General features: G+C 67.8%; 133 protein-coding genes and 1 tRNA gene (2 of these 134 running past the window's edge). 51 read left to right on the forward strand and 83 right to left on the reverse strand.

Annotated elements, in window-relative coordinates:
* Both HZS55_RS15645 and HZS55_RS15650 read right to left on the reverse strand, forming a co-directional pair.
* On the reverse strand, positions 1 to 304 hold the beginning of the coding sequence (locus tag HZS55_RS15645; RefSeq protein ID WP_179908512.1) for an HD domain-containing protein. Its footprint begins 509 nt before the window's first position; 304 of the gene's 813 nt are visible here — the first part of the coding sequence; its start codon is at positions 302 to 304; its stop codon lies beyond the left edge, outside the window.
* Positions 305 to 359: 55 nt separating this feature from the next.
* Positions 360 to 836, reverse strand: coding sequence for a redoxin domain-containing protein (locus HZS55_RS15650; protein ID WP_179908513.1), 477 nt, complete (start codon positions 834 to 836; stop codon positions 360 to 362).
* Between the two features lie 167 nt (positions 837 to 1,003).
* Between HZS55_RS15650 and HZS55_RS15655 the strand changes: the two genes are divergently transcribed.
* Complete coding sequence (locus tag HZS55_RS15655) at positions 1,004 to 2,284, forward strand: tyrosine-type recombinase/integrase (RefSeq protein WP_179908514.1); 1,281 nt, start codon at positions 1,004 to 1,006, stop codon at positions 2,282 to 2,284.
* On the opposite strand, the gene HZS55_RS15660 is transcribed toward HZS55_RS15655, so the two are convergent.
* The 12 genes from HZS55_RS15660 to HZS55_RS15715 form a co-directional block, all read right to left on the reverse strand.
* On the reverse strand, positions 2,251 to 2,436 hold the full coding sequence (locus HZS55_RS15660; RefSeq protein WP_179908515.1) for a hypothetical protein: 186 nt from the start codon (positions 2,434 to 2,436) through the stop codon (positions 2,251 to 2,253). The two genes, HZS55_RS15655 and HZS55_RS15660, sit on opposite strands and share 34 nt — an antisense overlap.
* Positions 2,433 to 2,723: a hypothetical protein gene (locus HZS55_RS15665; RefSeq protein WP_179908516.1), complete on the reverse strand. Its 291-nt coding sequence runs from the start codon at positions 2,721 to 2,723 to the stop codon at positions 2,433 to 2,435. The genes HZS55_RS15660 and HZS55_RS15665 overlap by 4 nt, the downstream gene beginning before the upstream one ends.
* Complete coding sequence (locus HZS55_RS15670) at positions 2,723 to 3,109, reverse strand: hypothetical protein (RefSeq protein WP_179908517.1); 387 nt, start codon at positions 3,107 to 3,109, stop codon at positions 2,723 to 2,725. Before HZS55_RS15670 ends, HZS55_RS15665 begins: the two co-directional genes overlap by 1 nt.
* Positions 3,109 to 3,639: a hypothetical protein gene (locus HZS55_RS15675; protein ID WP_179908518.1), complete on the reverse strand. Its 531-nt coding sequence runs from the start codon at positions 3,637 to 3,639 to the stop codon at positions 3,109 to 3,111. Before HZS55_RS15675 ends, HZS55_RS15670 begins: the two co-directional genes overlap by 1 nt.
* The gene (locus tag HZS55_RS15680) at positions 3,636 to 3,923 is read right to left on the reverse strand and encodes a hypothetical protein (protein WP_179908519.1); all 288 of its coding nucleotides are present in this window, start codon (positions 3,921 to 3,923) and stop codon (positions 3,636 to 3,638) included. Before HZS55_RS15680 ends, HZS55_RS15675 begins: the two co-directional genes overlap by 4 nt.
* Positions 3,913 to 4,146, reverse strand: coding sequence for a hypothetical protein (locus tag HZS55_RS15685; RefSeq protein WP_179908520.1), 234 nt, complete (start codon positions 4,144 to 4,146; stop codon positions 3,913 to 3,915). The genes HZS55_RS15680 and HZS55_RS15685 overlap by 11 nt, the downstream gene beginning before the upstream one ends.
* Positions 4,136 to 5,008 (reverse strand): hypothetical protein, encoded by an 873-nt coding sequence (locus HZS55_RS15690; RefSeq protein ID WP_179908521.1) that lies wholly within the window; start codon positions 5,006 to 5,008, stop codon positions 4,136 to 4,138. The genes HZS55_RS15685 and HZS55_RS15690 overlap by 11 nt, the downstream gene beginning before the upstream one ends.
* Positions 5,005 to 5,247, reverse strand: a complete 243-nt coding sequence (locus HZS55_RS15695) for a hypothetical protein (protein WP_179908522.1) — start codon at positions 5,245 to 5,247, stop codon at positions 5,005 to 5,007. The genes HZS55_RS15690 and HZS55_RS15695 overlap by 4 nt, the downstream gene beginning before the upstream one ends.
* Positions 5,244 to 5,480: a hypothetical protein gene (locus tag HZS55_RS15700; protein ID WP_179908523.1), complete on the reverse strand. Its 237-nt coding sequence runs from the start codon at positions 5,478 to 5,480 to the stop codon at positions 5,244 to 5,246. Before HZS55_RS15700 ends, HZS55_RS15695 begins: the two co-directional genes overlap by 4 nt.
* 103 nt (positions 5,481 to 5,583) lie before the next feature.
* On the reverse strand, positions 5,584 to 5,760 hold the full coding sequence (locus HZS55_RS15705) for a hypothetical protein (RefSeq protein ID WP_179908524.1): 177 nt from the start codon (positions 5,758 to 5,760) through the stop codon (positions 5,584 to 5,586).
* Entirely contained in the window at positions 5,760 to 6,881 is a 1,122-nt protein-coding gene (locus HZS55_RS22440; RefSeq protein WP_218927235.1) for a hypothetical protein, read from the reverse strand. The genes HZS55_RS15705 and HZS55_RS22440 overlap by 1 nt, the downstream gene beginning before the upstream one ends.
* Positions 6,878 to 7,597: a hypothetical protein gene (locus HZS55_RS15715; RefSeq protein ID WP_179908525.1), complete on the reverse strand. Its 720-nt coding sequence runs from the start codon at positions 7,595 to 7,597 to the stop codon at positions 6,878 to 6,880. The genes HZS55_RS22440 and HZS55_RS15715 overlap by 4 nt, the downstream gene beginning before the upstream one ends.
* Positions 7,598 to 7,989: 392 nt before the next feature.
* On the opposite strand from HZS55_RS15715, the gene HZS55_RS15720 reads away from it, so the two are divergent.
* Positions 7,990 to 8,334, forward strand: a complete 345-nt coding sequence (locus HZS55_RS15720) for an ArsR family transcriptional regulator (RefSeq protein ID WP_218927236.1) — start codon at positions 7,990 to 7,992, stop codon at positions 8,332 to 8,334.
* A 5-nt stretch (positions 8,335 to 8,339) separates the two neighbouring features.
* Here HZS55_RS15720 and HZS55_RS15725 read toward each other — a convergent pair whose 3' ends face one another.
* From HZS55_RS15725 to HZS55_RS15750, 6 genes are all read right to left on the reverse strand, one after another.
* Positions 8,340 to 8,585, reverse strand: a complete 246-nt coding sequence (locus HZS55_RS15725; protein WP_179908526.1) for a hypothetical protein — start codon at positions 8,583 to 8,585, stop codon at positions 8,340 to 8,342.
* Positions 8,586 to 8,662: 77 nt separating this feature from the next.
* Entirely contained in the window at positions 8,663 to 9,091 is a 429-nt protein-coding gene (locus HZS55_RS15730; RefSeq protein WP_179908527.1) for a Cdc6/Cdc18 family protein, read from the reverse strand.
* 31 nt (positions 9,092 to 9,122) lie between these two features.
* A complete protein-coding gene (locus tag HZS55_RS22670) occupies positions 9,123 to 10,985 on the reverse strand; it encodes a transposase (protein WP_179908528.1) in 1,863 nt (620 codons plus the stop codon).
* 6 nt (positions 10,986 to 10,991) lie between these two features.
* Positions 10,992 to 11,297, reverse strand: coding sequence for a type II toxin-antitoxin system RelE family toxin (locus HZS55_RS15740; RefSeq protein WP_179908529.1), 306 nt, complete (start codon positions 11,295 to 11,297; stop codon positions 10,992 to 10,994).
* Positions 11,298 to 11,307: 10 nt separating this feature from the next.
* Positions 11,308 to 11,583 carry a ribbon-helix-helix domain-containing protein gene (locus tag HZS55_RS15745; protein WP_179908530.1) on the reverse strand — a complete coding sequence of 92 codons (276 nt, stop codon included), beginning with the start codon at positions 11,581 to 11,583 and terminating at the stop codon, positions 11,308 to 11,310.
* A gap of 128 nt (positions 11,584 to 11,711) precedes the next feature.
* Positions 11,712 to 11,921 (reverse strand): hypothetical protein, encoded by a 210-nt coding sequence (locus tag HZS55_RS15750; protein WP_179908531.1) that lies wholly within the window; start codon positions 11,919 to 11,921, stop codon positions 11,712 to 11,714.
* Between the two features lie 214 nt (positions 11,922 to 12,135).
* On the opposite strand from HZS55_RS15750, the gene HZS55_RS15755 reads away from it, so the two are divergent.
* Genes HZS55_RS15755 through HZS55_RS15780 form a run of 6 tightly spaced genes read left to right on the forward strand, consistent with a single transcriptional unit; the run spans position 12,136 to position 15,445 of the window.
* Positions 12,136 to 12,282: a hypothetical protein gene (locus HZS55_RS15755; protein WP_179908532.1), complete on the forward strand. Its 147-nt coding sequence runs from the start codon at positions 12,136 to 12,138 to the stop codon at positions 12,280 to 12,282.
* A gap of 2 nt (positions 12,283 to 12,284) precedes the next feature.
* The gene (locus HZS55_RS15760; protein WP_179908533.1) at positions 12,285 to 12,638 is read left to right on the forward strand and encodes a hypothetical protein; all 354 of its coding nucleotides are present in this window, start codon (positions 12,285 to 12,287) and stop codon (positions 12,636 to 12,638) included.
* Positions 12,639 to 12,926, forward strand: coding sequence for a hypothetical protein (locus HZS55_RS15765; protein WP_179908534.1), 288 nt, complete (start codon positions 12,639 to 12,641; stop codon positions 12,924 to 12,926).
* 19 nt (positions 12,927 to 12,945) lie between these two features.
* Positions 12,946 to 13,806, forward strand: a complete 861-nt coding sequence (locus HZS55_RS15770; protein WP_179908535.1) for a hypothetical protein — start codon at positions 12,946 to 12,948, stop codon at positions 13,804 to 13,806.
* On the forward strand, positions 13,803 to 14,543 hold the full coding sequence (locus HZS55_RS15775) for a hypothetical protein (RefSeq protein ID WP_179908536.1): 741 nt from the start codon (positions 13,803 to 13,805) through the stop codon (positions 14,541 to 14,543). Before HZS55_RS15770 ends, HZS55_RS15775 begins: the two co-directional genes overlap by 4 nt.
* Complete coding sequence (locus HZS55_RS15780) at positions 14,540 to 15,445, forward strand: hypothetical protein (protein WP_179908537.1); 906 nt, start codon at positions 14,540 to 14,542, stop codon at positions 15,443 to 15,445. The genes HZS55_RS15775 and HZS55_RS15780 overlap by 4 nt, the downstream gene beginning before the upstream one ends.
* Positions 15,446 to 15,531: 86 nt before the next feature.
* Here HZS55_RS15780 and HZS55_RS15785 read toward each other — a convergent pair whose 3' ends face one another.
* From HZS55_RS15785 to HZS55_RS15820, 8 genes are all read right to left on the reverse strand, one after another.
* On the reverse strand, positions 15,532 to 16,191 hold the full coding sequence (locus HZS55_RS15785) for a Cdc6/Cdc18 family protein (RefSeq protein ID WP_179908538.1): 660 nt from the start codon (positions 16,189 to 16,191) through the stop codon (positions 15,532 to 15,534).
* A 426-nt stretch (positions 16,192 to 16,617) separates the two neighbouring features.
* Positions 16,618 to 17,184, reverse strand: a complete 567-nt coding sequence (locus tag HZS55_RS15790; protein ID WP_179908539.1) for a hypothetical protein — start codon at positions 17,182 to 17,184, stop codon at positions 16,618 to 16,620.
* Between the two features lie 52 nt (positions 17,185 to 17,236).
* On the reverse strand, positions 17,237 to 17,458 hold the full coding sequence (locus HZS55_RS15795) for a hypothetical protein (RefSeq protein WP_179907688.1): 222 nt from the start codon (positions 17,456 to 17,458) through the stop codon (positions 17,237 to 17,239).
* Between the two features lie 105 nt (positions 17,459 to 17,563).
* Positions 17,564 to 17,821, reverse strand: a complete 258-nt coding sequence (locus tag HZS55_RS15800) for a hypothetical protein (protein WP_179908540.1) — start codon at positions 17,819 to 17,821, stop codon at positions 17,564 to 17,566.
* Positions 17,814 to 18,236 (reverse strand): hypothetical protein, encoded by a 423-nt coding sequence (locus tag HZS55_RS15805; RefSeq protein WP_179908541.1) that lies wholly within the window; start codon positions 18,234 to 18,236, stop codon positions 17,814 to 17,816. The genes HZS55_RS15800 and HZS55_RS15805 overlap by 8 nt, the downstream gene beginning before the upstream one ends.
* On the reverse strand, positions 18,233 to 18,370 hold the full coding sequence (locus tag HZS55_RS15810) for a hypothetical protein (RefSeq protein WP_179908542.1): 138 nt from the start codon (positions 18,368 to 18,370) through the stop codon (positions 18,233 to 18,235). Before HZS55_RS15810 ends, HZS55_RS15805 begins: the two co-directional genes overlap by 4 nt.
* A complete protein-coding gene (locus tag HZS55_RS15815; protein WP_179908543.1) occupies positions 18,370 to 18,741 on the reverse strand; it encodes a hypothetical protein in 372 nt (123 codons plus the stop codon). Before HZS55_RS15815 ends, HZS55_RS15810 begins: the two co-directional genes overlap by 1 nt.
* Complete coding sequence (locus tag HZS55_RS15820) at positions 18,741 to 19,073, reverse strand: hypothetical protein (RefSeq protein WP_179908544.1); 333 nt, start codon at positions 19,071 to 19,073, stop codon at positions 18,741 to 18,743. The genes HZS55_RS15815 and HZS55_RS15820 overlap by 1 nt, the downstream gene beginning before the upstream one ends.
* A 181-nt stretch (positions 19,074 to 19,254) precedes the next feature.
* Between HZS55_RS15820 and HZS55_RS22450 the strand changes: the two genes are divergently transcribed.
* From HZS55_RS22450 to HZS55_RS15830, 3 genes are read left to right on the forward strand one after another with little or no spacing between them, the layout of a single operon-like run.
* Positions 19,255 to 19,767, forward strand: a complete 513-nt coding sequence (locus tag HZS55_RS22450) for a helix-turn-helix transcriptional regulator (RefSeq protein ID WP_218927237.1) — start codon at positions 19,255 to 19,257, stop codon at positions 19,765 to 19,767.
* Complete coding sequence (locus tag HZS55_RS22845; RefSeq protein WP_281372728.1) at positions 19,760 to 19,882, forward strand: hypothetical protein; 123 nt, start codon at positions 19,760 to 19,762, stop codon at positions 19,880 to 19,882. Before HZS55_RS22450 ends, HZS55_RS22845 begins: the two co-directional genes overlap by 8 nt.
* Positions 19,872 to 20,087 carry a hypothetical protein gene (locus tag HZS55_RS15830; protein WP_179908545.1) on the forward strand — a complete coding sequence of 72 codons (216 nt, stop codon included), beginning with the start codon at positions 19,872 to 19,874 and terminating at the stop codon, positions 20,085 to 20,087. The genes HZS55_RS22845 and HZS55_RS15830 overlap by 11 nt, the downstream gene beginning before the upstream one ends.
* A 232-nt stretch (positions 20,088 to 20,319) precedes the next feature.
* Here HZS55_RS15830 and HZS55_RS15835 read toward each other — a convergent pair whose 3' ends face one another.
* From HZS55_RS15835 to HZS55_RS15985, 32 genes are all read right to left on the reverse strand, one after another.
* The gene (locus HZS55_RS15835) at positions 20,320 to 22,314 is read right to left on the reverse strand and encodes a metallophosphoesterase family protein (RefSeq protein ID WP_179908546.1); all 1,995 of its coding nucleotides are present in this window, start codon (positions 22,312 to 22,314) and stop codon (positions 20,320 to 20,322) included.
* Positions 22,315 to 22,614: 300 nt separating this feature from the next.
* Positions 22,615 to 25,200, reverse strand: a complete 2,586-nt coding sequence (locus tag HZS55_RS15840; RefSeq protein ID WP_179908547.1) for a plastocyanin/azurin family copper-binding protein — start codon at positions 25,198 to 25,200, stop codon at positions 22,615 to 22,617.
* Positions 25,201 to 26,415, reverse strand: coding sequence for a hypothetical protein (locus HZS55_RS15845; RefSeq protein WP_179908548.1), 1,215 nt, complete (start codon positions 26,413 to 26,415; stop codon positions 25,201 to 25,203).
* A complete protein-coding gene (locus HZS55_RS15850) occupies positions 26,412 to 27,041 on the reverse strand; it encodes a hypothetical protein (RefSeq protein WP_179908549.1) in 630 nt (209 codons plus the stop codon). Before HZS55_RS15850 ends, HZS55_RS15845 begins: the two co-directional genes overlap by 4 nt.
* Positions 27,042 to 28,433, reverse strand: coding sequence for a hypothetical protein (locus tag HZS55_RS15855; RefSeq protein WP_179908550.1), 1,392 nt, complete (start codon positions 28,431 to 28,433; stop codon positions 27,042 to 27,044).
* 132 nt (positions 28,434 to 28,565) lie between these two features.
* Positions 28,566 to 29,099 (reverse strand): hypothetical protein, encoded by a 534-nt coding sequence (locus tag HZS55_RS15860; RefSeq protein ID WP_179908551.1) that lies wholly within the window; start codon positions 29,097 to 29,099, stop codon positions 28,566 to 28,568.
* A 4-nt stretch (positions 29,100 to 29,103) separates the two neighbouring features.
* On the reverse strand, positions 29,104 to 30,048 hold the full coding sequence (locus HZS55_RS15865; protein ID WP_179908552.1) for a hypothetical protein: 945 nt from the start codon (positions 30,046 to 30,048) through the stop codon (positions 29,104 to 29,106).
* Positions 30,049 to 30,208: 160 nt separating this feature from the next.
* A complete protein-coding gene (locus HZS55_RS15870; protein ID WP_179908553.1) occupies positions 30,209 to 32,206 on the reverse strand; it encodes a polysaccharide deacetylase family protein in 1,998 nt (665 codons plus the stop codon).
* A gap of 39 nt (positions 32,207 to 32,245) precedes the next feature.
* Positions 32,246 to 32,767 (reverse strand): hypothetical protein, encoded by a 522-nt coding sequence (locus tag HZS55_RS15875; protein WP_179908554.1) that lies wholly within the window; start codon positions 32,765 to 32,767, stop codon positions 32,246 to 32,248.
* A 171-nt stretch (positions 32,768 to 32,938) separates the two neighbouring features.
* Positions 32,939 to 33,457 (reverse strand): hypothetical protein, encoded by a 519-nt coding sequence (locus tag HZS55_RS15880; RefSeq protein ID WP_179908555.1) that lies wholly within the window; start codon positions 33,455 to 33,457, stop codon positions 32,939 to 32,941.
* A gap of 6 nt (positions 33,458 to 33,463) precedes the next feature.
* A complete protein-coding gene (locus HZS55_RS15885; RefSeq protein WP_179908556.1) occupies positions 33,464 to 34,309 on the reverse strand; it encodes a hypothetical protein in 846 nt (281 codons plus the stop codon).
* 6 nt (positions 34,310 to 34,315) lie between these two features.
* Complete coding sequence (locus HZS55_RS15890; protein WP_179908557.1) at positions 34,316 to 34,675, reverse strand: hypothetical protein; 360 nt, start codon at positions 34,673 to 34,675, stop codon at positions 34,316 to 34,318.
* A 2-nt stretch (positions 34,676 to 34,677) separates the two neighbouring features.
* The gene (locus HZS55_RS15895) at positions 34,678 to 34,857 is read right to left on the reverse strand and encodes a hypothetical protein (RefSeq protein WP_179908558.1); all 180 of its coding nucleotides are present in this window, start codon (positions 34,855 to 34,857) and stop codon (positions 34,678 to 34,680) included.
* Between the two features lie 8 nt (positions 34,858 to 34,865).
* Positions 34,866 to 35,948 carry a hypothetical protein gene (locus HZS55_RS15900; RefSeq protein WP_179908559.1) on the reverse strand — a complete coding sequence of 361 codons (1,083 nt, stop codon included), beginning with the start codon at positions 35,946 to 35,948 and terminating at the stop codon, positions 34,866 to 34,868.
* Between the two features lie 10 nt (positions 35,949 to 35,958).
* Positions 35,959 to 37,482, reverse strand: coding sequence for an XkdF-like putative serine protease domain-containing protein (locus HZS55_RS15905; RefSeq protein ID WP_179908560.1), 1,524 nt, complete (start codon positions 37,480 to 37,482; stop codon positions 35,959 to 35,961).
* Positions 37,483 to 37,676: 194 nt separating this feature from the next.
* Positions 37,677 to 39,671, reverse strand: coding sequence for a phage portal protein (locus HZS55_RS15910; RefSeq protein ID WP_179908561.1), 1,995 nt, complete (start codon positions 39,669 to 39,671; stop codon positions 37,677 to 37,679).
* Complete coding sequence (locus tag HZS55_RS15915; RefSeq protein WP_179908562.1) at positions 39,668 to 41,008, reverse strand: hypothetical protein; 1,341 nt, start codon at positions 41,006 to 41,008, stop codon at positions 39,668 to 39,670. The genes HZS55_RS15910 and HZS55_RS15915 overlap by 4 nt, the downstream gene beginning before the upstream one ends.
* Positions 41,009 to 41,011: 3 nt before the next feature.
* A complete protein-coding gene (locus tag HZS55_RS15920; protein ID WP_179908563.1) occupies positions 41,012 to 41,524 on the reverse strand; it encodes a helix-turn-helix domain-containing protein in 513 nt (170 codons plus the stop codon).
* Complete coding sequence (locus tag HZS55_RS15925; RefSeq protein ID WP_179908564.1) at positions 41,521 to 41,691, reverse strand: hypothetical protein; 171 nt, start codon at positions 41,689 to 41,691, stop codon at positions 41,521 to 41,523. The genes HZS55_RS15920 and HZS55_RS15925 overlap by 4 nt, the downstream gene beginning before the upstream one ends.
* Positions 41,688 to 41,960 carry a hypothetical protein gene (locus HZS55_RS15930; RefSeq protein WP_179908565.1) on the reverse strand — a complete coding sequence of 91 codons (273 nt, stop codon included), beginning with the start codon at positions 41,958 to 41,960 and terminating at the stop codon, positions 41,688 to 41,690. The genes HZS55_RS15925 and HZS55_RS15930 overlap by 4 nt, the downstream gene beginning before the upstream one ends.
* A gap of 2 nt (positions 41,961 to 41,962) precedes the next feature.
* A complete protein-coding gene (locus tag HZS55_RS15935) occupies positions 41,963 to 42,223 on the reverse strand; it encodes a hypothetical protein (RefSeq protein WP_179908566.1) in 261 nt (86 codons plus the stop codon).
* Between the two features lie 340 nt (positions 42,224 to 42,563).
* Positions 42,564 to 42,674: a DUF7563 family protein gene (locus tag HZS55_RS23125; RefSeq protein ID WP_449405176.1), complete on the reverse strand. Its 111-nt coding sequence runs from the start codon at positions 42,672 to 42,674 to the stop codon at positions 42,564 to 42,566.
* The gene (locus HZS55_RS15940) at positions 42,661 to 42,831 is read right to left on the reverse strand and encodes a hypothetical protein (protein WP_179908567.1); all 171 of its coding nucleotides are present in this window, start codon (positions 42,829 to 42,831) and stop codon (positions 42,661 to 42,663) included. The genes HZS55_RS23125 and HZS55_RS15940 overlap by 14 nt, the downstream gene beginning before the upstream one ends.
* Positions 42,832 to 42,852: 21 nt before the next feature.
* On the reverse strand, positions 42,853 to 43,491 hold the full coding sequence (locus tag HZS55_RS15945) for an HNH endonuclease (protein WP_179908568.1): 639 nt from the start codon (positions 43,489 to 43,491) through the stop codon (positions 42,853 to 42,855).
* A 66-nt stretch (positions 43,492 to 43,557) separates the two neighbouring features.
* Positions 43,558 to 44,178: a hypothetical protein gene (locus tag HZS55_RS15950; protein WP_179908569.1), complete on the reverse strand. Its 621-nt coding sequence runs from the start codon at positions 44,176 to 44,178 to the stop codon at positions 43,558 to 43,560.
* 126 nt (positions 44,179 to 44,304) lie between these two features.
* Positions 44,305 to 44,553: a MarR family transcriptional regulator gene (locus HZS55_RS15955; protein ID WP_179908570.1), complete on the reverse strand. Its 249-nt coding sequence runs from the start codon at positions 44,551 to 44,553 to the stop codon at positions 44,305 to 44,307.
* Positions 44,550 to 44,918 carry a hypothetical protein gene (locus HZS55_RS15960; RefSeq protein WP_179908571.1) on the reverse strand — a complete coding sequence of 123 codons (369 nt, stop codon included), beginning with the start codon at positions 44,916 to 44,918 and terminating at the stop codon, positions 44,550 to 44,552. Before HZS55_RS15960 ends, HZS55_RS15955 begins: the two co-directional genes overlap by 4 nt.
* Positions 44,915 to 46,072, reverse strand: a complete 1,158-nt coding sequence (locus tag HZS55_RS15965) for a DNA-methyltransferase (protein ID WP_179908572.1) — start codon at positions 46,070 to 46,072, stop codon at positions 44,915 to 44,917. The genes HZS55_RS15960 and HZS55_RS15965 overlap by 4 nt, the downstream gene beginning before the upstream one ends.
* A 108-nt stretch (positions 46,073 to 46,180) precedes the next feature.
* Positions 46,181 to 46,399, reverse strand: a complete 219-nt coding sequence (locus HZS55_RS15970) for a hypothetical protein (RefSeq protein ID WP_179908573.1) — start codon at positions 46,397 to 46,399, stop codon at positions 46,181 to 46,183.
* A 20-nt stretch (positions 46,400 to 46,419) separates the two neighbouring features.
* Positions 46,420 to 48,519 carry a minichromosome maintenance protein MCM gene (locus HZS55_RS15975; protein WP_179908574.1) on the reverse strand — a complete coding sequence of 700 codons (2,100 nt, stop codon included), beginning with the start codon at positions 48,517 to 48,519 and terminating at the stop codon, positions 46,420 to 46,422.
* A gap of 189 nt (positions 48,520 to 48,708) precedes the next feature.
* Positions 48,709 to 49,227 carry a hypothetical protein gene (locus HZS55_RS15980; RefSeq protein WP_179908575.1) on the reverse strand — a complete coding sequence of 173 codons (519 nt, stop codon included), beginning with the start codon at positions 49,225 to 49,227 and terminating at the stop codon, positions 48,709 to 48,711.
* A complete protein-coding gene (locus HZS55_RS15985; RefSeq protein ID WP_179907690.1) occupies positions 49,220 to 49,378 on the reverse strand; it encodes a hypothetical protein in 159 nt (52 codons plus the stop codon). Before HZS55_RS15985 ends, HZS55_RS15980 begins: the two co-directional genes overlap by 8 nt.
* A gap of 208 nt (positions 49,379 to 49,586) precedes the next feature.
* Between HZS55_RS15985 and HZS55_RS15990 the strand changes: the two genes are divergently transcribed.
* Positions 49,587 to 49,913, forward strand: a complete 327-nt coding sequence (locus HZS55_RS15990; protein WP_179908576.1) for a Sec-independent protein translocase subunit TatA/TatB — start codon at positions 49,587 to 49,589, stop codon at positions 49,911 to 49,913.
* A 77-nt stretch (positions 49,914 to 49,990) separates the two neighbouring features.
* Positions 49,991 to 50,063, forward strand: a tRNA-Arg gene (locus HZS55_RS15995).
* A gap of 1,076 nt (positions 50,064 to 51,139) precedes the next feature.
* Here HZS55_RS15995 and HZS55_RS16000 read toward each other — a convergent pair.
* Positions 51,140 to 51,619 carry a hypothetical protein gene (locus tag HZS55_RS16000; protein ID WP_179908577.1) on the reverse strand — a complete coding sequence of 160 codons (480 nt, stop codon included), beginning with the start codon at positions 51,617 to 51,619 and terminating at the stop codon, positions 51,140 to 51,142.
* Between the two features lie 112 nt (positions 51,620 to 51,731).
* On the opposite strand from HZS55_RS16000, the gene HZS55_RS16005 reads away from it, so the two are divergent.
* The 3 genes from HZS55_RS16005 (at position 51,732) to HZS55_RS16015 (ending at position 53,008) form a co-directional block, all read left to right on the forward strand.
* Positions 51,732 to 52,007, forward strand: a complete 276-nt coding sequence (locus tag HZS55_RS16005; protein ID WP_179908578.1) for a ribbon-helix-helix domain-containing protein — start codon at positions 51,732 to 51,734, stop codon at positions 52,005 to 52,007.
* Positions 52,000 to 52,263: a type II toxin-antitoxin system RelE family toxin gene (locus tag HZS55_RS16010; protein ID WP_179908579.1), complete on the forward strand. Its 264-nt coding sequence runs from the start codon at positions 52,000 to 52,002 to the stop codon at positions 52,261 to 52,263. The genes HZS55_RS16005 and HZS55_RS16010 overlap by 8 nt, the downstream gene beginning before the upstream one ends.
* Before the next feature lie 298 nt (positions 52,264 to 52,561).
* Complete coding sequence (locus HZS55_RS16015) at positions 52,562 to 53,008, forward strand: hypothetical protein (RefSeq protein ID WP_179908580.1); 447 nt, start codon at positions 52,562 to 52,564, stop codon at positions 53,006 to 53,008.
* A 6-nt stretch (positions 53,009 to 53,014) separates the two neighbouring features.
* On the opposite strand, the gene HZS55_RS16020 is transcribed toward HZS55_RS16015, so the two are convergent.
* The 3 genes from HZS55_RS16020 to HZS55_RS16030 form a co-directional block, all read right to left on the reverse strand.
* A complete protein-coding gene (locus HZS55_RS16020) occupies positions 53,015 to 54,373 on the reverse strand; it encodes a cytochrome P450 (protein WP_179908581.1) in 1,359 nt (452 codons plus the stop codon).
* Positions 54,374 to 54,604: 231 nt separating this feature from the next.
* Positions 54,605 to 54,883, reverse strand: coding sequence for a UPF0058 family protein (locus HZS55_RS16025; RefSeq protein WP_179908582.1), 279 nt, complete (start codon positions 54,881 to 54,883; stop codon positions 54,605 to 54,607).
* A 66-nt stretch (positions 54,884 to 54,949) separates the two neighbouring features.
* Positions 54,950 to 55,168, reverse strand: a complete 219-nt coding sequence (locus HZS55_RS16030) for a ribbon-helix-helix domain-containing protein (protein WP_006884454.1) — start codon at positions 55,166 to 55,168, stop codon at positions 54,950 to 54,952.
* 229 nt (positions 55,169 to 55,397) lie between these two features.
* On the opposite strand from HZS55_RS16030, the gene HZS55_RS16035 reads away from it, so the two are divergent.
* Both HZS55_RS16035 and menD read left to right on the forward strand, forming a co-directional pair.
* Positions 55,398 to 56,744 carry an isochorismate synthase gene (locus tag HZS55_RS16035; RefSeq protein WP_179908583.1) on the forward strand — a complete coding sequence of 449 codons (1,347 nt, stop codon included), beginning with the start codon at positions 55,398 to 55,400 and terminating at the stop codon, positions 56,742 to 56,744.
* Positions 56,745 to 56,790: 46 nt separating this feature from the next.
* Positions 56,791 to 58,581, forward strand: a complete 1,791-nt coding sequence (gene menD, locus HZS55_RS16040; protein ID WP_179908584.1) for a 2-succinyl-5-enolpyruvyl-6-hydroxy-3-cyclohexene-1-carboxylic-acid synthase — start codon at positions 56,791 to 56,793, stop codon at positions 58,579 to 58,581.
* Positions 58,582 to 58,599: 18 nt separating this feature from the next.
* Here the strand turns inward: menD and HZS55_RS16045 are convergent, their stop codons facing one another.
* Positions 58,600 to 59,682 carry a J domain-containing protein gene (locus tag HZS55_RS16045; RefSeq protein ID WP_179908585.1) on the reverse strand — a complete coding sequence of 361 codons (1,083 nt, stop codon included), beginning with the start codon at positions 59,680 to 59,682 and terminating at the stop codon, positions 58,600 to 58,602.
* Between the two features lie 144 nt (positions 59,683 to 59,826).
* Here HZS55_RS16045 and HZS55_RS16050 point away from each other — a divergent pair, with 144 nt between their 5' ends.
* The 9 genes from HZS55_RS16050 to HZS55_RS16090 all read left to right on the forward strand — a co-directional run bounded on the left by HZS55_RS16050 (position 59,827) and on the right by HZS55_RS16090 (position 67,388).
* Complete coding sequence (locus tag HZS55_RS16050; protein ID WP_179908586.1) at positions 59,827 to 60,213, forward strand: RidA family protein; 387 nt, start codon at positions 59,827 to 59,829, stop codon at positions 60,211 to 60,213.
* 80 nt (positions 60,214 to 60,293) lie between these two features.
* The gene (locus HZS55_RS16055) at positions 60,294 to 61,247 is read left to right on the forward strand and encodes a 1,4-dihydroxy-2-naphthoyl-CoA synthase (protein WP_179908587.1); all 954 of its coding nucleotides are present in this window, start codon (positions 60,294 to 60,296) and stop codon (positions 61,245 to 61,247) included.
* 209 nt (positions 61,248 to 61,456) lie between these two features.
* Positions 61,457 to 61,984 carry a hypothetical protein gene (locus tag HZS55_RS16060; protein ID WP_179908588.1) on the forward strand — a complete coding sequence of 176 codons (528 nt, stop codon included), beginning with the start codon at positions 61,457 to 61,459 and terminating at the stop codon, positions 61,982 to 61,984.
* Positions 61,985 to 62,074: 90 nt separating this feature from the next.
* The gene (locus tag HZS55_RS16065; RefSeq protein WP_179908589.1) at positions 62,075 to 63,031 is read left to right on the forward strand and encodes a 1,4-dihydroxy-2-naphthoate polyprenyltransferase; all 957 of its coding nucleotides are present in this window, start codon (positions 62,075 to 62,077) and stop codon (positions 63,029 to 63,031) included.
* Positions 63,028 to 64,092, forward strand: a complete 1,065-nt coding sequence (locus HZS55_RS16070; protein WP_179908590.1) for a mandelate racemase/muconate lactonizing enzyme family protein — start codon at positions 63,028 to 63,030, stop codon at positions 64,090 to 64,092. Before HZS55_RS16065 ends, HZS55_RS16070 begins: the two co-directional genes overlap by 4 nt.
* Positions 64,089 to 65,672: a class I adenylate-forming enzyme family protein gene (locus HZS55_RS16075; RefSeq protein ID WP_179908591.1), complete on the forward strand. Its 1,584-nt coding sequence runs from the start codon at positions 64,089 to 64,091 to the stop codon at positions 65,670 to 65,672. The genes HZS55_RS16070 and HZS55_RS16075 overlap by 4 nt, the downstream gene beginning before the upstream one ends.
* Before the next feature lie 59 nt (positions 65,673 to 65,731).
* A complete protein-coding gene (locus tag HZS55_RS16080) occupies positions 65,732 to 66,475 on the forward strand; it encodes an NRDE family protein (protein WP_179908592.1) in 744 nt (247 codons plus the stop codon).
* Positions 66,476 to 66,501: 26 nt separating this feature from the next.
* On the forward strand, positions 66,502 to 66,846 hold the full coding sequence (locus HZS55_RS16085; RefSeq protein WP_179908593.1) for a helix-turn-helix transcriptional regulator: 345 nt from the start codon (positions 66,502 to 66,504) through the stop codon (positions 66,844 to 66,846).
* A 44-nt stretch (positions 66,847 to 66,890) separates the two neighbouring features.
* Positions 66,891 to 67,388 (forward strand): dual specificity protein phosphatase family protein, encoded by a 498-nt coding sequence (locus HZS55_RS16090; RefSeq protein WP_179908594.1) that lies wholly within the window; start codon positions 66,891 to 66,893, stop codon positions 67,386 to 67,388.
* Between the two features lie 65 nt (positions 67,389 to 67,453).
* Here HZS55_RS16090 and HZS55_RS16095 read toward each other — a convergent pair whose 3' ends face one another.
* From HZS55_RS16095 to HZS55_RS16110, 4 genes are all read right to left on the reverse strand, one after another.
* Positions 67,454 to 67,930, reverse strand: a complete 477-nt coding sequence (locus HZS55_RS16095; protein ID WP_179908595.1) for a hypothetical protein — start codon at positions 67,928 to 67,930, stop codon at positions 67,454 to 67,456.
* Positions 67,931 to 68,017: 87 nt separating this feature from the next.
* The gene (locus tag HZS55_RS16100; RefSeq protein WP_179908596.1) at positions 68,018 to 68,362 is read right to left on the reverse strand and encodes a hypothetical protein; all 345 of its coding nucleotides are present in this window, start codon (positions 68,360 to 68,362) and stop codon (positions 68,018 to 68,020) included.
* On the reverse strand, positions 68,355 to 69,371 hold the full coding sequence (locus HZS55_RS16105; RefSeq protein WP_246308281.1) for a DUF7490 domain-containing protein: 1,017 nt from the start codon (positions 69,369 to 69,371) through the stop codon (positions 68,355 to 68,357). Before HZS55_RS16105 ends, HZS55_RS16100 begins: the two co-directional genes overlap by 8 nt.
* Before the next feature lie 116 nt (positions 69,372 to 69,487).
* Positions 69,488 to 70,243 carry a DUF2797 domain-containing protein gene (locus tag HZS55_RS16110; protein ID WP_179908597.1) on the reverse strand — a complete coding sequence of 252 codons (756 nt, stop codon included), beginning with the start codon at positions 70,241 to 70,243 and terminating at the stop codon, positions 69,488 to 69,490.
* A 138-nt stretch (positions 70,244 to 70,381) separates the two neighbouring features.
* Between HZS55_RS16110 and HZS55_RS16115 the strand changes: the two genes are divergently transcribed.
* Positions 70,382 to 70,843, forward strand: coding sequence for a YbhB/YbcL family Raf kinase inhibitor-like protein (locus HZS55_RS16115; protein WP_179908598.1), 462 nt, complete (start codon positions 70,382 to 70,384; stop codon positions 70,841 to 70,843).
* Between the two features lie 33 nt (positions 70,844 to 70,876).
* Here HZS55_RS16115 and HZS55_RS16120 read toward each other — a convergent pair whose 3' ends face one another.
* The gene (locus HZS55_RS16120; RefSeq protein ID WP_179908599.1) at positions 70,877 to 71,800 is read right to left on the reverse strand and encodes an NAD-dependent epimerase/dehydratase family protein; all 924 of its coding nucleotides are present in this window, start codon (positions 71,798 to 71,800) and stop codon (positions 70,877 to 70,879) included.
* A 123-nt stretch (positions 71,801 to 71,923) separates the two neighbouring features.
* Between HZS55_RS16120 and HZS55_RS16125 the strand changes: the two genes are divergently transcribed.
* From HZS55_RS16125 to HZS55_RS16150, 6 genes are all read left to right on the forward strand, one after another.
* Positions 71,924 to 72,586, forward strand: coding sequence for a DsbA family protein (locus tag HZS55_RS16125; protein ID WP_179908600.1), 663 nt, complete (start codon positions 71,924 to 71,926; stop codon positions 72,584 to 72,586).
* A 74-nt stretch (positions 72,587 to 72,660) separates the two neighbouring features.
* Positions 72,661 to 73,245 carry a tRNA (cytidine(56)-2'-O)-methyltransferase gene (locus HZS55_RS16130; RefSeq protein WP_179908601.1) on the forward strand — a complete coding sequence of 195 codons (585 nt, stop codon included), beginning with the start codon at positions 72,661 to 72,663 and terminating at the stop codon, positions 73,243 to 73,245.
* 96 nt (positions 73,246 to 73,341) lie between these two features.
* Positions 73,342 to 73,869: a transcription factor E gene (gene tfe / locus HZS55_RS16135; protein WP_179908602.1), complete on the forward strand. Its 528-nt coding sequence runs from the start codon at positions 73,342 to 73,344 to the stop codon at positions 73,867 to 73,869.
* Complete coding sequence (locus HZS55_RS16140; RefSeq protein ID WP_179908603.1) at positions 73,869 to 74,555, forward strand: DUF2110 family protein; 687 nt, start codon at positions 73,869 to 73,871, stop codon at positions 74,553 to 74,555. The genes tfe and HZS55_RS16140 overlap by 1 nt, the downstream gene beginning before the upstream one ends.
* On the forward strand, positions 74,552 to 75,346 hold the full coding sequence (locus HZS55_RS16145; protein WP_179908604.1) for a DUF5803 family protein: 795 nt from the start codon (positions 74,552 to 74,554) through the stop codon (positions 75,344 to 75,346). The genes HZS55_RS16140 and HZS55_RS16145 overlap by 4 nt, the downstream gene beginning before the upstream one ends.
* 93 nt (positions 75,347 to 75,439) lie before the next feature.
* Positions 75,440 to 76,147 (forward strand): competence/damage-inducible protein A, encoded by a 708-nt coding sequence (locus tag HZS55_RS16150; RefSeq protein WP_179908605.1) that lies wholly within the window; start codon positions 75,440 to 75,442, stop codon positions 76,145 to 76,147.
* A 7-nt stretch (positions 76,148 to 76,154) separates the two neighbouring features.
* Here HZS55_RS16150 and HZS55_RS22850 read toward each other — a convergent pair whose 3' ends face one another.
* On the reverse strand, positions 76,155 to 76,280 hold the full coding sequence (locus HZS55_RS22850; protein WP_268869916.1) for a hypothetical protein: 126 nt from the start codon (positions 76,278 to 76,280) through the stop codon (positions 76,155 to 76,157).
* A 108-nt stretch (positions 76,281 to 76,388) separates the two neighbouring features.
* Here HZS55_RS22850 and HZS55_RS16155 point away from each other — a divergent pair, with 108 nt between their 5' ends.
* The 8 genes from HZS55_RS16155 to HZS55_RS16190 all read left to right on the forward strand — a co-directional run bounded on the left by HZS55_RS16155 (position 76,389) and on the right by HZS55_RS16190 (position 82,925).
* Positions 76,389 to 77,504, forward strand: coding sequence for an ATP-NAD kinase family protein (locus HZS55_RS16155; RefSeq protein WP_179908606.1), 1,116 nt, complete (start codon positions 76,389 to 76,391; stop codon positions 77,502 to 77,504).
* A 220-nt stretch (positions 77,505 to 77,724) separates the two neighbouring features.
* A complete protein-coding gene (locus HZS55_RS16160; protein ID WP_179908607.1) occupies positions 77,725 to 78,777 on the forward strand; it encodes a phosphate signaling complex PhoU family protein in 1,053 nt (350 codons plus the stop codon).
* A 126-nt stretch (positions 78,778 to 78,903) separates the two neighbouring features.
* Entirely contained in the window at positions 78,904 to 79,101 is a 198-nt protein-coding gene (locus HZS55_RS16165; protein ID WP_179908608.1) for a DUF7525 family protein, read from the forward strand.
* 36 nt (positions 79,102 to 79,137) lie between these two features.
* Positions 79,138 to 79,362, forward strand: coding sequence for a DUF7123 family protein (locus HZS55_RS16170; RefSeq protein WP_179908609.1), 225 nt, complete (start codon positions 79,138 to 79,140; stop codon positions 79,360 to 79,362).
* 36 nt (positions 79,363 to 79,398) lie between these two features.
* Positions 79,399 to 79,827 (forward strand): CoxG family protein, encoded by a 429-nt coding sequence (locus HZS55_RS16175; protein WP_179908610.1) that lies wholly within the window; start codon positions 79,399 to 79,401, stop codon positions 79,825 to 79,827.
* Complete coding sequence (locus HZS55_RS16180; RefSeq protein WP_179908611.1) at positions 79,824 to 80,633, forward strand: nitrilase-related carbon-nitrogen hydrolase; 810 nt, start codon at positions 79,824 to 79,826, stop codon at positions 80,631 to 80,633. Before HZS55_RS16175 ends, HZS55_RS16180 begins: the two co-directional genes overlap by 4 nt.
* Positions 80,634 to 80,692: 59 nt before the next feature.
* Entirely contained in the window at positions 80,693 to 81,820 is a 1,128-nt protein-coding gene (locus tag HZS55_RS16185; RefSeq protein WP_179908612.1) for a DUF4349 domain-containing protein, read from the forward strand.
* 379 nt (positions 81,821 to 82,199) lie between these two features.
* The gene (locus tag HZS55_RS16190) at positions 82,200 to 82,925 is read left to right on the forward strand and encodes a TIGR00266 family protein (RefSeq protein WP_179908613.1); all 726 of its coding nucleotides are present in this window, start codon (positions 82,200 to 82,202) and stop codon (positions 82,923 to 82,925) included.
* A 45-nt stretch (positions 82,926 to 82,970) separates the two neighbouring features.
* On the opposite strand, the gene HZS55_RS16195 is transcribed toward HZS55_RS16190, so the two are convergent.
* Positions 82,971 to 84,503: an aldehyde dehydrogenase family protein gene (locus HZS55_RS16195; RefSeq protein ID WP_179908614.1), complete on the reverse strand. Its 1,533-nt coding sequence runs from the start codon at positions 84,501 to 84,503 to the stop codon at positions 82,971 to 82,973.
* A 205-nt stretch (positions 84,504 to 84,708) separates the two neighbouring features.
* Between HZS55_RS16195 and HZS55_RS16200 the strand changes: the two genes are divergently transcribed.
* Positions 84,709 to 85,554: a HalX domain-containing protein gene (locus HZS55_RS16200; RefSeq protein ID WP_179908615.1), complete on the forward strand. Its 846-nt coding sequence runs from the start codon at positions 84,709 to 84,711 to the stop codon at positions 85,552 to 85,554.
* A 51-nt stretch (positions 85,555 to 85,605) separates the two neighbouring features.
* Here HZS55_RS16200 and HZS55_RS16205 read toward each other — a convergent pair whose 3' ends face one another.
* Entirely contained in the window at positions 85,606 to 87,804 is a 2,199-nt protein-coding gene (locus HZS55_RS16205; RefSeq protein WP_179908616.1) for an AAA family ATPase, read from the reverse strand.
* Positions 87,805 to 88,397: 593 nt separating this feature from the next.
* Between HZS55_RS16205 and HZS55_RS22855 the strand changes: the two genes are divergently transcribed.
* A complete protein-coding gene (locus HZS55_RS22855; RefSeq protein ID WP_281372731.1) occupies positions 88,398 to 88,532 on the forward strand; it encodes a DUF7128 family protein in 135 nt (44 codons plus the stop codon).
* A gap of 69 nt (positions 88,533 to 88,601) precedes the next feature.
* Here HZS55_RS22855 and HZS55_RS16210 read toward each other — a convergent pair whose 3' ends face one another.
* Positions 88,602 to 89,030 carry a DUF5796 family protein gene (locus HZS55_RS16210; RefSeq protein WP_179908617.1) on the reverse strand — a complete coding sequence of 143 codons (429 nt, stop codon included), beginning with the start codon at positions 89,028 to 89,030 and terminating at the stop codon, positions 88,602 to 88,604.
* Between the two features lie 212 nt (positions 89,031 to 89,242).
* On the opposite strand from HZS55_RS16210, the gene HZS55_RS16215 reads away from it, so the two are divergent.
* The 6 genes from HZS55_RS16215 (at position 89,243) to HZS55_RS16240 (ending at position 96,005) form a co-directional block, all read left to right on the forward strand.
* Positions 89,243 to 90,097 (forward strand): shikimate kinase, encoded by an 855-nt coding sequence (locus tag HZS55_RS16215; protein WP_179908618.1) that lies wholly within the window; start codon positions 89,243 to 89,245, stop codon positions 90,095 to 90,097.
* On the forward strand, positions 90,094 to 90,393 hold the full coding sequence (locus HZS55_RS16220) for a chorismate mutase (protein ID WP_179908619.1): 300 nt from the start codon (positions 90,094 to 90,096) through the stop codon (positions 90,391 to 90,393). The genes HZS55_RS16215 and HZS55_RS16220 overlap by 4 nt, the downstream gene beginning before the upstream one ends.
* Before the next feature lie 64 nt (positions 90,394 to 90,457).
* Positions 90,458 to 91,126, forward strand: coding sequence for an SdpI family protein (locus tag HZS55_RS16225; RefSeq protein ID WP_179908620.1), 669 nt, complete (start codon positions 90,458 to 90,460; stop codon positions 91,124 to 91,126).
* Between the two features lie 53 nt (positions 91,127 to 91,179).
* A complete protein-coding gene (locus tag HZS55_RS16230; protein ID WP_179908621.1) occupies positions 91,180 to 91,644 on the forward strand; it encodes an Lrp/AsnC family transcriptional regulator in 465 nt (154 codons plus the stop codon).
* A 481-nt stretch (positions 91,645 to 92,125) separates the two neighbouring features.
* Positions 92,126 to 93,613 (forward strand): proton-conducting transporter transmembrane domain-containing protein, encoded by a 1,488-nt coding sequence (locus HZS55_RS16235; RefSeq protein WP_179908622.1) that lies wholly within the window; start codon positions 92,126 to 92,128, stop codon positions 93,611 to 93,613.
* Positions 93,603 to 96,005, forward strand: coding sequence for a DUF2309 domain-containing protein (locus tag HZS55_RS16240; protein WP_179908623.1), 2,403 nt, complete (start codon positions 93,603 to 93,605; stop codon positions 96,003 to 96,005). The genes HZS55_RS16235 and HZS55_RS16240 overlap by 11 nt, the downstream gene beginning before the upstream one ends.
* A gap of 42 nt (positions 96,006 to 96,047) precedes the next feature.
* Here the strand turns inward: HZS55_RS16240 and HZS55_RS16245 are convergent, their stop codons facing one another.
* The 7 genes from HZS55_RS16245 to HZS55_RS16275 all read right to left on the reverse strand — a co-directional run bounded on the left by HZS55_RS16245 (position 96,048) and on the right by HZS55_RS16275 (position 103,001).
* Positions 96,048 to 96,728 carry a carbonic anhydrase gene (locus tag HZS55_RS16245; protein ID WP_179908624.1) on the reverse strand — a complete coding sequence of 227 codons (681 nt, stop codon included), beginning with the start codon at positions 96,726 to 96,728 and terminating at the stop codon, positions 96,048 to 96,050.
* A gap of 406 nt (positions 96,729 to 97,134) precedes the next feature.
* Positions 97,135 to 98,184, reverse strand: coding sequence for an RNA-guided endonuclease TnpB family protein (locus tag HZS55_RS16250; RefSeq protein ID WP_179908625.1), 1,050 nt, complete (start codon positions 98,182 to 98,184; stop codon positions 97,135 to 97,137).
* 89 nt (positions 98,185 to 98,273) lie between these two features.
* Positions 98,274 to 98,723: an NAD(P)H-hydrate dehydratase gene (locus HZS55_RS16255; protein WP_179908626.1), complete on the reverse strand. Its 450-nt coding sequence runs from the start codon at positions 98,721 to 98,723 to the stop codon at positions 98,274 to 98,276.
* Between the two features lie 99 nt (positions 98,724 to 98,822).
* On the reverse strand, positions 98,823 to 99,638 hold the full coding sequence (locus tag HZS55_RS16260) for an aminoglycoside N(3)-acetyltransferase (protein WP_179908627.1): 816 nt from the start codon (positions 99,636 to 99,638) through the stop codon (positions 98,823 to 98,825).
* Between the two features lie 93 nt (positions 99,639 to 99,731).
* Positions 99,732 to 100,526 (reverse strand): 5'/3'-nucleotidase SurE, encoded by a 795-nt coding sequence (gene surE / locus HZS55_RS16265; protein ID WP_179908628.1) that lies wholly within the window; start codon positions 100,524 to 100,526, stop codon positions 99,732 to 99,734.
* Between the two features lie 172 nt (positions 100,527 to 100,698).
* On the reverse strand, positions 100,699 to 102,183 hold the full coding sequence (locus tag HZS55_RS16270; RefSeq protein WP_179908629.1) for a small ribosomal subunit Rsm22 family protein: 1,485 nt from the start codon (positions 102,181 to 102,183) through the stop codon (positions 100,699 to 100,701).
* Positions 102,180 to 103,001, reverse strand: coding sequence for an NAD(P)-binding domain-containing protein (locus tag HZS55_RS16275; RefSeq protein WP_179908630.1), 822 nt, complete (start codon positions 102,999 to 103,001; stop codon positions 102,180 to 102,182). Before HZS55_RS16275 ends, HZS55_RS16270 begins: the two co-directional genes overlap by 4 nt.
* Before the next feature lie 117 nt (positions 103,002 to 103,118).
* On the opposite strand from HZS55_RS16275, the gene HZS55_RS16280 reads away from it, so the two are divergent.
* The gene (locus HZS55_RS16280; protein WP_179908631.1) at positions 103,119 to 103,898 is read left to right on the forward strand and encodes a fumarylacetoacetate hydrolase family protein; all 780 of its coding nucleotides are present in this window, start codon (positions 103,119 to 103,121) and stop codon (positions 103,896 to 103,898) included.
* 21 nt (positions 103,899 to 103,919) lie between these two features.
* Here HZS55_RS16280 and HZS55_RS16285 read toward each other — a convergent pair whose 3' ends face one another.
* Together HZS55_RS16285 and HZS55_RS16290 are read right to left on the reverse strand one after the other, a co-directional pair.
* Positions 103,920 to 104,315, reverse strand: a complete 396-nt coding sequence (locus HZS55_RS16285) for a type II toxin-antitoxin system VapC family toxin (RefSeq protein ID WP_179908632.1) — start codon at positions 104,313 to 104,315, stop codon at positions 103,920 to 103,922.
* A 37-nt stretch (positions 104,316 to 104,352) separates the two neighbouring features.
* A protein-coding gene (locus tag HZS55_RS16290) for an NAD(P)/FAD-dependent oxidoreductase (protein ID WP_179908633.1) crosses the window boundary here: on the reverse strand, positions 104,353 to 105,265 show its 3' portion. The gene runs 449 nt beyond the window's last position; 913 of the gene's 1,362 nt are visible here — the last part of the coding sequence; its start codon lies beyond the right edge, outside the window; its stop codon occupies positions 104,353 to 104,355.

Below are 105,265 nucleotides of genomic sequence, written 5' to 3' on the forward strand. Positions count from 1 at the left end.
CGATCACCGGCTCGTCGTCGGCGTCGAGGTCCTGTTCGGCGGCGCCGTTGAACTCGACGCCGCCCTCGTAACAGAGTTCGTACAGCGTCAGCGCCCGGTTGCGGACGATGCTGACGTGTTTGGCGCCGTGGTCGTTGTAGCGCATCCGCGCGACGGGGTTGACGTTCTGGGCGTCGAGATACGTCCGGATCTCCTCGTCGCGCTCGACGAACGCCAGCACCTCGTTGAGCCGCTCGTCGGGGAAGGCGTGCTCCGCGTCCGGGTCGTACGACTGACCGTCGACCGCGTCTTGGTCGTCACTCATGTCCCCACTGTCCGTCCGGGCGCGCAAAAACCCCTCGTGCTCGGGAGCTTCGCCGTCAGTCCAGCGCGGCGACGGCGTCGCGCACCTCGTCGTAGTCGGGTTCGATACTCGGGTCGCCCGCGACCCACTCGTACCGGACGACGCCCTCGCCGTCGATCACGACCACCGCTCGCTTGGCCACGTCGTCGACACCGATCGACGCGAAGTCCATGGCGAGGTCGTAGGCGTCGACGATCCGTCGGTTCGTGTCGCTGATCATCCCGAACGTGAGGTCGCTGTCCGCGCGGAACTCGTCGAGCGCGAACGGCGTGTCGACGCTGACCCCGTACACCGTCGCCCCGAGGTCGTCGAACTCCGCGAGCCGGTCTTCGAAGGTCTCCATCTCGTGCGTGCAGGTCCCCGTGAACGCGCCGGGGAAGAACGCCAGAACCAGCGGCGCCTCGTCGAGTCGCTCCGAGAGCGTGAACTGCGACACGTCGCCGTTGGCCAGCGGTGCGGTGAAATCGGGGGCGGCGTCTCCCTCGTCGACCATGGCGGACGGTTACCCTCGCGCGGGAAGGGTGTTGGGACACCGGCGGGCGCGGCCGGATCCGGTCCCGGCGAAAGATTGATACAACGGGGACCCAGGGGGGTGATAGACAGCAAAAAGGTTATTTTTCCGTACCTGGGTTTCATAATACTCGCCTCAGACGCACGGGTATGGCAGGGTTGGACGACTTCCAGGGCTTCGGCGAACGCGCCGAGCGCGAGCTCAGCAAGGTCGACCGGCACGATCCCGTCGACCGGCCGCACGTCAAGCGCTTCGCGAAGTCCCTCGACGGGAACGTCGCCGAAGGCACGCTCGCCGAGTACCTCAAGAACCTCCGGAAGACCGCAGAGCGCCTCGACCAGCCGATCGTTGACCTCGACGAGGCCGGCATGGACGCCCACGTGTTCGAACTCCGCCGGAACCCCGAGTACGGCATGGGCGACGAGCCCGGCCTCTCCGACGGGACGATCCGGAACGTCGAGTTCGTCGTCCGGAAGTTCCTGAAGGCCCTCGACATCGAGGGCACTGAGTGGGCCGACGACTACGAGCTGACGCCGCCGCCCGACAACAAGGTCTCCCCCGAGGACATGCTCCGTCCCGAGGACATCTCGGCGATGGTCGACGGCGCGAACAACATGCGCGATATCGCCCTGATCGAGTTCCTCGCCGACTCGGGCGCCCGGCTCTCGCTGCTCGGGTCGCTCCGCGTCGGTGACGTGGATCTCGACGGCGAGCAGGCGACCTATCGCCCCAACGCCGACGCCGTCGGGCTGAAGGGCGCCGACATCGCGAACTACCCCATCATCGACGCGAAGACGACGCTGCGGACCTACCTCCGACAGGTCCATCCGCGCCCGGACGAGGACGACGCCGCCTTTTTCCACAAGATCCCCGGCCACGGCAACAAGCCGCCGTGGGAGGAGGACGGCGCCATCTCGCCGTCGACGATCCGTAAGCAGTTGCGGAAGGGCGCCGACAACGGCGGCGTCGACCGGCCGGTCAACCCCCACAACTTCCGCCACTCGGCGGTCTCGCGGATGGTCCGCGAGGACTTCACCCGCGCCCAGATCGAGCACCGCGTCCACTGGGACGTGGACACCGACATGTGGGAGACCTACCAGCACATCGCCGCCGAGGAGCACAACGCCGACATCTTCGCCCACGCGGGCGTCGGCGACGCCGACGACGGCGTCGACCACGAGCGCCGACCCTGCGGGAACTGCCGGGAGCCGCTGGCGCCCCATCACGAGTACTGCCCCCGCTGCGGGGAGCCGGCGACCCAGCAGGCTCGGGAGCGCCGCGACAACGCCGTCGCGAAGCTCGGCGAGGGCCAGGTCGATGTCGAGGAGATGTCCCGCCGGGAGTTCCGCGCGAGTCTGCTGTCGGCCGTCCAGGCCAACGGCGAGATCGCGGACGCTCACGACGAGGACACCTCCCCGGACTCGACGTAGGCGAGGGCGCGCTCGAACACCCACGCGTCGGGGGCGTCGCTCGCGGCCTCGTACTCCAGGGCGTCGCGGTGGGCTTCGAGCCACTCGTCGACATCGTCCTCGTCGGGGTCGAACGGTTCCACGTCGTAGGGCTGTCTCTGTAGCTGGTTCATGCGTTCGGGGCCTCCGCTTGGTCGCGGACGAACTCCTGCTGGTCTGCGGGTCGGTCGGTCAGTTCGATGACGGTCACAAGCTCGCCGTTGCGGGCGAGCAGGACCGTGTCGGTCGGTGCGTGGTACCGGGCGTAGGTCTCGCCCTTCGCCGGCGGGTACTCGACGGGAGTGGCCTCGTACCAGGCGGTCTTGAGGTCGTCCAGTCGTGCGTGGGTCCGGTTGCGCCAGCGGTCACGGGCGTGGCCCGAGACCCAGCAGATGCCCGACTGCTGGTTGACGGTCGCCATCACGCGGTCACCTCCTGCAGGGAACCGTGGGTCAGCTCGACGCCCGTCGCGGGATGGGTCTCCCACGCGAGTCGCTCGGTCCAGTCGCTGCCCTCCTGGTAGTAGACGTACGCCCGCGGGGCGTGAGCGTGCCACTCGCAGACGAGCCGCGCGTCAGGGAACTCGCTGTAGCCGGGCTGGATGTGGACGCGGTCGCGCGTGTCCCGCGGGTCGATAGATGCCGACGCCTCCGTGTGCCACTCCAGGCCGTCGCCGGCCCGCCGCTGCAGCTCGTGGGCTGCGTGGATGGCGTGGTTGTCCGTCCGGACGACCAGGCGAGCCCGGCGAGACTGCTGGGCGAGGCCGAAGCCGTAGACGGTCGCCTCGGCGAGGGTATGGGCCGCCATCAGACACGCACCTCCGCGGGGTCGACGAACGCCTCGGGCTCGATCTCGCCACAGTCGTCACAGATTCCCTCGTCGTGGACGTACGCGAAGGAGACGTGAACCCACATCTCCACGTCGCAGTACATGCACCCGACGCGGGTGTACTTCGGATGCAGTTCTCGGATGTCGGTGTAGCCGCCGAGGCTCTCGCCGGACTCCAGGTCGCCGTCGACCACACCGCCGTCGGTCGCGTACTCGTGCAGCGACTCGTTCTCCTCGCTCGCCACCTCGGCGTGATACTCGAGGTAGCAGTCGACGTGCATCAGGTACGAGCCCGGCTCGGACGCGCCGACGCTCTCGTACTGCTGGCCGCTCCGATCGCGGACGGGTCCGTACGTGTGGTTGAGGCCGCCTCCGATCCCCGGCGGGTGCTCCTTGCCGCGGATGTCGTCGTCCCGGTCCTCGGCGCCGAAGACGATCCCGCACCACACGCAGCGCTCGAACCCGTTGGCGATCGTCCGCGACCACTCGAACGGTTCGTCGCTCGTCATCGCTTCTCCTCCACGTCCACGAGCGCGCGTTCGTCGACGAGCAGCCACTCGCCGTCGGCTCGGTCGGGCCGGGGCCGCTCGCCCAGCTGGGCTTTCTCCAGCGGGCAGATGAGCCACATGCCCAGCAGCGCCGGGACGTGCGCGATCTCGTCGTCGTGGTCGGGCTCCTGACCGAGCCAGCTCTCGAACGACTCCACGTCGCCGCCGGTCGGCGGGCGGCCTGCACGGTAGTCGGCGAGCGCCTCGATGAACGCGTCGGACACGTCGGCGTGCTCACTCGACATCGTCGACCACCTCGAACTCGCCCTCGAACGGACTGATCGTGACGGAGTTCATCGTCCCGAACGGCAGGTCGAACCGGGCGATAGCCGAGCGCGGACCGGGCCGCTCCGTGATGGCCTTGCACTCGGCCGTGAACTTCGCGACGATGGTGCCGTGGGTGCCGTGCTCGCGGGCCCGGACGAGGACATCGTCGCCCTGCTCGAACGGGAACTCCTCACTCGCCATCGGCCGCACCCCCGTCGGCCTCAGTCACCGTGTCGAGGTTGGCGTACCCGTCCTCACTTCCGCCCTCCTCGTCGACCTTGTCGCGACAGACCATGCAGTAGCCCGAGTCGTCGACGGTGTCCGTCTCGCGTCCGCACCGGTCGCACTCGGGATCGCTGGACTCGCCGAGCGTGGCCTGGTCGGCCGTGCCGTCGGCCACGTCGGTGAACGCCAGCAGCTCCTCCTCGACGAACCGGACGAACGCCGAGGGCATGTCCTCGTTGTAGACGGCGACGTACCCGCTCTCGTAGACGACGCCCTCCATGACCGTGTTGTTCCACGGTCGCGTGAACCCGAAGCCGATGGTCGCCGGCTCGTCGGCGCTGGCCTGCTGGTGATAGTCGATCGTGGCGCCGTCGCCGCCGTCGGCGCCGCGCATCCACACGTCGCCAAGCGTCCCGGCGTCGGTCCACGACATGTGAAGCTTCTCGACATCGATCTCCAGGCGCTCGGGCGTGCGCCCGGTGCGCGCCGCGAACAGGTCCAGCGGGAAGTCGTACTTCCCGGGCCCCTGGACGGACTCGATGGCGATGAGTCCCGTCCCGGTCACGTCGGCGACCCAGTCGGTCGCGACCGGCGTCGTGGCCTCGCTGGGCTCGGTCACGATGCGATGGTCGTCGTCGTCCGGCCCGTGGCTGACGAACACGTCCTCCGTGTTGGTCATGACCGTGCCGGCGACGGTGCCCGCCTGGACGGGGCGCCCGTCGAAGCTGTCCTGCGTGGTCGACACCTCCAGCGCCGGGAGCGAGCCGTCGTCGGCGAACGTCGAGTCGAGACGCACGTCGATGGGCTCTTCGAGCTGGACGAGCGTGCCGGCGATCATGCCTCGGCCTCCACGTCGGCGCCGCGGGGCCCGCCCAGCGCCATCACGATGGCCGCGAGCTGGTCCTTGGTGAACCGACCGGCGCCGTTGTCGGGGTACTCGTCAGCGGGAAGGCCCGCCATCGCGTCGATCTCATCGCGGAGGTCCGCGGCGGTGTTGGCCTCTGCGAGGACGTACCGTTTGGCCTCGAAGGGCCAGTCGCCACCCTCGAACTTCTCGGGAACGTCGAGGTCGCTCATGCCGAGTCACCCCCGAGGATGACCCGGGCCTCGCCGTCGCCCATGTCGACCTGCATGTTGCGGATGTCGATCCCGTGGTCGTCGGCGAGGTCGAGGACGTCCTCCAGGTCGACCGTGTCGTCGGTCAGGTCCCGCGTCGCGATGACACGCCCGTCCTCGCGGGCGACCGAGATACCGTCGAGGTCCAGCGCGTCGAGCTGGAACTGCTCGAAGTGCGACTGGGTCGCGCTCATGCGGCCACCTCCACGACGATGGCGACGCCGGCCAGCGCCAGCGCCAGCAGGACCGTCACGAGCACGGGCCACGCGACCGCGTAGGCGCCGTCGTCGTGGTTGCTCATCGGTCACCACCTCGGCAGTGGCGGCAGGTGGCGCCCTCGGCGCTCGTCGGGCCCCCACAGTCGGGACACGTCGCGTCGCTCCCGAAGTCGTCGTCATCGTCGCGCTCGGACAGCTGGTGGGTCTGGCACAGGCGGCCCGCGCAGCGCGTCCCGCACTTGATGCAGGATCCCATCAGTCGTCACCTCCGTCGTCGACGGCGAGTTCGAACGGGACCCTCGCCAGCCGGCCGGCGGGGTAGTCGTACGTCCTGCTGAACGAGTGCAGGTCGTCGACGCCGCCGACGAACGCACACTCGAAGACGGCGTCGTCGACGCTGACCGGCAGGTACGGGTGTTGCTTGTACGTCGCCAGGTCGAAGTCCTCGCGCTCGTAGTGCTCGGCGAGCGTGTCCGCGCTCTTACCGAGGATCATCAGCGGCTGGCGCGTGACGAGGTCGATCGCCACGTCGCCGACGTCCAGCCCGGCGTGAGTGGCCGCGCCGACATCGTCGAGTTCGGCTTCGAGGCGCTCGCGCGGCGTGCGCTCGGCGTCGCCGAAGTCGTTGTCGATGGCGCCCTGCGTGCCGCCGTCGGCCATCGGGACGGGGTCCTCATCCTCTGTGTCGGTGTGCCGGTCGAGCAGGTTCTGGAGTTCGACCGCGGCGCTTCGCGCGCCCTCGGCCACGCCCTCGCTGTAATCGCTATCGCCGTTCTCGGTGAACTTCTGGTACTGGGCCTCCCAGCCGTCGACGAGATCGCGGAGTTCGTCGACCGGGACGCACCCGCCGTCCGTATCGACGCCACCGTCGGTCACGATCTCGTCCTCGCCGCCACCGAGTCGGTCGGCACCGTCGTCCAGGTACTCGTCGTCCAGCTGCCCAGCGTGGGCGTGGAACGGGTCGCGGGCGATGATGCCGTGCCGGGAGGTCATCACGGCGAGCGCGATCTTCCCGGTGGCGCCTTCCTCCGCGCCGTACTCGGTGTAGGAGTCGTTCGAGTACCCACTCGCCGGGTCGGGGTAGTAGCGGGCCGTCCCGGTGTCGGTCGTGTCGTTCGCCCGGAGCACGACCGCGTCGGCGACGGCCGGGCTACAGCGTTTGAGGAGTCGCTCCGCGCCGCCGAAGTCGGGGTAGCTGCCGTCGAGGCGCGCGTAGACGTGCGAGTCTGCCGTCGTCCACCGGCGGACGCGGTCGTCGGCATCCAGCGCCGCCGTCAGGTCCGCCGTCGCGTCCCACGGGTCCCGGTCGTCCCGTCGGCTGTACTCGTAGTCCGCTGCGGCCGTCCCGCGGAGCGTGAGGACCGTCCACGAGCTCATCGGCCGTCACCTCCCGCGACCACGTAATCGCCCTCGCCCACGTCACTGACTCGCCGGTCCAGCTCGGAGAGCACGACCCCGACGAACTCGTCGGGGATGACCCACCAGTTGGGGTCGGTGTCGTAGTCGACGATGACGTGCTCGACGGGCGCCCCGTTCCAGCTGTCCTCGCGGAACGCGCGGTAGTCGCCGATCTCCGCCTCGTCGTCGCCGGTGTGGACCGCGTTGATGGTCTGGTAGAGCGCTTCGAGGTCGTGGCCGGCGATTTCCCGGCCGCCGTCGGCTCGAACCGTCGGTTCGTCGGGCTCGCCGTTCTCGCTGCCGTCGTCAAATGCTGTGGCGCGCCCCGTTAGAAACGCACCGAAACATTGGCGACAGAGGTAGTTCGGATCGGTGTCTAGTTCGCGGTCGGCGTCGCGACCGCAGCCGTCGATACCGCACTGTGGGCGGTCGTCGGCTCGCCCGCCGTCGGTGCGGATCGCTGGCTCGCCCTCGTCGACGAGGAGTTGCCAGGTCGTCCCGTTGATCGAGTCGCCGTTCGACCAGCGCTCGACCATGCCCTCGTCGGCCAGCGCGGAGAGGCGGTGGCCGATCGAGCGGTGGGCGTCGGCGTCGACGCCCAGCTCGCGGGCGACGTGGCGGGGCTTGATGTACGAGCGTCGGGCGGCCAGCGAGCGCACGGCGCGCTCGACATCGGCTTCGGCGACGCTCGTCATCGCTGCCCCCCGCGGCCAGAACCTATTCCAGTGGCCGCGTCGTACTGTTCGCCCGTGCGGGGCTCCGTCCCTGCCCAACCCTTACTTGTGGACTCGGACGGCGAGTCGCTGGTGTCACGACCGCGTGAGCGGTCGACTCTGCTGCTGTCAGTGGCCCCATAGTTAAGAGGCCGGTGTTCGTTCTGTCGCATGGCTTCGTTGAGATTCCCTGTCAGGGGAACGGAAGCCATCCGCCCGGCGTGTCATCACCACGCTGGGTTTTCTGACGCAACCCGTGGGCGGAGAGGCTCCGATCCGTTCTATTATTCGGCCGCTACTTATAGATACCGACGGTAGCTGCTAAGGTAAGCTACCGATACTACCAAGTTGCCGGATACCGTTGGTACTTTTAGATGAGCACCACCGAGAATGGGGCAGTGAAGCTGAAACGCCCCGTCGATTTCGAGATACTCGGCGCCTACTCCGACGGCGAGCAGGACGTGGGCGTAAACATCGCGGAGCGCATCGACTACAACCGGAGTTACGTCAACACGCGACTTCCTCAGCTGGAAGACTACGGTCTGCTCACGAAGGTCGGTCCGTCGGAGCGGTCCGGACTCTACCGGATCACGCCGAAAGGGGTTGCGGCGCTCCGGCTCCGAAACGAGTACGGCGAAGAGGGTTACGAGGAACTCGTCGACGAGCGAGCGGCGCCTATCGAGGTCCACCGGCCCCGAATCACTGGCGACGAGTTCTGACATCTTCAGGCGGGCCTCGCGAGTCGCGACATCCTGTCTTCCAGCCACTCGGGAACCTCCAGGTCAGCCGGCGCACCGTCGCGACGCGTGACCTCGGCCTCGACCTCCCCGTCGTTGTCGACGACCACGACCCACTCGCGATCGTCGGGGTGCTCGATCTCCATTCGGGCGGCGTCGCCGCCCGTGTCCAGCACGCGGACGTCGACCTCGTTGCCGTCGTAATCGAGTATCGTGGTTTCTTTCTCCGGCATACACGACCACCGACACCCGCCTGCCACATATACCGTCGAACGATTGCCGGCAGATCGCTGATATGTCTGTAGAAGGGTTACTCGTCGGGGACGGTCCGGGCGGGGAGCCGGACGCGCTCGGAAACGATCGTCGCGTCGCGGACCCGGTGGAACTGGTGGCGGTTGGCTGCCTTCTCGATGAGCTCGTATTCAGCGAGCTTCCGCAGCTTGTCCCGACGCCGGCGCTCGGCGATCGGCTTCGCGGTGACGCCGGTGTAGACCTTCTCTTGGACCCGTACGTAGCGGTCGTGCAGGTCGCCGGGCTTGATCTCACCGGCCTCGCGGATCAGCTCGTAGAGGACGTGGTAGTCGTAGTCCATCGACCGCAGGTTTGCCTCGCGGATGCGGCCCAGCGCCCGCTGGTAGGCCACGCCGATGTCGACGGTTTCGACCGGGCAGTTACGCTCGTCGGCGAGTTCGGCCGCAGCCCGGAGCGTCTGGATGGCCTTACCAGTAGTTGAAAACACGGAGATTCTATTCAGCAACGCCCCCGGCGAATCAGTCGGCGTCTGAGGTGCTCCAACCGGCCCCGAGAACGTCGCCAAATACCTGTCGAGTTTCTGGTGGTTCGGTCGGAATCCGAAGGTCGTGCGGGTCGTCCTCGATGGCCTGCATCAGCTCACCAGCAGTCAGTTGCTTCCCCTCGCTCAGGGCCTCGCCAGTCTCCTCGGCGCGGAGGATGTTCGCTACCGTCCAGATGTTGAACAGGTGGGCCGCGAAGTTGAAGTAGAACGCTCGTATCGCCGGGTCCCGTGACGCTGACTTGGCGAGGAACTCCTCCTTGATCACGCGGAAGTCCGTCTCGATGCCCCACCGACGCCGGTACGCCTCACCCAACTCCTCCGGTGGAACCTCTTCGGGATGCAGGTTCGTGTAGAAGTACGTGTAGTCGTCCATCGGCTCTTCAGCTTCTGACTTCCGTAGTTTCACCGTCTTGTCCGACTTCAGCCCGACCGCGTAGTAGCTGTCCTCGTCGAGGTCGCCGACGCCGTACGGGTAGTACGACGAACGAAGATCGGCACGCGCCATCCCGTTCAGGAAGTGTTTGACTGTCTTTCCCGACTTGCGGCCCTGCATCACCAGCTCCAGCCCCTGCTCGGTGATAGCCGAAATCGTATCCGAGTTGTAGAACTCCGTCCCGGCGTCGAGGTAGACGCGGCCAATGTTCACGTGTTGCCGGCTCAGACGGAGCATCCGGCGAATGTACTTCGGCGTCTTCGACTTGTCCTTGACCGGGAGCACGACCAAAATCAGCGGCGTGTCGCTCCCGACGAGAGCGAGCGTGATGTACTTCCAGGCCCACGAGTAGTTCCGTCCCGGCTTCGTTCCGCGAATGAATCCGTCGCCGTCTGCATCGCCGTAGAACGGCCAGTCCGTGATGTCGATGGCGACCTCTGCCTCCTCGGGGAAGTAGTCGTGCCTGGAGGCGATCTCGAACAGTACCTCGTTCGCTTCCCGGAACATCCGCATGACGGACTCCCGCGAAGACTTCCGCAGGTGGTAGGTGAGGTTCTGCCCCGTCGGAATGTCGCCGTCGTCGTAGAACGGCTTGTACTTGAGGTTCTTCGCGGCGTCGTTGACGAACCCGTTCCCGTTCGCGGCGGCGATGAGCACCCGGAGAGCGGCGTCCTTCGTCACTTCCGTGCTGTCGTCGCGCTTCAGCCGGATGTACTTGAACGTCTTCGAGCGCAGCTCCCGAGCGATCACCTGGACCGGCGGAAACCCCTCACCGTCAGTGACTATCGTGTCCGGCGTCGGGTCTCGGAACCAGTGTTCGACCCTCGTGTCCTGCATTCGCCGAACCAGCGTCTCGGTCTCACTCGCGTAGTAGTGTCGTGTATCCTCGTCCATCCGTCCCGGCATCCGGTTCAGCGTCGGCTGACTCACCGAGTCCTCAATGTCCAACGCCTCCCGAATGTCGGGGTCGTTGATGGCACGGGCAACACCCGACTGGTTGAGTGCCGAGAGGTCGAAGAACAGATACAGCCGCGTTGCGTCCTCTCCATCGAGATTCTCTGTGAGATGGTCGTTTTTTCCTTCCGACCAGTAGTAGTGCCGAAGCTGGACTTTCCCGAGTGCCTTTGCGAGGCGATGCTCGGGCGTCTCCAGTTCGTCGTAAAAATCGCAGACGCGGTAAGCCTCAGACTTGATCGCCTCCCACAGCGGCGGCGTGATGTTCTTGGCTGGATTTCGACTCAGGAGCCCCGTGTACGCCCACGGATCATCCCGCGGGTCGTCGGGTAGCTTCCTCTCAGCTTCCCTGTACCGGCTTGAAATCTCCGCCTTCTCCTGCCACCGCTCGTGGATTTCACCCTTCGACTCGGGATCACGGTCAGCGTCCTCGTCTTTCTCCTTGGTCACGTCGTGTCACCCCTCCGCGTCGTCCCGCCATGACCCCCACACCTCACGGTACTTCCCGAGTTCTCGGTACTCCTTCTTCCGCTCGAAGGCGTCGATGGCGTAGAGCACCTCGTTGTCCTTGTCCCAATCAATCAGCACGCGAAAGTCGCCGACACGAAGCTTGTAGCCGGGGTGGTTCTTCAGCCGGTCCAGAAAGTGATCCGGGAAGTCCTCGATGTCCTCCAGCTTGTTGATGATCCGCTCCGCATCCTGCGTTTCGAACTGCTCCAGCGTTTCGACCAACGTCTCCGTCAGAACGACCTCGTGAGCCACCGTTCAGCCCTCAGTCCTGATCGATGCCGAGGCGTTCGCGGGCCTCGTCCGTGGACATCGTCCGACCCGCCGCCACGTCCGCGTAGCCCTCGGAGACACCCTCCTGTGCCCCGGGCGTCAGAATCGGCTCCGTGGTGTCACGCAGCACCTCACGGATGAACTCCGAGCGGTTGGTGTACTCCAACTCCTCGGCCAGTTCGTCGATCTCTTCGAGAAGGCGCTTCGGGACCTTCACGTTCAATTTCACCATGTCCCCGTCGCCGTTGTCGTCCGCGCCCGTGCTCATACGCCGTGGTACGCGGGTGGTACATTTTAGTCTTTATACGATTTCTTCATTCGCCGCATCAGTCGTCGCGGGGATCGGCGACCAGTTCATACATTTTGTTTCAAATTCGATTTCTTCAATTGGTGTTGTCAGTACTCGTCCTCGCAAACGACTGCACGCAACTCTTCAAGCACGTCCGGTCGGTGATCCTTCAACACCTCAATGTCATGGGGAAGCTCTTCACTGATCCGCTGGCGAACCCGGTACACTGCTTGGTCCTTCTGTCGTTGCGAAGGGTCGCTCTCTCCGGAAATATGTTCACGGTCCGTTTCAGTCATGATGGCGCGGTAGCGTCCCATCTCATTTGGCCTATCTGGTACCATCCAGTTCAACCTATGCATCTGTGCCTACTTAAATCTATGCACCAATGCATTGCTATGCAACTATGCAAAGGTTGAAGTAGGCACAGGTGCATAGGTGTAACTGAGGAGTCCGGTCCCATCGGGGCGTGACCTGTCGTAGGAAATGCCCGCGTGCTGATGACACGCGGGCCGGGCTTCTGTGGAGAAACCCATGGCAACCAACGAGACCCGCGAACTTCAAGAGTTCGCAACGACCGAGGAATCGGACGAAAACGACGACTGCGACTGTGACAATCTGAGCGACGACTTCCCGTGTTGGGAATGCGTTCGCACCGGCAAGCGCGAGGTCCCGAACTGACGATGAACGGGATTGCAACGGTCACCGCGACACCGGACCAGGTGTTCGAGGGCTACGCGGTCGGCTCCGGTGGGAAAGCTGCCTGTACCGGATGTCAGCGTACGGTCCGCGACGGCGACCCGGTCGGGATCTACGCCCACCAGACCAGTGACGCCGCGCGATGGGACATTGCCCGCCTGTTCTGCGTCGATTGTCGGGAGACGTCGATTCAACACCCGACGACCGGCGCGACCGAGGTCGTCCTCAACGCCCGCTTGGGCGTCACGTCGGATGCTGCGACCCAATCCGCGCGACTGACGCTGCGCGACATCGAGACGATGCAGCTCTCCCCGCCCGAAGATGGGGGTGAACCCTGAATGGACGACGCCGAGAAGTGGCGTGAAGTCGGGCGCAAGGCCGTCGGGATGGAACTCGAAGACGCCCGGTACGACGTCGAGTCGGCGTTGTACGCCATCACCGTGGACACGATGTTCCGGGGTGGCGATCCGACGGCCGACCAGGTCAAGGAGGCCCGGATGGCGCTGAACCTTGCCCACCGGATTCTCGAAGAGTACGTCGCCCCCGCCGCTGGCTGTGAGCCGTGGGGCGACCCCGTCCCGGACATGCCCTACGGCCGGGCGAAGGAAGTGTACCATCTCGAATGACAACTGAAGAAATCAAATAATGACAGAAATCGACATCGACCGCGACGTGTTCGTGCGAATCCGTACCGACCTGCTGGTGGTCGGGGACAGCATCATGACCGACAGACACCACGCCTCGAACGGCAACTACGAGGACAACGACCCGCAGAACCAGATCGGCGGGATCATCCCGGCGTTCAGCCTCTCGGGATGGCTTCGCCACGGGATGGAGAAGGTCGTCCAGGAACGTGACGGTACGGCCTGCCACCCCGGCGAGGCCAACGCGAACTTCCGGAAGGACGGCGTCTACAACCGCGACCTCGACGCCGGCTACCACGAGAAGGGCGTGTGCCTCGAAGATGATGACGACGACGGGTGCGTGATTCTCGACCTCTTCGGCGGCTTCGGGAATCGCCCCGGGAAGTTCATGCGCCGCCCGATTCAGTTCTCGCCGGTCCGCTCCAGCGTGGACTACACGCGCGGACAGGCCGAAGGCCACTACCGCCGCATCAACCGGAACGTCGTCTCCCGGAATGAGGAAGACAACCGAGAGCCGCTCCGGAACGCCGAACTGGACGCCGTCGGGAACCTCGACGGCTGCTGGCACCTCTCCTTCCGGGAGACCAAGCCCGAGTTCGTCGCGCTGCTCGCCGAGGCCATCGACTTCCTCGATGAGCATCAGACCGACTTCATGCACCAGCTCGGCGGGGCTCGGAACTTCGGCGGCGGGATCGTGGACTGCGACCTCGTGAACCCACTCTACAACGAGACCGAACTCCGCCGCGTCTTCGACCGCGGGAAGGGCAACACGAACAAAATGGACGACAAAGACGAGAAGTGGGAGACCGAGTACCTGCCGGAGTTCCAGGCGGCGCTCGCAGAGCGCGTGGAGGAAGTATGAGCGACGTGATGCTCACCGCCTTCCGGCACGACGTCCACAAGTTCACCGGTGAGAGCCACGAGGACGCTCGTGAGGAGTTCGCCGGTGTTCCCGTGAACCAGCCGGTGCCCGAGGGCGCGGACGGCGATGCGGCGGCGCTCTCGCGGCCTCAGCAGAAGCAGGAGCAGACCGTCCCGACCCACGACGACCACTACCGACTCTCGCTGCTGACCGGCGAGACCGCCTACGACCCCGGAGAGTTCTCCCGGGCGACCATCGAGAGCGAGGTAGCGGACCTCATCGGCATCGAGGACGCACAGACGGCCCACGAGCGGTGGCTCACAAGCGACGTGGCCGCCGCGTTCAACGAGTCAGTCTACCACCCGTACACGAGCCTGAAGTACCACACGCTGCTCGTGGCGGCGCTGCTGGACAACTACCGCGCCGGGAACGAGTTCGCCGACCTTCGGCTCATCGTGGACCCGGCGGGCGAGATCGCTCCGTTCCGCACCGTCTTCGATGGCGAACGGTTCGCGCTCCGCATCGGCGTCGAGGCGGACGGGTGTCCCTCTGCTCGCCTCGGGAGCCGTCCGTGGCGGTCGTGGGCGTCGGCGTGGAACCGCCTGACGGCGCACCCGCTCGATACCGGCCACGACAAGTACGACATGACGCTCGATGCGAACCTGCGACGGACGCAGTCCTGGAGCACGGCGCTCCAGTACATCGAGGACTACGCCGAGTGGAGGCCCGACCGATGACGGCGATTCAGCAAGTCCTGTGGGAGCTGCGAATGGACTACATTGGTCACCCGTACTACGTCAGCGGGAACGCCATCCTGCACGCTCTCGGTCAGCACCTCGACCCCGAGACGCACGCGGCGGTGTCGGCCAGTCACGGCGTCTTCGTTCCCGGGCAGTTCGGGACGTTCCCCGAGGAACACAGTCAGTCGGGCATCCGCCCGTACCTCGGGAGCGGTCTCCCCGACGTTGAGGCCTACGACGACCTCTTCCTCCAGCGGGAGGCGATGCACCCGTGGTTGCTGGATACCCGCGCTCGGGACGCGCTGAACACGCACGATCTCCGCGTCCAGGGCGGCCACCCGGCGCTCGCTCACGAGACCATCATGGGCCGCCGGGAAGACCAGCGGAAACAGCAGCAGACCACGAAGTGGTACGTCCACGCCTACCTCCACGCTGATGACCCGGCGGTGCTCCCGCTCGGCGAGGATGTGCTGGAGGGCCTCCAGTTCGGCGGCAAGCGCAACTACGGCTACGGCGAGGTTCAGCTGAAGGACACGCAGATGGTTGACCTCGGTGAACTGGACTACTCGCGGCTCGAAGGCGCGGAGACGTATCTCATCGAACTCGTGACGCCGTTCGTCCTGGCGTCGGAGTATCCAGAGGCGAACGACCGCACTATCCCGTGGTGGTGGGCCGAGAACCGGGACAATCTCCGGCTGCGCCAGGAGAAGATACTGGAGCAGCGCGAGGTGTTCAAGCTGGAGACGGTCGATCACGGACAGGTCGTGAAGTACCTCGGCGACCGCCCGGTGGAGACCGCGAAGAACGGCCTCCAGCGGGTCGGCTCTCACTCCCGATACGGCTTCGGAGAACTGCGGCTGAAGCCCCTCGGCGAACAGTATCAGGAATCAGAGAAGTAACGACTAACTGGCCACCAATGCAACACCAGAATCAGGATGAATCGGGCGAGAAAAATACAGCGGTGCGGCTGAATAAAGAAATCGTATTACCAACAACTGTTACGGGCGGTCCCCGAGGACCGGTCGGCGATACGCTCCAGGTACGACCGGTCGACGCCGCCGCGGAGGCCTTTCCGGACGCGGGGTTCGAGGATGTCCGCCAGCTCCGCGGGGGCGTACGTCGAGAGCTGTAGGCCCGCGCCGGTCAGCCGGTGCTGGACGCGGTGGTCGTCGAGATCCTGGCGGAAGTGCTCGGGGTCGTGGACGATGGGCACCACCCCGACCCAGGACACGTCGGTCAGCCGCCGCAGGACATCCTCGTTGAGGTCGTCGGCTTCGTCGAGGACGACCACAGTCGGGTCGGTGACTCGCTCGCGCAGCGCGAGGCACACGTCTTCGAGCGGCTCCCGGTCGCCGGGGTCGCCGCCGAGCTGCCGCAGCGCCTCCCGGACGATCTCGGCGACCGTCTCGCCCATCGTCCGGATATGCGCCCAGTTGGCGTCGGTCTCGTCCTGCAGATCCGAGACGGTGTGGCGGACCAGTGCCGTCTTCCCGACGCCGTGGGGACCGTACAGCAGGACATCGTCGGGGCGCTCGCCGCGCAACGCCGGCTCGAACGCACGTGCGAGGGCGTTCTGCTCGGCGTCCCGATGGAGTAACCGATCGGGGACGTACTCGCCCTCGAAAACGTGCGGGTTACTGATCACGTCTCCCGACTGACGGGAGATGGGTACAAAAAGGTTCGATCCGTTTCCGGCAGGGTTGTGATATGTTTTTGTGGACCCATCACCCACCCTATTGAGTCAGTGACAAGAAACGGGTCCACCAACCCTTTCACCCACCCGGGGGATACGGCAGGCGTGCGATGTCTCGGGGATACGAGTGGTTGGTCAAGTGGTACACAGCTGATTCAGTCTGGCGACGCGCCGTCGCGCTGGTTCTGAAGCTCGGAATCGAGGCAGGGACCGTCGCCATCGCGACGGCTATCGCTCCGGGTTTGTTCTGGATGCTCTCGCGCGCGAACTCAACACCCACCCTCGATGCAGGGGCTATCCTCGGCATTTGGGGGACAGCAATCGCGCTGGTGTTCAATCAAGCGTACTGTTTTTCGACGAGCGAACGGGATCGGTCGATCACCGAGTCCGAGGACGACCAAGAAGCTCCAGCAAGTCGGACTCGGTGAGGAGCGTCCCGCGGAACCCTTCGGGCACCAGTGCGTCCTCTCCAAGAAGCCGGCCGCCGACCTCGACCACCACCATCGAGGGGGAGAGGTACCAGGCGTACTCCCCCAGCTTGATGTCGGCGGCAGGGACAGCCATCGCTACGATCACGGCGACCGTTTGCCCGGCAGAGGCGGCAAGCAAACCGGCAACGACCCCCAGCAACATGGCAACGTTCGCCTGGACGGTAAGCGCGGCGAGTAAGTACTTTCCGGACATGCCGGTCCCGGAGACATCACGCTGGTAGGGGTACCCCTCATTGAAGATCCGGCGCGCCATGAACATGCCCGCGTGGAGGCTTGCACCGGCGATCCCAAGATAGAGATACATCGCGGCCTCGGCACCGACGCCCAGGCCGACGACGATCTGGATCGGGAGTGTCGTCAGGAACAATGTCGAGCCGGCGTCGGTGCTCCGCGTGACCGTCATGACGATCATTTCACCGACCCGTCGGGGGATGCCTGGCTGTTCGGTCGCCACTATGTATCGTGTACGTGCCGCACCGCAAAAAGTACTTTCGCAGCCCCGTCGCTCAGTGCTGGCGCCAGTACCAGCGCGAGCGGGCGTGTTTCTGCGGGCAGTCCCAGCGGTGACAGATGTGGTCGGAGTTCCTCGCCGACCGCCAGCATGAGAGGCAAGTTACGACGCCGGTCGGCTCGCCCTTCTTGAACCCGTCGACGTGGACGGGCGACCGCGAGCGCATCAGCTGGAAGTGCGTATCGGGATCCGAGAACGACGCTCGGCGCTCACTCACTTGTGGTCACCTCCACCCACACGCCCTTGCGCGTCTGGACGACCAGCTCGGAGTCGCTCCGCGGGATCGGCACGCGAAAGAACTCGAAGGACATCGTGACCAGGCTCATCGGTCGGCCGCCTCCGGCCCCGTAATCGTCTCGGCCGCCCCCGCGGCCGTGATCACGTCGACCACGTCGGTCGCCCCGGTGCCGATCTCCAGCTCGGCGTCGGCGACGATCTCGCGGCCGACCGGCCGCCACTTGTCGCCGTCGTACTCCTCGTCGTGCATCGTCCACCCGCCGGCGTCGCGGCGCTCCAGACGGATCCGGCGTCTGTTCGATGCCTCGTTGGTGAACGCCAGCGTGATGCCCTCCTCAGGCATCGTCGTCCTCCTCGCTGTGGAGCCGTGCGACCCGCTCCAGCCGAGACCGCGGGTAGGCGTAGGTCTGCAGGCGGCCGACATCGACGGTCGTCCGCTGCGGGAACACGGCCTCGACGACGTGGTCGTCGGCGGGGAACTCGGGGTTGACGTCGGCGACGGTCAGGTCGTCGTCGACCGCGACCTCGTCGGCGCGCTCGGCCGGCGTGCCGACGACGAGCATCGTCGCGGCCTCGTCGGGGTCGTCCTCCTGACGGTCCTGGACGTGGTCTCCGACGTGGAGCTGCGGAAGGTCGTCGGTATCGCCAGCCTCGTTGTTACCGCCATCCGGGAGCTCGATCCCCGGCGGGAGTCCCGGACCAGGGTCGGGTTGCGGTTTCTCGTCGGGTTGGCGGTCTTCCCACGGGGGTCGCGTCATCGCGCGCCCCTCCCGTCGTCCGCCCGGGACCCGCCGCGCAGGTAGTCGAACGCGTCGACGCCGTCGGGGCCGTGGGACTGGACGACCAGCCCCTCCCAGATGCGCTGCTCGTCGGTGTCGGACCACTTACTCATCACGCATCACGCTCCAGAGTCGGGAGGTCGCGACCGCCACACTCGGGACAGCACCCGTCGACGGTCAGCCAGTCACCGGTGAACCCACAGTCCCGGCAGTCCCAGACGAACTCGTCGGTCGCCTGTACACCTGGCGCCCCGTCGGACACCTCAGCCGCTTCGAGGACCTCCTCGATGTCGTCGAGGATGTCGTCGATACGCTGGCGGCAACGCTCGTCGCGCTCCAGCTCGGACTCCGCCCGGCCGGCAGCCTGGGCGTACTTCCCATCTTCGACGAGCGCGGCGACGTCTTGGTGGCCGCTCGCGATCGAGTCGAGTTTACTCCGGGCGCTGTCCAGCCGGCCGAGCGCGCGGGCGGTGGAGAGCTGCATCAGTCCGCCGCCTCCGTAGCGGCCTGCTGGCACTGGATGTCCGCGGCGCGGGCCCGGGCGGCCTGGTGTCGCTGCATCGAGTCCAGCGAGTCGGTGTTGGTCCACCACTGGTCGATCCAGCCGCACTTGCTGGCGACGTAGTCGATCCAGTTGACGACGCGGTGCTGGGCCAGGTCTTCGACGTGGTCGACCTCGCCGTCGACCGTGACGATGATCCGGGCGCGGACGCGGTCGAACTGGTGGGCGCGGCCCTTGGCGTCGTAGCCGAAGACGCCGGCGCGGCTGATCTGTGCCTCGGTAACTTCTTGGGTGTCGGATTCGTGTTCGCTCATGCTTCCTCGTAGGGAAGCGCGGTCGGGCGTGTTGTCGCACGCCCCGGCCAACTTCTGACCGGCGTCCCGCGCTTCTTACCAGTATATCTATTCGCCACCCACTTATAGTTAACGTATCGTAGTCTACTATACGGTGCAACGTACCCAAAGCTACATTACGTATCCGACACACTGTTAGTACATGGCGGTGCAACCAACGGGCGTGCTCACGCCCGACGAACTGAACGACACGGACGGCCGCGTCCTCGACGTGCTCCACGACGGCCGAGTTACGCCGCAGTACGTGGCCGGCGAACTGGATGTCTCACGGACGTACGCGAGCGAGCGCCTCAAGCGGCTGGTCGAACACAACCACGTCCGCAAGCTGGCGTCGGGGTTGTACGAACTCGCCGACGACCCGCGCGAGGAGGACAGCGCTGCCGCTGACGAGTCCGACCTCCGCGCCCGGCTGCAGGACGCGCTCGAAGCCCGGGACGACGCCCAGGCCCGGGCCGACCGGCTGGCCGACCGCGTCGCCGACCTCGAAGCACAGCTCGACGACGCTCGGGGCGGACAGGACACCGACACGGGCACGGTCGCCGAGGCCGCCGACGCACTCGCGCGTGGGCTGAATCGACTCCCTGACGACGCCCCGGGGCGGACGTCCCTGGAAGACGCGCGGGCGCTGCTGGAGGGGGCGGTCGGCGATGATTAGTTGGCAGCCCCGATCCGCCCGGAACAACCGGCCGATGAACTGGCCAGACGAGGATGAAGACCTGCCGACGATGGAGGACTACCTCGAAGCCACGGAGGGCGACGATGAAGCGTGACCGCCAGGACTTCAAGCGCGATCTCCCGGCGCCGCCGACGCGCTCGCAGGACAACTACGCGTCGGCGCTGGCCGAGGTCTACCGCACGCTCGACGAGGCCGAGCTGGTCGCGCCCGGCGCCGACGAACGCGAGTGGGTCGGCGAGATCCGCGAGCAGGTGCGCGGCGAGTTGATCCACGTCATCGAGGACGAGGATGGAGAGTGAGGACCTCCCACCCGTCCTCACGTTCGAGTGGGCGCGGTAGCGAAATGAGGGACGTGCCCTGAAAACAGGCACGTCCACGTCAACGGGTGGGTTGGGTGGGTGGGAATGGTGTCTGCAACGAAGTGGATGGCTTCGTTAGCCCGTGTGTGCGGGCCACTTTCCAGTTCTGTGTGGAGTGGTATAATAATTCGCCCAATTTGTTTAGGTGGCCATCGGAACGTGCATGAACTGGTCAGACGGTCATGTTGAGTCGTGGAGCGATCTCGATGTTCCAATCGTAGATGCGGAGGGTCTGAGCGGTTGCTGACTTTGTTCGCGCCTCGGCGTTGAACAGATAGAGGTGACTCTGAGCGTCCGCTGATGTGGTTGAGTTATCCAGCGGCGGCACGTGCTCGTCGCACATCCACGCCCCGTTTTCGGTGTTGTGGTCGACCGATGCGGAGATGCGGTCCAGCGAGCGCGTCATCCGGATCTGATAGTGAGTCGGTCCACCCGTCGGATTGGGTAGCGTCGCAGCTCCCGTCTGGAAGTCAGTCCCGTCAGAGGCCCAGAGGTTCGTGTTGCCGCTATTGAAGTAGAGGCCGACGAAGGTCTGGCCGCCAGCAGCAGTGAATCCTCGTCCGATGTGGCCCGCGAAATCAGTCATGTTGTCGATCTCGCAGACGACATTGAGCACCATGTCCGCCCAGTCTACTCCCTCGGCGTTGGTGAGCGGCGCCGCCGACCGCTGCATCATCATAGCCGCTTTGTTGCCCGACGCGGAGTTGTCGACATCGAGCTGGTAGTGGGGGCGCCCCGTCTGCTGGATCGTCACAGCGCTGTTGGACCCGACCTCAGTGGTCTGGTAGCCATCCAGCGACGTGATCGCGTCCTGGTATCCCCAACTCAGCGACTCCCACGTCTCCTCGACGGTCGGCTCGATACCGCCGTTTGACTGCCAATCCGTCCGATAATCGGTATCATCGCCCGCGTAGGACTGCTGCATCCACCAGTGTCCGTCCTGGTAGATGTGCAGTTTGCCGTACGGCGTGACAGACCCATCGAAGTCGGTGCCGGTAATCCCGACACCATGCGGGAAATGCTGGTAGAAATACGGCGTCTGCCCCCACCGCTGTACCAACGAGTGATCGAACGACGGCGAGCGTCCGAAGTTACTCAGATGGTGGCTGTGGCCGAACGTAACCAATTCGATGTTGTCGTGCTGGTCGATGAGATGCCCGTATTTCGCCTGGTCGTAGAGTCCGATGTTGTCGTACCCGCTGTGCGTGCCTGGTGGGATCGGGGTGTGGGTAAAGACGTAGACGGGTTTGTTGGTACTCTCCAGCTCGTTTTTGAACCAGTCGAACTGCCCCGATGGGACGCTCGAGTCGAGGTTGGCTTCGGACCCGTCGTTGAACCCCGTGTTCAGGACGATGATCTTTCCGTGGTGTTTGTCGATACTGTAGTAGGTGTCCGAATCCTCGCTGATGCCCCACGGACCGTATGACCACTGGTAGTCCCACGTCCCCGCGTTGGCGAACTCGTGGTTGCCCCAGACCATGTGGTAGGGGATCGAGTCGTTGAGTTGGCCCTCCAGGTAGTCCCTGAAGTCGGTGATGCGCTGCTGAGAGTTGCTTTGGCTGCTGTTGTCTTCGGTCGTGATGTCCCCACCCAGAATCACCAGATCGGCACCGCCGTCACCCCACGAATTCATGTCCGCTGCGAACTCGTCGATTTTCGCCTCGAGGGCGGTCTGGGAGACAAACGAGTTATTGCTGGAGTTGCCCCAGTGAGAGTCGGTCCAATACCCAACTTTCAGCGGCTTCGTGTTGAGTTGCTCTGCACTGATCGACGGGTCAGAGTTCTGCTCGGCGACCGCGCCCGCGCCGGCGTCGACGATCGCGATGAGTAGCGACGGCGTCGACGGTTCCGAGCCGTCCGCGTCGATGTGGTAGTTGAGCGACTCATCCACATCCGACGCACCGGCGTCGAACGTCAAGAACACGTGGTTCGTGCCCGACGAGTCCTGCAGTGGGAGGCCCGCGCGCGGGTCAGGGAATACATCCCACGCCCGATCGGCATCACGAACGACCGCATGGCCGCTGCCGATGTCGATCGTCCCATCGCCGTTGGGCGTGACGGACATGCCTCGCTCAACGTAGTCGGTCTGGTTGGACTTGGCCGCTCGCTGGGCCAGGTTCTGTTCGCTCAGCTGGTCGCCGTCGTTGAAGAGTACCTTATCACTCATTGGTTGTCACGAGTGTCTGCGTGCTAACTGTGGCTGACCCGACTACCATCGACTCGGATTCGTCATCAACCGCCGTCTCCGCACCGTCTGTTGCGGTGTCGGGTGTCGGTGCTGTGGTTGGAGGGGGTCCCGTTGCCGTCTCCTGGCCGAAAAGACCGCTGCAACCCGGGAGCGTCGCAGCGATAAGAACTAAAACATCCCGTCGTCGGGGCATACCGACTGATTGCCATCGGCCGATAAATACTTGGTGACCAGCAATCGGCCGCTCGCCCCGCCGTGTGGGGGTCACTGCTGGCCTGGTTACGACCGCCGGACGGTGCTCCCCAGAAGCGCGCGGATCTGACCAACACGCTCGGCGGCCGAGTCCCGGGAGCCAAGACGGAGGCGGACGCCCTCCGGCGTCTCTTCCGTGTCGCGCGGCTCCAGGGCGTCGTAGGGCAGCTGGCTCAAGTCGATCGCCTCGACGACCGACCAGTCCGACGCGTCCGGCGGGAGGTCGACCGTCGCTTCATACAGCGGCTCGGAGAGGTCCTGCGCGAGGATGCGGGCCACCTGACCGCAGGCGCGTTCGGTTGGCAGGTTCGGAAGGTCGCGGACGATCTCGCGGGGGTTGCTCCCAGCACCGTCGACCGTGTGGCTGCTCTCTGGTTTGTACCAGTAGTCGACCGACAGCGCCTGCCCGTCAGCGATGGTCCCGCTGGCGAGCGTCCGGATGCGTCCGTCGACCGCGTCAAGTTCGTAATCGGTCCGGTAGGAGTACTCCGTGCTGGAGTTCGCGTCGGCGACGGATTCCTGGCCGAGTAGTAGGTTCGTGTCGGGGAGGTCGACCCACGTCCCGTGGTCGGCGGTCACTTGCTCGTCTCGCGTGATCTGTTTCGAGCCCTTGATCGTCACCTTCTCGACGGCGTTCTCGACGGTCTTCGTCGCCGAGAAGTCGAGTACGGGCGCATCCCGGTCGGCGGTCCGCTGGCCGGGCTCCGCCCACTCGAACGAGAGGTTGCCCTCGGCGTCCGTGTCGATGGCCCAAAAGGCGTCTCCGTACTGCTGGGCGATCTCGTTGAGGACGGTCTTGGCCGACCCGTCGTACGTCTGGTCGACCAGTAGCGGGATATCCTCCAGCTCGGCGTCGAGCGTCCAGCTGTCCAGTACCGGCCGCTCGAACCCCTGGGTCGGTGTGGTGTCCGTCCGAGAGCCGTACCCTCGGAGCCCGACCCGCCAGCGGAGGGCCTCGCCGATATCGGCGAAGTCCGTGCTGAACGTGGAGACGCCGGCACTGCTGTCCGTATATGAGACGCCCCGATCGTTCGACAGCCCGAGGCGCTCGATCCCGGACGCGTCGTCGACAGCGACCGAGATCTCCCCGCCGGTGACTGCCCGCACTTGACTCTCCCCGTCGAAGGCCTGGATCGGTATCGATCCGCCGTTCCCGACAGGGTAGTCCGCTGGGTATTTCAGGGCGTCGTTGGCGTTCGTCGACTCGGAGAACGCGTTAACATCGTGATATCGCTGGTCGTAGAGCGTGACGGCGTCGAGGTCCATCTCGGCGTTCTGGAGCGAGTCGTAGTCGGTCCCGACGACGACTGCCCCCTTCATCCCGTCCGAGGAGTTATCGGTGCTGCCGTGAGTTTCGCAGTAGTAGCGATAGACGCCCTCGTCGTCGAACGTCACCGGACCGTAGGTCACGCTGGTCGACGTGATCGGCACGCCCGAGTCAAATTCGCCGGTCTCCTCAACGACGTTGTGCGACTCCGTGTCGTCGTCCCACTGCCAGGTGACATCTGTCCCGGGGTCGACCCAGATGGCGGGCTCGCCGCTCGTCGGGTGCTCGAAGGTCCGGCTGCCGTTGTTCCCCACGTCGATCTGGACACTGGCGTTCCCGCGCAGGTCTTCGGTCGTCCCGTCGTAGTTCGGTGTGTTGTTAAACCAGTCTCCGTAGTCGGGCGAGCCGCTGGCCGTCTGCGTACACTCGACGCGGACGCTGTGGGTCCCCGGAGCGAGATCGTCGTTCCACCCATCCACCCCGATCCAGCCGAGGCCAGCCTGGACCTGCGCGTAGGCTCCGTACGGGCTGATCGACTCGCCGTCGACAGAGACTGTAATTTCGGGGAGTTCTTGTGGCGACCCCTGGTTGGGGATGTTCCCGAGGTCGTTCGGCGCTCGGAAGCGGATCGCGACAGCGCCCTGGTCAGCCGGGATGGCGTGCTCCAGCTCCACGTCGAACTCGACATATGACCCCGCAGTTTCGAGAGTGATGATCTCGCCATTCGAAGCGCCATCCAACGACCCGCGGAAGTCGACCTGGTTGTCGTTGATGTTCTCCGCTTCCCGGAGGTGCGATGTCCGAGCGAGTGTCGATCCTTCGCCGTCCGAAGCGGGAGCCAGCCCAGATGCGGCGATGATCGGGGACGTTGGGTCCGACGGGTCAAACTGCTCGGCCCAGTCGGTTTCCGAGTCTCCCGTGCTGATCGTCAGCGTCTCGCTCGTCGTTTCTGGGATGTCGATGTTGGCCGTGAGATCGGTGTAGGTTTCGATGATCTGCTCGGCGGCCTCGTAGACCGGGATCACGTCGAACTGTTCGGTGACGCGCACGTCGAGGTCGCGCCCGCCGATGCCGACGAGCGTGGTCGTGCTCCCGGGCCCGTCCTCGGGGGCGACGAACTCCTCGATGGGCTGGGGGCGGCCGTCCTTCCAGACGCGCATCGGCGCCCCCTCGAACGATTCGAGCCGCCACTGCTCGCCGGCTTCGACCGGGATCTCGCCTCGCTTGTAGTCGTACGGTGCCGGCGCGATGCGCGCCTGGTCATCGTAGACCGTCGGCGTCCAGGTGTAGTCGCTGTCGGGGTGGTCGACCTCGACGTACCAGCCGGTCGCGGGGACGTTCGACATCTATTCGTTCACCCGTGTTCGCTCGACGAGCTCGGCGCCGGCCGCGGGGTCCGACCCCTGCGTACTCGCGATGGCGTCGACGCGGTCGACCAGCCCCTGCGGTGGGCTCGATGCGTTCGGCGGGACCATCCAGAGGGCGTCGTCGTAGCCGCGCTTGAGCGAGCAGTTGAGGTTCTGCGTCGTCAGCGCTGACGTGCTGGTGTCCCGGAACTCGACCTGCAGGTCGATGCGGGCGAGTCCGATGTGCGTCACGTCGACGTCGAAGAGCCGCCAGTCACTGGTGAGGTCCAGCTGGACGCGGTCGTAGTGGGCGTCGGCGTCGTTCCACCGGTAGGCCTCGATGCGGCCGCGATTCTCGTCGAACCGAAGCCGTAGTCGACCCGTCTCAGCTACCGGCGCCCCGACGAAGTCGTGACCCGTGGAGTAGACCCTGCCCCAGCGGACTGCATCTGTCCCCCCACCACCGACCGTCGCGTCACCGACCGTCGCCGTCCCGACTTCGCTGCCGCCCCCCTCGTCTACGACGACAGTCTTCGACCGACCGTTGTCGTCCCAGAGATGGACATCTGCTTGGTATTCGTCCGTGTAGTCGAGCGTGTAGATCAACGTCGGTTGCGAGAACGACGGTTCGGTCGCGTCGTAGATCTCGAAGTCCGTGCGCTCGCCGGCGACCGTCCGTTGCACGGTCGCGTCCTCGATGGCGCCGGAGCCGCCCCGGTCGTCGAACCAGCGGACCTTCTCGGCGCCGGCGTGGAGCCCGATCTCGGCGTCGCCTCCATCGCCGAACGGGTTGTCGACCGCGTCCGGCCGGGCCGCGACCGCCCGCCAGTGTGAGCCGCGTGTCCCCTCTTCCGTGAGTCGGATGTCGAGGCGGTGGACGATGTCGCTCGACGCGATAGGGCGGGCGGACTGGTCGTCGTCGATGACGTAGTAGCCGTCCCGCTGCGGATCCGATCCGCTCGGGGACGCGTACGGTACCGCGCCGATAGTCGACGCGCCGGCGAGCTCTTCGACTGCTGTCGCCGTCAGGGATGCGTACCCTCCGACGACCATGTACTGGAAACCCTGCTCACCGGCCTCTGGAGCGACCGTCTCGACCGCGGCGGTATCGTCGCCGAGCGCGCCCGCGGTCGCCATTCGCCGGCGCTTTGATGTCCGCGAGTCGTTCTGGACGAGCTCACCGATACGGAGTGCGTGGAGTTGTCGGAGTGTCATGGGAGTTGGGCCAGGCCGTCGAGCGGGAGGTCGGAGATGTCCAGCGACTCCAGATCGTTTGGGAGGTCCATGTCGAACACGTCGATGCAGATGAGCGACTGCGAGAACGTCGAACTCTCGTCGCGCGCGGCCGTTAGATTCGGGTTCTCGAACATCACTGGAACGTAGTCACGGCTCATGATCCCTCCTGGAGCGTAGCCGCCCCACTTGAGACGGGCGGGTGTTCTGGAGTCCGGGGTGCTGTGCATCAAGTAGTTGTTCCAGACGTTGACCTTTTGCTCGCGATCTCCTCCCGTCACGGTTGCCTCGTCGGCTTCGGTCGGGTCTGGATCGCACCCCCACTGACCGTCTTCAGCACCCAACGAAACGAGGTCGATCTCGAAGTAGTGCTGTCCGCCACCGAGATCTTCATAGTAGCCCCGCCGAGCGGGCGTGTTTGATGCAGTGACCTCGTCGTAAAACTCCGAGATGATCGAGAGCGCCTGATCGAAGTTGTTGTTCAGGAACTGCTTGGTACGGACCCCTTCCGAAACGGTGCTCTTCCGAAACTCGAAAACTCCTGTTACCTCGCCGACAGTCGGGAACTGGGCATCGATCTCGAGGATGGGGTAGTCCTGCGCAGCCATCTATAGCCTCTCCAGTTGGCGCTCCAGTCGCCGTTCGAGGCGCTGGACCTCTTGCTCGACGATCCGTTCGACTTCTCGTTGCTCCGCCCCGACATCGATCTGGTTGTTGACGACGACCGATACACTACCCTCCCCCGCCCCGCCTGGAGCAGGGGTCGAGTCCGGCGACGTGTCCCCCGGCGCCTGGCGACGGTTCAGCTGTCTACTCAGTTGGGCCAGGTCGGCCCCACTCGGCGACCTCCCGACCGACCCAGCTGACACGTCGGAGCCACGGAGCCGGTCAAGACCGACAGAGACGACACCCGCAGTCGCGCCGAGCGCCGCGCCGCCCGTGGTTCCGATGGCTGCACCAGGGACGGCACCGACCCCACCAGCTCCGGCCCCGACGGCGGTCCCGGCTCCGAGGCCGGCCGTCGCACCGGCCATCGTCGACCTCTTGAGCGTCTCCGCTGGGTTGTCCCGCTGGGGCGTGGTCACGACCCCAGTCTGGGTGGCATTTGCCGGGGGCGGGGGGAGGTTGGACGTTGTTCCGGGGCGACCTCCCCGCGCGCCGTCTCCAGAGACGACGACACGGATCGGCCCAACATCTTCGACCGGGATTTCGGCTGAGGGCACGTCGACGGGCAGTGGGTCGACATGCTCGACAGGGAGCGGGTCAACGCTTTCGACTCCGAGCGGGCTGGGATCCTTCACCCCGAGCGTCGGCGTCTCCACTCCGAGCGGGCTGGGATCCTTCACGCCGAGCGTCGGCGTCTCCACGCCGAGCGGGGAGGGGTCGTCCACCTCCAGAACCGGCTGCTCGACCGAGAGCGTCGACGGCGTGTCCACGGGCAACGGGCCAACTTGCTCGACTTGGAGCGGGACCCAGTTGGGCTTCTCAACTGAGACGCTATTGTCACCGAAGATGGTGTCGAGGATTGTATCGGCACCGTCCGTTGCTGCTGCGGTCATGAGGGCCGAAGCCGCGGTTGTGAGAGATGTCGCAGAGCCGGTCAGCGCCGACGCGGCGCCCGTGAGTGCCCCCGCACCTGCCACGTCATCTCCGAGGTTGGTGATCGTCTCGAAGATTCCGCCGAACGGTCCTCCACCAGGGCCACCACCGCTACCAGTCCCCTGGCCACGTGCATCCAGAGCCTCCATGATCTCCCGCAGGTAGACGTTGCGGTCGTCGGCCAGCCGGAGGTTTTGGTCCCACGCTCGCTCCATCGATCGAAGCGCCTGCGTGGCTTCGTCGCGACCGCCGTCGGCGATCCCACCACCACGACCGCCCCCACGGACATCGACAGTGACGGGGTCGGCGGTGAGTGCCTCCTCCAAGTCGTCCCGGGCTTGCCGGAGACTCCGGTCGTCGAGCTTCGCGACAACCTCAGCAGTGGTCTCGAACTCAGTCATCGACGCCCCCAAGGGTTGTCAGTTGAAGCATAATAGGTAGGGCCTCCGAGAACAGCTCGAAGTCGCTCGCTGGCATCGCATCGATGTCGCGCGGACGGTGCCCGCACCACATGAGCACCGCGCGCGTCAACGCTACTCGTTCTCGTCGCTCGCCGCGTCCGCGACTCGCTGCGCGAATCCGTTTCCCTCAACCTCCGGCGTCGATAGCTCGTCGACGCGCTCCTCCAGCCAGTCGAACAGCTGTGGCTTCAGCTGGCTGACCGCAACGAGTGTCTCATCGAAGTTGGCGTCATCATCGAGGAAGTCTGCGTCCTCGACGGCGGTCGCGACGCGATAGAGTCGCTGGATGTCCGTCCCGTTGGGGACATCCAGCTCCGCCGTGTCGGCTTCTGCCCGCGCACCAGCTCGTAGATGCGTGCCAGCAGTGAGCTCCGACAACGTCACCGACTCGATCGGGTCGCGCTCACGTTCGTCGCCGTCCTCGTCCTCGTTGAGCGCCCACATCAGGCCCTTGTACTGGCGTTCGAGTTGCTTGCCGCGGCGGGCCTTGCGCTGGATGAGTGGGTTGCCGTCCTCGAACTCGGCGATTTTCTCGGCGAGTTCATCCTGGCGATTGCTGTTTTGCCTTGCTTCGTCCCGAAGATCGTAGGTTTCTGTCCTGGGCATGTTATCAGGCCACCGTCACCGCGTCCTCGCCGCCGACGTTCCACTGGACGTTCTCGGTCGTGTCTGTGTCGCCGGCGATGAGGTCCGACCACTCGTACGTGGCCGGCGTGACCGTCTGCAGGTTGTACGTCGAGATGACCGTCCCGTTGTTCTTGATCGTCGCCGTCGCCGCGACGCCGTCGAGGCGGTCCTGCGTGCTCGTCGCGTCGGCGCCGCCGAGGGCCCGCTCCAACCGGTTCGGTCCCGAGTAGATGCCTGTCGACTCCAGCGACGCCTCGGGCTGGGCGATAACGGCGTCGGCGGGCGTCGGGTTGCCGTCGCGTTGGAACCGCGCGATGTTCGAGATGGAGAGCGACGACGACTGGAGCATCGGGATCGAGGTCGTGTCGATCGAGAGGTCGAAGTCCTGGGCGGCGGCGTGGCTACCCTCGCTCGCCTGGGTCACGCTCGATGGCGTGATGGACGTGTTCGTGCTTTCAGCGCCGTAGATGCCCGAAAGCGTGTACCGGACCTTACCGTCCTGCGTGTAGTCGAACGGGGTAAAGTCGACGGGGATGAATCCCTCCAGGACACGTTCGGTCGTGCCGTCGAGGTAGTCGATCCCGGCGTAGATCTTCGCGGACTGCGGCCGGCCGGCGACGATCGCCTTGTTGCCCGAGCCGTCGGTGTCGTTGAAGACGATGTCCTCAACCTTCGGGAAGACGTCGGCGTTGATGACCGCCTCGACACCGAACGCACCCTCGAAGTTGTCCTTCACGCTCTCGACTGACCAGACGCTGTCGGGCTCGTGCATCCGCTGGAGCATGTTGTCCAGCGAGACATCCTGCTCGGTGGGGTCGCGGCCGAACGCGTAGTAGTCGGCGTTCCCGTCGCTGTCGCCGTCGGTGACGCTCCCGAGGAACGTATCCTCGAAGCCGAAAGCCAGACTCGCCGCGCCGGCGCCGGTCATACTGTACCTCCGTTGTTACTGTGGGTCATCATGATGAATCCTGAAAACTGCCGCGTGGTGCCCTCGACGCCGGCCGCGGCGACCGGGTGCGTCATCGGGGATGGAGTTCTTACCGGCTACAGAAGTGTGAACCGGCCGCTAAGTCCGTGCGTAAGACTGATCACTCGGGACTCAGTGACGGGATACCCGTCGACTGACGGATCGCGGCTTGCTGTTCCAGATAATCTGTCCAAGTTATAACCTCGATTTGGTCGTCCTTGCCGTCGAGATACGACATCATCGACGCGAAGTCAGATTGTGTCGTGCTTGGTGGATGGATGTTAAAGACGGTCGTATAGTTGTACGTAATCGCCCTGTCGACTATGCTCTCGAACTCAGAGACCGCCGGGTCCGACGTAGACCGATGGACGAAGGGGTTAATCGTGTTCGGCGGGATGGTTTTGAGATTGCCCGATCCGACAGTGCGGCCGAGCATATGGTAGTCTGACGCAACGTCGATGACCGTCTCATCATAGTTGCCATAGGGGTAGTGGATAAACCTCGCCCCGTCGTGGAAGCCATTGTTTAGGAGCCAGTCGCGGCTCTTGCGGATGTCCTCCCGCAGGTCGCTATCGGACAGCGTTGTGAGGTCGTTGTGTCCCCATCCCTCGGAGCACATATCCCAGTCTTTAGACTGCAACTCGCGCATTTGCGAGAGGTCCATCCGACCTGAGTCCCCGATCTCGCCAACGATATGCGAGATGCAACCGCGGAAGCCGTACTTATCCATCTCGGGGTAAAAATCCGTGTAGTTGCCAATGTCCCCGTCGTCAAATGTCAGGATAACCTGCGGGGTCGCGGGTCGCTCCCATATCTGCAAGTGGTCAACCCTCATATCAATATCATCATCAGTGAGGATGATAGAGAGCGCGCCAATGTTGTCGATAGATGGGCTGCCGCTAATATTGTCGATCCCAACGTTGAGTCGGAGCCACCCCATCTCAGGAGAGATCTTTTGCTGACACCAAAAGTAATTGAAAATGTCGTTGTAGTCTCTGAGGAGGATGGCCGCCCTCGTCGTCCCAGCTCCATCGGGGATTTTGATTGTCGCGGAGAGGTTGATGTTGGTCCAGTCCTGCCCCGACCCGAGCGTGTCGGTCATGTCAAGGCGCATCTCTGCACTCTCGCCCGTGTTCGGCTCAACGAGCGCAGACTGCGGCTCCCGTAGAAATTCGCTCGTGTCTGCTGTGAGACTCCCTTTTGGGTTGGACCAGTTAGAGAGGTCTGAGAGATTGTCGTAGACACGGCCAACAGATTGATAGCGAGATGCTGACCGTCGCTGATGCTCTAAAATGCTGGCGCGTTTGGTGACTGTGTCCTCTGCATTGACCACATTCGCATCGGCCGTATCGGCGTAGACATCAGACCGGTTCGTGTCCGTCCCGATCTGCACGCCGGTGATCGGCCCCGACAGCGAGATCGTCAGCGCGTCGTTGCCGTCGTCGTAGTTCCAGGCCAGATTCGAGCTTGAGCTCAGCAGCGCCGCGACCGCATCCTCAACCTCCTCCTCGTTGAGCGCCGACGTGTCGACGGTCAGCTGGTCGTTGGCGTCGTTGTACGTGGTCGAGACGTTCGTCCCACCAGTCACCAGCCCGGCGACCCAGTCCTCGATGGTCTCTTCCTGGACAGCGATGCTGTCCGCACCATCGTCGTGGACCAGCCCAGCCCCGGCCATCCCGCCGGCGAGATCGCGGACCTGCTCGTCGGTCCGGTGGTCTCCTGTGGAGACGTTCGCGAGGTTGTCATGGCTGATGGCCGACTCGTCGACAGCGATCGTCAGCTGGTCGTTGTCGTCATCGTAGCTGGCGGTGAGCGCGTTCCCTGCCGTCACGAGGGCGTTGACCGTGTCCTCAACCTCCTCCTCGTCGAGTGCCGTTGTGTCGAGGGTGAGTGTGTCGTTGCCGTCGTCGTACGTCCAGGACAGCTTGTCGCCGCTGCCGACCAGCGCCGCGACGATGTCCTTGACGGCCTCGTCAGTGGGACGAGCGTCAAGCAGGTCGTCGATGTCCTCGAACGCCGCGCCGTAGAGCTCGGCCCACGTCGGCGAGCCAGAGTCGTAGCCCTGCGCGGGGTACTCGATGCCGTGCGAGTCGGTTGTGTTGGTATTGTCGTTTGCCATGGTACTGAAAAACGGCTGTGCCGGTGGTCTGGAAGCGCCTCAGGGGAGTTCCTCGTAGCCGCGGAACTGAACGTCGACATCGTAGCGGTAGTAGTCGCCGTAGTTGCTCGACTGCGGTGCTGGGTTGACGAGCTGGAGATCCGTGTAGGAGACGTCCGGGCGACCGACCGCTGGCCACGTTCGCTCGCGCAGTAGTGCTCGCCGGACCGTCGCGACCAGCGACGACCACGGCGCACCGTCGCTTCCATCGGGGTCGATGTGGCCCCACTCGCTGTGGTGCAGGCCAGCGATACGCAGCCCGACGATCGCCTCGACAGCGTGATCGTACTCGGTCCCGACGACAGACGTCATGTAGTCAGCCAGTGATGCCCCGACGATGTTCGCGTTCTGGAGTTCCGCCGTGTGCGACCGGACGCCCTGCTCGAGGAGCTGCGACTCGTCGCGGTCGACGCGCTCGAGTGGCGGCCCCTCGCCGGCGCCGCCGACGCCTGCCGACAGCGCGCCAGCGCCGTAGTACTCGTCGATGCGCTGGAGCACCCACTGGACTTCCGGCGCGCTCATTGGAGCCACCACCCGACTAAGAAGAACACAGCACCTGTCACCAGCGCGGCTGGCCCCCCGACTGGGGTTGGGAGGCTGCCAGCGAAGCCACCGATCATCATCCCGAGCCCAACGAGCTGGTAGTGCTCAGGAAGTTCGACCGTCATACTCGTCGACCCCCGAGGTGGTTAGTCACTGTCCAACCTCCCGACGGAGCCAGTTGAGTGAGTCGCGCACGGCGCGAGACTCGGGGATCCCGCCCGTCTCGCTGCCCCACTCGACCGACTCGGTCCGGACCCACTGGTCGATCTGCTCGTAGTAGAAGTGCAGCAACGGGTCGCCCTCGATCGTGTGTGGGCTGACCCCGTACTCGTAGAACATCGGGAGGTCGCCCTCCCACGACCACTCGACGTGGACCGAGGTCCGGTCGCGGGTGGCGTCGACGCCGGTGAAGGTGTCGGGAAAGAACCCGAGGTCGTAGTCGTGCCGGCTGGCGTAGGAGGCGACGGCGTCGTGGGCCTGCCGGACGGCCTGGAAGACGAGGTTACCCCGAGCGCCCACGAGCGTCTCCTCGATGGAGTCCAGCAGCGCCTGCCGGGCCCCGTCGCTCGGGGCGTCGGGCACGCGGACATCGAGGACGGCCCCGAGCGGGTCGGTCTGGAGCTCCAGCGAGAACTCCAGCGTGACAGGCGTCTCATAGTTCTGGGGCATCGGGCCTCACTCGTAGACCTCCAGCAACTCGTCGGCCTTCTCCCGCATCCGGTCGGCCTTGGTCTCGACGTTGTACACGGTCGCGTTCTCGGGGATCTGGATCGCCGCCTCTTCCGCGAACTCGGCGCCGGCCCGCAGCGCCACGGCGCGGCGGACGTTCCGCGGGATCCCTTCGTGACCGTAGTCGAGGTCGACGTAGACGGCGTTGGACAGCGAGGCGAGGTCGTCGTCCATCGCGTGGACGTCCAGGTACAGCTCGGACCAGCCGCCGTTGTTGATCCGCACCCAGTAGTCTTCGCCCCGGTGGGTCTTCCCGACGCCGCCGTCGTAGTCGCTGCTGTCGACCCAGTCGGTGTACGAGCCGTCGGCGCCGATCACGTGGAGTTCGTTGACGGCGTCGACATCGCGACGGTCGAACCGGATCCGCGTGTAGGCGGGGATGTCGTCCCGGTAGTCGTCGTACTCACCGATGGAGATGCGGATCTCCCGCTTGGGGTCGCTCCGCTCCTCCCGCCGGTGCCGGTCGTGCCGCGGGTCGGACTCCAGCAGCGCGTCGCTGTTCTCGCGGTAGCGATACCGCTCCTCCTCGCTGGCGCCGTGGACCTGCGCGCCGTGCCGGGGGATGTCGTGCTCGTCGTCGCGGGTCTTCGGTCCGGTCGGGATGTCGATCGCCGTCGCCTCGTCGATGCCACCGGGCTCGAACCAGTGGCGCTTGAGCGACTTCACCAGCGGCTCGGTCTCGGCGACGATCGCGTCGACGGCGAGCTGCTCGTCCTGACCGATGTCGCCCGGGAGCTCCGCCTCCCGGAGCGCCCGGCGGAGGTCTCCCAGCGTGCAGTACCCGGTGGGCATGAGGTGTTACTCCTCCAGTTCGGCGCGTCGCTGGCCGACGGCGTCTTCGACGCCGACGCGGTCGGCCGCCTCGGCGACGGCGCGGAGGTGGTCGTCGGCCTCGCCGGCCTGGATGTCCTCGACGACGTCGTCCATCGGCGTTCGGTCGACGAACGCCGCGGCGTCGAAGCCGTCGCCCTCGCCGTCAGCGCTGTCGTCGATCTCGCGGAACTCTCCCTCCCGGACATCGACCGCGCGGAAGTCGCGCCGCTCGTCGAGGTAGGCAGCGAACTCCTCGCCGACATCGACGCGGTCGCCGGCCGACACGCGTCGGTCGATCCCGCGGAGGTAGACCTCGCCACCGGTCGTTTTCTCGTAGACCGGCATGATCAGGCGTCGGCCGTGAAGCCGATGTCTCCGAAGCTCGTGCCGTCGTAGCCTCGGTAGGAGTTGGTCGACGTGTCGAACCAGACCTCGCCGCCGTCGAGCTCCGCGGCGGGCGGGTCGCCGTCGACCCGCCCGAGGTAGGTCTGGCGCAGCATCGCGTTCGTGGTGGATGCGTCAGTCATCGGTCACCTCACGCGCTCGGCGCCTGCAGGTCGGTGACCAGCGCACCGGCCTGCATCTCCTTGATCTGGAAGTCGAACTGCGCCTCCATCCAGTTGCGGGAGTGGAGCTTCTGCTCGTGGACCTTGTCCGTGTCTTCGGTCTGCTCGAGCTCCATCTCCTCGAACAGCCCGAACGCGAAGTTGTCGGGGTCAGTGAACATCATGTACTCGTCGGGCCAGCCGTTGACGCCGACGAGGTCGTAGCTGAACGGCGTGATGTCCGAGTCGCCGAAGATGACGGCGCTGCCGAGCGGGTCCTCGCGCTCGGTCAGCGACATCGCGTAGTCCTGGACCTGGTTCGGGCTCGTCAGCAGCGCCGGCTCGAACTGGTCGCTGTCGCGGTAGCGGGGGTCGAGCGTCTGGATCGTCTCGTTGAACAGCGCCGTGTCCAGCGGCTGCGGGTTACCGCTGCCGTCGGTGTTGGCGATCGACGGCATCGAGTCCGCGTCCGCGGTAGCGGTGTCCTCCAGCCCGATGCGCGTACTGTCGCCGGCGTCGTCGACGGACTGCGTGTCGCCCTCGGCGCGGGCGATCCAGCCGGTGAACGTGTTGTCGAGTTCGGCGGCGCCGCCGATCGACTGGAGGTTCCCGCTGGATGCGCTGGCGCGGATCCCCATCAGCCCGAGGTCGTTGCCGTAGCGCTCGATGAACTCGTCGATGATGTACTGCCCGAACTGATCGGGCCCGTAGTGCGTGTTCTTGAGGGCGTCACGCTTGGGCTCGACGAGGATGTAGTAGCTCTTGTCGGTCGCGTTGAAGCGAACGACACCGGACTCCGCACTGGAGTTCTCGGTCCGCGAGCCCTCCTCGTCGCGGGTGTGACCCGATAGCTGCGGGACGCCGAACTGCGGGACGTCCATCTCCAGCCGTTTGAGGACCATCGTGTCGGCCATCCCGAGGATGTCGATCCCCTCCTGCATCCGGTCGAGGAACTCCTCGGTGAGGTCGCGCGGCAGCTGGAAGCCGTCCAGTTCCGCGAGGCCGATGTCCTTGCTCGTTGCGCCAGCCAGCTCGTTCTGCCGCCGGACGGCGGCGATAGTGTCAGTGCTCATGTGAACCTCCTTAGCTGAGGGCCTTGCCCAGCGCGTCGAGTCCGTCGTCGCCGCCTTCACCGTCGCCAGAGGCGGCGGCTTCGACCTGCGTGCTGGTGCCGCTCTGGCGAGCGACCGTGTCGAGACGCTGCTCGACGTTGTCGACCTCGTCCTTGAGGGACTCGATCGCCGCGACGACGTCGTCGGCGCCGGCGCTCTTGTCGAGGCCGAGCGCCTCCTTGAGTCGCCCCTCGGGCACCTCGTGCGTCTCGCCGCCGATCTCGATCTCGGCGGTCTTGGGCTCCGGACCGGTCAGCGCCTCGGTGAGGCCCTTGACCGACTCGGTCAGTTCGTTGATCTGTTCGGCGTTCTGTTCGGCGAGGGTCTTGCCCCCGCCGTCGTCGTTGTCGTCGCTCATGTCGTTGGAGTCGTCCGGCGTGTCGCCGCCGGTGGCGTGCTTGTCGTCCTCCTCCTCGTCATCGTCGCCCCCGTCTTCGTCCCCGTCTTCACCCTCACCGTCCTCGCCCCCCGACCAGTCCCGGGCGTCGTGCTCCGAGAGATCGAAGTCGAAGGTGTCGCGGTCGGTAAAGCGCTCGATGCCGTGCTCGACGCCGGCGTCTTCGAGGACATCCGCCGCCGCATCGATCGACGCCATCAGCGAGTGGCGATTCTGTGCAGAGAGGGTTCGCCCCTCCTTGGCTGTCGCGGCCGCCTCCGCCGGCGACTGGATGGCTTCTGCCTTCGACCGCGTGCCTTCGTCGACGGTCGCGTCCGAGGTGTTGCGACCGCCGGCGAGCGTCGACAGGAACGACTTGGCGGCGCTCGTGAGCGTCGACTCCTTCCCGGGCTCGCCGGCGCCGTCCACCTCGGCCGCCTCGTTGAGGACATCCCAGAGGAACTCGGCGTCCTCTTCGGAGTGGCCGCGCTGTTGGGCCTCCTCGACGAACCCGTTCGGGTCGCCGAGGTAGTCGCCGAGGCGCTTCTCGGCGGCCGCCTTCGTGTCGAGGATCTGCGCGTCGGGGACCGCCGGGATGTCAACGGCAGACACCTCTCGGATGATCCCCTCGACGAGCTCCCAGACGAGTTCGTCGCCGAGCTCGTTCGGGACGTCGACGTCGTCGAGTTCGTCCTGCTCGAACGGCCCGTTCCAGGCGACTTGGATCGCACCGATCGAGTAGCCCGAGATGATGTCCTCTTGGATCAGCTCCCAGAGGTCGCCGTGGTCGATGGCCCACTCCTGGACCCACGCGCCAGCGTCGACGGTCTGCCCGCCGATCTCCTCGGCCTCGTCGAGGACCTCGTTGCGTTCGAGATCCATCCAGCCGTCTGGGAAGACGGCGTGCATGATGCCGCCGCCGGCCTCGCCCGCCTCGACGAACGCCTCGAACTGCGAGGCGAAGTCGCGGATCGTCTCCTCACGGGCGAAGTCGTTCTGGAGGTCGGCTTTGTCCGGGACCATCACGATCCCGGCGGCGACCTGCTCGTCGTCGTCCTTCGTGACGAACTCGACGTCCTTGCGGAACTGCTGGCCGCCCGCCTTTGCTACCGGGGGCATCAATTAGCCTCCGTCCGATTCATCGTCGTCGGCGTCCGCGTCGGCGTCCTTGGTCTTGTCGAGCTCCTTGGCACGACCGGTTCCGAGGACGCCACGCTTCTCGCCACGGTTGTTGTTACTCATGTGTTCGGTGTGCCCGGTCGTGCCTCGCGCGGGGAGCCGGGGACTCCCGCGGTCATCGGCGAACGCGTTAGTCAGATATCGCTCGGGATGTCGTCGGGGACCTCCTCCGGATCCGGCGCCGGGCCCTCCGGGAGGCGGTCGTGGAAGTTCGTGATCTCGATGTAGGGATACTCCAGCCGAATGTTGTCGTAGTGGTAGCCGCCGGCGCTGCCCGCGCTGGTGAGAGCTGCCCACTCCGTCGGCGGGATATCGACGTACGCGTACAGCGACGACTGTGCCTCGCCGCTCTCGCGGAGGAACGAGAGGTATAGCTCCTGCGTGTCGTAGTCGTAGAGCCCCTCGTCGAGGTTGCTCGAATCGAACTGCGTCTGTTCGATCGAGTCCTTCGTCGCGAGGTCCGCCTCAACATCCGCCCAGCTGCGCTCGTCGATCTTGTTGTCCTCGGGCGGGAGGTAGTCCGGTCGTGACTGCTCGACGCCGTCGCCACCCCCACCGCCGAAGCCGCTGGCCGGGTCGGCGCCGACGTTCGCGAGGAGCGTCTGCCCGTCGACGGGATGGTCGTCGGAGAGTGGCTCCTCGCCGATCATCTCCAGCGCCCGGTTGACCGGGATCGCCCCGCGGACGGCCTGGATCTTCCGGCGGGCGATATCGGCGTCCTCCTTCGGAGCGTCGGCGCCGCGCAGCTCGTACTCGATCGTCCAGTCGGTGACGCCGAGCGCCACCTGGTGGATCGTCTGGTAGAGTCGCTCGGCAAACTTGTGCTGTTCCGGCTCGACCACGTTCTTCGCGAAGTCGCGCACCTGCTCCTGGGAGTTCGACCGGTTCGACGTCTCCGTGACGCCGATGAGGATCGGCGGCACCTCGTGGACCTTCGCGATCTCGTGTTCGTTTTTCCGCCGGAACTCCCGGAAGTCCATCTCCTCGCTGATGCCCTGGCCCAGCGGCTCCAGTTCGATCTCGACATCCTCGTCGAGCTGTTGCTGGAACTTCTCGACCTCCAGGACGACCGCCCGATGGGACTCCGCGCGAAGCCCGTTGAGCATCTGGTCGAGGTCGTTTCGGGACTCCTCGCTGAGTTCGCCGCCGGTGACCTTGACGACGAGCCGCGGGATCGTGTCGTTCTGGAAAAAGTCGAGGTTGTAGCTCTTTGCGGCCTCGTCGCCGGCCATCGTCCGGATGGCACTGACCCAGTCGGGGATCCCGTAGTCCTGCTCGTTCGGGAAAGGGTTGCGGACGAAGATGAGCTCGTTCGCCGGCTCGTTTTCGAGTGCTTCCGCCGAGCCCGCCGCGACGTCGCCCGTCTCGCGGTCGACGAAGATGGGCTGCTCGTCCGCGCCCTCTGCGGGCATGTTGTAACGTACCTCTGGCGGGCCGTCGCCATCGCCACCGACGATGTCGACCTCGACGCCACGGTACCGGTCGCCGAACTCGCCGAAGTACCGACGCCGCCCGTCACGCTTCTGCACGTACCCCCGACTCGCGAGCCGGGCGTCCTCGCCACCGACGAAGGCACCCGTCTCGGGGTGTCGGGGCTGGTCGTAGCGGGACTGTGGCCGGCGGACGCGCACTGTCGGCGCCGGGACGTGCGCGAGCCCGACGGGGCGTCCCTCGTTGTCGGTGAGGACTTCGAGAGCGAGCCACCCCTCGCCGTGGTAGTCCTGCCGCGCGAGCTCCTTTACCTCCTCGGGCGTGGTCGGCTCGGAGGACTGGTTCGGCCCGGTGAGCCACTTGGAGTCACGACCGCGCCAGAACGCCTTGGCGACAGCCCGCTGCTGGTCGTCGGCCTCGTCAGCGTCGAGGCCCTGCGCCGGGACGATGTCGAAGCCGAAGCCGACCTCCCAGCGCGACTTCTTGCGGACCGCGGTCGCGTGGGTCTCGTTGCGTTCGAGGAACGACGCGAGCCGGTATGGATCGTACGGCGGCTTGACCCCGACGTTGAGCGACCGGACGCGTCGCGACGGGAGCTGGGTGCTCGTGTCTGCCTTCGAGAGCGAGCCCTCGCCGCCGATACCCTCGACCGATAGCTCGAACGTCTCCGTGACGTCATCAGTGGTGTCAGAACTCATAGGTAGCTCACTCCGCTGTCGTCATCGTCGCCGGCGTTGAGGTCGGTCGGCGTGTGCGTGAACAGCGCGTACCGGAGCGCGTCGAGAGCGTGGTCCGTCGCCGCCGACTTCCCGACGTGCTCCTCTTTGTACGAAAGAAACTCCTGGACCAGATCCGAGCAGCGGCCGGCCACGAGCAGGCCGGGGCGGCCCTCGCTGTCGGTCTGCAGCCGGTCGCGGACGTGGTCTATCCCGCCGTCGAGGGACTTTTCGGCCTTGACCGCCGGCCAGCCGCCGGCGCGGAACTGCTGGATGTGCGCCGGTTCGTGCTCGCAGTAGACGTAGCCCTTGGGACGACCGTCCATCCACGCCGCCCGGTCTTCGAGGACGTCGTCGGGGTCGACTACCTCGGCCAACCGGGACTCGGACGCGTAGAAGTGGTCCCAGACGACGTACTGGCCGGCGTGCGTGCGCCGGATGTCGACCACCACACGCGGGTCGTCCCACCCGGCGTCGTAGCCGTAGATGGCGTGGTCCTCGACGAGTCGGTCGGCGATCGCGTCGGCGTCGACGACGTGCGTTTGCCGTGAGAAATCGCCGTAGACCAGCCCCTCCGCCGCGGCGAAACCGCCGTGGAGGCCCTGCTCTTCGCGAGCGGTGCCCTGGAACTGGTTCTTGATCTTCTCCAGGCCATCCTCGGGCAGCAGTGTGTTGTGCTCGGTCGACGCGACGATGACCTTCATCTGGTCGGCCCACGGAAGCGGCTCGTCGTCCTTGTTGACCTGGCGCTCGGTGACGTCGTAGAACTGGTTGTAGCCGTTGCCCGTCGACGTCCACAGCGTCGTGTTCGGCCCGGCCTCGGTCCGCTGGCGCGTGACGAGCATCTCGTGGAGCTTGTAGAGGTCCGTGTTGTCGTAGTGGGCGACCTCGTCGCACCAGATGCGGTGGAACTCCCCGCCGGCGTACCGGTTCCACTTGTCCGCGCTTCCGAGGCGGACCTTGTGCCCGGTGATGTACGTGACCCGGTTCTCGTTGGCGTTGTAGCCGGCGACGATCGGGCTGTTCTCCGGGTCGCCCTCGGCGTCGTCGGGGACGGTGTTCTCGCCGGGGAGCGTCTCCCAGTAGACCTTGAACGTCGTGCCGCGCCCCTTCTGGAAGTCCTGGGCCATGACAAGCGACTCGCCGTGGTCCAGCTGGAGGGCGCCGCGGTGGACCCACTGGGCGCCGGTGATGGACTTGCCGCCACCGTAGCCCGTCCGGAAGACGACGAGGTCGTTCTCGGCGGCTTCGAGCGTGTCGCGGACCTCGGCCTGGTAGTCGGTCCACTTCCAGTCGACGGTGATGGTGTCGGCGCTCATGTGTCAGTCCTCGGAGTGGGGTGTCTCGACGACCGTCTCGCTGACCTCGACTTGGACGGGTCCGCCGCCCTCGCCGGTGACCTCCCGCTGCTCGGTCTTCTTGTAGTCGAACGACGACGCCAGCAGGAACTTCGCCATGCTCGTGTCGACCTCGTCGTCGTGGAGTCCGCCCCGGACCAGCTCCGACTCGCCGGTTCTACGCGCGCGCCTGAAGGCTCGGAAAAACTCCCGCACCTCGCCGTCCTCGTCCTCGAACGTCGGGTTCTGCTCCAGCCAGTTCGAGAGCGTCCCGTCGCCGACGCCGGCGGCGCGTTCGCACCCGGCTTTGCTCAGGCCTTCGCGGGCGGCTTCGACGGCGTCCCGGGCGCGCTCGTCCGTGAACTTCGAGGGACGGCCGCCGTCGTCGGTGTCCGTACACTCGGTGTGGATCCCGCACTTGCCGTCGTCGTACTTCGGGGTGTACTCGCACGGGTCCCCGTCGTTCTTGGTTTCGCCGCAGATCTCGTCGTCGGTCATCCGAGTAGTGCCTCCTCGATGATGAGGCGGGCGTGGCGCATCCCGGCCGCGTAGTCGCCGGTCTGGTCGCCGGCCTCGACGTCGGCCTGCTCCAGCGCCCGCCGGATCTCCGCGTCGGAGTAGCCGGCGTCGGCGGGCTCGCGCTCAGGGTGCTCGGCGGTGGTCATGTGACGAGGGTGGTCACGACGAGCCCGAGGAGGAACAGCCCGAGCGCGTACCAGGGCTCCCGGCGGATGTCTTCGAGTCGGCCGACCGACCCGAGCTTCGCGCCGAGCGCGACGAACGCGAACAGGCCGGCGAGCTCGTACGAGCCGGTCTTCGCGACGACCACGCCGACGGCCAGCCCGACGGTCGCCGCGTGGATCTCCCGGAGCGTCGAGAACGGGCCGTCGCGCTCGGTCTCGGACTCGTCGGTGCTGGAGGGGATCAGCGACATGGTCAGGCCTCGGCGTCGTTGATCAGGTACTCCAGCGCCTCGGGGCCGGAGATGATGATGGCGACGAGCGCGAACGCCGCCAGCGGCGGGGCGCCCAGACGCATCGCGTAGATCCCGGCGGCGGCGCCGACCAGTTGCGTCACGGCCTTGATCAGTTTGTAGGTCTTGAGCGTCATCCCGACGTGACTCCTCAGGTAGCTGTCCAGCGTCTCGTTACAGTCTCGGAGCTCTTGCTTGAGCGATGGGCTGTTCGAGGTCGCCATAGGGTCATCCAGAAAAGTCGGCGTCCGGGAATCGAACCCGGGCACGCACGCCGGACCGTCCCAGGTTGTCCCCGGGCTTGCAGGTCCGACGCCGCTCACCAGTCGCCGACAGATGCGGCCGGAATGGGCTGGGATGGCAGTGAGAGTCGATGTATCCCACGTCAGGGGAACGGAACTGCCTGACAGCAACTACAGCGAAAGCGTCCGCCGCGGTCGTATGCGTCCTCGACGACGAGTCGAGTGTTGGTGGCCGCTCGTGAGCCTCGCACCTGGAGTGGTACGCCCCTCGGCGTCTCGACGTGCTGTCCCTACCCAGGACAGGCGTCATCGGGGCTCCGTGCTACCGGATCGACCGCTCGCAGGACGGGCACGACGCGTTCCCGGCGTTGTCCGACATGACGCGCTCGTACTCGCCGGAGATCCAGGCGCCGCACTCGCTACAGGTCGGCATGGAGGTCATCCTCCTCGACGCGGTAGCGCGAGCCGTCGACATCGACGATGAGGTCGTCGCGGGGACCAGTCCCGTAGTCCGCCGTGGGCTCGCGGTCGACGACCGTCCCCACGACGGTCTGTCCGAGGATGGTCGTCACGACCTGCTGGGTGCTCATGGTCGTAGAAGAGCCGCGGTGTTACTGGACGCTCGCGTGGACCGATTCACCGACTGCTTGCCGAAATACTTCGCGATCATTTGCTCGTAGTCCGCTTGTTTTGAGGTCTCGAACGGTGTCGTAGAGCACATCTTCATCGAACGGGATGTCCCTCTCTTTGAGCCGGTCGATGAGAGTGTGGGTTCGGTCGATAGCTCCCTGTATCGAGAACGTCTCTTTCTTCTTCCTGCCATCTTCAACGCCACAACCAGGACATCGCGGCGAGTTTGTGAACCTCGCGTGGCAGTTCCTGCAGATATTCGGCGAAAACCAGACGACGCGGTCGTAGAGGACTTCGGGAATTTTCTCCAGCATCAACCGATCGACCGTATCGGTTACCAGTTCCGAGACGACTTCCCGGACAAGCAGCCCCGGCTCGGCTTCTGCGAGTCGGGGGCGTTCGTCCCGACCCTCCCACTTCCCGTGGCAGTACTTGCAGAGGACGACGAGATTCTCCACGTAGTGGGCGTCCGATTGGGTGTCGAACTCCCGGACAGGTTTGATGTGGTGTACGTGAAGGTCTTCCTCCGCACCACAGTCCTGACACCGTCTGTTATCGCGGGCGAGTGCAGCGCGGCGAGCTGCCGTCCATTCCTCACCAGAATACGCACCCCGAGCCATATCTACACCTCGGGGTAGAGGTACTTTAAACTCCGAAAACCGGGGTGAAAGTGGTCCGCTGCGTGCTCATGACTGGAGTGCAAAGCCGACAGCACGCCCCCAGTCGGCCGCCTCGGGATCGTCGCCGACGTCCTCGACCAGTTGCGTGGCGTCGATAGTCTTGTCGTGCTGGCCTTCGCGACCGAGCAGCGCGAGGATGTCACAGAGCCGCCGGGCGGCCGCCGGTGTCGACGTGATGCCCTCGCGCCGGAGGTAGTCGTCGCGGTGGTCCGTGGTCCCGCAGGAACAGACCGTCCCGGAGACGACGACGCCACCCGACGGGGCGCGGTCGCCGGCCTCCTCGTCGGTGACGATGTGGCCGTCCTGGCGCTCGCCCAGCTCGCCGTGCTCGGTGAGGTGCTCGTAGCCGATGATGCAGTCTGTGAGCGTGTCGGCGATGGCGTCGTGGTCGACCGGCCCGACGATGAGCGTCTTCTCGACGCGCTCGATCTCCTTGACCTGCCGGAAGCAGTTGTGACAGAAGCGGTGGTCGCGCTGGATGTGCTCGATGAGGTTCCGGCCGGTCACGAGGTTCGCGCACTGCTGGGAACAGTACGAGCCTTCGACAGCCCGGCCCTCGGGGAACGTTTGGCCGCACCCGTCCCGATCACAGTCGTATCGCTCGCGCTGGGTGGTTGTTACGGACATGGCTGGTGAAAACAGCAGCTACGGAGGCCCGGCGCTCTCAACGCCGTGCCACGAACCCGGTGAAGGTGTAGGCTAAACTCCACTCGCTGACCGTAAAAAGCGTGATATACCGGCATTTTCCACGGCTCAGGGGGAGGGGGTCGACAGGTCGTACAGCGACTGGCGGGCGTCGTGGATGTTCGGGCGCTTCTCGACGACGCCCGCGTCGACGAGGTCCGACAGTCGCATCCGGGCCGTCCGCCGCGCGACCCCGGTCATCTCGACGAGTTCGTCCTGGGTGCAGGGCCCGCGCCGGCGAAGCGCCAAGTACAGCAGCTTCTCCGTCGGCGTCGCGTCGAGGACGTACTCGTCGTGGATGAGGTGCTGCCCAGTCATCGTTTCCCCGGGAGTCCCGTGTCCTCCCGCACCTCCCGGATGGCGCGGTTCGCCGATTCGAGACGCTGCTGGTCCCCCCGCTCGGCCCAGTACACCGCGACCCCGCGGAGGTCCGGCTTCGTGGCCAGCGTCAGCCGCTCGCGGCCCTCGCCGTCGGTCCACCGGTAGAGGTCGTCGTTCTCGACGGCCGCGCGGACCGAGCGTTCGACGCCGTCGACCGGGAGGTTCGCATGGGCACAGAGGATCAGTCGGATCTGGTAGGGCCGGCAGCCCGGGTGTTGGGCGCCGCCCGTGTTCAACGCGACCGTTCGGAGGACGCGGTGGTATCGTTCCTTCCGGTCGGCGCGGGTTTCCTCGTCAGTCACTCGCACCCCTCCGATTGATCAGTCCCCGTGTCTACTGATCGGCCGTTTCCTCCGTCGGTCCGTGCAAAGTAGTCCTCGAGCCCCGACTGGTCATCGTCGCCGCGGACGTGCGACGGGTCGATGGGCGAGAGCCCGCACCGGACGCGGGCAACGTCCGCCCACCTCGGGTCCTGCTCGATCCCGACCCACTCGCGGTCGAGTTCCTTCGCCGCTTGGCAGGTCGTCCCGGTCCCACAGAACGGGTCGACGACGACCTGTCCCTCTCGAGAGACCAGCGTGACCAGCCACTCCATCAGGTCCATAGGCTTGACCGTCGGATGACCGTTGTCGATCTGGCCGTTCAGCGTCCGCTCTGCTTCCGTAGCCTTGCTCGTGTAGAAGTACCGCGACGGGCCGCCAGAACTGGTCTCGACCCGTTCGCCGAGGTCTTCCTGACCGGTGGCCGAGCCGAACACGCGGTCGGAGCCGATTCCGTTGCGCTTCGCCGGCGTCCCGCCTGCGGAGAGCTCGCCGATCTCGGCGTCCAGGTCGTTGGCGACCGGTTCATCGAAGACGGCGTTTGAAGGGTAGCGGCCTTCCGTGGTCGTTCCTGAAGCCTTCCCGCTACTCTGGAGTGAGTTGTCCTCCGCGGCGTCCAACGAGTTCCGGTCGGTCTCACCATCTTCTTGCGTGCGCTTCGGCCGCTCTTCTCCAGCGACGCGGCATGCGTCGATGTTCAGGTAGGCCGTGCCGTGCTCCTCGAAGCAGTCGGCCGCCGACCCATCGAAGGGGCGACGGGCGAGGACGACGAACTCCGTCGCCGGCTTGAGGAACATGTCCGTGTACTTCGGGAAGCCGTTCCCGTAGTGCCACGTGACGGTGTCGCGGATCTCAAAGGCGGCATCCTCGACACCGCTAAACAGGCGGTGATGGGTCCGATTCGACGAGAAGGCGAGAAGGTGCCCGCCGGGTTTGAGGACGCGGTAGGCCTCCTCTGCCCACTGGCGGCACCAGTCCTGGTATTCCTCGGCGGAGAAGCGATCCCAGTCTCGGCCCATGAAGGCGAGCCCGTACGGCGGGTCTGTGACGACCGCGTGGGCGGACGCCTCCGGGAGCTCGGGCAGCTCCTCGAGGGCGTCGCCACAGATGATCCGTCCAGTGCCATCCTCAGACATCGTCATCACCCTCCTCGTCGTCAAGGTAGTCGTCCATCGTCGGCAGGTCTTCATCCTCTTCGGACCAGTCTATCGGCCGGTTTCCGTAGGGGGCACGCTGCCACCCAATCACGCCGACTCACCCCCCTCAGACAGCGTCCGAGCCCACACGTCCGAGTCGTACCAGAGGCACTCGGGGCAGTCCATCCACGTCGCTATGGGATGTCCGCAGTTCGGGCAGACGTAGTAGTCCCGCGTGACCTCTCCCTCGATGGAGTCGTCGTGCGTCTCCGAGCCGTCGTAGTCGAGCGTGTCGACGCACACCGCAGGTCGATCAGTGCCGCTCACGGACCGATCACTCGCCATCGTCAGTACCCCCCGATGTACTTCAGCGAGCCCGGGCCAGAGGGTTCGATCGCCCGCCCGTTGTCCAGCAGCGCCTGGATGTCCTGTTCGACGCGCGCCGCCTCGTGGCCGTCCTCGGTCATGGCCTCGACGACCGCCTCGCGGGGCGCCTCGCCACCGTGGTCTGCCTGCTTGGCCTGGAGCACGTCGACCAGCTGCTTCTTGCGGTCGCGCTGGGTCTTCGACTCGCCCGACTCGCTGATGTCCGCGTCGAGCGTGCCGTCCTCGGTCTTCTGGTAGTCCTGGAGAGACTGGCCGACCAGCTCCATCGCCTGCTCGGCGTGGCGGTCGGTGATGACCGGCGAGAACTCCAGTTTTGCGTGAGCGCGGGCGACCCGCTCAACGCCGGGCAGCTTCCGGAACGTCACCGGCACCTCGGCGTCCTCGGCATAGCCGTTCGCTCCGCGGAGCGTCACGAAGCTGTCTCGGAGCTTCTCGCGAACGGCGTCACTCTCGTAGACGGGGTCGGGCTGGCGGTTCGCCAGCGCCAGCCAGACCTGTAGCGTGTCGTCGTCGACGGGTTGGGCGATGGCCTCCTGCTGGGCCTCGGGGATCTCCTCGCCGCGGTGCTCGCGGACCTTCGCGTCGCGGTACTGCGTGACGTGGTCGCCGACCGCCTCGTCGTTGTCCTGGTCGGGCCGGTCTTTGAACGTGAACACGAGGTCGAACCGCGACAGGAGGTTCGAGTCGAACCCGAACTGTTCGTCGAGCGGCTCGTACGGGTCGAACCGGGAATACTTCGGGTTCGCCGCGGCCATCACCGCGGTCTGAGTCGACAGCGTCGCGTTGATCCCTGCCTTCGAGACGTTCACCTGCTGATTAGCCATCGGCTCAAGCATGGCCTTCCGGTCCTCCGGCGCCATGTCGTCGAGTTCGTCGATCGTGACGACGCCCTCGTTGGCTTTGACGAACGCCCCCGGGGAGAGCGTCCACCGACCGTCGGAGAACTCGCCCTGCGTCGCCGTCGAGACCAACCCCGCCGACGAGGACTGCTGCCCACTGACGGCGATCGCCCGCACGGCCACGTCGTTCGCCCGGTTGATGAGGATGGACTTGGATGTCGACGGGTCGCCGATGAGCAGGACGTGGAACTTCCCGCGAATGTCTGGCGTGTTCGTCGCGCCGCCGATGAGCGCGAGGATGAGCGCCTTCTTCTCGGTGAGGTAGCCGTACACCTCCGTCGCGAACGACTCCGCGGCGACCGTCAGCGGGTCGCCCTCCGCGCCGTTGGCCAGCTCGTCGACGCGGGCTTTCGTGTCCGCGTCGATGTCGAGGTCGGCCTGCGTCGCCTCCTCGATCTCGATGTGGTGGCCCTCCAGGTAGGGTTCGAACTTCCCGGTGCCCTTGTTGCGCCCTTCGGTCTGCTGGTTGAGGTGGAGCACGCCCGAGACGGCGATGCGGTCGCCCATCTCGACGCGGTCGGTAAGGTCGCCCTCGACGAACACCTGCAGCGTCCGGCCGGTGCCGGTCGCGACCTCCGGCGGCGTCTGCAGCTGGATCGTCTCGCCGTCGACGAACTCCGACTGGTCGAAGTTGACGCGGAACGGGCCCTGCCGCTCGCACCCCTGGCACTCGTGTGGCTCCTGGAAGTCGCCGTCCGTCTGCGGGATGTGGGTGAGCGTCCCGCAGCGCTTGCACTCGAAGGCCGCCCGCTCGATCTTCGAGTAGGTGTCCGTCGAGACGAGGACGTCACCGCGGATCGTCCGGTACTCGCCGGCCTCCGCCGTCGGGGAGAACTCCCCCGGGAAGTGCGTCTTATCGTCCGGGAGGTTGTGGACGCGGGCGTGCGCCTGTCCGAGATTGACGTCGACCGGGAGGTCGTACAGCCGGAGGGCTTCCTCGGCGTACTCGCGCATCTCCTCGGGATTGGCGAGGTAGTCGTCCCTGAAGTCCGGGTCGAACCGATAGAGGTCGTCGTGGTCGATGTTCAGCGCCGTCTGTTCTTGCGGGTAGTGCTGGGCGAGCGTCCCGATCTCCTCGCGATAGTAGTCGCGATAGAGCTCGAGGAACAGGTCGACCAGTTCCGTTGTCTCCGCCGCGTGATCTGAGTTCGTGGTTGTCATCGTGATGTGGATCCGCCGTCCGTTTTTTCCTCGGAATAAAGCGATTCCGAGCCCTTCCCGCTCGAAACGCACCAGTGCGAGCCGTGCCGAGCCGAGATTCCCGCAGCTACCGAAACCGTACTAACACAACCGCACTTGCACTAACTGCAACTCAGTACAACGGCGGTGGGATACCGCGGACGTAGTCGGTCATCCTGAGCGGCCCTCCCCCGAGGTCGTTTTATTCCGAGGAAAAAACGCCGCGCCACGTTTTGCGCGGTCGGCGTTCACGGCCAGGTGGCGGGTGCTCCCGTCGGGATCGCGGACCGCGAACCCGGGCGTCCCGTCCTCCATGTCCTCCTGTTCGGCCTCGGTCTCGCCGGCGGCGCGGCGCATCAACTTGTAGCAGTGGTTCGCGCCGGGCTCGCCGTCGAACACCTCCCACATGATGTCGTCGTAGGTGAGGCGCGTCCGGCCGTGGCCGTCGCTCGCGCGCTCGAAGCCGTGCTCGCGGACTCTGCCTATCTTCTCGTCGAGCGTGAGCGAGTCGTACTCGCGATCGGCGTCCTCCTCCGAGACGCGAAGCTTGAGCGCGGTGAGGTCCTCGACGGCGTCGTCGAGGTCGGCCTCGAGCTCGTCGATGCGGGTTTCCTGTTCGCCGACCTTCGCGAGCGCTCGCTGGGCGACCTGGATGGCGTCCTCCGCCGTCACGTCGACGCCGTCAGACATCGCGGACCACCTCGTGGCCGTTCACGTCGTCCTCGCAGACGACGCGCTCGCCGTACTCGGGATGGTCGATCACTTTCGCCGCGGGGTCGGTGCAGCCCAGGCAGCCGCACGTCGGGCCGTCAGACGTCGATATCCACTCGAAGACGCTCATGCCGCGACCCCCTGCGCTTCGGCTGGAGAGGATCCTATCGCGACATGTGGTTCACCGAACCCGGACGCGCCGCCAGACCCAAGTTCGCCGGGCTCGATGCCGCATTCACGCGACTTCTGCGGGCAGGGATGAAGCGGCGTCGTACCTTCTTGGGACACTGTGCAGGCCAAAAAGGTTATAATTGGCGTCGAGTAAGCGTCGGGTAGAGATGATGGACACACTCATCCCCCTGTTCCCGGTCGGGGGCATGCCGGGCGGGACGGAACTGATCGTGATCCTGTTGATCGCCGTGCTGCTGTTCGGCGCCAACAAGATCCCGAAACTCGCGCGGTCGACCGGCCAGGCCATGGGCGAGTTCCAGAAGGGCCGCGAGCAGGTCGAAGCGGAGCTCGAGGAGATGAAAGAGGGCGCGACCGTCGACGACGACGGCAACATCGTCGACGAGGACGGCGAGATCCTCAAGACCGAGGCCGAGCGCGAGACCGAGGCCTCCATCGACTCCTCGGACTCCTCTTCCTCGTCGTCCAGCAACTGACGAGCCCGTTCTCCCCGCTCTCTCACGCCGGTGAGCAACAGCAAGGTTCTTTCTCCCGGCGGTCGCTGTCCCCGGTAGGGCGTGTGGCCTAGGGGACAGGGCGAGGGGTTCCTAACCCCTCGATCGCGGGTTCGAATCCCGCCACGCCCGTGCAGCGAACGTAGTGAGCGAACCGGAACGGGATTCGAACCCTGGAAGTCGCAGCGGCCGAGCGGAGCGAGGCCGACCGTCTTCCTCCGGTTCGAATCCCGCCACGCCCGTGGAAACGCAAATCCGCCGGACGGCAGCGGAATCTGTCACGATTCGACCCCGATACGGCGCTGTCGATTTCGTTCAGTCGCTGAACGTGGGCTGGCGTGTCCTGTGATCCGCGCGCTTCGATAGCCGAACGCTTTGGGCGTAATCAATCGGTCATTGACCGGGCTGCTGTGCCATTTTACACCCAGCAAATCGAGCTCCCTCATCACTGCACTCAAACTGGATCAGGGTACAGAAACTCGGTTCCCCTGTGCTACGCTATCTGTCGAAGTGATCAGTGTAGGGAGCGCACAGATCGGTAGCGGTGACCCGGTTTCTGGCGGACCGATGGGCGACTCGGGCGATTTCATATTCTTGTATGGGGGGGAAGTTCATCACCGGCGGAGTGTCGACCACGTCGACGACGTATACAGAGCCGATAAGCGCCTCCAACCGCCTTCTGGTAGAAGGCTCTGCACTCGACCAGATCACTAACATCTCCTCGCTATATGTCTCCTACACGACGCTGCTGAAGAACCCTCAAACGAGCGATGGCGCGTATATCCGACTCCGCGATGAGACTGATGACCAGGCGCTGACCGAAACTGAAGTCTCAGGTAGCTTCGTCAGAACCTCGTCTCCGAAACAAGAGGTTTCTTTCTCACAAACGAATATTTTCACGTTTGAGTTGAAGTGCGATGAAGGTGAATCGAGAGTCGAGCAAGGGCCATTCCTTCAGGTGTGGGGGAAATCCAGTGACCTGCTATTGGGACCCCTCGGGGACGAAGATGGACGTTTACGACCACGAGGGTAGTCTCGTAGCCGAGAACATCGAATTCGACGGGTCGTGATCTGGTGACTATCCCAATGAGGTCCTCGATATTCTGTACGACCACAAAGACGGGACGTCACCGTCTTCACACAACCAAGAGCTGCTGTTCTGTCTCGCCGCTGAGCCGATCGAGCGGGGAACGCCGCCCGCGTGGCCCTTAGAGAAGAGTCCCAATTAGCTGAATCAGAAATCCCGAGGCAAGAAGGATCCACCCCCAAAATCGGTAACGTTCCTCCATATATTCTTGGACTGAGTCACCAATATGACCCAGACCGACAGGAAGTAGCTCTTCGCCCTCTTTGCCTTCAACTATAAGAAGGGTATGTGTCGATAAATCCATACCCTCATCATCCCAATACACCCTTTCAACTTCATTGAAGTAAATGTCACTTAGATTAGATTGTTTTTCTTGTAATATCGGCCAAAGGGTTCCCAGTTTCTTTTTTAATACCTCCTCATCCTCAGTCTGCCCACCCTTTTCGTAGAAGGACAACATTGCCCGATGATACCTGCGCGCAAACGGTGTTATACTTCTTATCCGGTATTGAAACGTTTGATTAAAATCAGGAACTACAACTGCCAGTGCGCCGATAGCGTCAATAAATAGCCCTACCGCAACAACTGGCTCACCAGACATAGTGAGTGGAAAAACAGTTCAATAATGTTGTAGCTTCTGGTCAGTCTTGCAGACTCACTGATCAGATTTCGGGGTGCGAAGACTTTTGTGTGATACAGGTGTATCACAACCAATGAGTACTGATACCGACGCCGGAGACGACCGGATGGAGAAGATCAACGTTCGGGTTCCGGAATCGCTACTGACGCGGATCGACGAAGAGTGGGAGCGGCGTGGGTACTCCAGCAAGTCCGAAGCTATCAGGGACGCGCTCCGGGACTGGGTGAATCCACCGGCGACGCTCTCCGAAGACACGCTCGAAGACTTGGAAGAAAGCAGCGAACAGGCAGAAGAAGGCGAGACAGTGACCGCCGAAGAGGCACGCGAGCGGCTGGGTCTGGATGACTGAAGTCGAGTACACTGAGAAAGCTATCGATCACCTGGAAAATCTCGATTCGCAGGTCGCCGACCGCGTCATGAACAAGGTAGACGAGGCAACGGACTGGACAGAGCATCGTCTCGAACCGCTCTCGGGCTATCCGTACTACAAACTCCGGGCCGGAGATTATCGCGCCGTCATCACGTGGGACCGCAGTGACGACCTCCTCCGCGTCGAGGCCGTCGGCCACCGCCGGAACATTTACGACCGTCATCTCCCACCGTGACGGCGATGCTGATCGAACTGGGGACGGCGAGCAACGGAAGAACCGGTCTTTTAGACACCTGAATTCGACCGTCTCACGGCCGAAAGAACGGTCCGTTCGATCGTTGAGCGAAAGCCCGCCACGCCCGTTCTGCGAGGAGCGGACGCGACGAGCGAACGGGCCCTGAGATTCGAACCCTGGAAGTCGCGCGCAGCGAAGCGAACGAGCAGAGGAAGCGAGTGGGGACGCTCCCGACCGAAGTACTCGGAACGTGTCGCCGGCACAAGGTTTACCCCGAGCGGCCGACGACCGGTAATAGATGGATCACGAGCGCACACCCTCGGACGAAACGCGCGACTTCGGCGGCCTGCTCGTCGCGTTCGTGCTCGTGGGCGTTCCGATCGGGAGTACTGCGGCAGCCGTCGCCGGCCCTGCGGGCTCTCCGTTCGGGCTGTCGATGACCGAGACGATTCTGGTGGCCGCTGCCGTCCTGATAGCGCTCGCTGAAGCCACGGGACATCGGCCCGACGCGCTCCAGTCGGTCGCGTTTTTCGTCGCCTTCGCGGTCATCCAGTTCCCGGCGCTGCTGGTCGTCGAACTCCTCTTCGGGGGCGTGCTGCCGTCGTCGCTCGACCACCTGTGCGCACTGGTCGGTGCGTACGTGCTCGCCATCCGCTTGGGTCCCATCGAAACGGCGCGCCGGTTCCGGGCGGGGCTGGAACGGCTGACGTGGATCCCCGACCGAGAATACCCGGAACGCCGCTGAGGCGACTCACGCCCGCTCGTGGACGCGCATCTGCACGGGATTTCGCGGCCGGGCGGTGATGGTCGCGACCAGATCGAGTTCGGGCGAGGAGACGAGTTCGAGGTGATAGCGCTGGAGCAGCGTCGCCAGCACCACTTTCGCCTCCAGCATGGCGAATCGGTCGCCGACGCAGCGGCGCGGCCCGGCCGAGAACGGGAAGTAGGCGAGCCGGGGCAGTTCCTCGCGCATCTCGTCGGTCCACCGATCCGGGCGGAAGGCCATCGGGTCGTCATAGAATCGAGGGTCGCGGTGGACCGACCACTGGTTGATCGAGACGGTGGCGCCCTCGGGGATGGTGTATCCCGCGATCTCGTCGCGGGCGGTCGCCTCGCGGACGATACCGGGGACCGGCGGGTACAGGCGCATCGACTCCTCGACGACCGTGTCCAGGTAGGGCAACTCCCGGACCTGCTCGACCGTCGGCGGGTCGCCGCCCAGGGTCTCGTCGAGTTCGTCGAGGAGGCGTCGCTCCACTTCGGGGTGCTGGGCGAGCAGGAAGAAGGTGTACGTCAGCGCGAGCGCGGTGGTCTCGTGGCCCGCCAGGAGCAGCGTCATCACCTCGTCGCGGATCTGGTCGCGGGACATCCCGCGACCCGTCTCGTCCTCGACGGCGAGCATCCGCGAGACCACGTCGTCGCCGGGGTCGCGCGCCCGCTCGTCGACGATGCGGTAGACCACGTCCTCCAGGTCGTCGACGGCCCGTCGGAGACGGATCTTCCCGGGCGTCGGCACGTCGACGGGGAGCACGTCCGCCGAGACCCCCTCCTGGTAGTTCATCACGACCTCCAGCGAGTCGGCGACGGTGTCCACGTCGCGGCCCACGTCGACGCCGAACAGCGCGTCGGCGACGATCGCCAGCGTGAGTTCCATCATATCGTCGTTCACGTCGCGGACGCTCCCGTCGCGCCACCGGACGGCCGTCTCCTCCGTGCGCTCGACCATCGTCTCGGCGTACTCGGCGATGCGGTCGGGCTCGAACGCGGGGCCGATGAGACGGCGCTGGCGGCGCCAGAACTCCCCCTCGCTGTTGAGCAGGCCGTTCCCGAGGACGGGCCCGAGCGACTCCTGGAACAGCTCGCCCTTGACGTAGTTCTGGTTGTTCTGCACGAGGACGTGTTCGATACCCTCGGGGCTGTTCACCTGGTAGAACGGCGTGCCGAGCACCTCGTAGTGGGCCAGATCGCCGTACTCGCGGGCGAGTCGCTCGACGAACCCGTACGGGTCCCTGGTGTACTCGACGAGGCTCCCGACGACGGGTTTGCCGCTCGGTCCTGGCGGGCGAACTACCTCGGTCTCGGTTCCGCTCTCGCTCGTGGATTCGGCCATGGTCGTGTTACGAGCGCGACAGCAAAACCGCTTACCCGCTCGCGGCGCCGACGGTCGGCCCGGAGCGCGGATTCGACAGACCGGGCGACCGTCCGCGGAGCCGTCCGTCGAGGTCGGGAAACCGAACGGTCGACTACTCGCGGTGAGGTAGGGAAAGCGGTCGCGACGAGAAGAGCGGACGGACTCCTGAAAGCGACGAACTCCGGCGGTCGGGCGAGCGGTCTCGACCGATTACAGCTTCTTCTCGGCGTCCTCGGCGAGTTCCTTCATGCGCTTGCCGACGCGGCCGGCGTCGGAGAACTCGTCTTCGCTCATGGCGGTGGCGAGGGCGTTGCCGAGGACGAACACGGCGTGTTTGTGCTCGCTCTTGGACTTGTGGACGTCTTCCGGGGTCACGTCGAGTTCCTCGTAGGCGTCGAACAGCGTGGCGTCGACGTCTTCCAGGCCGGCGAAGTAGTCTTTGATCGTGAGCATCTGCGCGTGGAGTTCGAGGAGTTCGTCCTTGTGCATGGGCGTCCCTATGGGAACCGCCGATTTAACAATTGTCCGTCAGAGGGTCACACGCGAATCGCGGGGTCAGAAAACGTACTCGTCCTCGTGGCCCATCATCCCGTCGTCCTCGTAGCCGCCGGCCTCGTCGTCGTCGTCCATCGGACCGCTCGTCTTGTACGCTTTCAGCCCCGTCGAGAGCAGGTCCTCGATGGCTTCCTCTCGATTGAGGAACTCACCCTGCTCGACGAGCTGGGTGATACGCATCTCGAGGTGTTCGGGGATCGTGAGATCTACCTTGGGCATCGGATCGGTCGTTAGTTCGGGAAGGGGGTATTTAACTTTGGCGGGGGTGGAAACCGAATCGATCACCGCACAGCGGTCGAATCGGTCGCTCCGTTCCCCCGGCGCGGGCCGACACCTCGTCGGGCCGAGCGATCGCCGTCTCGCCGGGTCGACGCGCTTCCGTCTGTGGTTCCGGCGGCGCGGTCCGAAGTAGTTAGGCTGAAAGGCGTACGGTCCTAAGCGCCTGGAGATGGAACCTCTCCGTGGTGACGAGTCGTCGGTCGAACCCGACGAGACGACCATCGCGACGCGCGGACGCGAGGTCGACGGCGTCGCGGTCGGGACCGTGCTGGGCGAACTCCCGCGACCGACGGTCGCCTGGTCGGCCGAGGGCCGGCGAGTCGCCGCCGGCGGGTCGGTGGCGACGATCGCCACCGACGGCCCGGACCGCTTCGACCACGTCCGGCGGGCCGGCGAAGCGCTGTTCGCCGGCCGCGCCGTCGAATCCGACCTCCCGCGGGCCGCCCGGCCGCGGCTGTTCGGCGGCTTCGCGTTCCACGCGGGCGACAAGGACGAGGGTCGGTCGCCGTGGGACGGCTTCCCCGACGCGCAGTTCGTGCTCCCGGCCGTCCAGGTCGTCCGGACCGACGACGGCTCGACCTGGGTCGTCGCGACGGCGACCGGCCCGGCGGCGGCGACCGAAGCCGAAGCCCGGCTCGACGAGTGGGTCGACCGAGTCGAGACGCTCGACGACACGCTCCCGGAAGACGGTCCGGGGATCGAACGCCGCACGTTCACACCCGACGACGCCGGCTGGCGCCGCCAGGTCGAGGCCGCCGTCGAGCGCATCCGCAGCGGGACGCTCCGGAAGGTCGTGCTCGCGGGGGCGCTGACGGTCGACCTGCGCGACGAGCTGTCCGTCCCGTCGGTGTACGAGCGCCTCTCGGAGACGTACCCCGACTGCTTCCGCTTCCTCGTCGCCCCCGAAGACGGGGGACAGTTCTTCGGCGCGACGCCCGAGCGACTGGTCAGCAGGGACGGTCGGACCGTCAGGACGGAGGCGCTGGCCGGCTCGACCGGCCGGGGCGACACCCCCGAAGAGGACGAGTGGCTCGCCAGCGAACTCCAGGGCAGCGAGAAGGACCGCCACGAGCACGACCTGGTCGTCGAGGCGATCAAGACGCAGCTCGACCCCTACGCCACCTCGATATCGACGGGCGACCGGACGGTGCGACGGCTCGCGACGGTCCAGCACCTCCAGACGCCGGTGACGGCCGAACTCGCGGAGGACGACCACGTCCTCTCGCTGGTCGAGGCGCTGCACCCGACGCCGGCCGTCGGCGGGCTCCCGCCGGACGAGGCCCTGGAGACGATCAAGGAAACGGAGGCGTTCGACCGCGGCTGGTACGCCTCGCCGGTGGGCTGGTTCGACGCCGAGGGCGACGGTACGTTCGCCGTCGCCATCCGCTCGGCGGTCGCGACCGAGCGGCGGGCGACGCTGTTCGCCGGCAACGGTATCGTCGGCGACAGCGACCCCGACCGCGAGTGGGACGAGGTCCAGCTGAAGTACCGCCCCGTGCTGGACGCGCTCGAATGACCGGGGCCGTGATCGGGGGACCGGGCGGCACCGAGGTGACCCGCCAATGACCGCGCCGAACCGCGCGACGCTGTGGGGGCGGACGCTCGTCGACGAACTCGCCAAGAGCGGCGTCACCGGCGCGGTCGTCTCCCCGGGGAGCCGCTCGACGCCGCTGACGGTCGCGCTCGCCGAACACGACGGCGTCGAGACGTTCTCCGTGCTCGACGAGCGCTCGGCCGCGTTCTTCGCGCTCGGCCGCGGCCGCCGGACCGGCGAACCGACCGCGGTCGTCTGCACCTCCGGGACCGCCGCGGCCAACTACCACCCGGCCGTGATCGAGGCCAGCCAGTCTCGCGTGCCGCTGCTGGTGCTCACGGCCGACCGACCCGCCGAACTCACGGACAGCGGCGCGAACCAGACCGTCGACCAGGAGAAGCTCTACGGCGACGCCGTCCGGTGGTACAAGACCCTGCCCGAGCCCGCGCCCGAGGCCCGTCGGCTCCGGTCGCTCAGAGTGGCCGTCGACCGCGCCGTCGCGAAGACGACCGGGTCGGATCCCGGGCCGGTCCACCTGAATTTCCCGGTCGCGAAGCCGCTCGAACCCACGGACAAACCCGGCGACGTGCCCGACTCGCTGGTCGACGAGGCGCCGCTGGCCGTCGAAGGCCGGGACGGCCCGTTCGTCCGGACGACGACGGGGCGGGGCGAACCCGACGACGCCGCGATGGCCGACGTCGCGGCCGCCCTCGAATCGGCCGACCGCGGCCTGGTCGTCGTGGGGCCGCTGAATCCGGGCGTCTGCGACCCTGCGGCGGTCGGCGAGTTGCTCGACGCGACCGGCTTCCCGCTGCTGGCCGACCCGCTCTCGGGGCTGCGATACGGGCCGCTCGCCGCCGACCGCCCGGTCTTCGGCGGCTACGACTCCTATCTCGACGCTCCCGGCTGGCCCGACCCCGAGGTCGTCGTCCGGATCGGCGCCTCGCCCACGTCGAAAGTCCTCCGACGGTATCTCCGGGAGGCCGACGCGCGACAGGTCGTCGTCGACCCGGCGGGCGACTGGCCCGAGGCCGAGTTCACCGCGACCGACTGCGTCGAGGCCGACCCCGGCACTGTGGCCGCGGCGCTCGCGGAACGGATCGACGACCGGCCCCCGGCCGCTGGCGACGGGTCGAACACCCCCGACGCGAGGTGGCGCCGCCGGTTCGAACGCGCAGAGGCGACTCACTGGGACCTCGTCGACGAGGCGGCCGACGAGACCCTCTTCGAGGGCGCGATCCTCTCGGAAGTCATCGCGGGCGCGCCCGACCCGGCGACCGTGTTCGTCTCGAACAGCATGCCCGTCCGGGACTGCGACCGCTTCGGCCGCCCCCGAACGGCGGACCTCACCGTCCTGGGCAACCGCGGCGCCAGCGGCATCGACGGTATCACCAGCACCGCGCTGGGCGCAGGGAGCGCGACCGACGACCCGCTCGTGGTCGTCACCGGCGACCTGGCGTACTACCACGACACGAACGGCCTGCTCTCGGTCGCCCGTTGCGGCGTCGACGCGACGATCGTTCTGATCAACAACGACGGCGGCGGCATCTTCCACGTCCTGCCCATCGAGGCGTTCGACCCGCCGTTCACCGAGCAGTTCGTCACGCCCCACGGCCTCGACTTCGAACACTCGGCCGACCTGTACGACCTGGCGTTCAGGCGCGCGACCGACCTCGACGACTTCGCGGCGGCCTACCGCGAGTCGCTCGACAGCGATGGCACGCAGGTCATCGAGGTGCGGACCGACGGCGAGGCGAGCCATCGGCGCCGCGAGCGACTTCACGAGCGCGTCCGCGAGCGAGTGGCCGAAGACCGCTGACTCCCGGCGCGACCGCTCTCAGGACCGCACCAGCGAGAACGTCAGCACCGACATGCCGAGCGGGACCCAGGTCGCGATCAGGCCGACGACGCCGGCCAGCGAGAAGACGCCGAGGCCCGGGATCGCCAGCAGGAGTATCGGCACGACGACGCTCCAGAGGCCGAACACGAGGATCGCGACCTCCGGGATCGAGAGCAAGTAGGCGAAGGTGAGCAGCGTGCAGACCCCGACGACGATTCGCGCGACCAGCGGAAACCCCGGGTACAGCGTCGCGCCGACGAAGAAGGGGTAACAGACGAACGTCGACACCAGCAGGACGACCGACTGGTCGACCGGGAACAGGCGGCTGAGCCGGAGCCGACGGTCCCCCTCGTGACCGTTTCGGACGGCCCAGGCACCGGTCGCGTCCCACGCGTTCCACGACCAGTCGGCGTTCGGACCGTTCGACGCTCCCGCGGCCGCCTGCCGCTGGGCGGAGGGGGAGCTCTCACTCCCGCCCCCTCCCGCCTCGGCGGCCGCGCCGCCGGACTGCCAGGACGGCCCGGCCGACCCGCCCGTCGATCGAGTCGTCCCGTCGCCGGCCCCCGCGGCCGCGCCGCGGCCGTCCGCTCGTCTGCCCCCCCGGGCTCGCTCGCGGCGACGCCGGTCCGTCCCACCGGTCGACCGACTGCCTCCCGGACTCCGTCCGCGCTGCTGGGACCCGCGCCACGTGCTCTCGCCGGGGTCGGACCGTCCCGTCCCGGCCGCAGTGCCCGAACCGGCGCCGCCCGCACGCGACTCGGTCGTCCCGTCACCGGTCCCGGACCCGGCCTCCGAACTCGGTCCGGCGTCGCCGCGCCCGGCGGCCGTCCGCGTCGATCCGGCGTCGGGCGTCCCTTCCCCGGTGTAGGCCGCGTGCCCGAGGCGGTCGTACCTGGCGCGCTCCTCGCCGTCGGTCAGCACGCGCTTGGCCTCGTTGAGTCGCTTCGTGCGCTCCCCGGCGTTCACGTCGTCGCTCACGTCCGGGTGAACCCGCTTTATCGCCTCCCGGTAGGCGTCCTCGATCTCCTCGGTCGTCGCGTCGTCGTCGACGCCGAGGCGGTCATAGAAGGTCTCTGTCATGGAGGGCGCCCTGAATCGTCTCGACTTCGCGGGCCGACGATAAAATCCCTGTGCCCGAACTATCGGGATCGATAGCGTTCGGAGCCCGACGGCTCGCCCTCCGCGACCGGAACGCACTTTTCGACGCCCCGTCAGACGGCTCACATGTCTCGGCAGACGGTCACCAGCGACACAGAGTGGGAAGCGCACGTCGGCTACTCGCGGGCGGTCGCGGTCGACGGCCAGGTTCACGTCGCCGGCGCGACGCCGGTCGACGACGACGGCGAGGTGGTCGGCGACGGGCCCTACGAACAGACGAAGGCGGCGCTGGAGATCGTCGACGGCGCGCTCGACGAGGCCGGCGCGGGCGTCGCGGACGTGGTCCGCACCCGACTGTACGTCACCGACATCGACGACTACGACGCCGTCGGCCGCGCTCACGGCGAGGTGTTCGCGGACGTGCGGCCCGCCTCGACGATGGTCGAGGTGAGTCGCCTCGTCGACGAGGAGTTCTGCGTCGAGGTCGAGGCGACGGCGGTCGTCTCGGACTGACCGCGCGTGACCGCCCGGGAGCGCGGCGGGACCGCCGCCGACTGAGGAATCTTTTTGCGCGGCCCGACCCGAGGACCGGCATGGTTTCGGAGATTTTCGACCCCGACCGCTGGGAGTCGGTCGACGCGTTCGACTTCCGCGATATCACCTACCACCGCGGGACCGACACCCCCGCCGTCCGCATCGCCTTCGACCGCCCGGAGACGCGCAACGCCTTCCGCCCGGGCACCGTCGACGAGCTCTCCACCGCGCTCGACCACGCCAAGCGCCAGTCCGACGTCGGCTGCGTCCTGCTCACCGGCAACGGCCCCTCGCCGAAGGACGGGGGCTGGGCGTTCTGCGCGGGCGGCGACCAGTCGGTCCGCGGCGACTCGGGCTACGAGTACCGCGGCGACGACAGCGAGGCGCGCAGCGCCTCGGACCGGTCGAGCGGCGAGGGGAACGAGCCGCGAGACGCCGACCGCGAGGACGCCGCCGAGGCCGGCCGCCTCCACATCCTCGAAGTCCAGCGCCAGATCCGCCACATCCCCAAACCTGTCGTCGCCGTCGTCCCCGGCTGGGCCGTCGGCGGCGGCCACTCGCTGCACGTCGTCTGCGACCTCACCCTCGCCAGCGACGACCACGCGAAGTTCCTCCAGACCGACCCCGACGTGGCCAGCTTCGACGCCGGCTTCGGCTCCGCCTACCTCGCCCGCCAGGTCGGCCAGAAGAAGGCCCGCGAGATCTTCTTCCTCGGCAAGACCTACGACGCCGAGGAGGCCGCGGACATGGGCATGGTCAACGAGGCCGTCCCCCACGACGAACTCGAAGCGACCGCCCTCGACTGGGCCGACCGCATCACGAGCAAGTCGCCGATGGCCATCCGCATGCTCAAGTACGGCTTCAACGCCGCCGACGACGGCATGGTCGGTCAGCAGGTCTTCGCCGGCGAGGCGACCCGCCTCGGCTACATGACCGACGAAGCGAAGGAGGGTCGCGACGCCTTCAACGAGGGCCGCGACCCCGAGTTCGACGACTACGACTGGTTCTACTAGGAGCCATTCGTTCGCTCGGGGGTGTCTTCGGTCGCCTCCGGCGACCTGCGGGCGGTCCCGAGCGAGAAACGCGGCGAGAAGGCCAGTCGACCGAGTGAGCGGTCGGGCACGGACCGAGAGTGTCCGCTCTCCGTGGCGCCGACGCGGTCGACGCGCCCTCGGAGGGTGGCCGGCGTAACGTTCACCTCGCCGTGGCTCCAAACGGAAGTATGTCCGACCGCGTCCAGCGACGGGCGAGCTACCGGCTCCGCCGGGCGCTCGGTCCCTTCCTCGACAGGGCGATGCGGGCGGTCACTGACGAGACGATCCGCGTGTACCCGAGCGGGTACGCGGGGACGGTCCACTGCGATATCGACCGTCTGGAGTCCGTCCTGTCGGGACGCGGGTTCGACTGGAACCCGGTGAGCATGTACCACTACACGCGCCTGGGCAAACAGACGAACGGCAGCTGGGTCTCCCGCGAGTCGCCGTTCGCCGACCGGCAGCTCCACGCCGTCCTCGTCCGGCAGGACGCGGGGCAGATCGACGTGTACGCCCACGAGGAGTACAACTGGCGCCGACACCCGCTGAAACACACCCGGGACGCCGGCATCGACCGCGAGCGCGGAGTCGAGCGGATGCGAACGGTCCTCGACGACCTCGACGTCGACTCCCGCCGGGAGTCGTACGTCCGGCGGAAGGTCGGCCACCTCGGCCAGCGGGTCCGCGCGGGGCTGGCGCGCATCGCCGACGCGTGAACCCACCGGGCGCAGGCGCGGTCGGCCGCCGACGCGTGACCGCCGGTCGGGATGCCAACTTTGACACTCGACGGGTCCCGATTTAGAGGTATGTCGACCGCAGACGCGCAGGTATCGAAGACCCGCGCCTGGCTGATGGCCGCGCGGCCACAGACGCTGCCGGCGGGGTCGGCGCCGGTGATCGTCGGCGCCGGACTGGCCGCCCACGCCGGCGTGTTCGCCGCCCCGCCCTGGCTCGCGGCGCTCGTCGGCGCCCTGCTCATCCAGGTCGGAACCAACTTCGCCAACGACTACTACGACGCCGTCAACGGCGCGGACACCGACGACCGAGAGGGGTTCACCCGCGTCACCGCCGGCGGGCTCATCCCGCCCGCCCGGGTCAAGTGGGCGATGGTCGCGACCTACGCGCTGGCCGTCGTCGTCGGCGCCTATCTCGTCGCCGTCGGCGGCGTCCCCATCCTCCTCGTCGGCCTCTCCTCGATCGCCGCTGGCGTCCTCTACACCGGCGGTCCCTACCCCTACGGCTACCGCGGCCTGGGCGACCTCTTCGTGTTCGTCTACTTCGGCGTCGTCGCCGTGACCGGCACCTACTACGTCCAGGCGGTCACCCACGCCGACGCCGGACTCTTCCCGACCGGTCTCCCCGCGGAGACGCTCCCGCTGGCGGCCGTCGTCGCGAGTCTCCCCGCCGCGGGCCTCTCGACTGCGATCCTCGTCGTCAACAACGTCCGCGACCGGGAGACCGACGCGGAGACGGGCAAGCGGACGCTCGCGGTGCTACTCGGCTACCGCTGGAGCCGCGTCGAGTTCCTGCTCCTCGTCGGCATGGCCTACGTCGTCCCCGTGGTCTTCGCGCTCGACCCCGCCTACGGCCTGCCGGCGCTCGCGCCGCTCCTCTCGCTCCCGCTCGCGGCGACCGTGACGACGACCGTCCTCGAACACACCGACGGCGAGGCGCTCAACCCGGCGCTCGAACGGGTGGGACAGACGCTGTTCGTCCACTCGATCCTGTTCGCCGCGGGCCTCGCCGCGCCCGCGCTGCTATGACCGGCGACCCTTCGACCTGCGACGACGTCGACCCCTTCTCCCTCCCGCTCGAATCGCCGCTCTCGACGGCCGCGGGCGACATCTCCGAGCGCTCGGGCTTCGTCGTTCGCTACGACCATCGCGGCGAGACGGGAGTCGGCGAGGCGACGCCCCTGCCGGGCTGGACCGAGTCGCTCGACGCCTGCGAGCGCGGCCTCGGCCGGGCGCTGGAAGCGGGCGCGGACGGCGCCCACACCGCGGGACTGCTCGAACTCGACGCCGGCGAGGTGCCGGCGGCCCGCCACGGGTTCGCCACCGCCCTCCTCGACGCCGACGCGCGGGCCGACGGCCTCGCCCTCTACCGCTGGTTCGACGACTCGCGGACCGTCGAGTCGGTGCCGGTCAACGCCACTGTCGGCGACGCCGACCGCGAGACGACCGTCGAGCGCGCCGAGGCCGCCGTCGACAGCGGGTTCGACTGCCTGAAGCTCAAAGTCGGCGCGCGCCCGGTCGAGAAAGATGTCGAGCGCGTCCGCGGCGTCCGCCGGGCCGTCGGCGACGGCGTGACGATCCGGCTCGACGCCAACGGCGCGTGGTCCCGCGCGGAGGCAGCGGGGGCCATCGAACGACTGGCGTCGCTCGACGTGGCCTACGTCGAGCAGCCGCTCCCGGCCGAGGACCTCGTCGCGCTCGCGGACCTGCGCGGGAACGGGGTCGATATCGCCGTCGACGAGGGGCTCGTCGAACACTCGATGGCCGAGGTCTTCGACGCCGACGCGGCGGACGTAGTGATACTGAAGCCGATGGTGCTGGGCGGGCCGGGCAACGCGCAGACGCTCGCCCTGCGGGCTCGCGACCGGGGGATCGAGCCGGTGGTGACCACCACCGTCGACGCGGTCGTCGCCCGGACCGCCGCGGTCCACGTCGCCGCCGCGATCCCCGACGTGGCGCCCTGCGGGCTCGCCACCGCCGACCTGCTCGCCGACGACCTGGCCGACGACCCCGCGCCCGTGTCCGACGGGCGGATCGCGGTCCCGCAAGGACCCGGGGTCGGCGTGGATTCCGACGAGGTGCGACCGTGACGCTTCCGGGACCGACCGAGTGGCCGGTCGACGACCCCGTCGGTGACCCCTCGGTCGACATCCTCGCCCGGCGCGCCGCCGCGACGCCCGATGCGACCGCCGTCGTCGACGCCGACGAGGGCCGCGAGTGGACGTACGACCAGTTCGACGAGCGGGCGTCGAGCCGCGCCGCGTCCCTCGCAGCGGCCGCCGCCGGCGACCTCGACGGGGGCGACGCCCGGGTCGGCCTCCTGCTCGGGACGCGCCCGGCGTCCGCAGACCTGTACTTCGCGGTCGGTCGACTCGGGGCGAGCGCCGTCGCGCTCAACGTCGAACTCCCGACCGAGCGGCTTCGCTCACAGGCCGCCCGGGCCGATATCGACCTGCTGGTCTGCGAGCGCGCGACCGAAGGGCCGGCGACGGCGGTCGCGCCCGCCGAGGTTCCGGTCGCGTCGGTCGACGCTCCGGAGTCGGACGCCGTCGCGTCGCTCACGCTCGACGGCACCGACCGGGTCGGCGATGTGACCACCACGGAGCGACCGCTCGACGACGAACGGGTCGTCATGTTCACCTCGGGGACCAGCGGCGAACCGAAGGGCGTGCGACTCACTCGGCGGAACCTGATCGCGAGCGCCACTGCCTCGGCCCACCGCCTCGGCGTCGAGCCGGGCGACCGCTGGCTGGTCTGTCTCCCGACCTACCACATGGGCGGGCTCGCCCCGCTCGTCCGGTCGACGTTGTACGGGACGACGACCGTGATCCAGCGCGAGTTCGACGCCGGCGCGACCGCGCGCGTCCTCGACGAACACGACGGCACGGCGGTCTCGCTCGTCCCGACGATGCTCACGCGCCTGCTCGACGCCGGGTGGCAGCCAGCGAACTCGCTCCGGTTCGTCCTCCTCGGCGGTGCGCCCGCGACGCGCGAACTGATCGAGCGCTGCGCGGACCGCGGCGTCCCCGCCTGTCCGACCTACGGACTGACCGAAACCGCCTCGCAGGTCGCGACGGCGACCCCCGCGGCGGCCCGCGAACACCCCGACACCGTCGGTCGACCGCTCCGCGGGACGACCGTCGAGGTACTCGGTTCCGACGGGGGGCCGACCGAACCCGTCGACTCGGGCGAACTCGTCGTCTCGGGGCCGACGGTCACGCCGGGCTATCTCGACGACGACCAGACCGCGGCGGCGTTCGACGACCGAGGCTTCCACACGGGCGACCTGGGGTACACCGACGAGGCGGGCCGGCTCTGGGTCGTCGGCCGCGTCGACGACGCCGTCGTCACCGGCGGCGAGAACGTCCACCCCGCCCGAGTCGCCGACGCGCTCCGCGATATCGCGGGCGTGGCCGACGCCGCCGTCGTCGGCCTCCCCGACGAGGAGTGGGGCCAGCGCGTCGCCGCGCTGGTCGTGTCCGCCGGCGGGACGCCCGAGTCCACGGGCCTCACCGCCGAGCGCGTCCGCGACGCCCTCCGCGACCGCCTCGCGGCGTTCGCCGTTCCGAAGACGGTCGCCTTCGCCGACGAGATCCCCCGAACCCACTCCGGGACGGTCGACCGCGAGGCCGTCCGCGAACGGCTGACCGCGGCTCGCGACGGGGCGTAGCCGATTCGACGCGGGTCCGCGCCACGAGATTTAATCCCGTTCGTCGCCTACCGGGAATCGTGTGTACGCTCGTCTTCGCCTGGCAGGTGTTCCCCGACGCGCCGGTCGTCGCCGCGGCCAACCGCGACGAGGCGCTCGATAGACCGTCGCGGCCGCCCGAGGTGATCGAGGAGTCGCCCCGCGTCGTCGCACCGCGGGACGAGGAGGCCGGCGGCACCTGGATCGGCTACAACGACGAAGGGGTCTTCGTCGCGATCACGAACCGCTGGACCGGCCGAGAACCCACCGGTGAACGCTCGCGGGGCCTGCTCGTCCGCGACGCGCTCCGGCAGTCGTCGGCCGAAGACGCCGTCCGCCTCGTCGAGCGGGAACTCGACGACCGCGTCTACGACGGGTTCAACCTCGTCCTCGCCGACGCGGGCGCCGCCCTGCTCGTCGAATGGGACGGCGAGACCCGTCGCGTCCGCAACTTCGACCCCGGCGTCCACGTCGTCGTCAACGTCGGCGCCGACGGCGACTACGCGATCCCCGAGACGCGCGCCGAGGCCGGGCGGGCCCAGGCCGACAACGCCGGCAAGGTCGCGAGCGCGCTGCAGGTCGAACCCGGAGAGACGAGCACGGGGTGGCTCGACCGCGCCGCGGACGTGATCGCGGACCACGACTACGGCGTCTGCGTCCACCGCGACGGCTTCGGCACGCGCTCGTCGTCGCTGGTCGAGATCGGCCGCGACGGGTCGCGGTACCGGTACGCCGACGGGCCGCCCTGCGAGACGGCCTACCGGGAGGCGGAGGGGCAAATTTAAACGGCCGAGACACGGACCGTACCCGTATGTCCGCTGCCGAAGCCGACCTCAACGAGGACGAGCGCGCGGGACTGGAACTCATCCGGGAGACGGGTGGCATCCACCAGAGCGACTTCTGGAAGAAACTGGACGTGAGTTCCCGCAAGGGGAGTCGCATCGCCGACGCGCTGGCCGACCAGGACCTCATCCAGCGCGAGGAGACGGTCTACAACGGCCACAACACCTACTACCTCACGCCCGCGGCCCGCGACCTGGACTTCTCGCTGCTGATGGCCGGCGACCAGCTCTCCCCGTTCGTCGGCGACGACGAGATCAACGCCCACAGCGACACCTTCTCGCAGTTCGTCATGAACCTCGCCTACGAGGAGTAGACCCGCTAGCCCCTTCTTTCCCGGTACGCTCGCGTCCAACAGCCATGCCTGGCACGAACCGCGGTCGCGAGGGTCCCGACTGGTGGCGCCACGGCGAGACGGTCGTCCGCCCGTTCGGCTACGGACACGACCGACCGATCGCCCGACGAGTCGGCGACCGAGACCTGTTCGTCGGGAACGCGGCGGCCGCCGACCGCGACCGATGCGCCCGTTCGTTCGACCACGCCCTCTCGCTGACGGCCGAACCGCGGTCGGCGACGACACACCACCGTCCCCTCGTCGACGGCCCCGACAACGAGTGGGGCGCGTTCGAGGCGGCCGCGGACGCGGCGTGTCGGCTCCTCGGGGAGCGGGAGGGGCCACTGCTCGTCCACTGTTCGCACGGGGTCTCGCGGAGCGCGGCGGTCGCCGCTGTCGCGATCGCGGTCACCGAGAATCGCTCGCTGCGCGACGCGCTCGCGCTCGTTCGGGCGGCGCGCCCGCCCGCGACGGTCCGCCCGACGCTACTGGAGCAGGCCGTCTGGTACCTGGCCGAGAAGTGAATCGGTCGACCGGAACGCGCCGGCAGTCGACCGTTCAGCCGTCGAGCGCGCCGATAAGCCGTCGCTCAGTCCTCGAGCGCGTCGGCGATGCGACCGAGCTCGCGGCGGGCGTCGTGGACCTCGTCGCGGAGCTTGCGGACCTCGCGGACGAGTTCCTCGTCGGCCTTCGAAGAGGACTCCTCCTCGCCGCGGCCGCCGGGACCGCCCGGGCCGCCGGGGCCGCCACCCATGCCGGGCGGGCCGCCACCGCCGCCGCCCATCATGCCGCCCATCATCTGCGCGAAGGGGTTGCCGCCGCCACCGCCGCCCATGCCGGGCGGGCCGCCGCCGCCGCCGCCCATCATCTCTTCCATGCGCTCCTCGCGGCTCATCCCCTCGCCGTCGCCCTCGCCCTCCTCGGCGCGTTGCTGGCGGATCTCCTCGACCCGCTCGCGGAAGGACTGGGACTCGCCGTCGTTCTCGCCGTCGGCGTCGCCGCCCTCGGCTCCGTCGGCGGACTCCTCGGCGTCTGTGTCGTTCTCGTCGGAAGGATCGTCTGCCATGGTCGCGCTTGGCCGCGGCGTCCCAAAAGGGTTGTCGTACCGGGCGCTTTCCGGACGGCCGACCGAACGGTCCCGGCGGGCGACCGATCAGGCGATCCGGCGCACGAGCACCGAGATGCCGATCGCCGACGCCGCGAGCACGACCAGATTGAACACGGCCTGGAACACCGGGACGAAGTCGGGGCTGAACCACACCCGGATCGCCTCGCTGGCCGCGAAGTAGAACCGGAACGTCGCCACGAGCGCCAGCAGACAGAGGATGGCGAACGCCGCCCACTGGACGTAACCCACGATGTCCCGGCCGTCGACGCCCCCCTCGGAGCGAGCGGGGTCGCGGTCGCCCTCCGCGGCCGTCCCGCTGTCGGCGCTCCGAGCGTCGATCGGCTGGTCGTCCCCCTGTGCGGTCGCGTCGTCGCTGTTGCTGTCACTCATTGTTCCTCCGTGTCGCGAGCGCGGCGAGCGCGAGCAGGGCCGCGAGCGCACCGGCGCCGCCGAAGCCGGGACCGGACGCGCCGGCGTCGGTCGGCATCGGCGTCGCGCCCGCGCCACCGCCGTCACCCCGCTCGAAGTCGCCCGCCCGGAAGTCGACCTCCTCGCGGGTGGTGTTCTCCGGGACCGGCCGCGACGGGTCGAGTTTCGCCGACGCGGTCGCCGACTCGACGACGACGCCGTCCCTGAACAACATCCCGTCGAGGTAGTAGTTGTAGTTCGACGGCACCGTCAGGTCGGCCGCTTCGGTGACCGTCTGCCCCGGCCCGATCTCGTCGATTTCGACCGTCGCGCGGTCGGCGATCACGTTCGACTCGACCTGCCGCGCCACGACGACCAGCCGCAGGCCGCCCGCCGACTCGTCGCCGCGGTTCGTGAGGTAGGTGCCCGTCCGCAGCGTCGTCCGGTTGTCCGCCTCCTCGGCGATGTCGTAGGTGATCACCGGAATCGAGGTCGGACTGTCGCCGAAGCGGTGGAAACCGACGCTGGTGTCGGCGTAGTCCGGTGTCAGCGAGTCGACGCCGCTGACCTCGGTGCTGCCGGTCTCGACCCGGCGACCGTCCTCGTAGACGCGGATGTACAGGCGGTAGCCCCCCTGCCGGTCGACGGTGACGTTGACCCGCGTGCGAACCTCGCGGTTCCCATCGATCGTCCCGAGGTCCTTTCGTACTGTGGTCGCCACGAGGCCGGTGTCGGTGTCGACGGCCTGGATCTCGACGGTGACGTTGTCGGCGGGGCCGCCGCGGTGTTCCATCCGCACGTCCAGCGATAGCTCGGCGCGTTCGCCGCCGACCTCGCCCGCGGCGACGCGGGGGTCCTGGAGGGAGAGGACGCTCGGCCGAACGTTCTCGTCGGTCCGCTCGGCGAGGGCGTTCGGCGCCGCGAGCGCCAGCCCCGCGGCACCGACCACGAGCGCGAGCGCGAGGACGCCCAGCCACGCTTCTCGATTCACGTTCTCCAGCCCATCGGCACCCGGTAAATGTCTTGTGTCTAACACCAGCGGTCGCGACCGCGGCCCGTCGCGGCCGGAGTGTCGGCCCGTCCGGTCGGGGCGGCGGTCGGCGGAGCCTACCCGAAGGCGCCGAGGCTGGACTGGAGGTTTCGATCGCTGTCGCCCGCGGTCACGTCGTAGCCCACGAGGTCGCGCATGTCGACGGCGTAGGTGCTCCCGCCGTTGTCGAGTACGAGCACCCTACCCTGGACGCCCCTGACCGTCCCCGAGGCGAGCGTCTCGGCCACCGGCCGGTCGGCCGGCTCGAACCCGTAGTCGAAGTCGTACGTCTCGGTCGGGTCGAACTCGGCGAGCAACGACTCCCAGGCGGCGTCGTCGACGGTCTCGTGGAGGCCGCGGACCTTCGTCCGGACGCGCACGCGGTCGCCGATCTCGGTCGCGATCTCGGCCTCGATCTGTCGGGCGACGCGGCCGTCGGCGACCGTCCGGAGGTGAGCGGCGCGGTCGGCGCCCTGCTCGCGGAGGCGGGTGTCCAGCCGCCAGGAGCGGGTGACCCCGACCTTGAACGTCTCGGGGGCGAACGCGGCGAGGTAGATGGCGTGCTCCTCGCGACAGGACTCGACGGGCATCGAGCACTCGCCGGTACAGCGCGCGCAGGGCCAGCGGTAGGTGTGGTCGTCGCAGTACGGCGCGCCGTCGCGGGGACAGGACGCGTGCGAGCCGTCGTCGAGCACGCCGGCGCAGTGGCGTTCGTCGAGGGCGTAGGAGAGGTCGGTACCGGGGTCGAGCACCAGGGTCGAGACGGACCCGTCGTCGGCGATCAGCAGCGCTGGCGGGCCGTCGGTCCCCGTCTCGTACCCCACTATCTGCACGCCCGCGGGTTGGCGACCCCCGGATATAGTCGTGGCGCTCCGGCGGTCGGACCGGCTCCCGGCGGGCGGTGTCGACCTGTGGGTCAGGCGAACGGTGGGGCGGGTTTAACTGTCGGGGCGTCGTCGGTTCGCCGTAGCATGGCCGACCTGCAACTCACCAGTCCGGCGTTCGCGGACGGCGCGGCGATCCCCGAACGCTACGGCTACACAGCGGACAACGTCAACCCGCCCTTCGAGATCACCGGCGCGCCCGCAAGCACGGAATCGTTCCTGATCGTCGTCGACGACCCCGACGCGCGCGAGCCCGCCGGGAAGATCTGGGACCACTGGGTCGTCTGGAACATCGACGCCGACACCGAGTCGATCCCCGAGGACTGGGACCTCGAGAGCGACGGCGCCGTCGCCGGCGAGAACGACTACGGCGAGACGGGCTGGGGCGGCCCGAACCCGCCGGACCGGGAACACACTTACCGGTTCCTCCTCTACGCGCTCGACGACCGCCTGAGCCTCCGCAGAGACGCCACGAAAGACGACGTGTACGACGCCGCCGAGGGCTGCGTCGTCGGCAAGGCGCAGCTCGAAGGCACGTACGCGCCCTGACGCGGGGACTTCGGACGGTTCTCCGGCCGCCGGTCAGCCGTCGAGCAGTTCCCGCGTGGCCCGCCGCACCGCGTCGTCGCTGGAGCCGTCGGGTTCCCACCCGAGCGCCGACAGCTTCTCGATGGAGAGGCGCATCCGCGGCACGTCGCCGACCCACCCGCGGTCGCCGCCGGTGTACTCGTAGTCGGGGTCGAGCCCCATCTCGTCGCTCACGATGTCGGCGATGGTCGTGACGGAGGTGGTGGTGCGGGTGCCGAGGTTGTAGACGTTGAAGTCGTCGTCGGCGTATTCGACGACGTGACACATCGCGTCGACGCAGTCGTCGACGTGCATGTAGGACTTCTCCTGGCGGCCGTCGCCGAGGATCGTCAGCGACTCGGGGTCCTCGCTCAGTTTGTCGATGAAGTCGGGGATGACCGCCCCAAGCTGGAGGCGCGGCCCGACGATGTTGGCGAAGCGGTACACCCACGCCGTGAAGTCGTGACTGTTGGCGTACACCGACAGCAGGCTCTCCTCGCCGAGTTTGCTCGCGCCGTAGATGCTGATGGGTTCCAGCGGCGCGTAGTCCTCGGGGGTCGGACGGGGCGCCTCGCCGTACACCGTCGACGAGGAGGTGAAGGCGATCTTGTCGACGCCGACCGCGTCCATCCGGTCGAGGACGGTCTCGGTGAGTTCGTTGTTGAAGCGGTACTGGTCGATGTCGTCGGCGGCGGCGTTCTTGTTCGCGGCGAAGTGGAAGACGCCGTCGACGTCTTCGGTGATGGCCTCGGCGGCCACGTCGGGGTCGGTCAGGTCGCCCTCGACGAGTTCGACGCCGTCGGGGAGCCAGTCGCGCTCGCCGTTCGAGAGGTCGTCGACCGCGACGACTTCGTTGTCGCCGACGAGCCGCGCACAGAGGTGCGAGCCGACGAAGCCCGCGCCCCCGGTGACGACCAGTCGCTTCCCGGAGAGGTCCATGCGCGGAAGTCGTCCAGCGGCGACATGTGTGTTGCGGAAGCCCGGCGGGACGACCGGTGGTCGCCGGGGCCGACCGAACGTGTCACCGACAACGGTAAATCGCGGAGGGGACACAGACGACGTATGAACGACGACGGACCACGGGGGGCGAGCCGGCGCGCGTTTCTCGCCGGGGCGGGCGCGGTCGCCGGGGCCGCGCTCGCGGGCTGTGGCGGACTCGTCTCCAGACCGGGGAGCGAGGGCACGCCGACGGCCCGGGACGTGACGCTCCCGGCGCCGGCCAAGGGACCCGAGGACGCGCCGGTGACGGTCGGCGTCTACAAGGACTTCGCGTGTCCGGCGTGTCGGGAGTTCAACCGCGTCGTCGCACCGAAGATCCAGAGCGAGTACGTCGACCCGGGCGTCGTCCGACTCGAACACTACGACTTCCCGCTGGACACGCACGCGCCGGCGTCCTACACCGCCGCGAACGCCGCACGCGCCGTCCAGCACGAGGCTGACGACGCGGCGTTTTTCGCGTACGCCGACCTGCTGTTCGACAACCAGGGCGATTTCGGGCCGTCGACCTACGCCGATCTGGCGGGCGAGGTCGACGCGGACGGCGAACGCGCGCGGTCGGCCGCGGAGGGTCGGACCTATCGGCGGGTGATAACCGAGGACAAGCAGGCGGGGATCGACGCGGGCGTGGGCGGCACGCCGTGGGTGTTCGTGAACGGGTCGGCCGTCGACGGGTTCGGCTGGGAGCGCGTCCGATCGGCGATCGAGAGCGCGCGGCCCGACGGCTGATCCCGCGAGCGCGGACGGCGCGGGAGCGGACGCGTTCGGAAGGCTCCTAAACGGGGGTTCCGTAGCCGTCGTTCATGAACGACGAACCCGAGGTCGCGGTGTTGCGGCTGGGCCACCGGCCGGGCCGCGACGACCGGATGACGACCCACGTCGGACTCACGGCGCGGGCGCTGGGCGCCGACCGCGTCGTCTTCGGGCCGAAGGCGTCGGGATCGGCCGACACCGTCCGGGACATCACCGACCGCTTCGGCGGTCCCTTCGGCGTCGAGGTCACCGACGCGCCCAAGGCCACCATCTCCGAGTGGACCGGCCCGGTCGTCCACCTCACGATGTACGGCCTGCCGATCCAGAACGTCCAGGGCGACCTGCGCGCGTCGCTGGAGGCGGGGGAGCCGGTGCTGTTCGTCGTCGGCGCCGAGAAGGTCTCATTCGACGTGTACGAACGCGCCGACTACAACGTCGCCGTGACGAACCAGCCCCACTCGGAGGTGGCGTCGCTGGCGGTGACGCTCGACCGGCTGTTCGACGGGGCCGAACTCGACCGCGAGTGGGTCGGCGCCGACCGCGAGGTGATCCCGATGGAGACCGGCAAGCGCGTCGTCGAGCCGGACGGGGCCGAGTCGGTCGACGGGGCCGGATCGGCCGACCGAGCGGAGTGAACGCGCTCCCGCGAGCGGATCCGCGTCGAGACGACCGAACGCACCGGTTCGGTCCATCCGGTGCTTTTAAACGCCTCACGGACTGAGACGGACGTAATGGCTTTTGACGAACTTCTGGAGGACCCCGTTATACAGAAGTACTTACACGAGCTGGTCGGCCCGAAAGGGATGCCGGTGGCGGCGGCGCCGCCGGACGGCGAGGTGACAGACGAGGAGCTGGCCGAGGAGCTCGGCCTGGAGCTCAACGACGTGCGCCGCGCGCTGTTCATCCTCTACGAGAACGACCTGGCGAGCTACCGCCGGCTGCGCGACGAGGACTCGGGGTGGCTCACCTACCTGTGGACCTTCGAGTACGAGAAGATCCCCGAGCAGCTCCAGTCGGAGATGCACCGCCTGCTCGACGCCCTGGAGGAGCGAGAGGACTACGAGAAGGACAACGAGTTCTACCTCTGTGAGACGTGTGGCATCCGCTTCGAGTTCGGCGAAGCCATGGAGTTCGGCTTCGAGTGCCCCGACTGCGGCAACCCCGTCGAGGCGATGGAGAACACCCGCCTGGTCGACGCGATGGAGACCAGGATCGACGAGCTACGCGACGAACTCAACGTCGAGCACGGCGAGGCCTGATGGTCGTACTCGCAACCAAGCTGTACGTCGAGGGCGACGCCCGATCGCGCGCGACGGACTCGCTGCGCTCGCAGGTGAACAACGTCGTCGGCGACCTCGACGTGACGTTCGACCTCGAGATCCGTGACGACGAGTTCCCCGAGGTCTCCCTCGACGGCGAGGACGCGACGGTCGCGGCCAACGCCCTCGCGGAGGAGTGGGGCGAGATCGTCCCCGCTCTGGAGCCCGGCGAGGAGTACGTCGGGACGCTCGACTCGTGGGACGACGAGGGGTTCGTCCTCCACGCGGGCTTCGGGCGGACCGTGCGGATCCCCTCGGGAGAGATCGGGCTCGGCCAGGGGACGCCCGAGCAGATCCGGACGCGGTTCGGCCTCGTCCAGCACCTGCCGATGCGCTTTATCGCCGCCGACCCCGAGGCGGACGAGCCGGCGCGGCTGGCCGACGCCGAGCGCGACCGCCTCTACGAATGGACGCGCGGCGCGGGCCGGGTCAACGTCAACTCGGCGACGCGGGCGGAGGCGCGGGCGACGGTCAACCGCGCGGGCCACGCCCAGGACATCGTGACCGTCGAGCGGCTCGGCCTGCTCGAACAGAGCATCGTCTGCACCGAGGACACCGACCCGCCGGGGCTGCTGGCGAGCATCGGCCAGTACATGCCGGCGGAGCTGCTCTGCGTCGTGCCATGAGGCGGCGACTGGTCCTCGCGCTCGGGCTGTTGGCGGTGCTCGTCGCGCTGGCCGGCTGCGCGTCGCCGTTCGGCGGCGGCGGCCCCGACGACGCCCGGCTCAACCAGAACGCGACCTACGACTGGGACACCAACGCGACGACGACCTACGACGTGGGCCGCGGGAACTTCACGGGGATACTCGGCGTCGAGAACGAGTCGTACGTCCCGCTCTACCAGCGGAGCGAACTCGGCACCGACGAGCCGCTGGACGTGGCATCGCTCCGATACCGCTACCCCGACAACGGGACGGTCGTCGCGCCGGCCAACCGGTCGAACTTCCACGTCAACGCGACGAACTCGCGGTTGAACGTGACGCTCCCGGCGGCCGGCGGGCAGGTGGCGTTCACGGCGGACCGGCCCAACGCCAAGCGGTTCGCGGTCCCGATGTTCATCGACTCGGCCCACTCGGTCGAGGTCGTCCTCCCGCCGCAGGCCCGCGTCGGCGTGCCGCTGCTGTCGAAGGTCTCGCCGGGCGGGTCGACCTCGCGGGTCCCGGAGGGCTCCGACCGGATGCTCGTCCGCTGGGAGTCGGCCGAGCGCGGCCCCATCCTGACCCGCTACTACCTCGCGCGGGACCTGCTGCTGTTCGGCGGGATCGGCGGTGTCCTGGCGCTGGTCGGCGTCGGCGGCGCGCTCTACTACCTCCGACAGATCCGCGTGCTGGAGCGCCGCCGCGAGGAGATCGGTCTCGACGTGGAGACCGAGACCGACGAGTTCGACGACGACGACCCGCCGCCCGGGATGCGGTAGTCGCGGTCCCGAGGGCGGGCGATCGGTCGCGGAGAACGGACGGTTCTGACCGGAAGCAGGCGACCTTTTACGGGTCGGGTTCCAACGGCGGGTATGCGCGTGGCCATCGTCACGGTCGGCGACGAGTTGCTCGCCGGCGACACCGTGAACACCAACGCCGCCTGGCTGGGGGAGCGACTGACCGAGCGCGGCGTCGACGTCGAGCGGGTCGTCACGCTCCCGGACCGGGTGGCCGACATCGCCCGCGTCGTCAACGAGTACCGCGCCGCCTACGACGCCGTCCTCGTGACCGGCGGGCTCGGTCCGACCCACGACGACCTGACGATGGACGGCGTCGCCGCCGCGTTCGGGCGCGATGTCGTCGAGAGCGACGAGGCTCTGGAGTGGCTCGCCGAGGAAGGCGGCTACGCGGCCGACGACCTGGCCGAGGGCACGGCGGACATCCCGCGGGGCGCACGCCTGCTGAAGAACCCCGAAGGCGTCGCGCCCGGCTGCGTCGTCGGGAGCGTCTACGTCCTGCCGGGCGTTCCGACGGAGATGGAAGCGATGTTCGAGACGGTCGCCGACGAGTTCTCGGGCGAGATCGAACACGTCGCCTCGGTGGTCGCCGACGAGCCCGAGAGCGCGCTGCTGGACCGGATCGACGGGTTGCGCGACCGCTTCGACGTGACCGTCGGGAGCTACCCCGGCGACTCGGTGCGGGTGAAGATCCAGGGCGGCGAGGCGGAGGCCGAGGCGGCCGCCGCGTGGCTCCGCGAGCGTGTCGAGCTGGTCGATATCGACGAGGAGAGCGGCGGGTGACGCGGCGCTACCGGTAGAGGACTTTCCACCACAGCGCGGTCAACAGCAGTCCGCCCAGTAGCATCACGAACCCCGCGACGTTGATGAGCCCGCCCTGCACGGCCTCGGCGCTCTCCTGCAGCGGCATGTACATACGAGGCCGTTTCTCCCCACGCGATGTAAAACCGCCCGATTTCTCGGTGCAGGCGCCGCCGATCCCGTAGTCGGGTCGCTTTTGCCCGGTCGCGCCGAACCACGGGTGATGCGACGGATCGGCGTGGTCGTCAATCCTATCGCCGGCATGGGCGGGCGAGTGGGGCTGAAGGGCACCGACGGGAAAGTCGACGAGGCGCGCGAACGCGGGGCCGAGCCGCGGGCGCCCGAACGAGCGCGCGCGGCGCTGGACGCGCTCGCTGGGACGGGCGCGAGCGTCGAGGTGCTCGCCTTCGGCGGGCCGATGGGCGAGGACGCCGCGCGCGCGGCGGGTTTCGACCCCGTGGTCGTCGGAGCGCCGACGGGGAGTGAAGACGGGGAGACGACGGCGGCCGACACCCGCGCGGCGGTCCGCGCGTTCGCCGAGCGCGACGCGGACCTGATCCTGTTCGTCGGCGGCGACGGGACCGCCGTCGACGTGGCGGAGACGCTGGCCGACCTCGACGGCGAGATCCCGATCCTGGGGGTGCCGGCGGGCGTGAAGATCTACTCGTCGGTGTTCGCGGTGCGACCCCGGGAAGCGGGGATCGTCGCCGCGTCGTTCGACGAGGTGGAGACGGGCGAGGTCAACGACGTGGACGAGGACGCGTACCGGGCGCAGGAGGTGTCGACCGAGCTGCGGGCCATCGCGGAGACGCCGGTCGCCGAGCAGCGCCAGGCGAGCAAACAGACCGGCGGCGGCTCCGTCGCGACGCTCGCGGAGGGGGTCGCCGAGGAAGTCGAGCCCGGCGTCACGTACGTCCTCGGTCCCGGCGGGACCGTCGGCGCGATCAAGGCCGAACTCGGGTTCGAGGGGACGCCGCTCGGCGTCGACGTGTGGCGGGCGGACGCCGACGGCGAGCGAGGGGACGGCTCGGGCCCGACGGGCGAGGTCGTCGTCCGCGACGGGAGCGCCGCCGAGATCGAGGCGGCGCTGGGCGAGCGCAACGTCGTCGTCGTCTCGCCGATCGGCGGCCAGGGGTTCGTCTTCGGTCGAGGCAACCAGCAGATCTCCCCCGCGGTGATCCGCCGATCGACGGTCGAGGTCGTCGCGACCCGCGCGAAACTCGACGGGCTGGACGCCCTCCGGGTCGACACGGGCGACCCCGACCTCGACGAGTCGCTGCGCGGCTGGCACCGCGTCAGGGTCGGCCGCTACGAGCGCCGTCTCGTCGGTATCGAGTGACCGGGCCCGGCCCGCCCGTCCTCCCCCGTCGGCGCCCCCATCCCCACTGTCGGCACTCCCCGCCCTCCATCGTCGTCACTTCCCCGACGGCCCTAGTATGTGAACCATTCAGACCGGACGTACCGATTTCCGGACGATCGTCCAGCATACGTAATAGTATTCGACGGAGTATTATACCGTGTATGGATACGTTTAAGGTCAACAGCGGATAAGAAAGGGTATGGAAACGCGGAAAGTCCAGCGGTTGGGTCCGTCGACGCTGGCGATGACCCTCCCTGCGAAGTGGGCCAAGGAGCACAACGTCGAGAAGGGCGACGAGGTATCGCTGCGGATGGGTGGCAAGGGGACGCTGACGGTGATGCCCGAGTCCGTCCAGGGCGAGGACTCCGAGGCGGTCATCCACGCCGAAGACCTCAACGCGGACGCCCTCGAACGGGCGATCCTCTCGCAGTACGTCCTCGGCCGGCGCATCATCCACGTCGACGCGGGCGAGAGCGGGACGCTGGAGAGCGCGCACATCAACGCCGTCTACAACGCCGAGACACAGCTCATGGGGCTGGGCGTCGTCGAGGAGACGCCCGAGCGGATCGCCATCCGCTGCTCGGTCGACCCGGAGGACTTCACGCTCGACAACCTCCTCGAACGGCTGGAGAGCACGGGCTCGACGATGCGAAACGAGGCCGTCAAGGCGCTGGCCCACGGCAACCCCGACTTGGCCCAGCGGGCGCTCAACCGGGAGCGCCAGGCCAACAAGATCTTCGTCCTCCTGTTGCGACTCATCTTCACCTCCTACCAGAACCCGAACCTGGCCCGAGCGGTGGGGCTGAACGACGGCTTCCCGCTCATCGGCTACCGGTCGATCGCGAAGAACCTCGAACTGACCGCGGACAACGCCGAGGACATCGCGGAGATCGCCCTGGAGACGGAGGGCCACTCGCTGAACGTCGACTCCTCGACGATGCGCCGCATCCGGGAGTTCACCGACCAGGTCAACGATATCACCGAGCTCGCGGTCGAGGCGGCCGTCGAGCGGGACTACGACATCGCCATCGAGGTCCGCGAGATGTTCGCCGAGATCGGCGACCGCGAGGCCGAGATCCTCGACGACCTCGACGAGATGTCCAACGACGACGTGCTGCGGGTGCGCGAAGTGCTCGTGAGCCTCCAGCAGACCGCTCAGTACGCCGTTCGGAACGCCGAGATCGCGACGAACCTCGCCCTCAGCGAGGAGTCCGAACACACGACCATCCAGTCGGACTCTACGCAAGACTGACCTGCGATCCGCGGCGACCGCTCGGGAACCGCCCGGCCGTTCACCGCGCTCGCACTCCTCTGTAACTCGACTCGTCGGTGCCCCGACCTCGAATGAATTAAGTGGTGAGTGACGGAACGGGAGGGTATGAGCGAGGTTACCGCGGGCTCGGACATGGGCATCGGGCTGGGACTGGCGTTCGGCGTGCTCGCGGTCGCGGGCGCGATCGGGATGCTGGTCGCCTACAGCGATCAGGTCGTCGCGGGCTGGAGCTTCGCGCTAGCGATCGTGGCGGGTATCTGCTCTATCGCCGGGATCCACCTCTACGGCGCTGCGGACGCGTAAGGAATTCTTAAGGGTACTCGCGACCTAGCCCGGCGTATGAGCGAACTCGGCGAGGAGGACAGGGAGATTCTGGATTATCTACGCGACAGCGTCTCGCGCGGGCAGAGTTACTTCAGAGCGAAGAACATCGCCGAGCAGATCGGACTCTCCTCGAAGCAGGTCGGCGCGCGGCTGCCCAAGCTCGACGAGGAGTCCGACGACGTCGACATCGAGAAGTGGGGTCGCGCGCGCTCGACGACCTGGCGCGTCACGCTCAGTTAACGGGCTCTTTTAGGGGACGGGGACCGAAGCACCGTCATGACTGTTCGGGTGGAGCGGTCGTTCGAGCTACCGGTCGACCGCGAGCGCGTCTGGGAGTTCATCGCCGATCCGGGACGGAGAGCCGGCGCCATCAGCGTCGTCTCGGAGTACACCGTCCACGACGACGGGAGCGCCACCTGGCGACTCGACCTCCCGATCCCGGTCGTGAACCGGACCATCGCCGTCGAGACCGAGGACGAGGAGCGCCGAGCGCCGGAGTACGTCCGGTTCGTCGGCCGCTCGAAGGTGATGAAGGTCGTCGGCGAGCACGAGCTGACCGAGACCGACGAGGGCACGCGGCTCACCAACCGCTTCGTCGTCGACGGCTCGCTCCCGGGCGTCGAACGCTTCTTCAAGCGGAATCTGGACGACGAGATTCGGAACCTGGAGCAGGCGCTGGCCGACGACCTCGGGGTCGAAGTGTGAGGCTCGCGCTCGCCCAGCTGCGGGTCGAGGGCGGAGACGTGGACGCCAACGTCGACCGCGCGCGGACGGCCGTCGCCGAGGCCGCCGCCGACGGCGCGGATCTCGTCGCGCTCCCGGAGGTCTTCAACGTCGGTTACTTCGCGTTCGAGAGCTACGCCCGCGCCGCCGAGAGCGTCGCCGGGCCGACGGTCTCCGCGCTCGCCGAGAGCGCGCGCGAGCACGACGTGGGCGTCCTCGCGGGGAGTATCGTCGAGGACCTGGCGGCCTCCCGGGCGGACGGCGTCGACACGCCCGCCGCGGAGGGGCTCGCGAACGCCGCCGTCTTCCTCGACCGCGGGGGCGAGCGCCGGGCGGTGTACCGCAAACACCACCTCTTCGGCTACGGCTCGGCGGAACAGGAGTTGCTGACGCCCGGCGAGGCCGTCCCGACCGTCGAGTTCGACGAGCACACCGTCGGCGTGACGACCTGCTACGACCTGCGGTTCCCGTCGCTGTATCGCGACCTCGTGGACGCCGGGGCGACGATGGTCCTCGTCCCGAGCGCGTGGCCCTACCCCCGCGTCGAGCACTGGCGGCTGTTCCCGCGAGCGCGGGCCGTCGAAAATCTGCTGTACGTCGGCGCCGTCAACGGCGTCGGGCGCTTCGACGACGCCGACCTGCTGGGGCGGTCGGCGATATACGACCCGTGGGGGACGACGCTTTCGAGCGCCGGCGACGAGGCCGCCGTCGTGACCGCCGACGTCGACGCCGACCGGGTCGCCGAGGTCCGGTCGGAGTTCCCCGCGCTCGAAGACCGCCGTCGATAGCTCAAGCGCGCGTTTGAAGCCACGGCACTCCTTTACCGATACGGCTGGATCCGAGCTGTATGGGACGAAAAGCGGCGATTCTGGTGGTCGTACTGATCGCTCTCGCGGGCTGTGCGAGCATGGGGTCGGGCGATTCGGCAAACCAGGAGGGCGCGGACCTCCAGGCGAGCGGCGGCGACGGCGGTGACGGTGGGGGTGACGGGAGCAGTGGCGCCGGAGGTAGCGGCGGTGACGGCGGATCCGGCGGTAGTGACGCCGCGGACGCCGAGTTCGGCGCGAGCGACGACGGCGACGGAGCCGGGCAGAGCGCGGCCGCGCAGGTGGATCGGGCGCTGATCAAGACCGGCGAGGTCACCGTCGAGGTCGAGAACTACTCGGTCGCCGAGCGCGCGGTCTCTGACCGCGCGGGGGCCCTCGGCGGCTACGTCTCCGAGTCGAACGTGCAACTTCACAACCGGGAGAACCGGACCTGGCGGACCGGCTACGTCGAGGTGCGGGTTCCCTCGGCCAACTTCACGGCGCTGTACGAGGGCGCCCAGAGCGAGGGGACGGTGCTGTCGGCCGACTCGAACACGGAGGACGTGACCGACCAGCTGGTCGACCTGACGGCTCGGCTGGAGAACCTCCGCGCCCAGCGCGACCGGCTGCGGTCGCTGTACGACTCGGCCAACACGACCGATGATCTCCTCGATGTCGGTGAGCAGCTCTCCGAAGTCCAGGGCGAGATCGAGCGGCTCGAAGCCCAGCAGCGGTCGCTGCGAGACAGGGTGAGCTTCTCGACGGTCCGGGTCGAGTTGCGTGAGCCGGAGCCCGACGCGGTCGCGCCCGCGGAGCCGACGCCGTTCCACGAGCAGTCGCCCGTCGCGGTGTTCGCCTCGTCGGTCGGCGGCTTCGTGACGTTCGCTCGGACCGTCTTCGTCGCCGGGGTCGCGGCGGTCCCGTGGGTCCTCGGGCTCGGCGTGCCCGCCCTCCTCGTCGTCGGTGCTGGCCGACGGGTGGGTGTCAAGCGGCGACTACCGTTCGTCGGCGGCCGGTCGGACTCGCCGCGTCCGTCCGACGACCGGGACGACGCGGGCGAGGGCCTGCGAACCGAGTTCGAGTCGGACGACGGCGGCGGTTCGGACGAGTCGTCCGGGCGATCGGACGCCGGCGACGGTGAGTCGGCGGACCGATCCGGCGAGGAGTGAGCGACCGCGGGATCACCCGGTGGTGTGTCGGCGCGTGAGTCCGTCACACGGGAACGCCACACCGGGGTGATTCCAGACACGAGATTTATATCGGAGGACGCATTATCGACTGGTGCCGGCAAGACGCTTTTCACGTCGCACCCGGCAATCCAATCGCTCGGCCAGGCCCACGTCGACCACTCGCCGCGGCACCTGTCCGGACAGGCCGCCGCGGTTCGCCTCCTCGTCCACGGCCCGCCTCTCACCTTTCGATGCTCGAATCGAACCGGGAGACGCTTCGCCTCGCGGAACGTCGTCCGCTCGCCCTCGGCGACGGACCCGCGAGTGTCGCTCGGAGGACAAGATATTTACACTTCGTCCGACTCGTTCGGGGACGACCATGGAGTACGAACTCGAGAACCGGCCGTCGTACGCGGTCGCTTCGGTCACGCTCTCGCCGGGCGAGGAACTCACGACGGAGGCCGGTGCGATGGTCTCGCACACGGAGACGATCCGGATGGAGACGGGGATCGGCGACGCCGACGAGGGATTCCTCGAGTCGATCAAAGACTCCGTGCTCGGCGACGAGTCGCTGTTTCGGAACCGGTTCACCACCGAGGGCGGTGACGGCGTCGTCCAGATCGCAGCGACGACGCCGGGAGACATGACCGCCCGTGAGCTCGACGGCGACAGCGTCTACGTGCAATCGGGCGCCTACGAGGCCGCCGGGTCGGGCGTCGAGCTCGACACCGACGTGGGCGGCCTGGACACGCTGTTCGGCGGCGAAGGACTGTTCCTGCTGAAAGCCTCGGGGACGGGACCGCTCTTCCTGTCAGCGTTCGGCGGCATCCAGGAGCACGAGGTCGGCGCCGGTGAGGTGTTCACCGTCGACTCGGGCCACGTCGTCGCCTGGGACGCGTCGATGGACTACAACACCGAACGGATCGGCGGGATGAAGGAGACGCTGTTTAGCGACGAGGGACTGGTCATGCGGTTCACCGGGCCGGGGACGGTGCTGCTACAGACCCGCAACTACGGCGACTTCGTCAGCGACCTCGCCTCCCGGCTCCCCTCTAGCAACTCAGGCGACGGCGGTGCCGACGTCGAGGTTGGCGGCGACATCTGACCGAGCCGCGGTCGACACGAGTCGGAACTCCCGCGAGCGCTGGACTCAACCCTCGTCGGTCGTGATGTCCGCCGAGAGGCCCTGAGCCATCTGGATGTCCTTCGAGTTGTTGAGCGTCCAGGCGGTGCGCTCGGTGACGGCCTCGATGACCTCGCGGGCGCTGGGGGCGCCCTTGCCGGACTTCTTGACGCCGCCGAAGGGGAGCTGGACCTCGGCACCGATCGAGGGGAGGTTGCCGTAGGCGAGGCCGACCTCGGCGTGGTCGCGGTAGTAGTTGATCTGTCGGTAGTCCTCGGAGACGACGGCGCCCGCGAGGCCGTAGTCGGTGTCGTTGTGGATCTCGACGGCCCGTTCGATGTCCCCGTCGTACTCGATGAGCGCGACGTGGGGGCCGAACACCTCCTCGTGGATACACCGGAGATCGGGGTCGTAGTCGACCTCGTAGACGAACGGGCCGACCCAGTGGCCGTCTTGGTGACCCTCTGGAATCTCCGAGTCGTCCAGTTCCTCGCGGTCGACGAGGACGTTCGCGCCCTCTTCGCGGGCCAGGTCGTTGTACTCGCCGAACTTCTCGACCTGGCTCTCGTCGACGACCGGACCCATGAAGGTGTCCTCCTCCAGCGGGTCGCCGACGGCGACGTCCTCGGCCAGGTCGACGAACCGCGCTTTGAACTCGTCGTACACGTCCGTGTGGACGATGATGCGCTCGCTGGAGACGCAGCGCTGGCCGGTCGTCTTGAACGAGGACATGACCGCCGAGTGCAGGGCGATGTCGAGGTCGGCCTCGTCGGTGACGACGATGGCGTTCTTGCCGCCCATCTCCAGGGCGGCGTCGCGACCGGGGACGCCGCCGAGTTTCTCGTCTATCTTGTGGCCGACCTCGGCCGAGCCCGTGAAGAGGACCGTCGAGACGCGCTCGTCCTCGACGATGGCGTTGCCGGCGTCGCCGAAGCCCTGGACGACGTTGAACACGCCCGGCGGGACGCCGGCGTCGATCATCATCTCCGCGACGATCTGGCCGCAGTAGGGCGTCTGCTCGGCGGGCTTCCAGACGACGGTGTTGCCCTCGACCAGCGCGACGGCCACGTGCCAGAACGGGATGGCGACCGGGAAGTTCCACGGGGTGATACAGCCGACGACGCCCCGCGGTTTGCGGCGCATGTAGGCGTCCTTGGCGGCGATCTCGGAGGGCACCACGTCGCCGTGGGGGTGGCGGGCGTTGCCGGCGGCCCACTCGACCATGTGGGCGGCCTCGACCACGTCGGCGCGGCCCTCGCTGATCTCCTTGCCGCACTCCCGGGTGACGATTTCGCCGAGTTCGTCCGTGCGGTCCCGCAGTTCGTGGTACACCTCCCAGAGCACCTCGGCGCGGTCGATGTAGGACAGCCGGCGCCACTCCTCGAAGGCCTCCTCGGCGGCGGTGACCGCCCGCTCGACGTCCGTCGGGGTCGCGCGGTAGAACTCCCCCAGCGTCTCCCCCGTCGCCGGATTCGCGCTCTCGAAGGTCCCCTCGCTCTCCCCGACCGTCCACTCGCCGTCGACGTAGTGCTCGAACGGCTCCGTTTGCTCCCGACTCATGGCTCACCGTTCGACTCCGACGGTGAAAAAGCTCCTGCGGCCGTCGCCGCTCCCGCCCTGCCCCTCGGTTTCGACCCGCTCGGAGCGCTCTCCGACCGCTCACCGAATCCCGGGGGTTCCCGTACCCCCGTGTTATCAGCACCGATAGCTCGCGACATATTAATTATAGTTCGTTATAAATTGTGAACCGATCGAGTGACCGACGATGGCTACAGCATCAGGGCCGCCGGGTCAGACGGGAACGGGCGAAGAGACCGACGTGGGGCAAGCCGACGACGGTGCCGGACCGACGGTCGCGGTGTTCGACGGGTCGACGCGGGCGGCGCTGCATCGCCGGTGGCTCCCCGACACCGTGCGGGTCGTCTGTGCGCGGTCGGTCGGTGAGGCCAGGGAGATAGTCGACCGGACGACGGCGGTCGCGCTCGTGCGCCACGAGCTATCGGAGCCGAAACGCTCGGCGATAGCCGACCTGCTGGACGGTCGAACGAACCGCGCTCGGACCGTGCTCACGACCAGCGGCCACGAGCCGGTCAGCGACCCCGTCGTCGACGAGGACGCCTGTCTCTGTGAACCGATCGACAGCGAATCGCTCCGGCAGGTGGTCGGCCGACAGCTCGCGATGGCCTCCTACGGTCGACTGCTCGCCGAGTACTACGAGTGTACGACCCGGCTGTCGTCCAGAGAGGTCGAACTCAGCGCGGACGAACGGGACGACGACGAGCGGTATCGCCGTCTGGAGTCGCGTCGGTCGGACCTGGCCGCCGGGATCAAGACGCTTCAGAAGCGGCTCTCGGCCGAGGAGGTGCGGTCGGTGCTGTTCGACATCGCGCCCCCTGAGTACGAACGCGTGGCCGCCGAGCGGAAGCCGGCGACCGGCGGCAAGTACCGTCCCGACGGCTGCCGGTCCTGCGGACGCGACTGGAACGTCAACCCCGACGGCTCGCCCGCCGGCTACCGCCGGCTGGGCGCGTTCGTCTGGGAGTGTACCGACTGCGGGACCCTCCACGACCGCTCGGACCCCGCCAACCAGCGGATCGCCCGCCGTCGGTGACCGGAGGCACCCCGACCTCCGGCCGATCGGGCGAGCGCGTTCGGTCCGCGGTCAGTCGGCCGCGACCCGCTCCAGCGCGTGTTCGAAGTCGTCGCGCCCGATCACCACGTCGTCGGCTCGTTCGTTGGCCGCCTCGGGGTCGACGCCGGCGGCGACCTCGCTGATGGCCCGCATCGACGCCGCGCGGACCAGCGACTCGATCTGCGCCCCGGACAGTCCATCGGTCTCGCCCGCGAGTTCGTCCAGATCCACGTCGTCGCCCAGGGGCTTGCCCTCGGTGTGTACGTCCAGAATCGCCCGCCGACCCGCCTTGTCGGGGTTCGGGACCTCGACGTGCTGCTCCAGTCGGCCGGGTCGCAGGAGCGCGTCGTCGAGCATGTCCCGCCGGTTCGTCGCCGCGACGACGACGACGTTGGGGTTCTCGGCGGCGCTGTCCATCTCGGTCAGGAGTTGCGAGACGACGCGCTCGGTCACCTCGTTGCCGTCCATGCGACCGCCGGCGATGCCGTCGATTTCGTCGAAGAAGACGATCGCCGGCGCGGTCTGGCGGGCGCGGTCGAACACCTCTCGAACGGCTTTCTCGCTCTCGCCGACGTAGCGATCCATCAGCTCGGGCCCCGCGACGCGGATGAAGTTCACGCCGCTCTCGCCGGCCACGGCGCGAGCGAGCAGGGTTTTGCCCGTCCCCGGCGGGCCGTACAGCAGGACGCCCGAGGGCGGGTCGGTGTTGGTCGCGGTAAAGAGCGGGCCGTACTCTAGGGGCCACTCGACGGCCTGTTCGAGCGTCGATTTCGCCTCCGCCAGCCCGCCCACGTCGTCGAAGGTCACAGTGGGGGACTCGGCGACGTACTCGCGCATCGCCGAGGGTTCCACGGTTCGGAGCGCCGCTTCGAGGTCCTCCCTGGTGACCTCCGGCTCGTCCCGGGTCCGCCGGAGGGCGTGCATCGCGGCTTCAGTAGTGAGTGTGTGCAGGTCCGCGCCGACGAACCCGTGGGTCCGGCCGGCCACCCTATCGAGGTCCACGTCCTCGGCCAGCGGCATCCCGCGGGTGTGTACGTCGAGGATCTCGCGGCGTCCGGTCTCGTCCGGGACGCCGATCTCGATCTCCCGGTCGAAGCGACCGCCCCGCCGGAGCGCCGGGTCGATGCTGTCGACCCTGTTCGTGGCGCCGATGACGATGACCTGTCCGCGGTCCTCCAGCCCGTCGAGCAGGGTGAGCAGTTGCGCGACGACGCGGTTCTCCATGTCCGAGTCCTCGTCGCGCTCGCCGGCGATGGCGTCGATCTCGTCGACGAAGATGATCGCCGGGGCGTTGGCCTCGGCGTGGTCGAACGCCTCGCGCAGTCGCTCCTCGCTCTCGCCCTTGTACTTCGAGACGACCTCGGGCCCGGAGATCACGTCGAAGTAGGCGTCGACCTCGTTGGCGACCGCGCGGGCGATGAGCGTCTTCCCCGTCCCCGGCGGGCCGTGCAGCAACACGCCCCGCGGCGGCGAGATCCCCAGCCGGGTGAACAGGTCGGGGTTCGACAGCGGGAGCTCGATCATCTCCCGCACCTGGTCGAGTTCGTCGTCCAGTCCGCCGATGTCCTCGTAGGAGACGCCCGTGCGCGAGGCGGACTCGTCGGGCGTCGACTCGGCGGTGGTGCCGCTCGCGGTCGTTCCGGTCGAGCCGCCTGCCCCGCTGGCGCCGCCTGCCGAACCCGCGGCACCGCTACCGGTGCTCGTACTGCCCCCGCCGGTCGCGCCACCGGTCGGCGTCCCGTCTATCGGCGGGAGGACAGTGATATCGGTCTCGTCGGTCACCCGGACCGCCCCTCCCGGATCGGTCCCGGAGACGGCGAAGGCGCCGACGCCGTCGATGTGGACCTGTTCGCCCTCCCGCAGCGGGCGGTCGAGGAGGGCGCGTCGGACCGCCGACTCCTGCTGGGCGTCGTCCAGCCCGACGGTCTGGGCCAGCCGGACGGTGAGGCCGTCGGCCTCGCGGACGGAGGTCTGTTCGACGGTGACGGTGTCGCCGATGTTCACCCCGGCGTTGGCGCGCGTGTCGGCGTCGATGCGGATGTAGGCGCCGTCGCCGGTCTCGGGCCAGGCCTTCGCGACGGTCGCCCGCTCGCCCTTGATGACGAGGGGGTCGCCGCTCAGCACCCCCAGTTCGGACCGGACTCGCTCGGGGACCCGCGCGATGCCGCGGCCGGCGTCGCGCTTGTTCGCTCCTTCGACGGAGACCTCGATGGCGTCGCCGCTTCCCATACCCCCGCTATCGGGCCGACGCTCTTTATCATTCCCCACCATCTTTTTCCCGACCGGGTTTCCTCGGTCGCCTACGGCGACCTGCGGAGAACCCGGTCGACAAAAACATGGGTGAAAAAGGCGCGGCCTCACTCCGTTCGGCCGCGTGAATCGCGCTCACTTCGTTCGCGCGAATGCTCAGTACAGGCGATGGAGGTAGCAATCAACCGTGGCGCGCGCTGTCGCGAGTCTCGTCTCGCGACAGCATCGTGCGAGGGATGAGCGAACGGAGTGAGCGAATCGGCTGGGGAGGTACGTGGCAGTCTGCGGTGCTGTACGGGGCGGTCCTGGTGGACTGAAAGGGCGAGGCGCGCTCGCGTCGATAGTCGCCTGAGCGGGCACTATCCGCGCGGGCGGTGCCGAGAGCGCGGATATCCCGCTCAGCGACCGCGAGCGTGCCGAGGGCTTTCATCGCTCACCGTCGAGTGCGGTCACTCTCGCACAACTTCGTTTCACAGCTCAATCAGCAGAAACAACTGATACACTCGCACATTAGACACACCATCGATGTAACCGGAGAAACGCCTTTACCCCGTGGCGTCGCACGACCTAGCATGGTCGTGACTACCGAGCGCGACGAAATGACCTGGTACAAGTGCGAGGCGTGCGGGCTGCTGTTCGACGACCGGTCCGACGCGAACCAGCACGAGGACAACTGCGACGCCGAAGAGCCGTCGTACATCCAGTAACCCGGTTCCGGTGGAGGAGACGGTTCACCGACGCGCGGTTCGCCGGAGGAGCGGACCGCCGAAGAGTCCTTACGCGTTCTCGACGATCTCGAAGCTCTGCTCGCCCATCTCGTCCTCGATGAAGACGAACACGCGGCCGTCGACGACCGAGAGGTCGGCCTCGACCTCGACGCGGTGTGCCTTCGAGTGCGCCCGCACGCCCTGAAAGAGCGGCTCGTCGTCGCCGTCGTCGACCATGACGCGGCCGACGCCGGTCGTCTCCAGGATGTCGTCGTGGGTGTCCAGGTCGTTGACGTACAGCATGATCCCCTGGGTCTCCGAGGCGTCGGTGACCAGCACGTGTACGTCCTTGCCGGGCGCGGCGCGGACGCTGTCCTCGACGGCCGTCGGGACGCCGCGGTAGAAGGCCTCTCGGCCGTCGACGTACTCGACGGCGACCCCGTCCTCGGTGAGTTCGACCCCCAGCGTGTCCGGCGGCACGTCGTTGCGCGCGCTCATACCACCGAGTTCCGGCCAGCGCCCCAAAAGCGTCGCGTTCCGCGCGTCGGCGCCGCGGGCGACCGACGGCCCGGCTCGCGCGGAGCGGCCCGTTCCGCTTGCCGGATTTCCGGCGAGTTCACTCACGTCCGTTCGCTCCTCGCCGACTTCCCGTTCTCTTCGTTCACGGGAATCCCACAGAGGTAAATACCGCCCGGGAAGACAGGGAGACGATGGAAGGAGAGGCAGTCGCCCCCGCGGCGGGGACGGTGCTGAACGCCCTCGCGAACGGCAAGGGGTCGGCGTTCGCCATCGACGAGTACACCACTTCGACGGTGGAACTCGACGCCGGCGCCGACGGCGTGACCGGTCGGGTCGCCGAGGACCCCGACGCCGATACCGAGTTGATCGAGCGCTGCGTCGCCGCGGTCACCGACCGCTTCGGAGCGGGCGAGGGCGGGCGCGTCCGCACCGAGAGCGACGTGCCGATGGCCTCGGGCCTGAAGAGTTCCAGCGCCGCCGCCAACGCGACCGTGCTGGCGACGCTGGACGCGCTCGACGCCGCCGAAGAGATATCCCGCGAGGACGCCTGCCGCATCGGCGTCCAGGCCGCCAGGGACGCGGGCGTCACGGTGACGGGCGCGTTCGACGACGCCAGCGCGAGCATGCTCGGCGGCGTCACCGTCACCGACAACGTCGACGACGAACTGCTCGCCCGGGAGGAACGGGACTGGTCGGTCCTTGTGTGGACGCCGCCCGAGCGGTCGTTCTCGGCGGACGCCGACGTGGACAGCTGCCGGCGGGTCGCGCCGATGGCCGACCTCGTTGCCGACCTCGCCCTCGACGGCGAGTTCGGCCGCGCGATGACGGTCAACGGGCTGGCCTTCTGCGCCGCGCTCGACTTCCCGACCGACCCCGTGGTGGAAGCGATGCCGGTCGTCCACGGCGTCTCGCTGTCGGGCACCGGGCCGAGCTTCACCGCCGTGGGCGAGCGCGACGACCTCGAAGCGCTGCGCGACCGCTGGGGCGAGCGCGAGGGTCGCACCTGGCTGACCACGACACAGACGGAGGGCACACGGATCCCATGAGTCAAGACGAATCCACATACGCGGAGGAGATGAACCTCGACGAACTGCGCGACGAGATACAGGCGATCGACCGGGAGATCGTCGAGCTGATCGCCCAGCGGACCTACGTCGCCGACACCATCGCGGAGGTCAAAGACGAACAGGGCCTCCCGACGACCGACGAGGAACAGGAGCAGGCCGTCATGGACCGGGCCGGCGAGAACGCCGAGCAGTTCGACGTGGACTCGAACCTCGTCAAGGCCATCTTCCGGTTGCTCATCGAGCTGAACAAGGTCGAGCAGCGCGAGAACCGCTGAGACGGCCTCGAACCGCTCGCGGTCGACCTATCAATTCTTGAGGCACGGCCACGTATCAGCACGTATGCACACGAACCACCGCTTCGGCGTCGCGGCCGCGCTCGTCGCGGTCTCGGCGCTCGTGAGCGTCCTCGCCGCGCCGTCACTTCCCGAGACGGTCGTCACCCACTGGAACGCCGCGGGGGAGCCGGACGGTACGATGTCGAAGACGGCCGCACTCGCGCTGCTCCCCGCGCTATCGGCCGTCCTCGTCGCGCTGTTGGCGGTGTTGCCCCGTCTCGATCCGCTGGGCGAGAACGTCGCCGACTTCCGCGCGTACTACGATTGGTTCGTCGTCCTGTTCGCGGGGTTCATGGCCCTCGTCCACGGCGGCGTCGTCGCGTTCAACCTCGGCTACGAGTTCGACTTCACGCTGCTGATCCTGGCCGCGGTGGCCGGACTCTTCTACTACATCGGGGTCCTGCTCACCCACGCCGAGCGGAACTGGTTCGTCGGCATCCGCACGCCGTGGACGCTCAGCGACGAGACCGTCTGGGAGCGGACTCACGAACTGGGCGGCCGGCTGTTCAAACTGACCGCCGTCGTCTCGCTCGTGGGCCTGCTCGCCGGCGACTACGCCGTCTACTTCCTCCTGGTCCCGGCGCTCGCGACCGCCGCCGTCACCGTGGCGTACTCGTACTACTGCTACGAGCGCCTCGACGACGCCGGGGACGGGGCCGAACCCGGGGTCTGACGGGGGAGCCGACAGCCGAAGTTCCTTATGTCCACCGCGAGAAGTCGGCGGGTATGGCGGAGTACGAACTCGACGAGATCGACCGGGAGATCCTCGCCGCGCTGCAGGAGGACGCGCGCAACCTCTCTTCCGGCGAGATCGCCGAGCGAACCGACGCCTCGTCGAGCACGGTTCGAAAGCGCATCCAGCGACTCGAATCCGCGGGGATCGTCAAGGGGTACAGCGCCGACGTGGACTACCAGAAGTCCGGGTACCCGCTCCGAATGTTGCTGTTCTGTACCGCTCCGATCCCCGAACGCGGCGAGCTCATCGACGACATCCTCGAGATCCCGAGCGTCGTGTCCGTCCAGGAACTGGTCACCGGCGAGCAGAACCTCCTCGTGACGGCCGTCGGCGAGTCCGACGACGACATCACGCCGGTGGCACAGGAACTGCTCGACATGGGGTTGACCGTCGCCGACGAGGTGCTCGTCCGCAGCCACGAGACGACGCCGTTCGACGACTTCTCCTCGCAGTGAGCGCGACCGACGCGCCGCTCCCGGTCGGCGACCGCGGGCCGCCCCGCGGGACGGCCCGCCGGCGTCGGCACCGCACCGAACGAACGGTCGAACGGGAACGGCGATCGACGACCGGTTCGTCACGGATCGTTCGGGACCGCCCGTAGCGAATACCGAACTGTTCTCGACGGCGGAGACTCGCCCCGCCGTGCTCGCCCGTCTCCGACCCGTCCCGTGTCTCCCGCGGAAACAGACGAGATACCGCCCGAAACGCCCACAACCGACGGATCTCGGCGATCCGTTCCGAGCGGACCGACCGTCGACTGCCGCAATCTTTGCCGACCATAATGTTCTTTCATGCAGTGAATATCGAACGATTTGGTCGTACCGAAGATTATAATAACCATATTGTTCTACAGTGGTGTACCGACGACCAGTTCGTGTGAGACTCGGCCCGGCTCCGACGCCGGGGCGGCGGGACGGTCTGGTCGGGGACCCGACGATGACGGACCAACCACAACCGAGCGAGGCCGTACAGCTCTCCGAAGCAGCGACGTCGCCGGACTCGGCCGTCCCGCGAGCGGCGACCCTCGCGGTCTGGACGCTGTTCCTGCTCGCCGCGGGCACACTCGCGCTGACGGTCGCCCGCGGCGCTGCGTGGGGACTGGCGGGCCTGTTCGTCGTCGACGGGCTGACCGCGGTCGTGTGGGTCGTGGTCACCTTCTTCAGCGGGATCGTCCACAGCTACTCCCGCCGTTACATGGCGGGGAACCGCTACCTCGACGGGTTCTACGCCCGGATCTTCGCGTTCACGCTCGTCGTCATGACGATGACCGCGGCCGACCACGTCGCGCTGTTCGCCGGGGCGTGGCTGACGATGGGGCTCCTCATGGCGTCGCTCGTCGGCCACGAGCGCGACTGGCCCCAGGCGCGGGCCGCCGCCCGGACCGCCCGCCGGTACTTCCTGGCCAGCAGCGGACTGCTCGCCGTCGGCCTCGTGGCTCTCGTCTGGGCGACGGGCGCGACGTCCATCACGAGTATCCTCGGACAGGTCGAGACGGTCCCGCGGCCGGTCGCGCTCGTCGCCGTCGGCAGCGTCGTCCTCGCCGCGATGATCCAGTCGGCGCTGTTCCCGTTCCACACTTGGCTGCTGTCGTCGATGACCGCGCCCACCCCCGCCTCCGCGCTGATGCACGCCGGGTTCGTCAACGCGGGCGGCATCCTGCTGACCCGCTTCGCGCCGCTGCTCGCCGACGAGCCGGTCGCCATGGCGCTTGTCGTCGCCGTCGGCGCGCTGAGCGCCGTGCTCGGGCAGGCGCTGTTGCTCGTCCAGACGGACATCAAGCGCAAACTCGGCGCCTCGACGATGGCCCAGATGGGGTTCATGATACTCCAGTGCGGTCTCGGCTTCTTCGCCGCCGCCATCGCTCACCTCGTCCTGCACGGCTTCTACAAGGCGTACCTGTTCCTGTCGTCGGGCGAGGCGGTCGAGCAGACGGCCCCGAAACGCGCGACCGACGACGGGCTGACCCTCCTCGGTGTCGCCGTCGGCCTGCTCACGGCGGTCGGCGGCGGCGCCCTGTTCGCCCTCCTCACCGGGAAGGGGACCGAAGTGAACAGCGGCCTCGTCCTGGCGCTGGTCGTCGTCCTGACGACCATGCACGCGACGCGCGACGTGCTCCGCCGGTCGACGCTCTCGCCGGTCGCGAAGCTCGTCAGCGTCCCCGTCGTCGTCCTGACGGCGATCGGCGCCTACGGCGTGCTGTTCAACGCCGTCTCGACGGTGATCGCCGGTGCGCCGATGGCGGCGGCGCCGACGGAACTGACCGTCGTCCACGTCGGCGTCGCCGCCCTGTTCGTCCTGTCGTACCTGGCGGCGGAACTCGGCTGGCACCGCTCCAGCGACCGCCTCTACGTCGCGCTGCTGAACGCGTCGCAACCGGACCCGGACACCGTCCTCACCCGGACGGAGGACTACCATGACCCTTGAGAGAGACACCCTGGAAGACAGCATCGACCGCGCGGCCGAGACCGTCGGCTCGGTCTGGCCGCTGCACTCCTTCGTCACGGCCAACCCCCTCGCGGGGTTCGAGGACCGGCCGTTCCACCGCGCGGTCGCCGACGCCGAGGAGCTGTTCGGCGGCCGCGGCTACCCGCACCCATCGGTGTTCCGACGGGCCTGGGAGCGCGGCCGGATCGACCCGGACGCGCTCCGCGAGGCGCTCGACGACCACGGCGTCGGCGGCGAACCCGATGCGCTGCTCGACGAGATGGCGGCCGCCGAGTCCGAGTCCGAGCGCGGGACCGGGGCCGACGCCGCGACGGAGACGGTCGACCGCGTGCTGTCGAAGTGGCTCGCCGCCTTCCTCGACCAGGGCCAGGCCGAGTGGTCGATGCCGAACCGCGACCGGGGCTTCTACGCCGCCTGGCGCGACCTCGCCCCCTACGACGACGAGGTCCCCGGGTGCGACGACCCGTCGGACATCCCCGAGTCGCCGGTCGAAGCGCTGGAGGCCGCCCTCTCCGCGTACCCGGAGGGACAGTGGGAGAGCATCTTCGAGCGCCACCTCGCCGCCCTGCCGGGCTGGACGGGCTTCGTCAAGCAGCGGGCCGACGGCCACGCCGGGCCCTGGCAGTCGAAGTACCCGGTCTCGCTCCTCGACTATCTCGCGGTGCGGCTGACGCTGGTCGACCTGCTGGACGCGCCCGTCGAACCCGACGGCGCCGACCGGGAGGCGGCCGACGACTGCGACGAGGTACCGCTGGCCGAGGTCTGGCTGACCGCCTGGGAGAGGAGCCACCGCGCCCGCCTGCTCGACGGCATCGACCGGTCGGTGGCGGAGCCGTCGGCCGACGGCGACGAGCGCCCGGCCGCCCAGCTCGTCTTCTGTATCGACACCCGCTCGGAGGTCGTCCGCCGTCACGTCGAGGCGACCGGCCCGTACGAGACCCACGGCTACGCGGGCTTTTTCGGCGTTCCCATGCGCTACCAGGGGTACGATTCGAAGGTGGAGATCGACGCCTGCCCGCCGGTCGTCGACCCGAAACACCGCGTCGCCGAACGCCCCCAACCCGACCGCCGTGAGCGGAAGGCGGCCCACGACCGGTGGACGAAGCTCGCGGCGGCCGGCCGGAAGCACCTCAAGTCGCTCAAGACCAACGTGGCCGCCGCGTTCACCTTCGTGGAGGGCGGCGGGAGCGCCTACGGCGCGGCGATGGCCGCCCGGACCCTGCTGCCGTCGGCCGTCGCCGACCTTTCCGACGCCGTCGACGAGCGCGTCCCGTCGCAGGCGGAGTTCTGCGAGCCCGCGCTCGACCGTCCCGTCGACGGGGACGCCGAGGGTGACCTCCCGCGGGGGATGACCGTCGAAGAGAAGGCCGGCTACGCGGAGACGGCCTTCGAGCTGATGGGCTGGGAGGAGTTCGCCCGGCTGGTCGTCTTCGCGGGCCACGCGAGCGAGACGACGAACAACCCGTTCGATTCGAGCCTCGACTGCGGCGCCTGCGCCGGCAACCCCGGCGGCCCGAACGCCCGCGTGCTCGCCGCGATCTGCAACGACGCGGAAGTCAAGCGCGAACTCCGCGAGCGCGGGTTCGAGATCCCGGACGACACCGTCTTCCTCGCCGGCGAGCACAACACTACCACCGACGAGATCGAGCTGTTCGACGCTCACGTCCCCGAGAGCCACCGCGCGGACCTCGAACGCCTCCGCTCGGACCTCGAAGAGGCGCGGGCCGGCGCCGCGGCCGAATGCGCCGAGTCGATGCCCGGGAGCGACCCCGACGACGGCGTCCGCGAGGCCAAACGCCGGACGGCCGACTGGGCGGAGACCCGCCCCGAGTGGGGGCTGGCCGGCAACGCGTCGTTCGTCATCGGGCCGCGCGAGCTGACCGAGGGCCGGGACCTCGACGGGCGGGCCTTCCTCCACTCCTACGACTGGACGACCGACCCCGACGGGGACGCCCTGGAGGCGATCGTGACGGGGCCGCTCGTGGTCACCCAGTGGATCAACAGCCAGTACTACTTCGCGACGGTGGACAACGCCGTCTACGGGAGCGGCTCGAAGGTCACGCAGAACCCCCGCGGCAACGTCGGCGTCGTGCAGGGCAACGGCGGCGACCTGATGACCGGGCTCCCCCTCCAGTCGCTCAAGGTGGCCGACGACCGGCCGTACCACCAGCCGCTCCGGCTCACGGCGGTGATCCACGCGCCGGTCGAACGCGTCACCGACGTCCTCGCCCGCCACGAGGAGGTCGCGAGGCTGTTCGACAACGGCTGGGTCTCGCTCACGGTCGTGGACCCGGAGCAGGACGACGCGGCCGTCCACTACCAGGGCGACCTGGAGTGGGAACCGCGGCCGGCGAAGCCGCTCGCCCACTGAGAGGCTCGCGACGGCCGGCCGCGGAGCGCGTCCGCGGCCGGGTCAGTACTCCCAGATCCGGTCGATCCGGTCTTCGACCTCGGGGTGGTCGTCGCGGAGCGCGTCGACGCGCCGCTCGCCGTCGACGTTGACCACGTGGATCTCGCCGCGCTCGCCGCCGTAGACGTCCTGGAAGTCGTAGACCGCACCGACCACGTCGACGCTCTCGGGGACTCGCTCGCTGTCGACGAGGGATTCGACCTGCTGGTCGACGTTGAACTCGACGAGGCGGTCGACCGCCCTCGCCGCGTCGAGCCCGTCGGGCAGCGCCGCCACGCCGGCTTCGAGGTGGGGCGCCAGCAGGCTCAGGCAGTGTTCGATCCCGTCCGGTTCGGTCTGGTCGTCGGCGAGCGCCCGGTAGGTCCCGGTCACGGCGCCGCAGCCGGTGTGGCCGACGACGACGGCGGTCTCGGTGCCGGTGTGGGCGATCGGGTAGAGCACGTCGTCGGAGACCTCCTCGCCGTCCTCTCCCCGCTGGACGACGCGGTTGCCGATGTTGCCGACGGTGAAGAGGTGACCCGGCTGTTCGTTGCCCCACATCCGGTCCTGGAGCACCCGCGAGTCCGAACAGCAGACGGTGACCGCCGCCGGGTGCTGAGTGTCCTGTACGTCGTCGAAGCGGTCAGCGAACTGTTCGGCGTGACGGGCGTTCCCCGCCAGCAGGTCGACGACCGTCCCGTTCATGCGACGACCCACTCGCGGAACACGTATAGCTCTTTGAGAACGCGTACCAATCCCGCTACGGAGACGCAAGAGCGACACCCGCCCGTCAGGCAGCGTCCGAGCCCGCGTCGACGGCCGCCGGGATCCGCTCTATCACGTCGGTCGCGACGAGCCCGGTGCCGATTGACATCCTCCCCGCCCTAAAGGGCGAGGATTCCCCAAAGGGGATATTCAGGTTGCACGTTTCCTCGCTTCTCAAGTACGCTTTCGCGTGGAACGTCGAAGGTCGCCGTCCAGTTGTGACCAAGGACGTACTTTTCAGTGCGTGTAGCCCTGTCAAAGAGGCCTTCCTCCCCGCATACAGCGGGCGTCAATGACGGCGGGTTCTTCAGCCCGCGAGGTAGCACGGTTCGACTCGCCCGAAGCGTTAGCCCGTGCATGGTTCACCCTCCCGTTGTGCGATATTCTCCGAAGCGTTCAGGTCGGCGTGGCGTCCTCGACCGCACTCCGAACACGAAAAGTGGTCACCATCACGGGTTCCCATTGAACCACAGACCGAACACTTCTGACTGGTATGGTACGCATCGACTTTCTCGACGCGAATACCAGCGCGTTCGGCCTTGTACGTGAGGAACTGTTGGAGTTGGTGGAAATGCCACGAGTGAACGCCAGACCACGAACTGTTCTCGCGGATACCTTCGAGGTCTTCTATCCGAATGACGGGTTTCTCGAATTGTTCCGCGAACGTGATGAGGCGACGGGAGAGTTTGTGGTTCAAGTCTTTGATTCGACGCTGTTCTTTGTCACCAACGCGGTTGCGTGCGCGAAGCGCACCCGCTTCCGATAGCGAATCGCGTAGGGAACGATATTTGCGCCGAACATACTTCGCCTCACCACCAGACACCAGCATTGACTCGTCTTCGTCGTAGGCCGTCACAGCGAGGATGTGTCGTTCACCAATATCGACACCGATGGGCGTCTCACCCGACGTGTCGGAGTCGTATTCGATATTGAACGTACAGAACCAGTTGTCGCCACGGCGGTACACCTGTAGCCGTGTCTTCTTTGCGCCACCTTCGACCAGCCGGTCTACGGGGTCGGCTATGTCGTCGTACACCTCTATCGGGGTGTACCACCATTGGGAGACGCACGGGAAGCCGACGACGACCGTGCCGTTCTCGGTCGTGTCGATTTCCCAGTTCTGATTGTTGACGGCAAACGGCTGACTCTCTCGGTAGCGAACCTCCCCGTCCTTGTTGTGGTCGGATTTTGCCTCTCGGATGGCTTGGTTCTGGATAGCCGAGTAGAGGTCATTGTCGATGCTGGCCGTGGTCACGGACTTGCCGAAGTCGCCGTTCTCCCACCCATCGATGCAGAACTGCTTGGTGTCACGGTAGAGGCGGGTAGCGCGTTGCCACTCTTTCCGCCGTGAGAGGGATGGGTTGTGGAACTTCGCGGTGACAGTCACCGTGACCATTACATTTGTAATTAGTCACGATTACTTAAGTACCTGTTGGAATATCAGGCCGTGCTACCGTCAGTGGATTGTGGAGTCAATTGTCGGATTCATCCCCGCCCTGAAGGGCGGGGCTTTCTCCTTGCACTTCCGTAACGAGCCGACGACGCCAGCGAGCCGTGTTCGGCCTCGATGCGCTCGACCTCCGCGCTGTCGGGCGTGACGACGCTCCCGCTCAGGTCGCACTCCAGCGCGTGTTCGATGGCCGTCGCGTCGACGACCGTCGGCACCGCGACCCGGTCGACGATCTCCCGCACGGCCTTCGGCGTGGGCGTCTCCAGGCCCGGCCCGACGACGAGCGCGTCGCTCCACTCGGCGACCGCCAGCACCTTCCCGACGGAGTCGGGCCTGAGCACGTCCGTCCCCGTCCGCAGCGCCGCGAGCCCGGACAGCGCCGGCGGGCCCGCGAACTCGATGCTCCCGCCGACGACCCCGACGCGCCCGCTGTCGCCTTTCTCCGAGTCGTCACCGTCGGCCAGCTCCGCGAGGAGTTCCTCCATGCCTCCGGTCGCGTCCGCCGCCCCAACAGCCCCCTGCCGGCACACGACGGCCCCGCCGTCCCGGTCGGGAACTCGGTCCGGTCCCGCGCGCTCGCACCCTCAACCGCGGTTGTCCTCGAACCACTCGACGGCGAAGTCGACGAGCGCGGGCTGGTCGACCAGCCGCGCGTCGGCGGCGCCGACGGTCCCGCGCTCGACGGCCCCGGGAACCCCCTCCTCGAAGGCCGCGCCCAGTTCCTCGAAGTCCGACGTGTCGGTCTCGATGTCCTCGTACTCGACGCGGACGCGCTCGCCGTCGTCGAGCACGGGGGCGTCGTTTGTCGTCCGCGCTTTCGGGAAGTCGGCGCGGTACTCCGCGAGGTGGATCGAGGTGTTGGTGTCGTACCCGGTGCCGAGCAGCAAGACGCGCCCGTCGCGGTCGTAGACCTCCGCCAGCGGCGATTTCTCGCCCAGTCCCTCGTCGTAGGCGTGGTCGGCGACGACCGCCTCGGCCCCCGCGCCCCGGGCGGCGAAGGAGACGGTCGGGTGGCGGCTCCTGACGGTGTCGGGATAGCCGCGGAAGCACTCGGCGACCGCGCCCATCCCGCGGGTCGGCGTGCTCTCCGGCCGGAACGGCGGTCGCTCGGCGCGGACCGTCTCGACCCAGTCGTCGGGGACGGGCGGGTTCGACCACATCTCGGGGTCGGTGTACTGACCGGTGTGGGCCGGCATCACGAGCGTTCCCGTGTCCGTGACGGCCTCCCGGAGCGCGTCGACGACCGCCTGCGCGTCGCCGCAGACCCAGCCGAGCGCCGAGAGCGACGAGTGGACGAGGAGGGTGTCGCCCGGACGGACACCGAGCCCGCGGAGGTCGTCGGTCAGCGTCTCCGTCGTGGCGGGCTCGTCGACCCGGTCGACGGCGTCGCGTTCTCCCATGGGTCGGCTTCGGAAACTGCCGGGTTGAGTGTTTCGGGCCCGTGGGAACGGGTCACGGTCGGCCCGACTCGACTCGACTCGACGCGACGACGCCTACGCCGTCGGGTCGTAGGTCTCGGCGAGGGCGTCGAGCTCCTCGTGGTGTTCGGTGGTGTGGGGCGCGGTCAGCGGCGAGACGCTCACCTTCCCGTCGACGACGGCCCGGCGGTCGCTCCCGTCGGGGTCCGGGATCGTCCCCTCGGCCATCCGCTCCCAGATGCGGTCGTGGAGCCGGATGTCGCCGTCGTCCTCCCGGGTCGCGGTCATCTGGTACACTTCCGAGGGGAAGGTGACGGCCATCTCCGCCGGCCCCCACTCGGCGACGGGCGCGTTGACGTTCAGGTAGTCCGCGCTGTCGAACACGCCCGTCCCCGTCGCCCGCTCGACGAGGTACTCCGTGGCGCGAGCGGCCTCGGCGTAGCTGTCGGGGTTCACCTGCACCTCCTCGAACGCGGCGTCCTCGCGGACCGGGATGTACATCGACACCGCGATCGCGGGCACGTCGAAGAAGGTCGCCTCGACGGCCGCCGAGACGGTCCCGGAGCGCCCGAGGACGTACGACCCGAGGTTGGCGCCCTGGTTACACCCCGCGACGACGATGTCGGCGTCCGGGACCAGCGACCCCAGCCCCGCGACCGTGCAATCTGCGGGGGTCCCTTCGACGGCGTACCCCAGGTCGTGCTCGTTGACGGTCACGTCGTGAGAGAGCGACCGCCCGACCGCGCTCTGGTCTTCCGCCGGGGCGACGACCGTCACGTCGCCGACCTCGGTCAGCGTGTCGGAGAGCGCCCGGAGCCCGGCGCTCTCGATCCCGTCGTCGTTCGTCAGGAGGATCGACGGCTCGTCCATACCACCCCTGTCGGCGGTACCGGCAAAAGCGCACCGACCATCGCGGGCGGACGTGATTTCCCTCTCCGATAGCGGGCGTCGAAACGAGCCGCCACACTCGCCGGCAGTAGCCGCGTCCGCCGGAAACGAGCGATACACGCTCTCGGCACCGCCCGCTCGACTCGCCTGCCACTCACACGGGCACCCGGTCGACGACCGTCTCGCCGTCGATCACGAGGTTGACGGCGCCCTCGTCGTCGTTCCAGAGGACGAGGGCGTTCTCGACGGAGAGCACGTCGCCGTACTCGGCGGTCAGGAGGTCGCTGTTGAGCATCGACTCGTCGGTGAGGACGGCGAAGTGGTCGACCCGCTGGGAGCCGTCGCCGACGCGAAAGAGCGGGTGACCGCCGTCGGACAGGTCGCGACCGAGCTTCGCGAAGTAGACGTTCGCCCGCTCGGTGATCAGGTCCTCGCTGTCGGCCAGTTTCGCGACCCGCGAGTCGTCCGGCGTGAAGTCGACGCGCCGTCGGCCGTCGGTCCGGAGGTAGGTGTAGGCGTACTGCACGTCGACGTTCTCGAACTCGCCGTCCCGGCGTTCCGGGCCGTCGAGCCCCGACTCGCCGGGCTCGCCGTCGTCGAGCCGGCGCTGGAAGACGGGCACCTCGATATCGGGTTTCACCTCGAACGACCAGCAGTCGTCCGCGGGCGTCTCGCCCGGCCACAGCCGAACGGCGGGCCCGTAGATGGTGAGGGGGCCGCGGTCGGCGACGGCCCGCTCGACCTTCCGGAGGCCGACGGCCGTGTTGCGGTCCGCGGGCGCGAGCCCGGCAATGGTCCCCTCGTCGGCCAGCGCGTCGGCGTACCGCCGGACGACGCTCTCGGGGTCGTCGAGCTCGCTCAGGACGTTCGAGAACAGGATCAGGTCGAAGCCGCCGCCGTCACTGCCCTCGCCGTCGTCGCTGCCGTCGGCGAGCTCCGACGCGACCGCAACGGGGTCGAACGCCTCGGCGGTCTCGCGGTGGACCGTGTGGTGGACGTTCCGGCCGGTCTCGTCGAGCATCGCTTCGAGCACGTCGGCGGCGTCGCTGGGCTCGACGGCGTGGTAGTCGACGAGCGCGTCCTCGGGGACGAAGTCGGCCAGGCCGAGCGCCGGCCCGCCGACGCCGGCGCCCACGTCGAGGACGCGCAGGCGCTTGGCGAGCAGTCCCTCGCGGGCCAGATCGGCGAGGACGTACCCCGCGACGGCGTAGTAGTCGGGAAGGTGATAGAGCGCGTACGCCAGCGCCGTCTCGGCGTCGTACTCGACGGCGCGCTGGTTGAAGTAGTCGTCCTTGAACGAGCGGATCCGCTCGCGGAGGCGGTCGCCCGAATCCCCGTCGGGCCACCCCGGGCCGTACTCCGCGACCAGCCGGTCCTCCAGCACCCGCCCGTACTCGACCGGGAAGGCGTCGACGCCGTGGAACGAGACGGAGAGCGGCCCCTCGTCGACGGGTTCGAACGTCCCGTCCTCACGTTCGACGAGCCCCAGGTCGACGGCCGACTCGCGGAGGACCTGCGCGACCGCCGCCGGGTGGGGCTGGCCGTCGACGTACTCGTGTATCTCCTCGGGGTCGACCGGCCTGACCCGCCGGAGGTACTTCGCGTTCGAACGGACCTGCTCGCGCTGGTCGCCGTTCATGGACTCTCCCCGTCCGCGCCACCGTTCTCGCTTCCGTCCCCGTCCGCGACCGGCTGGAGCGCGGCGTCCGCGTCGCGGTACAGCGCCTCGAAGGTCTCGCGGTCGGCGTCGGCGACGCGGCTGGCGGCCGCGGCGACGCTGTCGGCGCCGTCGAAGGCGGCCTGGATGTCGGCGTAGACGCCGGGGTCGTTGCCGGTGACGGTCCCCAGCACGTCGAACAGCGCCTCCGAGACGGGCGTCCCGAACTCGTCGGGGACGGGTTCGGCGGCGAGGCCGAACGCGAGCACGGCCGCGTGGGCGCGGGCCTGCACGGTCTCCATCGCCCGGTCGTGCTCCCGGGCGGTGGTCTCGAAGGTGTCGTTGCCGGCGTCGGCCAGCGCCGCGCGGAGTTCGTCGGTCACGGGGCCGGGCGCGTCCGCGACGACGGCGACGTTGCCCGGCGCTCTGGCCGCGGCGAACAGCGGGTGGAGACTCACCCGTTCGAGGTCCGGACCGGCGGCCGCCATCGCGTCGACGGCGGGCCCCATCACGCCGGACACGTCGACCAGCGCACGGTCGGCTCGGTCGGCGTAGGCCGGGACCACCGATTCGACGGACGGGATCGGGACGGCGAAACAGACCACGTCGAAGGGCCCGTCGGCGTCGGACGGGACGGCGCGGGCGTCGGTGCTGTCCTCCGAGAGGCGGGCGGCGGCCTCGCGCGCGGCGCTCGGGTCGGTGTCGGTGAACGCGACCGTCGGGGGATCGGGCGTCCCGGCGGCGACCGTCCGGGCGAACCACCGCCCCATCTCGCCGGCCCCGACCACGAGCAGGTTCATGCGCCCGGCTACTGTGGCCCGTTTCAAAAGCCGTTCGGTCACCCGACACCGGGTCGGGACGTGTCAACATGCCCCGTTCTGAAAACGCTTATCAGTCCGCCCGCAGATATCCCGGTCATGAGACGCGTCCGCTTTCGCGATTCTGCCGGCAACGTCCGCGGCGGTCGGTGGACCGTCAGGGACGGCGAGGAGGTGGTCACCGCCGCGGCGGGCCCGTACGGACGCATCGCCTTCGGCGACGAGACGTTCGACCCCGACGAGGTGGACGTGCTCGCCCCCTGCGAACCGACGAAGATCGTCTGCGTCGGTCGCAACTACGCCGACCACGCCGACGAGCGCGACGAGGAGGTCCCCGACCGCCCGCTCCTCTTCCTCAAGACGCCCAACACCGTCGCGACCCACAACAGCACCGTCACGCTCCCCGCCGGCAAGGAGCGCGTCGAACACGAGGCCGAACTGGGCGTCGTCATCGGCGAACAGTGCCGCAACGTCGACGCCGCCACCGCCGAGGACGTGATCGCCGGCTACACTCCCTTCAACGACCTCTCGAACCGCGACGACCAGGACCGCGAGCAGAACTGGGTCCGCGGCAAGGCCTTCGACGGCGCCGCCCCGATGGGCCCGGTCATCGCCACGCCCGAACACCTCGCCGACGACGCCACCGTCGAGGCCCGCGTCAACGGCGAGGTCCGCCAATCGGAATCGATCGACAAGATGATCTTCTCCATCCCGGAGCTCATCGAGGAGATCACGACCTACATGACCCTCGAACCGGGCGACGTGATCGCCACCGGCACCCCCGAGGGCGTCGGCCCGCTCTCCGACGGCGACGAGGTGGAGATCGAGGTCGACGACGTGGGAACCCTGCGACACACGGTCCGGTTCCCCGACGAGTGAGCCGGGGGGACCGGACGGTCGTCACAGGACGACTGTCTCGATCTCTTCGATGCCCTCGAAGTCCGGATCACCGGTGTACAGCGTGTCACAGTCCCCGTGGACGACCGCCGTCGCGAGGTGAATCGCATCGGCGTACGATAGCTCCCGGTCGCCCGGCTCGTAGTACTCGGATCGGAGTTCCGCCGCGTACTCGCCGATGTCGTCGACGACGGGCATGCTCTCGACGTGGTCGAAGTCGCGGATCGCGCGGATCGCCGCTCGGGCCGTCCCCTCGTCTTCGACCCGGCGAACTCGATACGAGACCTCCGAGACGACCGTCGGTGCGACGAGCCCGCCGACGTCGGGGGAATTGGCCCGCTCGATGACCGACTCGGCCTCGTCGGCGCTGTCGCCGTCGAACACGAACTCCAGCCACACCCAGGAGTCGAGGGAGAGAAGCGAAAGGACCGTGGGCTCAGACCTCGTACTCGTCCTGTCGCAGCTGCACGTACTTCCCGTCGCCGAAGCCCCGCTTGGTCCACCTGTAGTCGGCGACGAGTTTCAGCGCGGTCGTCCCCGACTTGAGGGCGCCGCCCCAGTCGTAGCCCCCGCGATGTTTCATCGCTCGCGTCGCGGCGAAGATGCGGTCCCAGTCGGCCGGCTCCCAGCCGCGGACGACCTCGGCGAAGGTGACGTTCCGCAGGACCTCCTCGCCGATGGCTTTCTTCCAGCGGCCGTTGTAGGCGAGTAGCCGGTCGTTGGCGGCGAGTTCGCCGGCGATCTTGCCGGTGCGGACGGCCACGTGGTCGCCGCCCTCGTGGAACGCCGAGGTGGTGCCCATGGCGCCGCCGACGACGGCGATGCCCGCCGCGGTCGGCGAGTCGATCGGTCGCGTCGAGGAGATGGGGTAGGCCTCGGTGCCACCGCGCTTCCCGCGGTCCTCGACCAGCGGGAAGTCCTCGATGTCGTAGCCGGGGTACTCGCGTTCGAGCAGTCGCTCGAGGTAGGTGGCCCCCGCCGGGATCCGCTCGTCGCCCGGTTCCAGAAGGGCGTACGACTCGGGCCGTTCCACGTCGGCCAGATCCATCCCGATCGGCATCGTCAGGCCCACGCGGGCGACGTTGTCGTCGTTCGGGAAGATCCACGGGTAGGCGGTGTGGCCCGGGATGACGCCCCACCAGAACTTGATGTGGGCGGGGTCGAACAGCTCCTCGGGGATGCGCCGGTGTTCCTGGTAGGCGATGTGGTTCGCGGTGTCGGGCGACAGATAGTCCGAGACGCTCCGAGAACCGGGGAGGAACCCGTCGAGGACGCCCGTCGTGATCGTCCGCTGGGGGCCGTCGGCGAGGATCAGGTAGTCGGCGCCGATCCGCTCGCCGTCGGCGAGT

Origin of the sequence: Halosimplex rubrum (assembly GCF_013415885.1) — an archaeon.
Taxonomy (GTDB): Archaea; Halobacteriota; Halobacteria; order Halobacteriales; family Haloarculaceae; genus Halosimplex; species Halosimplex rubrum.

Excerpts from the sequence above, each read along its gene's own strand:
- HZS55_RS16235 (WP_179908622.1), top strand. The coding sequence starts at position 92,126 with ATGACGGACCAACCACAACCGAGCGAGGCCGTACAGCTCTCCGAAGCA.
- HZS55_RS16060 (WP_179908588.1), top strand. The coding sequence starts at position 61,457 with ATGTCCGACCGCGTCCAGCGACGGGCGAGCTACCGGCTCCGCCGGGCG.
- HZS55_RS15760 (WP_179908533.1), top strand. The coding sequence starts at position 12,285 with ATGAACGGGATTGCAACGGTCACCGCGACACCGGACCAGGTGTTCGAG.
- HZS55_RS15695 (WP_179908522.1), bottom strand. The coding sequence starts at position 5,247 with ATGAGCGACCTCGACGTTCCCGAGAAGTTCGAGGGTGGCGACTGGCCC.
- HZS55_RS16145 (WP_179908604.1), top strand. The coding sequence starts at position 74,552 with ATGAGGCGGCGACTGGTCCTCGCGCTCGGGCTGTTGGCGGTGCTCGTC.
- HZS55_RS16200 (WP_179908615.1), top strand. The coding sequence starts at position 84,709 with ATGGCTACAGCATCAGGGCCGCCGGGTCAGACGGGAACGGGCGAAGAG.
- HZS55_RS15990 (WP_179908576.1), top strand. The coding sequence starts at position 49,587 with ATGATGGACACACTCATCCCCCTGTTCCCGGTCGGGGGCATGCCGGGC.
- HZS55_RS15930 (WP_179908565.1), bottom strand. The coding sequence starts at position 41,960 with ATGTCGCTGATCCCCTCCAGCACCGACGAGTCCGAGACCGAGCGCGAC.
- HZS55_RS15650 (WP_179908513.1), bottom strand. The coding sequence starts at position 836 with ATGGTCGACGAGGGAGACGCCGCCCCCGATTTCACCGCACCGCTGGCC.
- HZS55_RS16240 (WP_179908623.1), top strand. The coding sequence starts at position 93,603 with ATGACCCTTGAGAGAGACACCCTGGAAGACAGCATCGACCGCGCGGCC.
- HZS55_RS15870 (WP_179908553.1), bottom strand. The coding sequence starts at position 32,206 with ATGGCAAACGACAATACCAACACAACCGACTCGCACGGCATCGAGTAC.
- HZS55_RS15940 (WP_179908567.1), bottom strand. The coding sequence starts at position 42,831 with ATGAGCACCCAGCAGGTCGTGACGACCATCCTCGGACAGACCGTCGTG.
- HZS55_RS16175 (WP_179908610.1), top strand. The coding sequence starts at position 79,399 with ATGACTGTTCGGGTGGAGCGGTCGTTCGAGCTACCGGTCGACCGCGAG.
- HZS55_RS16230 (WP_179908621.1), top strand. The coding sequence starts at position 91,180 with ATGGCGGAGTACGAACTCGACGAGATCGACCGGGAGATCCTCGCCGCG.
- HZS55_RS16090 (WP_179908594.1), top strand. The coding sequence starts at position 66,891 with ATGCCTGGCACGAACCGCGGTCGCGAGGGTCCCGACTGGTGGCGCCAC.
- HZS55_RS15955 (WP_179908570.1), bottom strand. The coding sequence starts at position 44,553 with ATGACTGGGCAGCACCTCATCCACGACGAGTACGTCCTCGACGCGACG.
- HZS55_RS15905 (WP_179908560.1), bottom strand. The coding sequence starts at position 37,482 with ATGCCCCCGGTAGCAAAGGCGGGCGGCCAGCAGTTCCGCAAGGACGTC.
- HZS55_RS16035 (WP_179908583.1), top strand. The coding sequence starts at position 55,398 with ATGGAACCTCTCCGTGGTGACGAGTCGTCGGTCGAACCCGACGAGACG.
- HZS55_RS15915 (WP_179908562.1), bottom strand. The coding sequence starts at position 41,008 with ATGAGCGCCGACACCATCACCGTCGACTGGAAGTGGACCGACTACCAG.
- HZS55_RS15765 (WP_179908534.1), top strand. The coding sequence starts at position 12,639 with ATGGACGACGCCGAGAAGTGGCGTGAAGTCGGGCGCAAGGCCGTCGGG.
- HZS55_RS15655 (WP_179908514.1), top strand. The coding sequence starts at position 1,004 with ATGGCAGGGTTGGACGACTTCCAGGGCTTCGGCGAACGCGCCGAGCGC.
- HZS55_RS16210 (WP_179908617.1), bottom strand. The coding sequence starts at position 89,030 with ATGAGCGCGCGCAACGACGTGCCGCCGGACACGCTGGGGGTCGAACTC.
- HZS55_RS16125 (WP_179908600.1), top strand. The coding sequence starts at position 71,924 with ATGAACGACGACGGACCACGGGGGGCGAGCCGGCGCGCGTTTCTCGCC.
- HZS55_RS15845 (WP_179908548.1), bottom strand. The coding sequence starts at position 26,415 with ATGACACTCCGACAACTCCACGCACTCCGTATCGGTGAGCTCGTCCAG.
- HZS55_RS16190 (WP_179908613.1), top strand. The coding sequence starts at position 82,200 with ATGGAGTACGAACTCGAGAACCGGCCGTCGTACGCGGTCGCTTCGGTC.
- HZS55_RS16085 (WP_179908593.1), top strand. The coding sequence starts at position 66,502 with ATGTCCGCTGCCGAAGCCGACCTCAACGAGGACGAGCGCGCGGGACTG.
- HZS55_RS15890 (WP_179908557.1), bottom strand. The coding sequence starts at position 34,675 with ATGCCGGTCTACGAGAAAACGACCGGTGGCGAGGTCTACCTCCGCGGG.
- HZS55_RS16130 (WP_179908601.1), top strand. The coding sequence starts at position 72,661 with ATGAACGACGAACCCGAGGTCGCGGTGTTGCGGCTGGGCCACCGGCCG.
- HZS55_RS16120 (WP_179908599.1), bottom strand. The coding sequence starts at position 71,800 with ATGGACCTCTCCGGGAAGCGACTGGTCGTCACCGGGGGCGCGGGCTTC.
- HZS55_RS15665 (WP_179908516.1), bottom strand. The coding sequence starts at position 2,723 with ATGGCGACCGTCAACCAGCAGTCGGGCATCTGCTGGGTCTCGGGCCAC.
- HZS55_RS15810 (WP_179908542.1), bottom strand. The coding sequence starts at position 18,370 with ATGAGTAAGTGGTCCGACACCGACGAGCAGCGCATCTGGGAGGGGCTG.
- HZS55_RS15690 (WP_179908521.1), bottom strand. The coding sequence starts at position 5,008 with ATGATCGCCGGCACGCTCGTCCAGCTCGAAGAGCCCATCGACGTGCGT.
- HZS55_RS16030 (WP_006884454.1), bottom strand. The coding sequence starts at position 55,168 with ATGCCCAAGGTAGATCTCACGATCCCCGAACACCTCGAGATGCGTATC.
- HZS55_RS15720 (WP_218927236.1), top strand. The coding sequence starts at position 7,990 with ATGAGCACCACCGAGAATGGGGCAGTGAAGCTGAAACGCCCCGTCGAT.
- HZS55_RS16010 (WP_179908579.1), top strand. The coding sequence starts at position 52,000 with ATGACTGAAGTCGAGTACACTGAGAAAGCTATCGATCACCTGGAAAAT.
- HZS55_RS15750 (WP_179908531.1), bottom strand. The coding sequence starts at position 11,921 with ATGGGACGCTACCGCGCCATCATGACTGAAACGGACCGTGAACATATT.
- HZS55_RS15815 (WP_179908543.1), bottom strand. The coding sequence starts at position 18,741 with ATGCAGCTCTCCACCGCCCGCGCGCTCGGCCGGCTGGACAGCGCCCGG.
- HZS55_RS15965 (WP_179908572.1), bottom strand. The coding sequence starts at position 46,072 with ATGTCTGAGGATGGCACTGGACGGATCATCTGTGGCGACGCCCTCGAG.
- HZS55_RS16250 (WP_179908625.1), bottom strand. The coding sequence starts at position 98,184 with ATGGTCACGGTGACTGTCACCGCGAAGTTCCACAACCCATCCCTCTCA.
- HZS55_RS16050 (WP_179908586.1), top strand. The coding sequence starts at position 59,827 with ATGTCTCGGCAGACGGTCACCAGCGACACAGAGTGGGAAGCGCACGTC.
- HZS55_RS15775 (WP_179908536.1), top strand. The coding sequence starts at position 13,803 with ATGAGCGACGTGATGCTCACCGCCTTCCGGCACGACGTCCACAAGTTC.
- HZS55_RS16195 (WP_179908614.1), bottom strand. The coding sequence starts at position 84,503 with ATGAGTCGGGAGCAAACGGAGCCGTTCGAGCACTACGTCGACGGCGAG.
- HZS55_RS15920 (WP_179908563.1), bottom strand. The coding sequence starts at position 41,524 with ATGACCGACGACGAGATCTGCGGCGAAACCAAGAACGACGGGGACCCG.
- HZS55_RS16155 (WP_179908606.1), top strand. The coding sequence starts at position 76,389 with ATGCGACGGATCGGCGTGGTCGTCAATCCTATCGCCGGCATGGGCGGG.
- HZS55_RS16045 (WP_179908585.1), bottom strand. The coding sequence starts at position 59,682 with ATGACAGAGACCTTCTATGACCGCCTCGGCGTCGACGACGACGCGACG.
- HZS55_RS16260 (WP_179908627.1), bottom strand. The coding sequence starts at position 99,638 with ATGGGAGAACGCGACGCCGTCGACCGGGTCGACGAGCCCGCCACGACG.
- HZS55_RS16275 (WP_179908630.1), bottom strand. The coding sequence starts at position 103,001 with ATGAACCTGCTCGTGGTCGGGGCCGGCGAGATGGGGCGGTGGTTCGCC.
- HZS55_RS16020 (WP_179908581.1), bottom strand. The coding sequence starts at position 54,373 with ATGGCCGAATCCACGAGCGAGAGCGGAACCGAGACCGAGGTAGTTCGC.
- HZS55_RS15925 (WP_179908564.1), bottom strand. The coding sequence starts at position 41,691 with ATGACCACCGCCGAGCACCCTGAGCGCGAGCCCGCCGACGCCGGCTAC.
- HZS55_RS16280 (WP_179908631.1), top strand. The coding sequence starts at position 103,119 with ATGAGACGCGTCCGCTTTCGCGATTCTGCCGGCAACGTCCGCGGCGGT.
- HZS55_RS16055 (WP_179908587.1), top strand. The coding sequence starts at position 60,294 with ATGGTTTCGGAGATTTTCGACCCCGACCGCTGGGAGTCGGTCGACGCG.
- HZS55_RS16160 (WP_179908607.1), top strand. The coding sequence starts at position 77,725 with ATGGAAACGCGGAAAGTCCAGCGGTTGGGTCCGTCGACGCTGGCGATG.
- HZS55_RS16150 (WP_179908605.1), top strand. The coding sequence starts at position 75,440 with ATGCGCGTGGCCATCGTCACGGTCGGCGACGAGTTGCTCGCCGGCGAC.
- HZS55_RS15860 (WP_179908551.1), bottom strand. The coding sequence starts at position 29,099 with ATGCCCAGGACAGAAACCTACGATCTTCGGGACGAAGCAAGGCAAAAC.
- HZS55_RS15880 (WP_179908555.1), bottom strand. The coding sequence starts at position 33,457 with ATGCCCCAGAACTATGAGACGCCTGTCACGCTGGAGTTCTCGCTGGAG.
- HZS55_RS15900 (WP_179908559.1), bottom strand. The coding sequence starts at position 35,948 with ATGAGCACTGACACTATCGCCGCCGTCCGGCGGCAGAACGAGCTGGCT.
- HZS55_RS15780 (WP_179908537.1), top strand. The coding sequence starts at position 14,540 with ATGACGGCGATTCAGCAAGTCCTGTGGGAGCTGCGAATGGACTACATT.
- HZS55_RS15935 (WP_179908566.1), bottom strand. The coding sequence starts at position 42,223 with ATGGCGACCTCGAACAGCCCATCGCTCAAGCAAGAGCTCCGAGACTGT.
- HZS55_RS16140 (WP_179908603.1), top strand. The coding sequence starts at position 73,869 with ATGGTCGTACTCGCAACCAAGCTGTACGTCGAGGGCGACGCCCGATCG.
- HZS55_RS15820 (WP_179908544.1), bottom strand. The coding sequence starts at position 19,073 with ATGAGCGAACACGAATCCGACACCCAAGAAGTTACCGAGGCACAGATC.
- HZS55_RS16015 (WP_179908580.1), top strand. The coding sequence starts at position 52,562 with ATGGATCACGAGCGCACACCCTCGGACGAAACGCGCGACTTCGGCGGC.
- HZS55_RS16245 (WP_179908624.1), bottom strand. The coding sequence starts at position 96,728 with ATGAACGGGACGGTCGTCGACCTGCTGGCGGGGAACGCCCGTCACGCC.
- HZS55_RS15705 (WP_179908524.1), bottom strand. The coding sequence starts at position 5,760 with ATGGGATCCTGCATCAAGTGCGGGACGCGCTGCGCGGGCCGCCTGTGC.
- HZS55_RS15865 (WP_179908552.1), bottom strand. The coding sequence starts at position 30,048 with ATGACCGGCGCCGGCGCGGCGAGTCTGGCTTTCGGCTTCGAGGATACG.
- HZS55_RS15675 (WP_179908518.1), bottom strand. The coding sequence starts at position 3,639 with ATGACGAGCGACGAACCGTTCGAGTGGTCGCGGACGATCGCCAACGGG.
- HZS55_RS15985 (WP_179907690.1), bottom strand. The coding sequence starts at position 49,378 with ATGAGCGTCTTCGAGTGGATATCGACGTCTGACGGCCCGACGTGCGGC.
- HZS55_RS15725 (WP_179908526.1), bottom strand. The coding sequence starts at position 8,585 with ATGCCGGAGAAAGAAACCACGATACTCGATTACGACGGCAACGAGGTC.
- HZS55_RS15975 (WP_179908574.1), bottom strand. The coding sequence starts at position 48,519 with ATGACAACCACGAACTCAGATCACGCGGCGGAGACAACGGAACTGGTC.
- HZS55_RS15885 (WP_179908556.1), bottom strand. The coding sequence starts at position 34,309 with ATGCCCACCGGGTACTGCACGCTGGGAGACCTCCGCCGGGCGCTCCGG.
- surE (WP_179908628.1), bottom strand. The coding sequence starts at position 100,526 with ATGGACGAGCCGTCGATCCTCCTGACGAACGACGACGGGATCGAGAGC.
- HZS55_RS22855 (WP_281372731.1), top strand. The coding sequence starts at position 88,398 with ATGGTCGTGACTACCGAGCGCGACGAAATGACCTGGTACAAGTGCGAG.
- HZS55_RS23125 (WP_449405176.1), bottom strand. The coding sequence starts at position 42,674 with ATGCCGACCTGTAGCGAGTGCGGCGCCTGGATCTCCGGCGAGTACGAG.
- HZS55_RS16000 (WP_179908577.1), bottom strand. The coding sequence starts at position 51,619 with ATGTCTGGTGAGCCAGTTGTTGCGGTAGGGCTATTTATTGACGCTATC.
- HZS55_RS15840 (WP_179908547.1), bottom strand. The coding sequence starts at position 25,200 with ATGTCGAACGTCCCCGCGACCGGCTGGTACGTCGAGGTCGACCACCCC.
- HZS55_RS15805 (WP_179908541.1), bottom strand. The coding sequence starts at position 18,236 with ATGACGCGACCCCCGTGGGAAGACCGCCAACCCGACGAGAAACCGCAA.
- HZS55_RS16220 (WP_179908619.1), top strand. The coding sequence starts at position 90,094 with ATGAGTCAAGACGAATCCACATACGCGGAGGAGATGAACCTCGACGAA.
- HZS55_RS15755 (WP_179908532.1), top strand. The coding sequence starts at position 12,136 with ATGGCAACCAACGAGACCCGCGAACTTCAAGAGTTCGCAACGACCGAG.
- HZS55_RS16270 (WP_179908629.1), bottom strand. The coding sequence starts at position 102,183 with ATGAACGGCGACCAGCGCGAGCAGGTCCGTTCGAACGCGAAGTACCTC.
- HZS55_RS16215 (WP_179908618.1), top strand. The coding sequence starts at position 89,243 with ATGGAAGGAGAGGCAGTCGCCCCCGCGGCGGGGACGGTGCTGAACGCC.
- HZS55_RS16025 (WP_179908582.1), bottom strand. The coding sequence starts at position 54,883 with ATGCACAAGGACGAACTCCTCGAACTCCACGCGCAGATGCTCACGATC.
- HZS55_RS15770 (WP_179908535.1), top strand. The coding sequence starts at position 12,946 with ATGACAGAAATCGACATCGACCGCGACGTGTTCGTGCGAATCCGTACC.
- HZS55_RS15830 (WP_179908545.1), top strand. The coding sequence starts at position 19,872 with ATGAAGCGTGACCGCCAGGACTTCAAGCGCGATCTCCCGGCGCCGCCG.
- HZS55_RS16095 (WP_179908595.1), bottom strand. The coding sequence starts at position 67,930 with ATGGCAGACGATCCTTCCGACGAGAACGACACAGACGCCGAGGAGTCC.
- HZS55_RS15660 (WP_179908515.1), bottom strand. The coding sequence starts at position 2,436 with ATGAACCAGCTACAGAGACAGCCCTACGACGTGGAACCGTTCGACCCC.
- HZS55_RS15700 (WP_179908523.1), bottom strand. The coding sequence starts at position 5,480 with ATGAGCGCGACCCAGTCGCACTTCGAGCAGTTCCAGCTCGACGCGCTG.
- HZS55_RS16005 (WP_179908578.1), top strand. The coding sequence starts at position 51,732 with ATGAGTACTGATACCGACGCCGGAGACGACCGGATGGAGAAGATCAAC.
- HZS55_RS16185 (WP_179908612.1), top strand. The coding sequence starts at position 80,693 with ATGGGACGAAAAGCGGCGATTCTGGTGGTCGTACTGATCGCTCTCGCG.
- HZS55_RS16065 (WP_179908589.1), top strand. The coding sequence starts at position 62,075 with ATGTCGACCGCAGACGCGCAGGTATCGAAGACCCGCGCCTGGCTGATG.
- HZS55_RS15910 (WP_179908561.1), bottom strand. The coding sequence starts at position 39,671 with ATGAGTTCTGACACCACTGATGACGTCACGGAGACGTTCGAGCTATCG.
- HZS55_RS16255 (WP_179908626.1), bottom strand. The coding sequence starts at position 98,723 with ATGGAGGAACTCCTCGCGGAGCTGGCCGACGGTGACGACTCGGAGAAA.
- HZS55_RS16170 (WP_179908609.1), top strand. The coding sequence starts at position 79,138 with ATGAGCGAACTCGGCGAGGAGGACAGGGAGATTCTGGATTATCTACGC.
- HZS55_RS22850 (WP_268869916.1), bottom strand. The coding sequence starts at position 76,280 with ATGTACATGCCGCTGCAGGAGAGCGCCGAGGCCGTGCAGGGCGGGCTC.
- HZS55_RS15680 (WP_179908519.1), bottom strand. The coding sequence starts at position 3,923 with ATGTCGAGTGAGCACGCCGACGTGTCCGACGCGTTCATCGAGGCGCTC.
- menD (WP_179908584.1), top strand. The coding sequence starts at position 56,791 with ATGACCGCGCCGAACCGCGCGACGCTGTGGGGGCGGACGCTCGTCGAC.
- HZS55_RS15895 (WP_179908558.1), bottom strand. The coding sequence starts at position 34,857 with ATGACTGACGCATCCACCACGAACGCGATGCTGCGCCAGACCTACCTC.
- HZS55_RS22845 (WP_281372728.1), top strand. The coding sequence starts at position 19,760 with ATGATTAGTTGGCAGCCCCGATCCGCCCGGAACAACCGGCCGATGAAC.
- HZS55_RS22450 (WP_218927237.1), top strand. The coding sequence starts at position 19,255 with ATGGCGGTGCAACCAACGGGCGTGCTCACGCCCGACGAACTGAACGAC.
- HZS55_RS15850 (WP_179908549.1), bottom strand. The coding sequence starts at position 27,041 with ATGGCTGCGCAGGACTACCCCATCCTCGAGATCGATGCCCAGTTCCCG.
- HZS55_RS16225 (WP_179908620.1), top strand. The coding sequence starts at position 90,458 with ATGCACACGAACCACCGCTTCGGCGTCGCGGCCGCGCTCGTCGCGGTC.
- HZS55_RS15875 (WP_179908554.1), bottom strand. The coding sequence starts at position 32,767 with ATGAGCGCGCCGGAAGTCCAGTGGGTGCTCCAGCGCATCGACGAGTAC.
- HZS55_RS15950 (WP_179908569.1), bottom strand. The coding sequence starts at position 44,178 with ATGTCCGTAACAACCACCCAGCGCGAGCGATACGACTGTGATCGGGAC.
- HZS55_RS15670 (WP_179908517.1), bottom strand. The coding sequence starts at position 3,109 with ATGGCGGCCCATACCCTCGCCGAGGCGACCGTCTACGGCTTCGGCCTC.
- HZS55_RS15855 (WP_179908550.1), bottom strand. The coding sequence starts at position 28,433 with ATGACTGAGTTCGAGACCACTGCTGAGGTTGTCGCGAAGCTCGACGAC.
- HZS55_RS15715 (WP_179908525.1), bottom strand. The coding sequence starts at position 7,597 with ATGACGAGCGTCGCCGAAGCCGATGTCGAGCGCGCCGTGCGCTCGCTG.
- HZS55_RS15945 (WP_179908568.1), bottom strand. The coding sequence starts at position 43,491 with ATGGCTCGGGGTGCGTATTCTGGTGAGGAATGGACGGCAGCTCGCCGC.
- HZS55_RS15980 (WP_179908575.1), bottom strand. The coding sequence starts at position 49,227 with ATGTCTGACGGCGTCGACGTGACGGCGGAGGACGCCATCCAGGTCGCC.
- tfe (WP_179908602.1), top strand. The coding sequence starts at position 73,342 with ATGGCTTTTGACGAACTTCTGGAGGACCCCGTTATACAGAAGTACTTA.
- HZS55_RS22440 (WP_218927235.1), bottom strand. The coding sequence starts at position 6,881 with ATGAGCTCGTGGACGGTCCTCACGCTCCGCGGGACGGCCGCAGCGGAC.
- HZS55_RS16070 (WP_179908590.1), top strand. The coding sequence starts at position 63,028 with ATGACCGGCGACCCTTCGACCTGCGACGACGTCGACCCCTTCTCCCTC.
- HZS55_RS15800 (WP_179908540.1), bottom strand. The coding sequence starts at position 17,821 with ATGCCTGAGGAGGGCATCACGCTGGCGTTCACCAACGAGGCATCGAAC.
- HZS55_RS15745 (WP_179908530.1), bottom strand. The coding sequence starts at position 11,583 with ATGAGCACGGGCGCGGACGACAACGGCGACGGGGACATGGTGAAATTG.
- HZS55_RS16205 (WP_179908616.1), bottom strand. The coding sequence starts at position 87,804 with ATGGGAAGCGGCGACGCCATCGAGGTCTCCGTCGAAGGAGCGAACAAG.
- HZS55_RS16115 (WP_179908598.1), top strand. The coding sequence starts at position 70,382 with ATGGCCGACCTGCAACTCACCAGTCCGGCGTTCGCGGACGGCGCGGCG.
- HZS55_RS16165 (WP_179908608.1), top strand. The coding sequence starts at position 78,904 with ATGAGCGAGGTTACCGCGGGCTCGGACATGGGCATCGGGCTGGGACTG.
- HZS55_RS16100 (WP_179908596.1), bottom strand. The coding sequence starts at position 68,362 with ATGAGTGACAGCAACAGCGACGACGCGACCGCACAGGGGGACGACCAG.
- HZS55_RS15835 (WP_179908546.1), bottom strand. The coding sequence starts at position 22,314 with ATGAGTGATAAGGTACTCTTCAACGACGGCGACCAGCTGAGCGAACAG.
- HZS55_RS15685 (WP_179908520.1), bottom strand. The coding sequence starts at position 4,146 with ATGGCGAGTGAGGAGTTCCCGTTCGAGCAGGGCGACGATGTCCTCGTC.